Annotated in this window: 109 protein-coding genes and 2 tRNA genes (2 of these 111 only partly in view); 41 read left to right on the forward strand and 70 right to left on the reverse strand. The window is 49.6% G+C overall.

Annotated features, from left to right (window positions below):
• Together ACPAOP_RS13235 and ACPAOP_RS13240 are read left to right on the forward strand one after the other, a co-directional pair.
• On the forward strand, nucleotides 1-840 hold the final stretch of the coding sequence (locus tag ACPAOP_RS13235) for an AMP-dependent synthetase/ligase (protein ID WP_423708331.1). Its footprint begins 1,005 nt before the window's first position; 840 of the gene's 1,845 nt are visible here — the last part of the coding sequence; its start codon lies beyond the left edge, outside the window; the stop codon is at nucleotides 838-840.
• 228 nt (nucleotides 841-1,068) lie between these two features.
• Entirely contained in the window at nucleotides 1,069-2,481 is a 1,413-nt protein-coding gene (locus tag ACPAOP_RS13240; protein ID WP_423708332.1) for a DHA2 family efflux MFS transporter permease subunit, read from the forward strand.
• A gap of 15 nt (nucleotides 2,482-2,496) precedes the next feature.
• Here ACPAOP_RS13240 and ACPAOP_RS13245 read toward each other — a convergent pair whose 3' ends face one another.
• Nucleotides 2,497-3,459 (reverse strand): LysR family transcriptional regulator, encoded by a 963-nt coding sequence (locus ACPAOP_RS13245; RefSeq protein WP_423708333.1) that lies wholly within the window; start codon nucleotides 3,457-3,459, stop codon nucleotides 2,497-2,499.
• A 215-nt stretch (nucleotides 3,460-3,674) separates the two neighbouring features.
• On the opposite strand from ACPAOP_RS13245, the gene ACPAOP_RS13250 reads away from it, so the two are divergent.
• Nucleotides 3,675-4,619, forward strand: coding sequence for a VTT domain-containing protein (locus tag ACPAOP_RS13250; protein ID WP_423708334.1), 945 nt, complete (start codon nucleotides 3,675-3,677; stop codon nucleotides 4,617-4,619).
• 98 nt (nucleotides 4,620-4,717) lie between these two features.
• Complete coding sequence (locus tag ACPAOP_RS13255) at nucleotides 4,718-5,107, forward strand: OsmC family protein (protein ID WP_423708335.1); 390 nt, start codon at nucleotides 4,718-4,720, stop codon at nucleotides 5,105-5,107.
• Nucleotides 5,108-5,166: 59 nt separating this feature from the next.
• Here ACPAOP_RS13255 and ACPAOP_RS13260 read toward each other — a convergent pair whose 3' ends face one another.
• The 5 genes from ACPAOP_RS13260 to ACPAOP_RS13280 all read right to left on the reverse strand — a co-directional run bounded on the left by ACPAOP_RS13260 (nucleotide 5,167) and on the right by ACPAOP_RS13280 (nucleotide 8,524).
• Nucleotides 5,167-5,598, reverse strand: coding sequence for a DoxX family protein (locus ACPAOP_RS13260; RefSeq protein WP_423708336.1), 432 nt, complete (start codon nucleotides 5,596-5,598; stop codon nucleotides 5,167-5,169).
• A gap of 30 nt (nucleotides 5,599-5,628) precedes the next feature.
• The gene (locus tag ACPAOP_RS13265; protein WP_423708337.1) at nucleotides 5,629-6,330 is read right to left on the reverse strand and encodes a pirin family protein; all 702 of its coding nucleotides are present in this window, start codon (nucleotides 6,328-6,330) and stop codon (nucleotides 5,629-5,631) included.
• Between the two features lie 204 nt (nucleotides 6,331-6,534).
• Nucleotides 6,535-7,032: a TPM domain-containing protein gene (locus ACPAOP_RS13270; RefSeq protein WP_423679656.1), complete on the reverse strand. Its 498-nt coding sequence runs from the start codon at nucleotides 7,030-7,032 to the stop codon at nucleotides 6,535-6,537.
• A gap of 2 nt (nucleotides 7,033-7,034) precedes the next feature.
• Nucleotides 7,035-7,910, reverse strand: coding sequence for a TPM domain-containing protein (locus ACPAOP_RS13275; RefSeq protein ID WP_423708338.1), 876 nt, complete (start codon nucleotides 7,908-7,910; stop codon nucleotides 7,035-7,037).
• Nucleotides 7,907-8,524: a LemA family protein gene (locus ACPAOP_RS13280; protein ID WP_423708339.1), complete on the reverse strand. Its 618-nt coding sequence runs from the start codon at nucleotides 8,522-8,524 to the stop codon at nucleotides 7,907-7,909. Before ACPAOP_RS13280 ends, ACPAOP_RS13275 begins: the two co-directional genes overlap by 4 nt.
• Nucleotides 8,525-8,955: 431 nt before the next feature.
• On the opposite strand from ACPAOP_RS13280, the gene ACPAOP_RS13285 reads away from it, so the two are divergent.
• Entirely contained in the window at nucleotides 8,956-9,516 is a 561-nt protein-coding gene (locus ACPAOP_RS13285) for a GNAT family N-acetyltransferase (RefSeq protein ID WP_423708340.1), read from the forward strand.
• A gap of 144 nt (nucleotides 9,517-9,660) precedes the next feature.
• Here the strand turns inward: ACPAOP_RS13285 and ACPAOP_RS13290 are convergent.
• Nucleotides 9,661-9,736 (reverse strand) — tRNA-Phe (locus ACPAOP_RS13290).
• A 155-nt stretch (nucleotides 9,737-9,891) separates the two neighbouring features.
• Between ACPAOP_RS13290 and ACPAOP_RS13295 the strand changes: the two genes are divergently transcribed.
• The 5 genes from ACPAOP_RS13295 (at nucleotide 9,892) to ACPAOP_RS13315 (ending at nucleotide 14,947) form a co-directional block, all read left to right on the forward strand.
• Entirely contained in the window at nucleotides 9,892-11,085 is a 1,194-nt protein-coding gene (locus tag ACPAOP_RS13295) for a UbiH/UbiF family hydroxylase (protein ID WP_423708341.1), read from the forward strand.
• A 49-nt stretch (nucleotides 11,086-11,134) separates the two neighbouring features.
• Nucleotides 11,135-11,860, forward strand: coding sequence for a DsbC family protein (locus ACPAOP_RS13300; protein ID WP_423708342.1), 726 nt, complete (start codon nucleotides 11,135-11,137; stop codon nucleotides 11,858-11,860).
• 2 nt (nucleotides 11,861-11,862) lie between these two features.
• Nucleotides 11,863-12,453, forward strand: coding sequence for a nucleotidyltransferase family protein (locus ACPAOP_RS13305; RefSeq protein ID WP_423708343.1), 591 nt, complete (start codon nucleotides 11,863-11,865; stop codon nucleotides 12,451-12,453).
• A 125-nt stretch (nucleotides 12,454-12,578) separates the two neighbouring features.
• On the forward strand, nucleotides 12,579-13,031 hold the full coding sequence (locus ACPAOP_RS13310; protein WP_423679663.1) for a DUF3429 domain-containing protein: 453 nt from the start codon (nucleotides 12,579-12,581) through the stop codon (nucleotides 13,029-13,031).
• A 47-nt stretch (nucleotides 13,032-13,078) separates the two neighbouring features.
• Nucleotides 13,079-14,947 carry a M61 family metallopeptidase gene (locus ACPAOP_RS13315; RefSeq protein WP_423708344.1) on the forward strand — a complete coding sequence of 623 codons (1,869 nt, stop codon included), beginning with the start codon at nucleotides 13,079-13,081 and terminating at the stop codon, nucleotides 14,945-14,947.
• 160 nt (nucleotides 14,948-15,107) lie between these two features.
• Here the strand turns inward: ACPAOP_RS13315 and trpC are convergent, their stop codons facing one another.
• From trpC to rpe, 6 genes are all read right to left on the reverse strand, one after another.
• Entirely contained in the window at nucleotides 15,108-15,908 is an 801-nt protein-coding gene (trpC, locus tag ACPAOP_RS13320; protein ID WP_423708345.1) for an indole-3-glycerol phosphate synthase TrpC, read from the reverse strand.
• Nucleotides 15,909-15,911: 3 nt separating this feature from the next.
• A complete protein-coding gene (trpD, locus tag ACPAOP_RS13325) occupies nucleotides 15,912-16,943 on the reverse strand; it encodes an anthranilate phosphoribosyltransferase (RefSeq protein ID WP_423679666.1) in 1,032 nt (343 codons plus the stop codon).
• Nucleotides 16,940-17,512 (reverse strand): anthranilate synthase component II, encoded by a 573-nt coding sequence (locus tag ACPAOP_RS13330; protein WP_423708346.1) that lies wholly within the window; start codon nucleotides 17,510-17,512, stop codon nucleotides 16,940-16,942. The genes trpD and ACPAOP_RS13330 overlap by 4 nt, the downstream gene beginning before the upstream one ends.
• The gene (gene trpE / locus ACPAOP_RS13335; RefSeq protein ID WP_423708347.1) at nucleotides 17,513-19,009 is read right to left on the reverse strand and encodes an anthranilate synthase component I; all 1,497 of its coding nucleotides are present in this window, start codon (nucleotides 19,007-19,009) and stop codon (nucleotides 17,513-17,515) included. It lies immediately after the preceding gene.
• A gap of 270 nt (nucleotides 19,010-19,279) precedes the next feature.
• The gene (locus tag ACPAOP_RS13340) at nucleotides 19,280-19,969 is read right to left on the reverse strand and encodes a phosphoglycolate phosphatase (RefSeq protein ID WP_423710022.1); all 690 of its coding nucleotides are present in this window, start codon (nucleotides 19,967-19,969) and stop codon (nucleotides 19,280-19,282) included.
• A 102-nt stretch (nucleotides 19,970-20,071) separates the two neighbouring features.
• On the reverse strand, nucleotides 20,072-20,737 hold the full coding sequence (rpe, locus tag ACPAOP_RS13345) for a ribulose-phosphate 3-epimerase (protein WP_423708348.1): 666 nt from the start codon (nucleotides 20,735-20,737) through the stop codon (nucleotides 20,072-20,074).
• A gap of 117 nt (nucleotides 20,738-20,854) precedes the next feature.
• On the opposite strand from rpe, the gene apaG reads away from it, so the two are divergent.
• Nucleotides 20,855-21,229, forward strand: a complete 375-nt coding sequence (gene apaG / locus ACPAOP_RS13350; RefSeq protein WP_423708349.1) for a Co2+/Mg2+ efflux protein ApaG — start codon at nucleotides 20,855-20,857, stop codon at nucleotides 21,227-21,229.
• Nucleotides 21,230-21,244: 15 nt separating this feature from the next.
• Here the strand turns inward: apaG and ACPAOP_RS13355 are convergent, their stop codons facing one another.
• Entirely contained in the window at nucleotides 21,245-21,385 is a 141-nt protein-coding gene (locus tag ACPAOP_RS13355) for a hypothetical protein (RefSeq protein WP_423708350.1), read from the reverse strand.
• A 116-nt stretch (nucleotides 21,386-21,501) separates the two neighbouring features.
• On the opposite strand from ACPAOP_RS13355, the gene ACPAOP_RS13360 reads away from it, so the two are divergent.
• Nucleotides 21,502-22,278, forward strand: a complete 777-nt coding sequence (locus tag ACPAOP_RS13360) for an enoyl-CoA hydratase (RefSeq protein WP_423708351.1) — start codon at nucleotides 21,502-21,504, stop codon at nucleotides 22,276-22,278.
• A 558-nt stretch (nucleotides 22,279-22,836) separates the two neighbouring features.
• Here the strand turns inward: ACPAOP_RS13360 and ACPAOP_RS13365 are convergent.
• The 17 genes from ACPAOP_RS13365 to rpsB all read right to left on the reverse strand — a co-directional run bounded on the left by ACPAOP_RS13365 (nucleotide 22,837) and on the right by rpsB (nucleotide 41,334).
• Entirely contained in the window at nucleotides 22,837-24,147 is a 1,311-nt protein-coding gene (locus ACPAOP_RS13365) for a nitrate/sulfonate/bicarbonate ABC transporter ATP-binding protein (RefSeq protein ID WP_423708352.1), read from the reverse strand.
• A gap of 108 nt (nucleotides 24,148-24,255) precedes the next feature.
• Nucleotides 24,256-25,989, reverse strand: coding sequence for an ABC transporter permease (locus tag ACPAOP_RS13370; protein WP_423708353.1), 1,734 nt, complete (start codon nucleotides 25,987-25,989; stop codon nucleotides 24,256-24,258).
• 445 nt (nucleotides 25,990-26,434) lie between these two features.
• Nucleotides 26,435-27,085, reverse strand: a complete 651-nt coding sequence (locus tag ACPAOP_RS13375) for an ankyrin repeat domain-containing protein (RefSeq protein ID WP_423708354.1) — start codon at nucleotides 27,083-27,085, stop codon at nucleotides 26,435-26,437.
• Between the two features lie 8 nt (nucleotides 27,086-27,093).
• Entirely contained in the window at nucleotides 27,094-27,873 is a 780-nt protein-coding gene (locus ACPAOP_RS13380) for a TatD family hydrolase (RefSeq protein ID WP_423679993.1), read from the reverse strand.
• A gap of 58 nt (nucleotides 27,874-27,931) precedes the next feature.
• Complete coding sequence (gene lpxB / locus ACPAOP_RS13385) at nucleotides 27,932-29,059, reverse strand: lipid-A-disaccharide synthase (protein ID WP_423710023.1); 1,128 nt, start codon at nucleotides 29,057-29,059, stop codon at nucleotides 27,932-27,934.
• A gap of 45 nt (nucleotides 29,060-29,104) precedes the next feature.
• Nucleotides 29,105-29,896 (reverse strand): acyl-ACP--UDP-N-acetylglucosamine O-acyltransferase, encoded by a 792-nt coding sequence (gene lpxA, locus ACPAOP_RS13390; RefSeq protein WP_423710024.1) that lies wholly within the window; start codon nucleotides 29,894-29,896, stop codon nucleotides 29,105-29,107.
• Nucleotides 29,893-30,354 carry a 3-hydroxyacyl-ACP dehydratase FabZ gene (gene fabZ, locus ACPAOP_RS13395; protein ID WP_186885340.1) on the reverse strand — a complete coding sequence of 154 codons (462 nt, stop codon included), beginning with the start codon at nucleotides 30,352-30,354 and terminating at the stop codon, nucleotides 29,893-29,895. The genes lpxA and fabZ overlap by 4 nt, the downstream gene beginning before the upstream one ends.
• On the reverse strand, nucleotides 30,351-31,412 hold the full coding sequence (gene lpxD / locus ACPAOP_RS13400) for a UDP-3-O-(3-hydroxymyristoyl)glucosamine N-acyltransferase (RefSeq protein WP_423708355.1): 1,062 nt from the start codon (nucleotides 31,410-31,412) through the stop codon (nucleotides 30,351-30,353). Before lpxD ends, fabZ begins: the two co-directional genes overlap by 4 nt.
• A 3-nt stretch (nucleotides 31,413-31,415) precedes the next feature.
• On the reverse strand, nucleotides 31,416-31,892 hold the full coding sequence (locus tag ACPAOP_RS13405; RefSeq protein WP_423682342.1) for an OmpH family outer membrane protein: 477 nt from the start codon (nucleotides 31,890-31,892) through the stop codon (nucleotides 31,416-31,418).
• 79 nt (nucleotides 31,893-31,971) lie between these two features.
• Nucleotides 31,972-34,320, reverse strand: coding sequence for an outer membrane protein assembly factor BamA (bamA, locus tag ACPAOP_RS13410; protein WP_423679995.1), 2,349 nt, complete (start codon nucleotides 34,318-34,320; stop codon nucleotides 31,972-31,974).
• A gap of 70 nt (nucleotides 34,321-34,390) precedes the next feature.
• Nucleotides 34,391-35,758 carry an RIP metalloprotease RseP gene (gene rseP / locus ACPAOP_RS13415; protein ID WP_423708356.1) on the reverse strand — a complete coding sequence of 456 codons (1,368 nt, stop codon included), beginning with the start codon at nucleotides 35,756-35,758 and terminating at the stop codon, nucleotides 34,391-34,393.
• Complete coding sequence (gene ispC, locus ACPAOP_RS13420) at nucleotides 35,755-36,936, reverse strand: 1-deoxy-D-xylulose-5-phosphate reductoisomerase (protein WP_423708357.1); 1,182 nt, start codon at nucleotides 36,934-36,936, stop codon at nucleotides 35,755-35,757. Before ispC ends, rseP begins: the two co-directional genes overlap by 4 nt.
• Before the next feature lie 4 nt (nucleotides 36,937-36,940).
• Entirely contained in the window at nucleotides 36,941-37,759 is an 819-nt protein-coding gene (locus tag ACPAOP_RS13425) for a phosphatidate cytidylyltransferase (RefSeq protein ID WP_423708358.1), read from the reverse strand.
• 296 nt (nucleotides 37,760-38,055) lie between these two features.
• Nucleotides 38,056-38,616 (reverse strand): ribosome recycling factor, encoded by a 561-nt coding sequence (gene frr, locus ACPAOP_RS13430; protein ID WP_423679999.1) that lies wholly within the window; start codon nucleotides 38,614-38,616, stop codon nucleotides 38,056-38,058.
• Nucleotides 38,617-38,698: 82 nt separating this feature from the next.
• Nucleotides 38,699-39,415: a UMP kinase gene (pyrH, locus tag ACPAOP_RS13435; RefSeq protein WP_423680000.1), complete on the reverse strand. Its 717-nt coding sequence runs from the start codon at nucleotides 39,413-39,415 to the stop codon at nucleotides 38,699-38,701.
• A 156-nt stretch (nucleotides 39,416-39,571) separates the two neighbouring features.
• On the reverse strand, nucleotides 39,572-40,453 hold the full coding sequence (gene tsf / locus ACPAOP_RS13440) for a translation elongation factor Ts (protein ID WP_423680001.1): 882 nt from the start codon (nucleotides 40,451-40,453) through the stop codon (nucleotides 39,572-39,574).
• A 134-nt stretch (nucleotides 40,454-40,587) separates the two neighbouring features.
• A complete protein-coding gene (gene rpsB, locus ACPAOP_RS13445) occupies nucleotides 40,588-41,334 on the reverse strand; it encodes a 30S ribosomal protein S2 (protein ID WP_423680002.1) in 747 nt (248 codons plus the stop codon).
• Nucleotides 41,335-41,650: 316 nt separating this feature from the next.
• Between rpsB and map the strand changes: the two genes are divergently transcribed.
• Genes map through ACPAOP_RS13460 form a run of 3 tightly spaced genes read left to right on the forward strand, consistent with a single transcriptional unit; the run spans nucleotide 41,651 to nucleotide 45,839 of the window.
• Nucleotides 41,651-42,460, forward strand: coding sequence for a type I methionyl aminopeptidase (gene map, locus ACPAOP_RS13450; RefSeq protein ID WP_423680003.1), 810 nt, complete (start codon nucleotides 41,651-41,653; stop codon nucleotides 42,458-42,460).
• Between the two features lie 22 nt (nucleotides 42,461-42,482).
• Nucleotides 42,483-45,035, forward strand: a complete 2,553-nt coding sequence (locus ACPAOP_RS13455) for a [protein-PII] uridylyltransferase (protein ID WP_423708359.1) — start codon at nucleotides 42,483-42,485, stop codon at nucleotides 45,033-45,035.
• Nucleotides 45,036-45,092: 57 nt separating this feature from the next.
• Nucleotides 45,093-45,839, forward strand: a complete 747-nt coding sequence (locus ACPAOP_RS13460; protein ID WP_423680006.1) for a pseudouridine synthase — start codon at nucleotides 45,093-45,095, stop codon at nucleotides 45,837-45,839.
• A gap of 143 nt (nucleotides 45,840-45,982) precedes the next feature.
• On the opposite strand, the gene def is transcribed toward ACPAOP_RS13460, so the two are convergent.
• From def to smc, 5 genes are all read right to left on the reverse strand, one after another.
• The gene (def, locus tag ACPAOP_RS13465; RefSeq protein WP_423680007.1) at nucleotides 45,983-46,516 is read right to left on the reverse strand and encodes a peptide deformylase; all 534 of its coding nucleotides are present in this window, start codon (nucleotides 46,514-46,516) and stop codon (nucleotides 45,983-45,985) included.
• A 118-nt stretch (nucleotides 46,517-46,634) separates the two neighbouring features.
• On the reverse strand, nucleotides 46,635-47,510 hold the full coding sequence (galU, locus tag ACPAOP_RS13470; protein WP_423680008.1) for a UTP--glucose-1-phosphate uridylyltransferase GalU: 876 nt from the start codon (nucleotides 47,508-47,510) through the stop codon (nucleotides 46,635-46,637).
• Nucleotide 47,511: 1 nt separating this feature from the next.
• The gene (gene ligA / locus ACPAOP_RS13475; protein ID WP_423708360.1) at nucleotides 47,512-49,887 is read right to left on the reverse strand and encodes an NAD-dependent DNA ligase LigA; all 2,376 of its coding nucleotides are present in this window, start codon (nucleotides 49,885-49,887) and stop codon (nucleotides 47,512-47,514) included.
• 17 nt (nucleotides 49,888-49,904) lie between these two features.
• Nucleotides 49,905-50,999: a cell division protein ZipA C-terminal FtsZ-binding domain-containing protein gene (locus ACPAOP_RS13480; RefSeq protein WP_423708361.1), complete on the reverse strand. Its 1,095-nt coding sequence runs from the start codon at nucleotides 50,997-50,999 to the stop codon at nucleotides 49,905-49,907.
• On the reverse strand, nucleotides 50,996-54,520 hold the full coding sequence (gene smc / locus ACPAOP_RS13485; protein WP_423708362.1) for a chromosome segregation protein SMC: 3,525 nt from the start codon (nucleotides 54,518-54,520) through the stop codon (nucleotides 50,996-50,998). The genes ACPAOP_RS13480 and smc overlap by 4 nt, the downstream gene beginning before the upstream one ends.
• A gap of 382 nt (nucleotides 54,521-54,902) precedes the next feature.
• Here smc and dapC point away from each other — a divergent pair, with 382 nt between their 5' ends.
• The 7 genes from dapC to ACPAOP_RS13520 all read left to right on the forward strand — a co-directional run bounded on the left by dapC (nucleotide 54,903) and on the right by ACPAOP_RS13520 (nucleotide 63,031).
• Complete coding sequence (gene dapC, locus ACPAOP_RS13490) at nucleotides 54,903-56,129, forward strand: succinyldiaminopimelate transaminase (RefSeq protein WP_423708363.1); 1,227 nt, start codon at nucleotides 54,903-54,905, stop codon at nucleotides 56,127-56,129.
• 81 nt (nucleotides 56,130-56,210) lie between these two features.
• Nucleotides 56,211-57,038: a 2,3,4,5-tetrahydropyridine-2,6-dicarboxylate N-succinyltransferase gene (gene dapD, locus ACPAOP_RS13495; RefSeq protein ID WP_423708364.1), complete on the forward strand. Its 828-nt coding sequence runs from the start codon at nucleotides 56,211-56,213 to the stop codon at nucleotides 57,036-57,038.
• A gap of 112 nt (nucleotides 57,039-57,150) precedes the next feature.
• Entirely contained in the window at nucleotides 57,151-58,293 is a 1,143-nt protein-coding gene (locus ACPAOP_RS13500; RefSeq protein WP_423708365.1) for a PilT/PilU family type 4a pilus ATPase, read from the forward strand.
• Nucleotides 58,294-58,321: 28 nt separating this feature from the next.
• Nucleotides 58,322-58,708, forward strand: coding sequence for an arsenate reductase (locus tag ACPAOP_RS13505; RefSeq protein WP_423708366.1), 387 nt, complete (start codon nucleotides 58,322-58,324; stop codon nucleotides 58,706-58,708).
• A 2-nt stretch (nucleotides 58,709-58,710) separates the two neighbouring features.
• Nucleotides 58,711-59,847 (forward strand): succinyl-diaminopimelate desuccinylase, encoded by a 1,137-nt coding sequence (gene dapE, locus ACPAOP_RS13510; protein WP_423708367.1) that lies wholly within the window; start codon nucleotides 58,711-58,713, stop codon nucleotides 59,845-59,847.
• A gap of 95 nt (nucleotides 59,848-59,942) precedes the next feature.
• Nucleotides 59,943-60,845, forward strand: coding sequence for a 50S ribosomal protein L3 N(5)-glutamine methyltransferase (gene prmB, locus ACPAOP_RS13515; protein ID WP_423708368.1), 903 nt, complete (start codon nucleotides 59,943-59,945; stop codon nucleotides 60,843-60,845).
• A gap of 197 nt (nucleotides 60,846-61,042) precedes the next feature.
• Nucleotides 61,043-63,031: an ATP-binding cassette domain-containing protein gene (locus tag ACPAOP_RS13520; protein WP_423708369.1), complete on the forward strand. Its 1,989-nt coding sequence runs from the start codon at nucleotides 61,043-61,045 to the stop codon at nucleotides 63,029-63,031.
• Between the two features lie 111 nt (nucleotides 63,032-63,142).
• On the opposite strand, the gene ACPAOP_RS13525 is transcribed toward ACPAOP_RS13520, so the two are convergent.
• On the reverse strand, nucleotides 63,143-63,979 hold the full coding sequence (locus ACPAOP_RS13525; protein WP_423708370.1) for a zinc-dependent peptidase: 837 nt from the start codon (nucleotides 63,977-63,979) through the stop codon (nucleotides 63,143-63,145).
• Between the two features lie 338 nt (nucleotides 63,980-64,317).
• Complete coding sequence (locus ACPAOP_RS13530; protein ID WP_423680020.1) at nucleotides 64,318-64,956, reverse strand: NAD(P)H-dependent oxidoreductase; 639 nt, start codon at nucleotides 64,954-64,956, stop codon at nucleotides 64,318-64,320.
• A gap of 501 nt (nucleotides 64,957-65,457) precedes the next feature.
• On the opposite strand from ACPAOP_RS13530, the gene ACPAOP_RS13535 reads away from it, so the two are divergent.
• A complete protein-coding gene (locus ACPAOP_RS13535; RefSeq protein ID WP_423708371.1) occupies nucleotides 65,458-66,570 on the forward strand; it encodes an NADH:flavin oxidoreductase/NADH oxidase in 1,113 nt (370 codons plus the stop codon).
• Nucleotides 66,571-66,695: 125 nt separating this feature from the next.
• On the opposite strand, the gene ACPAOP_RS13540 is transcribed toward ACPAOP_RS13535, so the two are convergent.
• The 3 genes from ACPAOP_RS13540 to ppsA form a co-directional block, all read right to left on the reverse strand.
• Nucleotides 66,696-67,643: an SPFH domain-containing protein gene (locus ACPAOP_RS13540; RefSeq protein ID WP_423708372.1), complete on the reverse strand. Its 948-nt coding sequence runs from the start codon at nucleotides 67,641-67,643 to the stop codon at nucleotides 66,696-66,698.
• 57 nt (nucleotides 67,644-67,700) lie between these two features.
• Nucleotides 67,701-68,135 (reverse strand): NfeD family protein, encoded by a 435-nt coding sequence (locus tag ACPAOP_RS13545; protein WP_423708373.1) that lies wholly within the window; start codon nucleotides 68,133-68,135, stop codon nucleotides 67,701-67,703.
• Nucleotides 68,136-68,434: 299 nt separating this feature from the next.
• Entirely contained in the window at nucleotides 68,435-70,852 is a 2,418-nt protein-coding gene (gene ppsA / locus ACPAOP_RS13550; protein WP_423708374.1) for a phosphoenolpyruvate synthase, read from the reverse strand.
• A gap of 211 nt (nucleotides 70,853-71,063) precedes the next feature.
• Here ppsA and ppsR point away from each other — a divergent pair, with 211 nt between their 5' ends.
• Nucleotides 71,064-71,912 carry a posphoenolpyruvate synthetase regulatory kinase/phosphorylase PpsR gene (gene ppsR / locus ACPAOP_RS13555; RefSeq protein WP_423708375.1) on the forward strand — a complete coding sequence of 283 codons (849 nt, stop codon included), beginning with the start codon at nucleotides 71,064-71,066 and terminating at the stop codon, nucleotides 71,910-71,912.
• Between the two features lie 64 nt (nucleotides 71,913-71,976).
• Here the strand turns inward: ppsR and ACPAOP_RS13560 are convergent, their stop codons facing one another.
• The 16 genes from ACPAOP_RS13560 to ACPAOP_RS13635 all read right to left on the reverse strand — a co-directional run bounded on the left by ACPAOP_RS13560 (nucleotide 71,977) and on the right by ACPAOP_RS13635 (nucleotide 84,787).
• A complete protein-coding gene (locus ACPAOP_RS13560; protein ID WP_423708376.1) occupies nucleotides 71,977-72,765 on the reverse strand; it encodes a TrmH family RNA methyltransferase in 789 nt (262 codons plus the stop codon).
• Nucleotides 72,762-73,358: a ribonuclease HII gene (rnhB, locus tag ACPAOP_RS13565; RefSeq protein WP_423708377.1), complete on the reverse strand. Its 597-nt coding sequence runs from the start codon at nucleotides 73,356-73,358 to the stop codon at nucleotides 72,762-72,764. The genes ACPAOP_RS13560 and rnhB overlap by 4 nt, the downstream gene beginning before the upstream one ends.
• Before the next feature lies 1 nt (nucleotide 73,359).
• Nucleotides 73,360-73,611: a glutaredoxin family protein gene (locus ACPAOP_RS13570; protein ID WP_423681853.1), complete on the reverse strand. Its 252-nt coding sequence runs from the start codon at nucleotides 73,609-73,611 to the stop codon at nucleotides 73,360-73,362.
• Between the two features lie 137 nt (nucleotides 73,612-73,748).
• Nucleotides 73,749-75,224 (reverse strand): DegQ family serine endoprotease, encoded by a 1,476-nt coding sequence (locus ACPAOP_RS13575; RefSeq protein ID WP_423681851.1) that lies wholly within the window; start codon nucleotides 75,222-75,224, stop codon nucleotides 73,749-73,751.
• Nucleotides 75,225-75,271: 47 nt separating this feature from the next.
• Entirely contained in the window at nucleotides 75,272-76,282 is a 1,011-nt protein-coding gene (locus ACPAOP_RS13580) for a MucB/RseB C-terminal domain-containing protein (protein WP_423708378.1), read from the reverse strand.
• A 5-nt stretch (nucleotides 76,283-76,287) separates the two neighbouring features.
• Nucleotides 76,288-76,965: a sigma-E factor negative regulatory protein gene (locus tag ACPAOP_RS13585; RefSeq protein ID WP_423708379.1), complete on the reverse strand. Its 678-nt coding sequence runs from the start codon at nucleotides 76,963-76,965 to the stop codon at nucleotides 76,288-76,290.
• A 46-nt stretch (nucleotides 76,966-77,011) separates the two neighbouring features.
• Nucleotides 77,012-77,614, reverse strand: coding sequence for an RNA polymerase sigma factor RpoE (gene rpoE, locus ACPAOP_RS13590; RefSeq protein WP_186885374.1), 603 nt, complete (start codon nucleotides 77,612-77,614; stop codon nucleotides 77,012-77,014).
• A gap of 94 nt (nucleotides 77,615-77,708) precedes the next feature.
• Nucleotides 77,709-78,191, reverse strand: coding sequence for a hypothetical protein (locus tag ACPAOP_RS13595; RefSeq protein ID WP_423708380.1), 483 nt, complete (start codon nucleotides 78,189-78,191; stop codon nucleotides 77,709-77,711).
• Between the two features lie 62 nt (nucleotides 78,192-78,253).
• Entirely contained in the window at nucleotides 78,254-79,495 is a 1,242-nt protein-coding gene (fabF, locus tag ACPAOP_RS13600) for a beta-ketoacyl-ACP synthase II (protein ID WP_423681847.1), read from the reverse strand.
• A gap of 35 nt (nucleotides 79,496-79,530) precedes the next feature.
• Nucleotides 79,531-79,770, reverse strand: a complete 240-nt coding sequence (gene acpP / locus ACPAOP_RS13605) for an acyl carrier protein (RefSeq protein ID WP_055936274.1) — start codon at nucleotides 79,768-79,770, stop codon at nucleotides 79,531-79,533.
• A gap of 149 nt (nucleotides 79,771-79,919) precedes the next feature.
• Nucleotides 79,920-80,672, reverse strand: coding sequence for a 3-oxoacyl-ACP reductase FabG (gene fabG, locus ACPAOP_RS13610; protein ID WP_423708381.1), 753 nt, complete (start codon nucleotides 80,670-80,672; stop codon nucleotides 79,920-79,922).
• Nucleotides 80,669-81,601: an ACP S-malonyltransferase gene (fabD, locus tag ACPAOP_RS13615; RefSeq protein WP_423708382.1), complete on the reverse strand. Its 933-nt coding sequence runs from the start codon at nucleotides 81,599-81,601 to the stop codon at nucleotides 80,669-80,671. The genes fabG and fabD overlap by 4 nt, the downstream gene beginning before the upstream one ends.
• A gap of 33 nt (nucleotides 81,602-81,634) precedes the next feature.
• Nucleotides 81,635-82,621 (reverse strand): beta-ketoacyl-ACP synthase III, encoded by a 987-nt coding sequence (locus ACPAOP_RS13620; RefSeq protein WP_423681844.1) that lies wholly within the window; start codon nucleotides 82,619-82,621, stop codon nucleotides 81,635-81,637.
• A gap of 4 nt (nucleotides 82,622-82,625) precedes the next feature.
• Nucleotides 82,626-83,696 carry a phosphate acyltransferase PlsX gene (gene plsX / locus ACPAOP_RS13625; RefSeq protein ID WP_423708383.1) on the reverse strand — a complete coding sequence of 357 codons (1,071 nt, stop codon included), beginning with the start codon at nucleotides 83,694-83,696 and terminating at the stop codon, nucleotides 82,626-82,628.
• 245 nt (nucleotides 83,697-83,941) lie between these two features.
• Entirely contained in the window at nucleotides 83,942-84,124 is a 183-nt protein-coding gene (rpmF, locus tag ACPAOP_RS13630) for a 50S ribosomal protein L32 (protein ID WP_162018712.1), read from the reverse strand.
• A gap of 138 nt (nucleotides 84,125-84,262) precedes the next feature.
• Nucleotides 84,263-84,787 carry a YceD family protein gene (locus ACPAOP_RS13635; RefSeq protein WP_423681842.1) on the reverse strand — a complete coding sequence of 175 codons (525 nt, stop codon included), beginning with the start codon at nucleotides 84,785-84,787 and terminating at the stop codon, nucleotides 84,263-84,265.
• A gap of 183 nt (nucleotides 84,788-84,970) precedes the next feature.
• Here ACPAOP_RS13635 and ACPAOP_RS13640 point away from each other — a divergent pair, with 183 nt between their 5' ends.
• The 3 genes from ACPAOP_RS13640 (at nucleotide 84,971) to ACPAOP_RS13650 (ending at nucleotide 87,848) form a co-directional block, all read left to right on the forward strand.
• The gene (locus ACPAOP_RS13640; protein WP_423708384.1) at nucleotides 84,971-85,588 is read left to right on the forward strand and encodes a Maf family nucleotide pyrophosphatase; all 618 of its coding nucleotides are present in this window, start codon (nucleotides 84,971-84,973) and stop codon (nucleotides 85,586-85,588) included.
• 283 nt (nucleotides 85,589-85,871) lie between these two features.
• The gene (locus tag ACPAOP_RS13645) at nucleotides 85,872-86,624 is read left to right on the forward strand and encodes an SAM-dependent methyltransferase (protein WP_423708385.1); all 753 of its coding nucleotides are present in this window, start codon (nucleotides 85,872-85,874) and stop codon (nucleotides 86,622-86,624) included.
• Nucleotides 86,625-86,687: 63 nt separating this feature from the next.
• Nucleotides 86,688-87,848, forward strand: a complete 1,161-nt coding sequence (locus ACPAOP_RS13650) for an iron-containing alcohol dehydrogenase (protein WP_423708386.1) — start codon at nucleotides 86,688-86,690, stop codon at nucleotides 87,846-87,848.
• Between the two features lie 127 nt (nucleotides 87,849-87,975).
• Here the strand turns inward: ACPAOP_RS13650 and ACPAOP_RS13655 are convergent, their stop codons facing one another.
• The 6 genes from ACPAOP_RS13655 to ACPAOP_RS13680 all read right to left on the reverse strand — a co-directional run bounded on the left by ACPAOP_RS13655 (nucleotide 87,976) and on the right by ACPAOP_RS13680 (nucleotide 92,584).
• A complete protein-coding gene (locus ACPAOP_RS13655) occupies nucleotides 87,976-88,602 on the reverse strand; it encodes a hypothetical protein (RefSeq protein ID WP_423708387.1) in 627 nt (208 codons plus the stop codon).
• A gap of 186 nt (nucleotides 88,603-88,788) precedes the next feature.
• On the reverse strand, nucleotides 88,789-90,009 hold the full coding sequence (locus ACPAOP_RS13660; protein ID WP_423708388.1) for a hypothetical protein: 1,221 nt from the start codon (nucleotides 90,007-90,009) through the stop codon (nucleotides 88,789-88,791).
• Between the two features lie 132 nt (nucleotides 90,010-90,141).
• Entirely contained in the window at nucleotides 90,142-90,900 is a 759-nt protein-coding gene (locus tag ACPAOP_RS13665; RefSeq protein WP_423708389.1) for a hypothetical protein, read from the reverse strand.
• 9 nt (nucleotides 90,901-90,909) lie between these two features.
• Nucleotides 90,910-91,509, reverse strand: coding sequence for a hypothetical protein (locus tag ACPAOP_RS13670; RefSeq protein WP_423681834.1), 600 nt, complete (start codon nucleotides 91,507-91,509; stop codon nucleotides 90,910-90,912).
• Nucleotides 91,506-91,784, reverse strand: a complete 279-nt coding sequence (locus ACPAOP_RS13675) for a DnaJ domain-containing protein (protein ID WP_186885388.1) — start codon at nucleotides 91,782-91,784, stop codon at nucleotides 91,506-91,508. Before ACPAOP_RS13675 ends, ACPAOP_RS13670 begins: the two co-directional genes overlap by 4 nt.
• A 320-nt stretch (nucleotides 91,785-92,104) precedes the next feature.
• On the reverse strand, nucleotides 92,105-92,584 hold the full coding sequence (locus tag ACPAOP_RS13680; protein WP_423681831.1) for an FKBP-type peptidyl-prolyl cis-trans isomerase: 480 nt from the start codon (nucleotides 92,582-92,584) through the stop codon (nucleotides 92,105-92,107).
• A 367-nt stretch (nucleotides 92,585-92,951) separates the two neighbouring features.
• On the opposite strand from ACPAOP_RS13680, the gene ACPAOP_RS13685 reads away from it, so the two are divergent.
• Nucleotides 92,952-93,527 (forward strand): SAM-dependent methyltransferase, encoded by a 576-nt coding sequence (locus ACPAOP_RS13685; protein ID WP_423708390.1) that lies wholly within the window; start codon nucleotides 92,952-92,954, stop codon nucleotides 93,525-93,527.
• Nucleotides 93,528-93,658: 131 nt separating this feature from the next.
• On the opposite strand, the gene ACPAOP_RS13690 is transcribed toward ACPAOP_RS13685, so the two are convergent.
• The 3 genes from ACPAOP_RS13690 to ispD are packed head-to-tail and all read right to left on the reverse strand — an operon-like array spanning nucleotide 93,659 to nucleotide 95,234.
• Nucleotides 93,659-93,931, reverse strand: coding sequence for a DUF4404 family protein (locus ACPAOP_RS13690; RefSeq protein WP_423681829.1), 273 nt, complete (start codon nucleotides 93,929-93,931; stop codon nucleotides 93,659-93,661).
• Nucleotides 93,932-93,980: 49 nt separating this feature from the next.
• Nucleotides 93,981-94,484 carry a 2-C-methyl-D-erythritol 2,4-cyclodiphosphate synthase gene (gene ispF, locus ACPAOP_RS13695; protein WP_423681828.1) on the reverse strand — a complete coding sequence of 168 codons (504 nt, stop codon included), beginning with the start codon at nucleotides 94,482-94,484 and terminating at the stop codon, nucleotides 93,981-93,983.
• 42 nt (nucleotides 94,485-94,526) lie between these two features.
• Nucleotides 94,527-95,234 carry a 2-C-methyl-D-erythritol 4-phosphate cytidylyltransferase gene (gene ispD, locus ACPAOP_RS13700; protein WP_423708391.1) on the reverse strand — a complete coding sequence of 236 codons (708 nt, stop codon included), beginning with the start codon at nucleotides 95,232-95,234 and terminating at the stop codon, nucleotides 94,527-94,529.
• A gap of 119 nt (nucleotides 95,235-95,353) precedes the next feature.
• Here ispD and mfd point away from each other — a divergent pair, with 119 nt between their 5' ends.
• From mfd to ACPAOP_RS13720, 4 genes are all read left to right on the forward strand, one after another.
• Nucleotides 95,354-98,785 carry a transcription-repair coupling factor gene (gene mfd, locus ACPAOP_RS13705; RefSeq protein WP_423708392.1) on the forward strand — a complete coding sequence of 1,144 codons (3,432 nt, stop codon included), beginning with the start codon at nucleotides 95,354-95,356 and terminating at the stop codon, nucleotides 98,783-98,785.
• 36 nt (nucleotides 98,786-98,821) lie between these two features.
• The gene (serB, locus tag ACPAOP_RS13710) at nucleotides 98,822-99,682 is read left to right on the forward strand and encodes a phosphoserine phosphatase SerB (protein WP_423708393.1); all 861 of its coding nucleotides are present in this window, start codon (nucleotides 98,822-98,824) and stop codon (nucleotides 99,680-99,682) included.
• A 329-nt stretch (nucleotides 99,683-100,011) separates the two neighbouring features.
• Nucleotides 100,012-101,085: a phosphotransferase gene (locus ACPAOP_RS13715; protein WP_423681824.1), complete on the forward strand. Its 1,074-nt coding sequence runs from the start codon at nucleotides 100,012-100,014 to the stop codon at nucleotides 101,083-101,085.
• An 83-nt stretch (nucleotides 101,086-101,168) separates the two neighbouring features.
• Nucleotides 101,169-102,428 (forward strand): acyl-CoA dehydrogenase family protein, encoded by a 1,260-nt coding sequence (locus ACPAOP_RS13720; protein WP_423681823.1) that lies wholly within the window; start codon nucleotides 101,169-101,171, stop codon nucleotides 102,426-102,428.
• Between the two features lie 100 nt (nucleotides 102,429-102,528).
• Here the strand turns inward: ACPAOP_RS13720 and ACPAOP_RS13725 are convergent, their stop codons facing one another.
• Entirely contained in the window at nucleotides 102,529-103,419 is an 891-nt protein-coding gene (locus ACPAOP_RS13725) for a DMT family transporter (RefSeq protein WP_423681822.1), read from the reverse strand.
• A gap of 194 nt (nucleotides 103,420-103,613) precedes the next feature.
• Here ACPAOP_RS13725 and ACPAOP_RS13730 point away from each other — a divergent pair, with 194 nt between their 5' ends.
• The 6 genes from ACPAOP_RS13730 (at nucleotide 103,614) to ACPAOP_RS13755 (ending at nucleotide 109,388) form a co-directional block, all read left to right on the forward strand.
• Nucleotides 103,614-104,306, forward strand: coding sequence for a glutathione binding-like protein (locus ACPAOP_RS13730; RefSeq protein WP_423708394.1), 693 nt, complete (start codon nucleotides 103,614-103,616; stop codon nucleotides 104,304-104,306).
• Nucleotides 104,307-104,371: 65 nt separating this feature from the next.
• Entirely contained in the window at nucleotides 104,372-105,598 is a 1,227-nt protein-coding gene (locus tag ACPAOP_RS13735; RefSeq protein WP_423708395.1) for a DUF2863 family protein, read from the forward strand.
• A 303-nt stretch (nucleotides 105,599-105,901) separates the two neighbouring features.
• The gene (locus ACPAOP_RS13740; protein WP_423681817.1) at nucleotides 105,902-107,092 is read left to right on the forward strand and encodes an acyl-CoA dehydrogenase family protein; all 1,191 of its coding nucleotides are present in this window, start codon (nucleotides 105,902-105,904) and stop codon (nucleotides 107,090-107,092) included.
• 10 nt (nucleotides 107,093-107,102) lie between these two features.
• On the forward strand, nucleotides 107,103-108,242 hold the full coding sequence (locus ACPAOP_RS13745) for an acyl-CoA dehydrogenase family protein (protein ID WP_423708396.1): 1,140 nt from the start codon (nucleotides 107,103-107,105) through the stop codon (nucleotides 108,240-108,242).
• 218 nt (nucleotides 108,243-108,460) lie between these two features.
• Entirely contained in the window at nucleotides 108,461-108,934 is a 474-nt protein-coding gene (locus ACPAOP_RS13750; protein WP_423681815.1) for a MaoC family dehydratase, read from the forward strand.
• 1 nt (nucleotide 108,935) lies between these two features.
• A complete protein-coding gene (locus tag ACPAOP_RS13755) occupies nucleotides 108,936-109,388 on the forward strand; it encodes a MaoC family dehydratase (protein ID WP_423708397.1) in 453 nt (150 codons plus the stop codon).
• A gap of 82 nt (nucleotides 109,389-109,470) precedes the next feature.
• Here ACPAOP_RS13755 and ACPAOP_RS13760 read toward each other — a convergent pair whose 3' ends face one another.
• A complete protein-coding gene (locus ACPAOP_RS13760) occupies nucleotides 109,471-109,941 on the reverse strand; it encodes a CYTH domain-containing protein (protein WP_423708398.1) in 471 nt (156 codons plus the stop codon).
• Between the two features lie 135 nt (nucleotides 109,942-110,076).
• The gene (locus ACPAOP_RS13765) at nucleotides 110,077-111,201 is read right to left on the reverse strand and encodes a M14 family metallopeptidase (protein WP_423708399.1); all 1,125 of its coding nucleotides are present in this window, start codon (nucleotides 111,199-111,201) and stop codon (nucleotides 110,077-110,079) included.
• 237 nt (nucleotides 111,202-111,438) lie between these two features.
• On the opposite strand from ACPAOP_RS13765, the gene ACPAOP_RS13770 reads away from it, so the two are divergent.
• The 3 genes from ACPAOP_RS13770 to ACPAOP_RS13780 all read left to right on the forward strand — a co-directional run bounded on the left by ACPAOP_RS13770 (nucleotide 111,439) and on the right by ACPAOP_RS13780 (nucleotide 113,439).
• Nucleotides 111,439-111,515 (forward strand) — tRNA-Pro (locus ACPAOP_RS13770).
• Between the two features lie 647 nt (nucleotides 111,516-112,162).
• Nucleotides 112,163-112,600 (forward strand): helix-turn-helix transcriptional regulator, encoded by a 438-nt coding sequence (locus tag ACPAOP_RS13775; RefSeq protein ID WP_423681811.1) that lies wholly within the window; start codon nucleotides 112,163-112,165, stop codon nucleotides 112,598-112,600.
• On the forward strand, nucleotides 112,600-113,439 hold the full coding sequence (locus ACPAOP_RS13780) for a plasmid recombination protein (protein ID WP_423681810.1): 840 nt from the start codon (nucleotides 112,600-112,602) through the stop codon (nucleotides 113,437-113,439). The genes ACPAOP_RS13775 and ACPAOP_RS13780 overlap by 1 nt, the downstream gene beginning before the upstream one ends.
• Nucleotides 113,440-113,897: 458 nt before the next feature.
• Here ACPAOP_RS13780 and ACPAOP_RS13785 read toward each other — a convergent pair whose 3' ends face one another.
• A protein-coding gene (locus tag ACPAOP_RS13785; RefSeq protein WP_423708400.1) for a VIT domain-containing protein crosses the window boundary here: on the reverse strand, nucleotides 113,898-115,343 show its 3' portion. 927 nt of this gene lie beyond the right edge of the window; 1,446 of the gene's 2,373 nt are visible here — the last part of the coding sequence; its start codon lies beyond the right edge, outside the window; it ends in the stop codon at nucleotides 113,898-113,900.

Raw genomic sequence — 115,343 nt, forward strand, 5'->3', positions numbered from 1 at the left:
ATCAGTGATGCGCTGGTCTGGCCCGTGCTGGAGCCGGTGGTCGCCGGTAAATTGAAAAACCAGTTCGGTGGTCGTTTGCGCGTTGCGGTCAGCGGCGGTGCGGCGCTATCCACATCGATCTCACGTTGCTTCCTGGGTCTCGGCATACCTATTGTGCAGGGTTATGGCATGACAGAAACTTCGCCGGTTGTGGCATTCAATTCTCCTGATGACAATAATCCATCGACTGTCGGACGCATACTGGATGGCGTGGAAGTCAGGATAGGCGAAAACGCAGAGCTGCAGGTGCGTGGACCTAACGTCATGCGGGGTTACTGGAAGCGGGAAGAAGATACCGCCAAAGCGTTTATTGATGGTTGGCTGCGTACTGGCGATCAGGCGGAAGTTGTTGATGGACGGGTACGTATACTTGGTCGCGTTAAGGAAATTATCGTGACATCAACCGGTGAAAAAATTGCACCAGTCGATCTGGAAATTGCGATTTCCACTGAACCTGCATTCGAACAGGTCTATGCCTTTGGTGAAAATGCCCCTTTCATTGCTTGTGCCGTCGTACTAAGTCAGTCTTACTGGACGCAGCTGGCGCAAACACTGGGACTTAATCCTGCCGATCTGAATAATCTGAAATCACCGGCAGCTACCGAAGTAGTGTTGAAGCGTGTGCGTGAACTGACGACCAGTTTTCCATTTTATGCTCAGCCTAAGGCCGTGATTTTATCGACCGAGCCCTGGACGATAGAAAGCACGCTGATCACCCCGACACTGAAGCTGAAACGGCTGAATCTGCAAAAACATTTTGCTGAAGACATGGCGCGCATTTACGCACCGCGGCGCCTATAAATCTGCTACCGGCGGATACAGGTTTCTGCAATGCTCTGTTCAGAAACCTGTATCCGCATACATCCTGCGACCTGCGTACTTCACGCAGAAAAATTCTGCGTATTTCCTTTCATCTGTAAGCTGCAGAGTGACGGCTGACCTTCCCAGGGTTACACTGGCAAACTTGTCCCGCGTTACCTGTATCAGACACCGCTATTGATACTTCCCGTTAATTTCAGCTCGCTTATGATGAGTGATCTCAAGGTCAAATCTTACCTGCCGTGGGTCGTTGCGATTGCCCTGTTTATGGAGCAGCTCGACGCGACCATTCTGAATACTGCTATCCCTTCCATGGCAGCAAGTTTGCAGGTAACGCCTTTAAGTCTGAAAGCGGCAGTGACCAGTTATATTCTGAGTCTGGCCGTTGGTATCCCTGTCAGCGGCTGGATCGCGGATCGCTTTGGTACCCGCCGTGTTTTCGGTTTTGCCGTGGCAATTTTTACGGTTGCCTCTATTCTGAGCGGTCTGGCAGTCAGTGTGCCCATGCTGGTTGCAACGCGGATTTTACAGGGTATAGGCGCAGCGATGATGATGCCGGTCGGACGACTGGCGATTATCCGCACTTTTCCCAAGAATGAATTACTGACCGCGATGAATTTTGTAATCATTCCTGCGCTGATAGGCCCGCTACTAGGACCGACCGTTGGTGGGTTGATCGTACACTGGTTATCGTGGCGCGTTATTTTCTTTATCAACGTGCCGGTCGGTATCATTGCGCTGTTGCTGGTGTATCGCCACATGCCTGATTATTACGGTGACGAAGAAAGACCGCTGGATGTGGTTGGATTGGTCTTATTCGGCACCGGAACTGCTCTGTTGTCATGGTTGCTGGAAATCTTCGGTGAACACCGGATTGACATTGCATCAGAGTCGGTGCTGTTCGCGATATCGCTGATATTGCTGGTGGCATATGGATGGCATTCGCAACATACGCCATATCCGCTGTTACGCTTAAATCTGTTTCAGATACGTACGTTCCGGGTGTCTATCGTCGGTGGTTTCGTCACGCGCCTCGGTATTGGCGGGCTGCCATTTTTACTGCCTTTGCTGTATCAGCTGGGGCTGGGCTTACCGGCGTGGCAGTCTGGCTTACTGATGATGCCTGCCGCAGCAGCGGCGATGGGGATGAAACTGATCGCAAGGCATTTACTGCGTCAATTTGGTTACCGCAAAATCCTCATCACAAATACATTCATGATAGGCGTGACGATCAGTTTGTTTTCTTGCGTTTCGCCTGCCACGCCTTTGATCTTGATTGTGGCGCTGAGTCTGGCGCAGGGTTTTTTTAATTCACTGCAGTTTTCCAGTATCAATTCCATGACCTATGCCGATATTGAGCCCTTCGATTCCAGCATGGCCAGCACAATAGGCAGTTCTTTACAGCAGATGGCGTTGAGTTTCGGCCTGGCTTGCGGCTCGCTGGTCGCAGCCTGGTATCTTGGTGACCTACCACAGAGTGACAAAATTGCCGTGACTAACGCCTTGCATCATGCGTTTCTCACATTAGGTGCGGTTACGATGTTGTCATCGGTATTTTTCTGGACCCTGAAAAATGAGGATGGTGAAAACGTGACGAAGGGCGTTGCCGCAAATAAAGAGTGATTGCACTTCGGTACATCAGAAATGGTGCTGACGACGCACACCCAGTAATGCGGTACGCGTGACGGGTGCTTGCAACTGCTGTAACCACCATTGCAGTGCTCGCCCTTGCATCGCTTTACTACTCTGGCGCCACGCATAGCAAGACTGCACCTGCTGTTGTGCCCGCTCCACTTTTCTGACGACCAGTTTCCCGCTGTTGATACATGGATTGGCAAGGCAGGTAGGCAAGAAGCCGACGCCGATTCCGCGCACCTGTGCTTCCAGTTTAGCGGTCATATCCGCAACGGTGAACACATCCTGGCCTGTCAGCAAACCTATCGACATACTGGTGCCATGTCTGACTGAATCAGCAATAGCCACCGCGCGATGCTGACGTATCACTTTGTCAGACAGGGGTTCTGCCGCGCTCGCCAGTGGATGGTGTGGCGCCACAGCGAATTCAAAATCGACAGTGCCCAGATGTTCGCGCTGCAATCCGGTTTTTGTATTGCTGTCCATGACAACACCGATAGCGAGATCGGCTTGTCCGGAGGTCAATGCTTCGAGGGTTCCGGATAAGGTTTCTGCCAGCAGTTTGAGCCGGGTTGGCGGATTCATCTGAAAAAACTGCTCACATAATTCCATCACCGTGGTGCGGTCGATGATGCTGTCCACAGCGATGGTGAATTGCGGCTCCCAGCCCGTCGCAACACGTTTCACACGATTCGCGATAGCGTCTATTTCCTCTAACAGAATGTTACCTTCTCGCAGTAATTCCATTCCTGCGGTAGTCAATTGCGCCTGTCGGGAGCTGCGATCAAACAGCAATACATCAAGCGCTTCTTCAATCTGCCGTACACGATAGGTCAGAGCACTCGGCACCATATCGATGGCGCGTGCTGCCGCCGCAAAGCTGCCGGTGTCGGCAATGACCTGCAACATTGCCAGCGCGGCAGGAGTCAGAACATCACGGGGAGTCGTCATAGTTGATTTATTCATTCAGTTATTCTGAATGATGACATCAAATTTTAGCGGTGGAAACTGTGCGTCTGTTGTGGCATTGTGCATAAACTTGCTCAGACTGCGAAGCAGAAGGCGATGCCGGCGACTGATCTTTATCGTGATCAGCGTCGCTGTTGCTGGCCGACATCAGAAAAAAATCGTAATGCCAGATTTGAGAATAAGATTTATCGCAAAAATTCAGCTCATTCAATATGGAAAATATCACTGCTCTCTTTTCTCAGCACGGACTACTGGCGCTGTTTGCCGGGGTGTTTATCGAGCAGCTTGGGGCGCCTGTACCGGCCTTACCTTTCCTGTTGCTGGCCGGGGTGGCTGCTGCCGATAACGGTGTGTTTGTAGTTCAGGCACTGGCAGTGGCGACACTCGCATCCCTGATTGCCGATTCGCTCTGGTTCTATGCAGGACGCCGTTTTGGTCATCGTGTACTGGCTTTGCTATGCCGGATTTCTATTTCTCCGGATACTTGCGTACGCCAGAGTGAGCTGAGTTTTGCCCGCCGTGGCATTGCCACACTGGTCATCGCAAAGTTTGTCCCCGGGCTTTCTATTCTGACACCACCGCTGGCTGGTGCAATGGGCATGCGGGTTTCATCGTTTCTGATCTTCAATCTGGCGGGGACGCTGTTATGGGCTGGCAGCGGAATTGCAGGGGGCTTGCTGTTTCATAATCAGGTCGGACAACTGCTGGCTTACCTGAGTCAGCTCGGTGACACGGCGATGCTGATCGTGATCTGCGCCGTTGCTCTATATGTTGCGATACGTGTCTGGCGGCGCTGGCGTGTGAAACGCTCGGTGGCCAGCCTGCCGCGTGTCGCACCTGCTCAGCTTGCTGATCTGCTTGAACGTGGTGAAGAGCTGGTACTGGTTGATGTTCGTGTTTCTTTGGCTCCGGGGGCGCTGGAAAACCATATTCAAGGCGCCAGACACATAGAATTGAACAATATACAAACGGCACCGCTTGATACATGGCCGACCAATGCGAAAATCGTCACGTATTGCTCATGTCCGAACGATGCGTCCGCGCTGAAAGCTGCTTATTTGCTGAGCCAGCGAGGTGTGTCTGCCAGTGTTTTGCACGGTGGTATCGACGCCTGGATAGACGCCGGTTATCCAGTAGAAGCAAACAGCCACGTATAAAAACGGATCTGCGACGCTAATCGGAGGTCGCAGCTGAGTAGAACGCCGGATGCGCGGCAGATGCCTCGGTGGCGATTGATTTTGAGAGGAGCCCTATCATGACTATTTCGGTTGACTGGCAAGCTGATCGTGGCGATACCGCCTGTAATATTGAATTTGATGGTTTGCATTGGATTTCAGATATCGATAAAAAATCGGGAGGATCAGGTCTGCATCCATCCCCGCATGAGCTGCTGGATTCTGCGCTGGGCGCGTGTACTGCACTGACTCTGGAACTGTATGCAAAGCGCAAGGGATATGCGCTGGCTGGCATTCATGTCGAGATTGACCGCGAAGAGGCGGGTGGCATCTATCGTCTGATCCGGCGTATACAACTGCATGGGGAAGTTGATCAGACTATGCGTGAGGATTTGCTGCGGATTGCGAATAAATGCCCGATACACAAAGCATTGAGCGGACAGTTTCAGATTGACAGTGAACTGGTCTGAAGCATTTTGCTACTGTCGATGTAATAAAAAAAGGCGTCTGCACGACGCCTTTTTTATGTTTACTCAGATGAAGGACGATGATTTGCGGCTCCGCGTCCATCAATACTCCATGCGCCAGCACCCCACGCGGCCAGTGTCAGCAAGCCACCGGCAACCGCAATGTTCTTAAAGAACAGCAATTGCGTGACATATTGCTGAGCAGCCGGTACCGCCCAATAAGCATGGAAAACGAATGATGCCACCAGCGTGAAGAACGCCAGTATGAGCGCTGCCAAGCGTGTGCCGGCACCAGCGATCAGCGCGATACCACCACCGATTTCAACTAAAAGCGCCGCCACTGCAGCCAGCGCCGGTACCGGCAGCCCGGCCGAGCTGATATAGGCGACAGTGCCCGCAAAACCCGTGAGCTTGCCAATACCTGCGGGTAAAAACAGTGAAGCCAGTAGTAAGCGGCCAACGAGTGCGAAAGGATTTTTTAATGTATCAAACATAATGATTCCATTCTTTCGTGAGTATGTCGTTCAGGCGCTCAGGTCAAACACCAGTACTTCAGCGTCTTTACCATTGGCCAGAGTAATTTTTTGTTCGTTTTCAATCTTGAAGGCATCGCCGCCGCTGATGCGTTGGCCGTTGACTTCCAGCTCTCCGCGTATCAGGTGTACATACGCTTTACGTTCGGGATTCAAGCTTAATTCTGCTTTTTCATCACCATCAAACAAGCCTGCATACAATGCAGCATCCGCATTCATCGCAACAGAATCCTGCGCGCCGTCAGGGGAGGCAACTAAACATAAAGCGCCACGTTTTTTCTCGGCAGGAATTGTTTTTTGCTCGTAGCCTGGCGCGATTCCTTTTTGTTTTGGCGTAATCCAGATCTGCAGAAAATGGGTGGTTTGACCTTTTGCATTATTGAACTCGCTATGTCTGACACCGGTACCTGCGCTCATTCTTTGCACGTCGCCCGGCGGGATACCTTTGATATTTCCCATACTGTCCTGATGTGCAAGCTGTCCTGCTAATACATAGCTGATGATTTCCATATCACGATGGCCATGAGTACCGAATCCGGTGCCGGGAGCGATAATGTCTTCATTGATCACCAGCAGATTGCCCCAGCCTGTATGGTCGGGATCGTAATAATCTGCGAAAGAAAATGAATGTAGACTTTTCAGCCATCCATGATCTGCACGACCGCGACTTTGAGATTTTCTGAGTGTAAGCATGATAGTTTTCTCCTTGTTGATGGCAGTGATTATTTCATGCTGCTGAGGTTCGATGCGCGGTGCCGTTTGATGACATCATTTAAAAAATTTGAATGGTGACTCGTTCTGCTCCGATTTTGCAGTTGCACGGTGTGGTGCTATTGCTTCTTGAGCGTTGCTTGCTGTGCGGTAGTGCCCGAAGTATCAATGCCGGACCGGTCCAGCTCACAGTAGCACGGGCTGGTCTGGCAATTCGTTGCGTGTGTTATGTCCGGTCGGATAGTGCCGGATCATGTGCTGCGTCACCGCCTGTATTCCGGCGATAACACCTGCTTCATATTCGGCGCGTTGGAAGTAGCTCTCCATATCGCGGCAGATTTTTCCCCATGCAGCATCACCTGCTTTCGTATGGATTCCGCGATCGGCAATGATTTCGACGCGTCTGTCAGCCAGTAAAAGATAGATCAGCACACCATTATTGTGCTCTGTGTCCCATATCCTTAATTCAGAAAACAGATCAATCGCACGTTCTCTGGAGGATTGGTCTCTGAACAGCGCTGCACCATCAAGCGCAGCTTCTGCTGCAAAACGGATTTCACCTTGGTGTCCGGTTTCGCTGGCTTTAATGGCCTGCTCAATGGCCCGCAGAGAATTCTCAGGGAAATAGCGCCGCAGTTGCCAGCGGCTCATCGATAAATGTTTGATTAGGCGTCTCAGACTCATGATTACCACCTTCCTGATGCACCGCCGCCGCCAAAGCTGCCGCCGCCTCCGCTAAAGCTGCCGCCACCTCCAAATCCGCCACCACCGAAGCCACCGCTATCGCCATGGTTTCCACCACGGTAAGTGCCGCTCCCGCGCCCTCCTGTCATGCCGCCTAAGAGAGTAAAAATCAGTGCAATAAAGCCGGCGATCAACGCAATCGTGATCGCGCCGGCGAGCATCCAGGTTAAGCCTGCAACGATGCCGCCGGTGATCATTGCGGCGTGAAGCCGACCAAATAAAGCGCGTAATATTCCTCCGGCGGCAATCGCGAAAATAAACAGAAAAGGAATAAGTTGTTCAATCTGGCTGTCATTCGACACATTTTTTTCAGGGGCTGCTGGCAGGGGTTCGCCATTAACGACCTGGATCATCTGATTGATTCCGGCGGAGATGCCGCCAAAGTAGTTATCCTGCTTGAATTGCGGAATGATTGTTTCGCTGATGATGCGTTTGCTGATCGCGTCATTCAACGCACCTTCGAGACCATATCCGACTTCTATGCGTAAAGTGCGATCATTCTTGGCAATCACCAGAATGGCGCCATCATCAATTTTCTTGCGACCTAATTTCCATTGTTCAGCAACACGCAGCGAATATTGTTCTATCGTTTCCGGTGCCGTGCTGGCGATAATCAATACTGCAATCTGGCTTCCTTTTTTTTCTTCGAAAGAACGTAAGGTCTGTTCCAAGCTGTTTTTTTGTTCGGCGTTCAGCGTTCCCGTCTGATCTGTGACATGCTGACTCAGCGCAGGAACGGCAAGTTCTGCCGAAGCAAAAAATGAGCAGCATAAGGAACCGGCAAGAATCAGCATTCTTGCCGTTTGCAGGAGTGTCATTTCTGATTTCCACTATTCCCTTGCGGTGCACCGAAATCAACTTTTGGTGGCTCCGCAAGTGCTTTTTCATTTTCGACAGTGAAATTGGGTTTTACCTGATATCCAAAAATCATCGCGGTCAGATTAGTAGGAAAAGAACGGACCGTCACGTTATATTCCTGCACGGCTTTGATGTAGCGGTTTCTGGCGACAGCAATGCGATTTTCCGTCCCCTCAAGTTGTGCCTGCAAATCGCGGAAACTGGCATCTGATTTCAACTGCGGATAATTTTCAGTCACGACCAGTAATTTTGAAAGTGCACCTGATAGTTCGCCTTGGGCACTCTGAAATTTAGCAAAGGCCTCGGGGTTGTTGATCAGCTCAGGACTTGCTTGCAGACTTCCCACTTTTGCACGGGCATTAGTGACGCCGAGTAAAACATCTTTCTCTTGCGCCGCAAAGCCTTTCACTGTGCTCACCAGATTAGGTACCAGATCGGCGCGCCGCTGGTATTGATTCAGTACTTCTGACCAGTTCGATTTAATCTGTTCGTCTTCGGTCTGTATCGTGTTGTAACCACAGCCAGTCAGGCTCAGGATCAAGATGATGTAGACGGCTTGCCATAATTTACGCATAGAAATACTCCGTTAAATTTAAATCATCAGTTATATTAAGAATAACGCAAGCATCTGTTGTCTGCATCACAAAAATATCGTAACGGAGAGTATCCGTCGACGACCAGGCTGCGAAGTGTGATGTTATGGGCTGCAGGACAACCTGACTGTCAGGCAATACCTAGTTCATTGTAACTATGTTCACTCAATGTTAATCAGAATATTACTCCACGCATGACTGGCTGCGTCTGCATGTCTTGCTTGAATGAAGGCTGAAGTTCTTGCTTTAAAAATTGTATTTTTGTACTAGCCTGAATATTGATCGATAAAAATTGGCTGACCCCGTATATATTTTTTATTCATTTTCTTGCCGGATAGCAGAACCAGAATATGAAGGGAAAATGTAAATGTGATGCTTTACCAGATCAGTAAAGTTACATCTGGTTAACACTTTGAAACAGGAAATATTACTTAACTCAATACAATTGCTGACCTCATTGATTGAAAGAGGCACACCGTTGTCAAAAGAAAAAATTTCCAGTATCAAGAAGCGCCTGGCGTGTCGCCTTCCGATTGTCGGGCAGGTCGTGGAACGGCTGTACAACCCGGACAGCTCGATTCTTCATTGTCTGGCAATGCCAAATACTGCATTGGCGAGAGTAGCGTTAGGTGATGAAAAGATAGTGCGTCAGGATGAGCACATCATCGTCTCTACAAATAATTACTTTATTCGTTACCTTCGCGTTTTTTCAGATGATTTGTGCTCAACCGGGAAAAAAATTTCTCAATTTCACGGTAATAAAGATTTTTCAGCCGGTGTTCTCGCCATCAAGCTTAATCACGGTAATCGTCATGTGATCGACAACATTTATATCGACGTTGCCTATCGTCGTCAGGGTATTGCTTCCTCTTTGCTTGAGCGGGCCTTCGCTGATTTTCCTGACCTATGTCTGGATGGTCGTTTTACGACTGAAGGGATTCTATTTTTTGGCGCGAAGAAAAGACGCAAATAAATCTAGGGCTGCATTCAACGGGATGCTCAATCAAGTTTGCTGAGAGAGCATTTGAATCACGAAGAGATTATTCGTTACAGCACTTGCGTTCCCAGGCACAAAACAAAAAAGGCTTACATTTCTGTAAGCCTTTTTCTTATTTCTTGGTGGCCCGGGGCGGAATCGAACCACCGACACAAGGATTTTCAATCCTCTGCTCTACCGACTGAGCTACCAGGCCAAGACCACGCATTATAGAGATGTGTTCGGCGCTTTGCAAGTCCCTTGCAAAAAAAAGCTGCTGGTCTGGGCTAACTCTGAATTGATGTGCCTCAGCCGGGTGCGGGTTCCGGTGCCGTATAATGCCTGTCATTGTCTATGGCGAAGGTCTTTTATATGACGGCTCAGATTCATCATTGTGATATTTGTATCGTGGGGAACGGCGCGGTGGGTAAAGCTGCTGCACTGGGATTTGCGCAGGCAGGTTTGCGGGTGGCGGTACTTTGCCGTTCTGCCGTTGCCTTGCCAATGTCGGCACAGTGGGATGTGCGCGTCTTCGCACTGAACCATATTGCACATGATTTATTGTCTTCGCTTAAAGTATGGGATGCTCTGGATTTACAGCGTGTTGCTCCTGTCACCGAAATGAATGTGCGTGGCGGCAAGTCGGATAGCGATGGTCAACTGGCTTTCGATGCATACGGCGCCCGTGCCTCGGAGTTAGCCTGGATCATTGAGGATAAAAATTTAAATCACGCGCTTGATACCGCGATGAAGTTTGCGCAGAATTTATCGTTGATCACTGGCGCGGCTGCGAGTTTGCATGCAGATGAACATGGTGCGCAGATTAATCTGGAAGATGGTAGTCAGATCAAGGCTAGTCTCATCGTCGGCGCTGACGGAGCCCAATCCTGGGTGCGCGGTCAGTGCGATATCGGTCTGGATTATCGCTCTTACGGACAACAGGGTGTTGTCGCGAATTTTGAATGTGAGATCCCGCATCACGGGGTTGCACATCAGTGGTTTGTTGAAGAGCAGGGCATCATTGCTTTGTTGCCTTTGCCGGGGAACCGGGTATCGCTGGTGTGGTCTGCACCGGATGCATTGGCGGCAACATTGCTGCGTGAGCCATTGTCTGCGCTGGTCAGTCGGCTGGAAGAATATTGTCTGGATACACTGGGGCATCTGACGCCGGTATTGCCAGAAGATATTAAGGCTTTTCCCTTGCGGTTAATACGTCCGCACAGCATGATTGCACAGCGTGTGGCGCTGATTGGCGACGCAGCGCATGCTGTGCATCCGCTCGCCGGGCATGGCATGAATCTGGGTTTTGGTGATGTGGCGAGCTTGCTGGCGTTGATGAAATCACGCGAAGATCATTGTGATTGTGGCGATGCCAAACTGCTGGAGCGTTACCGTCGTTCGCGTAAAGAAGACGTGCTGTTGATGCAGATTACGACCGACGGACTGGCACGATTATTCGGTTCTGATCTGACGCCTCTGCGTCTGGTTCGCAATGTCGGATTGAACTTACTGAATCGTCTGCCTGTCTTAAAGAACAAATTAATCTCCCATGCAATGGGGAAGTAAGCATTGCTGACTATTGCGACAGCCACTAAACGGAATTACAAGGAATAATATGAATTTGAAGCAATGTATCGCGCTCTTGTCACTCACTTTTACCAGTGTCGTTTTCGCGCAGACCGCGCAGGAATCTGCGATAAAAAAACTGATAGAGCCTAAGTTAGGTCAGGGCGTGAAAGTGGATTCCATCATCAAGACGCCTTACGGTGGTTTGTACGAAGTGCGCGTCGGCTCTGATATTTTGTACACCGATGAAAAAGCGCAATATTTATTTGTCGGTAATGTAATCGATGCCAAATCCGGCACGAATTACACCAAAGCCAGAACGGATGAACTGAGTAAAATTAAGTTCTCTGATTTGCCGCTGGAATCTGCACTGAAAATGGTCAAAGGTGATGGTAAGCGTGTGATCGCTGTGTTTGAAGATCCGAATTGCGGTTACTGCAAACGTTTCCGCAAAACCCTGGCCGGTATGGACAACATTACTGTTTACACGTTCTTGTATAACATTTTGTCGGAAGATTCGACCGTCAAATCAAAAAATGTCTGGTGTTCTGCGGATCGCAATAAAGCTTGGGATGAGTGGATGCTGAACGGAAAAGCCCCCTCTGCTGCACCAGCTAATTGCACTACGCCAAACGAAAAAATACTCGCACTCGGACAGAAATTACGCGTGAACGGTACACCGGCTATTTTCTTTAGCGATGGTTCCCGCGTGCCTGGCGCAATGGATGCAAAAGGGCTGGAAGAGAAGTTTGCCAGCCTGAATTCTGCCAAATAAGCATGACGCTTTCTCCCGCGAGCTGGACTGGCATTTTGCTTGCTGCCGGACGCGGGCGACGCTTTGATCCGCAGGGTGTCGAAGATAAGCTGCAACAAACTTTACTCGACGGGTATACGGTCGCGCTGACAGCAGCGCGCCATTTATCTTCCGTGATAAAGCGGATTGTTGTGGTTGTGCGACCAGACAATCATGCACTGATAGAAGCGTTGCAGCGTGAGAACTATGAGGTCCTTGTCTGCCCGGATGCGGATCAGGGCATGGCAGCATCGCTCACCACCGGCCTGCGTCACACAGCACTTAGCAAAGGCTGGATCATTGCTCTTGCAGACATGCCCTTCGTTCAGAGCACAAGCATCGCGGCGCTCCTGCACGAACTGGAAAACGGCGCAGATATTGTGGTTCCTGTATTTCAGGGGCAGCGCGGTAATCCTATCGGTTTTTCAGATAAATATCTTCCCGAACTAATGGCGCTGACTGGTGATCGCGGCGCACGCGGCTTATTGCAGCGGTTTCCGGTACGCGAAATTCCGCTTGATGATCCCGGGATTTTGCGGGACATTGATCTGCCGGCTGATTTATCTTCCCGGTAAATCAGAAAACATTATTCATATATCGGTGACGGACAAATATATCTAAGTCTCTGATTTCCTCTTAGAATAGCGTTTTTCTTCAATTTGACAGAAAACAGACGTTGCAACATCCGCAGCGATATTTTATGAATAATCTCAATCAGAAACTCGTTATCCGCTTAGGCTTTGCAGGCCTGATTCCATTCATCCTGCTGACCCTCGCCTGCTGGCTCGTGCATCCTGAGTGGTTGGGCTATTTCATCAAAGCACAACTTGCTTATGGCATCGCCATCTTATCTTTTCTTGGTGGTGTACATTGGGGGGTTACCATTATGGCGAATGGCAACGATGATCATGAAACCAGGAAGGCATTGATCTGGGGCGTGATTCCTACCGTGATCGCCTGGTGCTCTCTGGGTAATATGCTGTTTGGTTTTTTAGTGCAGGTTGTTGGTTTTATCGCGGCCTACAAAATCGATAAAAAACTCTATCGAAGCTATGGTGTTCCCGAATGGTTTATTCATTTGCGCCTGCAATTGACCCGAGTGGTTGTGACGGCGCAGATATTCACTTTCATCGCTGCGAATGTGCGCAACTAATATCTCTAACTATTAAAATAGAAAGATCGTTGAGCATGGCAAAAACGATGAGCACTCAAAAAGCAACTCAAAGTCAGACAAGCCGCAACAGCGTCAAAAACGCAATTCATTATTCGATCATCCCCAAAGATTTAGCCGCTCACTTGTATCAGGTGACGCTGCTCATCAGTCAGCCCGATCCTGAAGGACAGATTGTCAGCCTGCCGGCTTGGATCCCTGGTAGTTACATGGTGCGTGAATTTGCACGAAATATTGTTCAGATCAAGGCAACTGCTGCTGGTAAAAAGGTGACTCTCAAAAAGCTCGACAAACATACCTGGCAGGCTGCTCCGTGCAAAAATGAATTACTGATCAGTTATGACGTGTACGCCTGGGATTTGTCAGTGCGCGCCGCGCATCTCGATCAGTCACATGCTTTTTTTAACGGCACCAGCGTATTCCTAAGTGTACACGGGCAAGAGTTTTTACCACACATTGTGGATATTCAACGTCCTGATGTTCCTGCATGTAAGAGCTGGCGCGTTGCCACTTCTTTACCTGAGCTGAAAGCCAAGCGTTATGGCTTTGGTACTTATGTTGCCGCGAACTACGACGAGTTGGTCGATCACCCGGTGGAGTGTGGCGATTTTGCGCTGGCGACATTTGAAGCGCACGGCGTACCACATGATTTTGTGGTGACTGGGAAAGTGCCGAATATGGACATGGAGCGCATGGTCGCTGATGTCAAAAAAATCTGTGAAAGCCAGATCGCGTTTTTTGAGCCGCGTGCCAAAAAAGCGCCGATGGATCGCTATGTGTTCATGACGATGGTAGTCGGTGAAGGTTACGGTGGCCTGGAACATCGTGCCTCAACCGCCTTGATCTGTAACCGCACTGATATTCCGGTCAAACATCAGCCTGAGATGAGCGATGGATATCGCGGTTTTTTGGGTTTGTGCAGTCATGAATATTTCCATGCCTGGAACGTTAAACGTATTAAGCCTGCGGCATTTGCCAGTTACGATCTGCACCAGGAAAACTACACCAGCCTGTTGTGGCTGTTTGAAGGTTTCACGAGTTATTACGATGATCTGATGCTGGTACGCGCTGGCCTGATCGATGAAGCAGCGTATCTGAAATTGCTGGCGCAGACTGTCAACAACGTCCAGCGCGGCAGCGGCCGTCTGAAGCAAAGTGTGGCGGAGTCCAGCTTTGATGCCTGGACGAAGTATTATCGTCAGGATGAAAATTCGCCGAATGCGATTGTCAGCTATTACACCAAAGGCTCTCTGGTCGGGCTGGGTCTGGATCTGACGATACGTGCTGCAACTGGTGGAAAAAAATCACTCGATGATGTGATGCGCGCTTTGTGGCAAAAATTTGGCCGTGATTTCTATGCCAATTTTGCGGCAGGAAAACAGCAGGGCTTGGCCGAAGATGAAATCGAAACGATCATCGAAAAAGCCACTGGTGTGAATGTGCGCCACTTCCTCGATAAGCATGTGCGCGGGACTGAGGATGTGCCGCTGGCGCAGTTGTTTGCTGATTTCGGCATTACACTCGATGCAGGCAATAGCAACAAGCCAGCCAGTCTTGGCGTGAAAGTGGCACGCGATGCCAATGGCTGCAAAATCGCTCATGCGTATGAAGGCCGTGCCGCACATCTGGCGGGCTTATCTGCGAATGATATTCTGGTGGCGATTAACGGCTTGCGTGTAAGTGTCGCCGACGTCAGTGATAATCTGGCGGTGGCGATCGGACGTTATCGCGTTGGTGATACTGTGGAAATTCACGCTTTCCGCCGAGATGAGCTGCTGGTCGTGAAAGCGAAACTGCAAGCGGATGATGTGCCTGCCAACAACTTCAAAATTGAGAGTGATGCCAAGGCAGTGTTGGCGACGGCGCGGCCTAGCTACCGTAAAGCAACGAAGTCGTAATTGATCAGCGTTCCATAGAAAAAGCCGTTGGCGTAATCTGTACGCGAACGGCTTTTCTGCTATTGGCAACGATTATCTCTCAATATTCATGCGGCTTCTGGCAGGAAAATGCCTGGAAAGCCGCAAATTGATTAGGACATGCCGTCAGAGGTGTGTCGATTCAGAAAAATAATTTCTGTAACTCTGCACCAGGATTTTCTGCCCGCATAAAGGCTTCACCGACCAGGAAGCCATGCACATCCGCAGCGCGCATCCGTTTTACGTCGTCAGGATTGAGGATGCCGGATTCCGTGATTACCAGTTTTTCCGGAGACAGTTTCGGCAGCAAGCCCAGCGTCGTATCCAGCGTCACTTCAAAGGTACGCAGGTTGCGGTTGTTAATCCCTAGCAGCGTGGTTTTCAGTTTAAGTGCCGCGTCCAGCTCTACGTCATTGTGTACCTCAACCAGCACGCCCATACCAAGCTCATGCGCGCAGGCTTCGAGCTCGGCCATCAGACCATGATCGAGCGCGGCAACGATCAGCAAGATACAATCTGCGCCCCATTTTCTGGCCTGATATACCTGATATGGATCGATCATAAAATCTTTGCGCAGCGCCGGTAATGCACAGGCATTGCGTGCCTGTTGCAAATATTCCGGTGCGCCCTGAAAAAACTGTACATCTGTTAGTACCGACAAACAGGCCGCACCGTGCTGCTCGTAGCTTTTCGCGATGTCTGCCGGATTAAAATTTGGCCGGATCACACCTTTGGAGGGCGAGGCCTTTTTGACTTCCGCAATCACTGCAGGATTGCCTGCTGCAATTTTGTTGCGCAGCGCTGCTTCAAAACCACGTAGTTGCGCACGTGCTTCTTTATCGGATTCGACCTCATCGCGCAGGCTGATCAGTGACTGATATTTTTTTGCTGCCGCAATCTCATCTTTTTTGACTGCCAGGATGTTGTTAAGTATGTCTGACATAATTTATTTTCCGAGTTGCTGAGTAACCTGAATGAACTGATCCATCTTGGCACGTGCAGCACCAGAGGCGATGGCTTCTTGCGCCTTCTTGACGCCGTCGGCAATTGAGCTGGCAACGCCAGCGCCGTATAAAGCCGCGCCAGCATTCAGGCTGACGATATCTTTCGCGGCACCGGCGACGTTGTTCAGCACTTCCAGGACTTTTTCGCGCGATTCTTCGGCGCCGGAAACACGCAGATTGCGGCTCGATACCATTTGCAGTCCAAAGTCTTCCGGATGAATATCGTATTCGCGGATTTCGCCATCGATCAGTTCGCCGACCATGGTTGGTGCGCCGAGAGAAACCTCATCCATATTGTCGCGCCCCCACACGACCAGCGCATGTTTAGCCCCCAGTCGTTGCAGTACGCGCACCTGAATACCAACCAGATCAGGATGGAATACGCCCATCAGAATATTCGGCGCGCCGGCAGGATTGGTCAGTGGTCCGAGGATATTAAAGATGGTACGCACACCCAGTTCACGCCGTACAGGTGCCGCGTGTTTCATCGCACCGTGATGGTTAGGTGCAAACATAAAACCGATACCGGTCTGAGCGACGGATTGCGCAATTTGTTCTGGATTCAGGTTAATGTTGGCGCCCAGCGCTTCAAGCACATCGGCGCTGCCGGATGATGAGGAAACGCTGCGTCCGCCGTGCTTGGCGACGCGTGCACCAGCGGCGGCAGTTACAAACATCGAGGTGGTGGAAATGTTGAACGTATTCGCGCCATCGCCGCCAGTGCCGACGATATCGATCATATTTTCGGTATTGACCAATGGTACTTTCGTCGAGAATTCGCGCATAACTTGTGCTGCCGCCGTGATTTCACCGATGCTTTCTTTTTTGACGCGCAGACCTATCGTTAATGCGGCGATCATCAGTGGCGACATTTCACCGCCCATGATTTTGCGGAACAGATACAGCATTTCGTCATGGAATATTTCACGGTGTTCGATCAGACGTGTCAGGGCTTCTTGCTGAGAAATGGTCATTGTGCTGCTCCGGTCAGAAAGTTTTTTAACAGAGCATGGCCATGCTCTGAGAGGATGGATTCGGGGTGAAATTGCACGCCTTGCAGATCAAATTCTTTGTGGCGCACCCCCATGATTTCGCCATCGTCAGTCCAGGCGGTGACTTCCAGGCAATCTGGCAGCGTCGCGCGTTCAATTGCCAGCGAGTGATAGCGGATAACGGTGTAGGGGCTGGGTAAATTCCTGAAAACACCGACACCTGTGTGTGCAATCAGCGAGGTCTTGCCATGCATGACTTGTTTCGCACGGATGATATTGCCGCCAAATGCCGCACCGATACTTTGATGACCAAGACAGACGCCGAGAATCGGAATCTGACCGGCAAAACGTTCGATAACAGGAATAGAAATACCAGCTTCATGCGGCGTGCATGGCCCTGGTGAAATGCAGATGTGATCCGGCTTTAATGTCGCGATTTCTTCCAGCGTGATTTCATCATTGCGGTAGGTGCGCACATCTTCACCCAGCTCGGCAAAATACTGCACGAGGTTGTAAGTGAAGGAATCATAGTTATCGATCATCAGCAGCATTTAAATTTCTCCGTCCAGACCATCTTGTACTTGTTCGGCTGCGCGCAAAACTGCGCGCGCCTTATTTTCTGTTTCCTGCCATTCCATTTCCGGCACCGAATCGGCCACCACGCCCGCCGCCGCCTGCACATACAGCATGCCGTCTTTCAGTACGCCGGTGCGTATCGCAATCGCCAGATCCATCTCGCCGCCAAACGACAGATAACCGCAGGCGCCGCCATAGATGCCGCGTTTGACCGGTTCGAGTTCATCGATCAACTCCATCGCGCGCACCTTTGGCGCACCGGACAAGGTACCGGCAGGGAAGGTCGCTTTCAGCACATCGAGATTCGATAATTGTGGTTGCAATGTGCCTTCGACATTCGACACGATATGCTGTACATGCGAGTATTTTTCAATCACCATCTGATCCGTTACCTTGACGCTGCCAGTCGTGGCGATGCGGCCGATATCATTGCGTGCGAGATCAATCAGCATCACGTGTTCGGCGATTTCTTTAGGATCGGCCAGCAGCTCTTTAGCGAGTTCGGCATCGCGCTCCGGTGTTGCTCCGCGCGGGCGCGTACCTGCAAGTGGGCGTATCGTGACTTTGCGTGAGCCGTCATTCAGACTTTCGTTACGGACTAAAATTTCTGGTGAAGCACCGATGATCTGCATATCGCCGAAATTGTAGAAATACATATACGGCGACGGATTCAGTGAGCGCAGTGCGCGATACAGTGACAGTGGCGAATCGGCATAAGGTTTCTTGATGCGCTGCCCAACCTGCACCTGCATCAGATCGCCCGCCATGATGTATTCCTTGGCCTTTTCAACGGCTTTTAAATAATCTTCTTTGGCGAAATCGCGTATGGATTCGGTGCGTACCGAGGCGGATGTGACTGGCGCATCAACGCTGCGGCGTAACATTGCACGCAAATCTTTCAAACGCTGGCGCGCTTTTGACCATGCTTCGGCCTGCGTCGGATCAGCGTACACAATCAGATACAGCTTGCCTGACACATTGTCGATGACCGCTAATTCCTCGGTCACCAGTAACTGAATTTCCGGCAGCCCAAGATCATCTTTGGGTGCGCTGTGGGCGAGGCGTTTTTCGACATGGCGTACCGCATCGTAACCAAAGTAACCGGCGAGTCCACCGCAAAAGCGTGGCATACCGGGACGCAATGCTACTTTGAAACGGCTTTGAAATTCTGTGATGAAGTCGAGTGGATTGCCGTGATACGTTTCGATGATTTCGCCATTTCTGACGATTTCTACTTTTTCACCATAGCTGCGCAACAGCGTATTGGCAGGCAGGCCGATGAAGGAATAACGCCCGAAACGTTCGCCACCCATGACGGATTCGAGCAGGAACGTGTTTTTGCCTGCATTCTGGGTCTGAGCAAGTTTCAGGTAAAGAGTCAGCGGTGTTTCCAGATCAGCGAATGCTTCCGCAATCATAGGAATACGGTTGTAGCCTTGCGCGGCCAGCGATTTGAATTCGAGTTCGGTCATGGTTTTCCTTCAGCCGTCAGCCATAGCTCGCGATGCCTGCAGAAACAGAATACGAGCAATATGACTCGCATCTTGAGTAAGGACGGATAAGACAGATTGATAAAACAAGCGACCAGTCATGCTGGGGATGTGCAGAGCCAGTCGCGGCATTCCAGGGTTAAGAGGATTGCCAGCGTCGCCATAGCCAGGCCTCAAAGGTACCTGGTGTTATTTCGGGACGTTTGTTTTCGGGAAACATTCGTGAGTGGAATGAAAGTGATTAATGTCGAATTAATGTTGATTTTCTGTCGCCAGCAGTCGTGCCGCTTCCAACAGTGTGCCGACTATACCATCACTTTGAATTGTTTGTACAGCCTCACCGTGGTTGTAACCATAGGGCACTGTGAGTACCGGGCAACCTGCCGCGCGTGCTGCAATCGCATCGTTACTGGAGTCGCCGATGGCCAGAATACGTGCTGGCGCCATCTCAAACCGTTTGCTAACTTCAAGCAAGGGTTGCGGATCCGGCTTTTTCCGCGGGAAAGAATCGCCACCAAAAGTCAGTTCAAAATAGGAAGACAATCCTTTTTTCTGCATCAGTGGTATTGCGAAAGCGAGCGGCTTATTTGTGACACACGCGAGTCGCAGACCCATCGTCTGCATTGCTTGTAAACCTTCAATAACTTCCGGATACAACGTGCTGTGATCGCCATTGATGTCGAGATAATGGCGCTGGTAAGACGCCATCCCTTGCGCAAAATGTTGTTGCACTCCCGCTTCATCGAAATCCAGACTCAGGACGCGGGTGATCAGATTTTCCGAGCCTTTACCGACCATAGATTTCACCATGGCTAGCGTGATTGGCGTCAGGGAAAAATCATTCCGCATACGATTGATCGCGACCAGAAAATCCGGTGCGGTATCGAGCATGGTCCCATCAAGATCAATGATGACAGCGTTGATATTACTAAACATGGCGATGCCTGTTGAATGTCTGAATAAACATGCGGATCATGGCAGGAAATGGCGCCATAAGCCGCATGTATATTGGGAGTCTGAAATGTAAGCGGTGATTGATTGGAGTCAGACTTTTCCGAGTTCTGTGCGCATGGCGTCAATCACGCCTTTGTAATCTGGCTTGCCAAATATCGCTGAACCGGCAACAAACGTATCTGCGCCTGCTGCGGCGATCTCGCGGATATTGTCTATTTTTACGCCACCATCCACTTGCAGCATGATGTCGCGACCAGACTCATCAATTAATTTGCGTACAGCGGCAATTTTTTTCAAGGTGTGCGGAATAAATGATTGACCGCCGAAGCCTGGGTTGACTGACATCAGCAAGATCAGATCCAGCTTGTCCATGACATGTTCTAACACATGCAAAGGTGTTGCCGGATTCAGCACCAGACCGGCTTTGCAGCCATGATCGCGGATTAATTGAAGACTGCGGTCGATGTGCTCAGAACCTTCCGGATGAAAGCTGATGATATTCGCGCCAGCTTTGGCAAAATCGGGAATGATACGATCAACGGGCTTGACCATCAGATGAACATCAATCGGCACCTGCACATGCGGGCGTATCGCTTCGCAGACCAATGGGCCTATGGTCAGATTCGGTACGTAATGGTTATCCATGACGTCAAAGTGAATCATATCGGCACCGGCAGCGACGACGTTGCGCACTTCCTCGCCCAGTCGGGCAAAGTCGGCGGATAAAATACTGGGAGCAATTCGGTAGGTTGTCATGGCAAAGGTCTTGCAAAAGAAAAGATGCGCTATTTTACCTTGCGCCATCCATGTCGTCTTTGTCATCCTCTGGCACAATAGAGATTCAATTGCAGTTGATAAAGAAAAGAGGAGACTGTGGCTACCTACGAGATGAGTGTGTCCGTCGCGACGCAGTATTTGCAAGAACAATCCAATCCGGATCAGGCGAGCTTTGTGTTTGCTTACACCGTAACGATTAAAAATACCGGGACGGTGGCGGCGCAGGTGATTGCACGTCACTGGATTATTACGGATGCAAAGAATCACACTCAAGAAGTAAAAGGATTGGGTGTGGTCGGGCACCAGCCGTTTTTGCAACCCGGACAAAGTTTTGAATACACCAGTGGCAGCTCCTTAACGACGCCACAGGGAAGTATGAAAGGTTCGTATTTCTGTGTGGCCGAGGATGGGCATCGTTTTGAAGTGGAGATTCCTGAGTTTGTACTCTCTATTCCGCGCACTTTGCATTAATTGACGTGATGAAGCTCAGTTGCTGTCGTTCATACTGTCAGTTTGTTCTTCAATGCGCGGTTTATTTTTCTGGCGTCGTCCGGAAAACATGGTCCACCATACGATAAAGATCAATATAAAGAGCGCCATTCCGGCTTCTAATAGCAATAACCACATAGATTTCCTTTGATTACAATCTGGCTGTTCTGCAAATAGATAAGCTGGATTGTTTTGAGTAATTTAGCCTTGCCGCGCTGAGCGGCACATCCATTGACACTATATAGGAGACTTCCATGGAATTCGAATGCATATTAGTAGAGACAAAAGAGAAGGTTGGACTGATTACTCTCAATCGCCCGAAGGCATTGAATGCGCTGAATGATCAGGTGATGAATGAATTAGGCGTTGCTTTAAAAGCGTTTGATCAGAATGATGCGATCCAATGTATCGTGATTACCGGAAGTCAGAAGGCATTTGCTGCTGGTGCAGATATTGCCGCAATGGCGAACTACACGTTCATGGATGCTTATAAAGGTGATTACATCACGCGCAATTGGGAAACGATTCGCCAGATTCGCAAACCAGTCATTGCTGCCGTGGCAGGTTACGCCTTAGGCGGTGGTTGTGAATTGGCGATGATGTGTGATTTCATCATTGCTGCTGATAACGCAAAATTTGGCCAGCCCGAAGTTAAGTTAGGAACCTTGCCGGGCGCTGGCGGTACTCAGCGTTTGCCGCGTGCAATTTCGAAAGCGAAGGCGATGGATATGTGCCTGACCGCACGCATGATGGATGCGGAAGAAGCAGAACGCGCTGGATTGGTCTCGCGCATTGTTCCGGTAGATATGTTGCTGGAAGAAGCGCTGTCAGCGGCGAACACGATTGCCAGCATGTCGCAGCCTATCATTATGATGATTAAGGAGTCTGTTAATCGCGCTTACGAAACAACGTTATCGGAAGGCGTACATTTTGAACGTCGCCTGTTTCATTCAAGCTTTGGAACGGAAGATCAGAAGGAAGGCATGAAAGCATTTCTGGAAAAACGTACGCCGGAATTTAAGAATCAATAAGTTATAAATAATTTGCGAGTTTCATTGCGAATTGAGGAAGGTTTTGCTATAGTTCGGCTCCCGCTGAAAGGCGGGGGAAGAAAGTGAAGTGAAGCAAGAAGTCACTGGCAGTCAACAAGCCAAGGCCAAGCGATCCGATTGGTACCCGCGCAACAAAATGCGGAAGCCGAGAAGAAAAAGCGGATCTGAAGCGTGAAGGGAGTTGACAGTGAGAGTGAAGTGCTTCATAATCTCGTTTCTCTGCTGCTGACGCACACAACGATGCGAAGCAAAACTTATGGTTCTTTCTTTTTGCGAGGTTTTTTCGTGGTCATCGTATCGGTCATGGCAAATCCCTTTCGGTATTATTTCATGACCCCGGTTCACACAGAAATTCTTACAGGCTCGGCTATGCAATTACCTAGTGTCTGTGCGAGAAACAGTAGACTGTTGGTTTCAAACGTTGATGCCAACCCAAGAAACAACAAAGCAAACAACATCGTACGCTACCTCACACTCAGCACTTCTGCGACTACGCTCAATGTGCCAGCATCCTACGCTGGTACATTGAGTCCCACATTACAAAGGTTTCTGCTCCGTATCTTCCGGTAAAGTCAGACGTCCCGTGTGGTAGTCGTATTCATAGACTTCGCCGTAACGGCCCCATTCGATGGCGACTTCCAGTACGCGTTTGGCTTCGTCGGCTTTGAGGAATTCTTCCAGCAATTCCAGCAGTGGCTGCTCGGGCAGACTGGCGCTGACTTCGGCTTCGAGGTTGCGGCGGATGTGGGCGGCCAGCGGCACGTGGGTCAGCAGTTGCTGGCCGAAGAGTTCCTGTTTGTGATTCTTTTCGGCCTCGTAATATTTTTGCCCCATCGGGGTCAGAATGATGTCGCCTTTGTCGAGCACGGCAAAGCCCAGCAAGCTCAGGGCTTCGTAAGTCGGGAACAATTCTTCGTCGGATAATTCGGATTCTTCAGCCAGTTGCGGCAAATCGGCGCGGCCATTGAAAGGCACGTCAGCCAGCATATCGAGCACGCCTTCGATGCGACTGACATTGGTGTCCGGCAAGCGATAGCCAAGATGGCGGGCACTGGATGTGTCCGCAGTGGCTTCGTGCGCATGACGCATCGTCATCAGACCATAGACTTCATCAATCAGGGCGCGCACTTCGACGGCGTCCACATCACGCGGGCGCGGCAGATCGATCTTGACTTCGCAACGGATAGTGCCGGGGTCGCTGGACAAGACGATGATGCGATCCGCCATCATCACGGCTTCTTCGATGTTATGCGAGACGATGAGTATGCCTTTGGTGGAGATTTTTTTATCCTGCCAGAGTTTCAGCATGTCATTGCGTAAGGTTTCGCCGGTCAGCACATCGAGCGCAGAAAAGGCTTCGTCCATCAGCAAGATGTCGGGGTTTGTCACTAGCGCTCGCGCGATACCGACGCGTTGTTTCATGCCACCGGAAAGTTCGCGTGGCAGCGCACCGCCAAAACCAGCCAGGCCGATCAGCTCTAACACCGCATCGGCACGACGTTCGCGCTCGGCCGCAGGCACGCCCTGCGCTTCTAAGCCGAGCTCAACATTCTGCTGCACGGTTAGCCATGGAAATAAGGCGAACGATTGAAACACCATCGCGATACCAGCCACCGGGCCGTAAATGTCTTTATCACGATAGGCGACTTTGCCTTTGTCGGCGGGAATCAGGCCCGCCATGATGCGCAGCAGTGTCGATTTGCCTGAGCCGGATTTGCCAAGCAAGGCGACGATTTCGCCTTCTTTGAGTTGAAAATCAACCTTATCCAGAATCAGGCGTGATTTGCCATCGGTGGCTTTAAAGGATTTGGCGACTTGATGCAGGTCGATCAGTAAAGCTTGTGTCATGTGTATTCTCCTGACAGCGGCGCTGGTTTATTGCCGCTGCGTTTCATGGTCTTTATGCATAGGTGCTGTGTGAGCAGTATGTGCAAATAGTGATGCGTGCTAAGCGGATCAGCGGATATGGTCTTCGGCCAGCAAATACAATTTGCGCCAGAAAAACCGGTTCAGCAGCATCACAAAAATACACATCACACCAATACCGAGGGCGATGCGGTGAAAGTCCCCTGCTTCGGTCATTTGTTTGATGTAACTACCGAGCCCATCGGCAATCAGCGTGGTTTTACCCCAGGTGACATATTCCGCAACGATACTGGCATTCCACGAGCCGCCGCTGGCGGTGATCGCACCGGTGATGTAACTCGGGAAAATCGCAGGCAGATAAACGCGCTTCCATTTCAGCCAGCCTTTGAGGCCCAGATTATCTGCCGCCAGACGCAATTCATTCGGTATCGTCGCCGCACCGGCAACAACGTTAAACAAAATGTACCACTGGGTACCGAAAACCATCAGCGGGCTGAGCCAGATATTCGGCGTCAGATGCAGCGTTACCATCGCCAGCACCACCAGCGGAAACATCAGATTGACCGGGAACGCCGCCAGAAACTGCGCCACTGCCTGCACTTTTTGCGAATACTGCGGGCGCAAGCCTATCCAGACCGCAATCGGCACCCATACCAGTGAAGCCAGCGCGATCAGCAGCATGACGCGGATCAGCGTGATCACACCCAGGCCAGCGACGTGCACCACTTCGCTCCAGCCGACGTCACTGTGTATGAACGTCACCAGCCGGTAGATCGCCAGCATGGTGACGACAATCAGCACACCATCAAAAACACGTGACCACAGCGGGCTGATCGTTTTCTTTGCGGCACGGGTTGATGTGCCATCGTAGCTGACGCTGAACCACGACAGCGCATGGCTCATCAAAGACCAGAATTGCTCAGTCCAGGTGCGCACCCAGCGGCTGTTGCGCATCCAGTCCAGCAGCCAGGATTGTTGTGCCGTATCGCCTTGCGATTCTTCAAAACGAAACTTGTCTGCCCACGCCAGCAAGGGGCGGAAAAACAATTGGTCGTACAGCAGTATGCCGCTCAGCATGGCTGCGATGGCCCAGGCAATCGCATGGCCATCTTTTGCTTCGATGGCGACTGCGATGTAAGAACCGATGCCAGGTAATTTAATATCCTGCCCGGCGACAGAAATCGCTTCGGCAGCAACCAGAAAAAACCAGCCGCCGGACATGGACATCATCATATTCCACAGCAAGCCGGGCATCGCAAACGGCAACTCCAGCCGCCAGAAACGCTGCCAGCTCGATAGCCTGAAAATGTGCGCGGCTTCTTTTAATTCTGCTGGTACATTGCGCATCGACTGATACAAGCTGAACGCCATATTCCATGCCTGCGAGGTGAAAATCGCAAAGATCGCCGCGCATTCAACACCGAGTAAATTGCCGGGAAAGAGCGCAATAAACGGCGCAATGGCGATCGCCTGAAAACCCAGAATCGGCACCGATTGCAGAATATCGAGCGCAGGAATCATGACCTTTTCGGCGGTGATGTATTTGACTGCAATCGCCGCAAAAATCAGACTGAATAACAGCGAGAAAGCCAGCGCGGTGAACATGCGCAAGATCGTGCGCAGCAGATAATAGGGCAAATAAAACGGATCAAGCGATACCTGCAAGGCTTCACCGACAGAGAACGGCCGGCTCATCTGCATTGCTGCAAACGCAAATATGCTTAACAGGGCAAGAATCAGCGGCAATAAAGCCCAATCCCAGCGATTCGGACCGCTGCTATTCAATGCGTCTTCGCGTGAACGGAGTCGGAATAATTCAAACATGCGTACCTCCGGAGATCAGGACATACGCAAAAAAAGAGGATGCCAGGCAAGAATGACAAAATAAGGTGATGCGCAACAAACTACCTCCCCTGTTGCTGACTTTCAGACCAGCACCATAGATGGATACATTCTACTCCGCAGCGGTGGTGAGCGAAACAACGCAACCACAACGAGAGTCAGAAAAAAAACGAATTGGGTAAGTAGAAGTGCAGCGAAATACTGAATAAAACCGCTGAAAAAACCACTACCCGCCAGATGGCAAGGTAGCAGCAGAGCATCTGTGCTTACATTGCCAGTTTAAAGTCGATTGGGGATCGACAACTATCACTGTCCACAGAATTAACTCCAGAATTGAGAAGTCCGAACTTTAACACAGGGCTTCGTTAATAAACAATATGCTGCAACGCAAACAGAACAATACGAAACAAAAATCAGCGACGTACTTTTACTTTTTCTGAGCAGCAAGGGATTGCTGTAAAAGCGCCATCAGATCGCCATGCTGGTTTTCTTTCGCAAAATCGAGCGCGGTCATGCCGAGATCATTTTTAAGCGTGAGATCAGCCCCCTCGCCTATCAACAGCTTGACTGCATCGAGCTTACCGAAACGGGTTGCCATCATCAGTGGCGTCGTTTTATTCGGTGATTCCGTATCGATGTAGGCGTGATGTTCGAGTAATACGGCAATGGTTTCCACGCTGCCATTCGCCGCGGCATAATGCAGCGCAGTCCAGCCCGGCTGGTTGACCTCGGCGCCACGGGCAATGATTTTTCTGACGGCATCAGTATTCCCCAGAAAGCTGGCAACCATCAGCGCTGTATCACCATTTTTTGCGCGGGCATTGATGTTCAGATCCGGCGCTTGCAACAGCACATCGACGACGCGCATGGAGTTATTTCGCAGTGCGGTCATGAGCATCGATTCGCCGCGGTATTCTTCTACTGAATTGGTATCCATGCCGCGTCTTAAAAAATCCTGCACAGCAGGCGCATCATTAAATTTCACAGCAAAAACAAAATCCGCATACGCGTCAGCTTCAGCCGCGAGCGGCATCAGACAAGCAAGAGCAAGCAGTAAAGCGGCTGGCGTTAAGCGCATGACGAACCTCAATGAGCGAACTGAAACAGCTGGAAGAAATTTTTCGTGGTGGTTTCCTGTACTTCTGTGACGGAAACGCCTTTGATATCAGCCAGAAATTCACCTACATGCCGCACAAAACCTGGCTCGTTCATTTTGCCGCGATGTGGCACAGGCGCCAGATAAGGCGAATCGGTTTCTATGAGTATGCGTTCCAGTGGCAAGGCTTTGGCGACCGCTTGTAAATCCTTTGCACTTTTAAAAGTCAGAATACCGGAGAAAGAAATATAAAATCCCATTTCTATCGCCGCCAATGCGACTTCCAGCGATTCGGTGAAGCAATGCATCACGCCGGCGACGCCACCATCTGCAGTTCCTGCACCCTCTTCGCGCAGAATACGAATCGTGTCTTCTGCGGCGGCTCTGGTATGAATAATCAAAGGCTTGCGGCTCAGTCGCGACGCGCGGATGTGCTGACGAAAGCGTTCGCGCTGCCATTCGAGGTCACCTTTCAGACGGAAATAATCCAGCCCGGTTTCTCCGATGGCGATGATGCGTGGGTGTTGCGCCAGTTCGACCAACTGCTCTGCGCTCGGCTCCGGCGTATCTTCATAATCAGGATGCACGCCAACCGATGCGTAAATATGCGGATATTGCTCCGCTAAGGCCAGCACTTGCGGGAAATCGGGCAAATCCACAGACACACAGAGCGCATGGGTGACGCCGTTATCCGCCATTTTTTGCATGATTTCCGGCATACGCTCAGCGAGTTCAGGAAAATTGATATGGCAATGAGAATCGACGTACATAATTAACAGTTTAAGGTAAATGCCTGATCAGGCGATATCGACGACAGATATGCAGCTTTCAGCTACGTGCGATCACATCTAACACTGCTTGCGCCGAGATATTGGCGGTATCGCGCAATAAGCTGTGATGCATCGCGGTGAATCTGTCTTTCAGATTCTTTTGCATGTTGTCGTCATTGAGTTGCTGCCAGATCGCATCTGCCATCGCTTCCGGCGTGGCAGCAGATTGCAGAAACTCAGGAACCACAAATTCTTTTTCCAGTATATTCGGCAAACCAACCCAGGGCTGATAGCCCATGTGTTTCAGTATCTGCCAAGATGCTTCCATCATTTTATAGGCGATCACCATCGGCTTCTTGAATAAGGCGACTTCCAAAGACGCTGTGCCTGAGGCGACCAGTACCGCATCCGCTGCTGCAATCGCCGTATGCGAGCGACCATCAATTAACAGAACCGGCACACCTTCAAGGCGCGCGGCGACTACCAGCTTGATGTAGTAACTACGCTGTTTATTACCCGCCATCGGCACTACGATCTGCAGATTCGGATCGCGTTGTATCAGTATTTTTGCCGCACCGATAAATGCTTCGGTGTTGTATTTAATTTCGGAAACACGGCTACCCGGCAGAATGGCGACGACCTTAAATCGCGGATCCAGACCAAGCTCTTCACGTGCAGCCGCAGTGTCGATTTCCATAGGAATGACCTGTGCCAGCGGGTGCCCGACATAAGTCACAGGAATACCGGCCTCGCGGTAAATCTGTTCTTCAAACGGGAAAATCACCAGCATGTGAGATACCGCTTCGGCGATTTTCTTGATACGCCCGCCACGCCAGGCCCAGATTGACGGGCTGATGTAATGGATAGTCGGGATACCGGTCCGCTTCAGATCAATTTCCAGATCCAGATTAAAGTCGGGCGCATCCACACCGATGAACACATCCGGTTTTTCCACCAGTAACTGTTGCTTCAGATTTTTACGGATACTGCTGATTTCACGGTAGTGCATCAGCACCTCAAATAAACCGCGTACCGCCAGTTTATCCATAGGCCAGTCGTTGACAAAACCCTGCTCTGCCATGCGCGGCCCACCGATTCCATGCATCAGTGAATCAGGCAAGCGCGGGCGTAAGCCAGATAATAAGCGGGCAGCAAGCATGTCGCCGGAGGTTTCCCCCGCGACCATAGAGATGATAGGACGTGATGATACTGAGAGTGACACGAGTGTTCCTTAACGCACGATGCCGCGTGTTGACGCATCGAGGAAATCTCGCATCAGTTTTACCTGTGCTGCTGCATCAGCATCAAGAGCTGATATCTGTTCATCCAGCGCTGCTTTCGCCTCTTCCAGCGTCAGACCGGATTTATAAATCAGCTTGTATGACTGACGGATCGCATTGAGCTGATCGCGGCTGAAACCGCGTCGCTTCAGTCCTTCGAGATTGACGCCATGCGCCTGTGCCGGATTGCCGGATATTAAAACAAACGGCGGTACATCCTGCGTCAGACTGGTATTCATACCAACGAATGCGTGCGGCCCGATTTTGCAGAACTGATGAACAGCAGAGAATCCGCTCATGATGACCCAGTCACCAACTTCAACGTGACCTGCGAGCGCAGCGTTGTTCGAGAAAATGGTGTGATTGCCGACAGTGCAATCGTGCGCGATATGCACGTAGGCCAAGAACCAGTTATCACTGCCCACCCTGGTAATTCCCCTGTCCTGCACTGTTCCGCAATTGAATGTGCAGAATTCACGAATCAGATTACGGTCACCGATCTCAAGATAAGTGACTTCGCCTCCATATTTCTTGTCTTGCGGTGGGCCACCGATAGAGGAAAACGAGTGAAAGTGATTATCTTTGCCTATCGTCGTATGTCCATCAATCACAACGTGTGCAGCGATTTTTGTACCCGCACCTATACTGACATGCGGACCGATAATCACGTACGGACCAACCTCAACCGTGCTGTCAAGGTGTGCCTTGGGATCAATCAGCGCCGTTGGATGGATAGACATTATTTCTCCGTTGCATCGTCAGTCGTACGCATCGTGCACATCAGTTCGCCTTCGAGTGCGAGCTGACCATCAACCGTACCTTTGGCCTTATATTTCCAGATGCCGCGTGCTACTTTGAGGATTTCAACTTCCATCTTCAACTGATCACCTGGTTCAACAGGACGTTTAAAACGGGCGCCGTCAATACCAAGAAAATACACAATGGTTTTTTCATCCGGCTTCTGACCCATCGTCAGAAATGACAGTATCGCCGCCGTTTGCGCAAGGGCTTCTATCATCAGAACGCCAGGCATGACTGGCTTATTCGGGAAGTGACCGTTGAAAAATTCCTCATTCGCCGTCACATTTTTGATCGCAGTAATGCTCTTGCCCAGTTCCCAATCCAATACGCGATCGACCAATAACATTGGATAGCGATGCGGCAGATATTCTTTGATTTCGTTAATGTTCAGTGTGTTCATGATGATTTCTCAGTCAATGTTTTAATTGTTTTTTCAAGCTGGCGAATTTTTTCGCGCATACCGGAAAGATTGCGGACAATCGCCGCTGTTTTTTCCCAGTCTGCATTCTTTGCCAATGGGTAGAAACCAGTATATTGACCTGGCTCCAGTATTGAGCGTGATACCATGCTGCCGGAAGAAATATGGACGTTATCGACAATCGTTAAATGTCCCAGCACCATGGCTGCACCTCCAAAGGTGCAATGTTTGCCAATTTTTGCACTGCCGGCAACGCCGACGCAACCAGCCATTGCAGTATGTTCGCCGATATGGCAGTTGTGGCCGATTTGAATCTGATTATCGAGTTTGACGCCATTTTCTATGACGGTGTCAGCCAGTGCGCCACGATCAATACTGGTGTTGGCACCGATTTCGACGTCATCACCAATCAATACCCGACCGGTTTGTGGAATTTTGATCCAGGCACCACGCTCATTCGCAAAACCAAAACCATCTGCACCGATCACCGCACCGGAATGAATAATTGCGCGCTGACCTATCACGCAATAATCATAAATACTGACATTGGCATGAATTAAGGAACCATCACCGATCGTGACGCCACGACCTACACTGGTACCGGCTTCAATCACAACAGCGTCACCAATAATTGCCTCAGCTTCTATGCTGACATGCGGACCGATACTGGCGGTAGTTGAAATAACTGCATGTGGACTGACCCAGGCCGTAGGGTGAACCCCGACCGCAGGATGAACGGCAGTTAAAGAGGCAAAATACTGCGCAGTACGGGCAAAATAAACATACGGGTTCGCGGTGATAATACACGCACCCTTGTATTCTGCCGCAATCTGCGCATGATCTGCTTCAGTCACGATCAATGCTGCTGCCTGCGTAGCTGCAGCTTGCTGTCTTAATTTGGAATTAGAGAGAAACGTGATGTGGGTATGATTGGCATCACTCAGAGGGGCGATGCCAACCACAACGATATCAGGAGAACCAATTAATTGACCACCGAAGCGATCGACCAATTCCCCCAGCCGAGTGCTCGTAGTGGTCATAACTTATTTAGCGAGCGCTTTGAGAACCTTATCGGTTATGTCAACGCGGGGATTATAAAAAACAGCGTCTTGCAAAACGATGTCGTATTTTTCGGTTTCAGCAATTTGCTTAACGACTTTGTAGGCACGATCAACTAAAGAGGCAATTTCTTCATTCTTACGCTGATTCAGATCTTCGTTGAAAATACGTTGCTTACGTTTGAAGTCCTGATCCAGGTCGGTCAGCTCACGTTGACGTTTGATTCTTTCGGACTCTGATAACACTGCAGAGTCTTTATCCAGTCTGTCCGCCATTGCTTTAATTTTCGTCGCCAGATCCTGCAGATCCTTGCCGCGCTTGGAAAACTCTTGCTCTATCTTAGCTTCTGCGGCTTTAGCCGGTGCAGATTCACGTATCACTCGCTGCGAATCAAAAATAGCGACTCTGGAATCCTGTGCATGAGCTTGAGCAACGCCGACGACACAAGCCGCACAAATCATCAAGCGTTGGAACAATTTGGACGGGGTAATATGTTGACTCAAAATAATCTCCGTAACACGAACTTATGGCAAATCTAAATTAGAAACCTGTACCCATCTGGAACTGGAAGGCTTGTTTCTTATCATCCGGTTTCGCATTCAAAGCACGACCGAAACTCAGTTTCAAAGGCCCTACCGGAGAGATCCAGCTTATACCTATACCAGCGCCGAAGCGCAAATCACTCGTACGCATTTTTTGACCTTCGTCAAATACCTGACCGCCATCGAGGAATGTAAACCAGCGCAGGGATTTATCTGCACCAGGGAACGGAATCTGTAATTCTACATTACCCAGCACACGGCTGGCACCACCAGTCGAATTGCCATTGTAATCTTTAGTTCCTAAAGATGAAGGCTCATAGCCACGCACAGAACCAATACCACCGGCATAGAAGTTTTTAAAGACAGGGTATGGGTTACCGCCCAGACCGTGACCATAGTCAAATTCGCCATTCAATGCGAGCGTGACCGAGCGATAAATTGGTTTGAAATACTGGGCGTTATAAATAGCGCGGTAATATTTAAAATTACCGACAGCCGCAATCTCAAGGTTCGCACGCTGATAACGACCGATAGTCGGTGTCAGTACACTGTCACGGCTATCGCGTTGCCACGCAATCGTCAGCGGAAATGAGTTCGTCGTCGCAGTGCCTACACCGTAGTCCGGCGCTGTCTGGTCTTTAGTACCGTTACTGTAGCTGGCAACATATTTTTTGTACGGGAGCGGACTGGTCGCATCTGTTTCAACGTTCGTCCGCTCAAAGCCCATACCGAAAAAGACGGTATCAACTTCAGAGAACGGCACACCGAAGCGTAAATTGCCGCCCGTCGTCTGAATTTTGTAGTAATAAGTACTGCCAATCAGCGGATTTGTTGTTCTCAAATAGGCGTCCACGCTGCGGCTGATACCATCATCGGTAAAGTATGGATCCAGATGGGAAACGGCGACGGTACGATATTGGCGGCTGGTGTTGATTTCCAGACCTATCGTGTCACCACTACCAAAAACGTTAGCCTGCTGAATGGCGCCCGATAAGGTCAGTTTTTCTGCACTGGAGTAGCCTGCACCGAATGTCAGATTGCCGGTTGGTTTTTCAGTCACAGATAAATTGACATCCACCTGATCGGCACTGGTCGCCACCTCAGGCGTTTCCAGTTTAACGTCACCGAAATAACCGAGGCGTTCAACGCGGTCACGCGACGCTTTAATTTTTTCGCCATCGTACCAGGAACTTTCAAACTGACGGAATTCGCGGCGGATAACTTCGTCACGTGTCCGGGTATTACCCGCGAGGTTAATACGACGGACATAGACACGTTTACCGCCATCAACAAAAACGGTGAAGGCGACTTCTTTCTTTTCCTTATCCAGAATTGGATTCGCAGTCACGTTTGCAAACGCATAACCAAAGTTACCCATACGCTCAGAAATACGTTTGGTACTTTCCGTCAGGCGGGCTGCGCTGTAAATATCCCCTTTTTTCAGCAACATCAGCGAAGCAAGTTCCTCCTCACGGCCAAACATATCGCCTTCGAGCTTGATGTTGGAAATCGTGTATTTATCACCTTCAGTAAGATTGATCGTGATGTAGATATCTTTTTTATCCGGAGTAATCGAGATCTGCGTAGAGAGTATCTGCATCTCCAGATAACCGCGATTCTGATAGAAGGAACGCAGGGTTTCTATATCGCCGGATAATTTCTGTTTGGAATATTGGTCTGCTTTGGTGTACCAGGAGAACCATGTCGGCGTATTCAAAGCCATCAGGTCTCTTAACTCGCTGTCTGAAAAAGCTTTATTGCCAATGATTTTAATTTGCGCAATCCTGGCAACTTCACCTTCTTCCACTGCAAACGTGATTTTGACGCGATTACGCTCTATCGGCGTAATCGTGGTCGTGATCTGCATACCGTATAAGCCTTTTGACAAATACTGACGCTTCAGTTCCTGTTCAGCACGGTCAACCGTTGCTTTATCGAAAATCCGTGTTTCTCCGATACCGATATCTTTCAGTGCTTTTACCAGCGCATCTTTTTCGAATTCTTTTGTGCCGGTAAATTCAACGCCAGCAATAGTCGGACGTTCATCAAGCAACACCACCAATACGCCGTCTTGCTCTTCAATCTGAATATCTTTAAAAAAACCTGTCGCATACAAAGATTTGATTGCAGTCGTACTTTTTGCGTCATCAAACACTTCACCGACTTTGACTGGCAGATAGCTGAATACCGTACCTGCTTCTGTTCTTTGCAAACCTTCAACGCGAATATCTTTTACTGTGAACGGTTGTATTGCAAATGCGCTGCCGGAACATACAGCGAGCGCGGCCAGAGCCATAGAATGAAGACGAAATTTTGGCAAAGTGAAATGCTCGATATGTAATTTCATTGGGTATAAAGTTCTTTCAATACTCTCAATATGGCGATCAGAATTGAGTTTTTTATCATCAAGCTGACTATTATGACATTAGTCGGGCTATATCATTAAAAAATGCGACTGCCATGATTGCCATCAGCAAAGCGACTCCGGCACGTTGCGCAATTTCAGTAATGCGTTCAGACACTGGCTTACCCGTCAAAACTTCCAGCGAATAATACAACAAATGGCCGCCATCCAACACAGGAATAGGCAGCAAATTCATGACGCCGAGGCTGATACTGATCAACGCCATAAAGCTGAGAAAACTGACTAGCCCGACCCTGGAAGTCTGGCCGGCATAATCGGCAATCGTCAGCGGCCCCGTAATATTTTTCAGTGAAACCTCACCGACCACCATTTTCCACAACATTTTGATACTGACGATACTGGTATCCCAGGTTTTTTGCACGCTCTTTCCTAAGGATGCAATCAGTCCGGTCTGCACAACCATCATCTCCGGCGCGAGCATCATCTGGATTTTTAAACGCCCGATTTTTGTTCCGTTAACTTCCTCTGCAACTGGCGTCGTGATCACTTCAAACTCATGGCCGTTACGCTGAACACGCAACGTCAGGCTCTGTCCTGCGGAAGCATTCACTTTCTCTGTGAACGCCAGACCATCAAGCACAGGCTCATGGTTGACACTCAGGACCTGATCACCTTTTTTAAGCCCGGCGAGACTTGCAGGACCACCCGGCAGAATATCTCCCAATATTGCCGACGGACGAGCCAGGGAAAATCCGAGTTGTGACATAAAATCACCCTCCAGATCCTTACTTTCGAGCGACTTCAGCGGTAACTCGATGACACGCTGTATTGGCTGATCCAGTCGATCACTGGCGACCCGCATAACAGAAATTTCCGCGTTATTTTTTTCCAGTGCGCGTTGCATCAGTTCCCAGTGCACTTCACTCCAGCTTTGTATCGCTTTGCCATTAATAGCGGAGATCAGGTCGCCGTGACGTAAGCCAGCTTGATAAGCTACTGATGTGGAGGAAGGAACGCGGATTTTGGCGACCGGCTCAGGTATTCCATAGACAAATAAGGCTGCATAAAGAGCGATGGCCAGCAAAAAATTCGCTACCGGGCCCGCAGCAACAATCACGATACGTTTCCAAACCGACTGACGGCAAAATTCCCTTGACAAGTCTTCCGCAGGAATGTCCGATACGTCCTGCTCGCGGGAGTCCAGCATCTTCACATAACCGCCCAAAGGAAGCAGTGATATCGCCCACTCGGTCTGATCTTTGCCCAGCTTGCGTGAAAAAATCACGCGCCCCATGCCCACAGAAAAACGCAATACTTTTACACCGCACAAACGCGCGGCGATGTAGTGCCCGAGCTCATGTATCGTCACAAGAGTGCCAAGTGTGACGACGAATGCGAGAATAGTCTGAATCAATTTCATTGAGTTACAAGCACATTAGCAACAGCGCGGGCTTGTGCATCAACAGCAAGAATGCCCTCAAGGTCATGGACAGGAGTGACAGCAATTTTATCCATACACTCCGCAATAAGCTGATCTATCATGCGAAACCCGATTTTTCCGTCTAAAAATGCCTGGACGGCAATTTCATTACTTGCATTCAGTATTGTTGGTGCCGAGCCGCCCGTTTTGAGCGCCTGATACGCGAGTGATAAGCAAGGAAAACGGTCGAAATCCGGAGCTTCAAAATTGAGCGTCGCGACTTTCACCAGATCTAATGGCGCAACGCCAGACGCGATGCGCTCGGGAAATGCCAGTCCATAGGCAATCGGCGTACGCATATCAGGATTTCCCATTTGCGCCAGCACCGAACCATCATTATAGGAAACCATAGAGTGAATAACACTCTGCGGATGAATCACGACTTCTATCGTTTCTGCCGGCGCAGAAAACAGCCAGTGGGCTTCGATGACTTCCAGTCCTTTATTCATCATGGTGGCTGAATCGATGGAGATTTTTCGCCCCATTACCCAGTTCGGATGCGCAATCGCCTGTTCCGGTGTGACATCTGCCAGCGTGGCAATATCACGATGAAGAAATGGACCGCCGGATGCCGTCAGCAGAATTTTACTGACGCCATGCTGTTCTGCCTGACCATCATAATGGCGCGGTAAACACTGAAATATCGCATTATGTTCACTATCAATCGGCAACAAAGCTGCTCCGCTTTTTTTGATCGCGTCCATAAACAGATTACCGGACATGACCAGTGCTTCTTTATTTGCCAGCAAAACTTTCTTGCCTGCACGTGCAGCCGCCAACGACGCCGGTAAGCCGGCAGCACCGACGATGGCAGCCATCACACTATCGCACTCGGGAGCGGAAGCGACTTCACACAAAGCTTCAGGACCGTATTGGATTTGTATGTGACCTAAATTTTTTTCGATCAGCAATTGTCGCAATACATCTGCGGTTTGAGCCGAACCGACAACAACCACTTGCGGTTGAAATTGAACACATTGGGCCGCGAGTTTCTCCACCTGTGTATGCGCCGTCAGGGCATATACCTGATAACGATCCGGATGCCGCGCAACCACATCCAGAGTAGAGACACCGATAGATCCGGTCGATCCTAAAATACAAATACGCTGTAAGTTCATACTATTAACGCCATAAATCCAGAAGTACCGCCAGAGGCAACACGGGGATCAGCGCATCAATTCTGTCAAGCACACCGCCATGGCCAGGTAAAAGATTGCTGCTGTCCTTCATGCCTACACGCCGCTTCAGCATCGATTCAAACAAATCCCCGACGACACTTGCAGCACACAGCAAACACATTACGCCGGCAAAAACCAACCAGCCTTTACGCAGAAAAATCTGCACCGCGAATGTCTCTTGCAGTGCAGGAACATAGACCGATCCAGCTGCCAGTAGCAGCACCGCTACACCGCCACCGATAGCCCCTTCCCACGATTTCCCGGGTGAGACGGACGGTGCCAGCTTATGCTTACCAAATGCTTTCCCTGAAAAATAAGCACCAATGTCCGCAACCCAGACTATCGCCATCACCGAGAGCAGATACAAAGGCGACATTTTAAATAGCACGGCAATCGCGATGAAACATCCGAAAACGACGATGCCATATAAGGTACTCAGTATACCGTTGGAGAAGCCAAACTCCGGCGGCAGCCCCTTTGCCAGCAGCGGCACCAGACGCAACAACCAGAAGGCGACGCACAAAGCAAACAGTAACGGCGTAGAAAAACTTTCAAGATGAAACAACAGATACGCAAAGAAGGCCGACCATCCTGCAGCCATGACCAAAGGGAGCGGTTTTTTAAATAAACGCTGACATTCCCAGATCGCAGCAGCAAAAAAAGCGACGACGATTGCTGAAAAAGCGAGGAAATTTCCTGAATATAAAACCGGCAACAGAATGGCCAGCAAAATCAACGCGGTAATGACGCGGGTTTTTAACATCAATGACTCTCTGTCTGATTAGGTTGTACTGCACTGACTGACAAAAGACTGTGCAATAAATCACGCATTAGATCTGCGGAAGGAGTATAAACGGTTTCGCCGCACCTACCCGCAATGGCACTTGCTATATGTCACTCAGAAAACTGAGTGTGCCAACAATCGCATCCTCAGATACGCATAAAAAAAACTACCGCTGACTCCTATCTTCATAAAGACAGGAGTCAGAAGTAGTTCTGCTTACCTTTTGTTCAAAATCTGAGCCAAAAAAATAGAAAATAAGAGAATAAATTGACCGATTAAACCGTCAGTACTTCTTTTTCTTTTTCAGCCAGCAACTTATCCACTTCGGCGACAAATTTATCCGTCAGCTTTTGAATATCGTCTTGTGCGCGACGCTCATCATCTTCTGAGCACTCTTTTTCCTTGAGCATTTTTTTCAATGATTCATTGGCATCACGGCGGATATTACGAATCGCAATTTTCGCACCTTCACCTTCGGCTTTCACCAGTTTAACCATCTCTTTACGACGTTCTTCTGTCAAAGGCGGTGTTGGTACGCGAATCATGTCACCCTGACTTGAAGGATTCAGGCCGAGATCAGAATCACGAATCGCTTTCTCTATCGTGCTCAGCATTTTCTTTTCCCAGGGCTGCACACCGATTGTGCGCGCATCAATCAGTGTCACGTTCGCAACCTGCGTGATATTCGTCGGAGCACCATAGTAATCAACCATCACATGGTCCAGAATGCCTGTATGTGCACGGCCGGTACGGACTTTCGCCAAATCCGCCTTCAAAGTCTCGATCGACTTCTGCATTCTCTGCTCACTATTTTTTTTAACTTCTGCTACGCTCATACTGCCCTCCTGTGCATCAATTCTCAGTCTTTAAAAATAAAGACTCTTATCAAAGTAAAACCAGTCAATCAAAAACGCTGCATTATACGTGGACAAGTGTGCCTTCGTCTTCACCCATAATGACATTCTTCAAAGCGCCCGGTTTAACGATGGAGAATACTTTGATCGGTAATTTCTGATCGCGGCAAAGTGCAAATGCCGTTGCATCCATCACTTGCAAATGGCGTGAGATTGCCTCATCAAATGAGATTGTGGAAAAACGTGTTGCAGTCGGATCTTTTTTCGGGTCTGCGGTATAGACACCATCAACCTTCGTCGCCTTTAAGACGATTTCTGCACCGATTTCGGATCCGCGTAAGGCGGCAGCAGTATCAGTGGTAAAGAATGGATTACCGGTACCTGCTGCGAACACAATTACCTTACCTTCTTCCAGATATTGCAATGCTTTAGGGCGGACATAAGGCTCTACCACCTGATCAATCGCAATTGCTGACATGACGCGGGAGGTTACGCCTGCCTGGCGCATTGCATCTGCTAACGCCAAGGCATTCATCACGGTTGCGAGCATCCCCATGTAATCGGCGGTGGCACGATCCATGCCCTGCGCGCCTGGTGCCACACCACGGAATATATTGCCGCCACCAATGACAATAGCAAGCTCGACGCCTAAGCGGGATATTTCAGCGACATCCGCCACCATACGTTCAATTGTGACACGGTTAATGCCAAATGAATCATCGCCCATAAGGGCTTCGCCAGAGAGCTTCAAGAGCACGCGCTTGTAAGCAGGTTTAGTCATGATAGGACTCCTTCTGGAAAGTTGAGAAATTGAATTTGCATAAGCGATTATTTGGTTTGCTCACGGTTGATGTGACATCCAAGCCAAATAATGCTCGAGTTATTTTTCTGAGCTTAAAAAAACGGGCCTTTCGGCCCGTTTTTTTATTACGCCTGATTACGCTTGTTTTGCCGCAGCCACCTGAGCTGCCACTTCTGCCGCGAAATCATCGACTTTTTTCTCGATGCCTTCACCAACAACAAACATCGTGAACGCTTTTACATTCGCGCCAACTGATTTGAGCATTTGCTCCACAGTTTGTTTGTCGTTTTTAACGAAAGGCTGATTAAACAGAGAAACTTCTTTCAGGAACTTCTGTACAGAACCTTCTACCATTTTCTCAACGATATCCGCTGGCTTGCCGGATTCCGCTGCTTTCTGAGATGCAACTGAGCGTTCTTTTTCGATCAATTCCGCAGGTACTTGTTCTGTCGACAAAGCAACTGGTTTCATCGCAGCGATATGCATTGCGACGTCTTTACCCACTTGCTCGTCTGCGCCTTCGAATTCAACAACAACACCGATACGTGTGCCGTGCAGGTAAGAAGTCAGTTTAGCTGGAGTGTCAAAACGTGCAAAACGACGGATGGACATGTTTTCACCGATTTTACCAACCAGTGCTGCCCGGACTTCTTCTACTGTCTTACCATCGAGTGGTAACGCGCCTAAAGCAGCCACGTCAGCTGGGTTGTGCTCAGCGATCAACTTAGCGCAAGCGTTCGCCAGTGCAATAAAGTCGTCATTTTTTGTCACGAAGTCTGTTTCGCAGTTAACTTCAATCAAGGCGCCGACATTACCGGAAATATAGGACGCTACCACGCCTTCTGCAGTCACACGGGAAGATGCTTTGGATGCTTTACTACCCAGTTTTACACGCAGAATCTCTTCTGCACGATCCATATCGCCATCAGCCTCTGTCAAAGCTTTTTTGCATTCCATCATTGGTGCATCTGTCTTTGCACGCAAAGCACCAACCATCGCTGCTGTAATCGCTGCCATGTATTTCTCCTAAATCATTAGTGCTAATCAGCACTGATCATCAAATTTTGTTTAAAAAAAGGGGCGAACGACTGTTGCCCCATTTTTCGCGTTCCAGGCATACATCAACCCGGAACTCTCTATCCGAACAAAAATTACGCTTGTTCTACTTCTACAAACTCGTCAGAACCTGGTTTTACTGCTTCCAGAACTTCATTTACCGCGTTTGCACGGCCTTCCAGGATTGCATCAGCGACACCGCGTGCATACAAAGCAATTGCCTTGGAGGAGTCATCATTACCAGGAATGATGTAAGCAACACCTTCAGGAGAGTGGTTAGTATCGACCACACCGATAACAGGGATGCCCAGTTTAGCTGCTTCAGTGATCGCGCCTTTGTGGTAACCAACGTCAACCACGAAAATTGCATCAGGAATACCAGCCATATCCTTGATACCGCCAATCGATTTTTGCAGTTTAACCATTTCACGCTCAAACATCAGCGCTTCTTTTTTAGACAGCTTCTCAACAGAACCATCTTCAATCGCTGCTTCCATTTCTTTCAGGCGCTTGATGGATGTTTTGACTGTTTTGAAGTTAGTCAGCATACCGCCCAACCAACGTTGATCAACGTAAGGCATACCTGCACGTTGCGCTTCTGCAGCGATGATTTCGCGAGACTGGCGTTTTGTACCAACCAGCAGAATTGTGCCGCGGTTTGCAGCCAATTGACGGATATGCTTCATCGCTTCCTGGTACAAAGCCAGTGTTTTTTCCAGGTTAACGATATGAATCTTGTTGCGGTGACCGAAAATGTACGGTGCCATTTTTGGATTCCAGAAACGGGTTTGGTGACCAAAGTGCACGCCAGCTTCCAGCATTTCACGCATTGTTACGGACATAATAAACTCCAGGGTTAGGTCTTGAATCCAGCCAGTGATCTCGCCGCCGGAGCAGAAAGACACCCTTTTCGACCGGATTCGATTGATAAGAATATGAATTAACCTATAAGAAATTTGCATTCATTTACAAGCTAACCATCTATTCTACTATGAAATTGCGATTCTTCTCAAGTATGAAGTTGACTTCACTGCGACAGACAGGCTTTTCACGTCTATAATTGGCGACTACTCTGCTGATAGCACTTTTTTTATCGCACTTTCCCACGCAGCGACGCGTGACAGTCCCATCGGCGATCGCTGCCCTACTACAAACAATATGGAATCCATTTCAATTAAAACCGCGGAAGATATCGCCGGTATGCGCATTGCAGGCAGACTCGCGTCTGAAGTTCTTGACTACATCACGCCGTTTGTTCAGGTTGGAGTCACAACCGGCGAGCTTGACCGTCTTTGCCATGAGTATATGGTGAATGTGCAGGGCACGATTCCGGCTCCGCTGAACTACTGCCCCCCTGGTTACACCCCTTACCCGAAAGCCATCTGCACTTCGGTCAATGACGTGATCTGTCACGGTATTCCCGGTGATAAGGTGCTGAAAAACGGCGACTCCGTTAACCTGGATATCACGGTAATAAAAGACGGTTATCACGGAGATACCAGCCGCATGTTTTTACTCGGTGAACCATCCATTTTAAGCAAACGCCTGAGTCAGATTACCTACGAATGCATGTGGCTGGGCATCTCAAAAATCAAGCCAGGCGCTTATCTGGGTGATATCGGACATGTGATTCAGCAACATGCTGAGAATGCTGGTTACAGTGTGGTCCGCGAGTTTTGCGGACATGGTATCGGCAAAGTTTTCCACGAAGCGCCTCAGGTGATGCATTACGGTAAGCCCGGCACCATGGAAAGACTGGAGGCAGGCATGATTTTCACGGTAGAACCCATGATTAATGCCGGTCGGCGCGAGATTCGCGCTATGGGCGACGGCTGGACCATACGCACCAAAGACCGCAGCTTATCTGCACAATGGGAACACACGGTACTCGTCACGGAAACCGGTTACGAAATTCTGACCCTGTCAGCTGGCTATCCACCTATCCCTGACTACATTCAACTCGTATAAACTTACAAAGCGAACCGGAACAATGCTTTCACCAGCACTTGCATTCAAAGAAGAGATCAGAGCTGCACAAGCGTCAGCAATCCAGACGTTTAATGACAATCACAAAGCTGAACTGCTGCTGAAAGGATTATGCCGCAGCGTGGATCATGTGCTGGAAAAGATCTGGAAGCATTTCGAGGTTCCCAAAGAATGTTCGCTGGTCGCAGTCGGCGGCTATGGCCGCGGTGAACTTTTCCCCCATTCCGATGTTGATGTTCTGATCCTGCTCGACAAAGCACCGACACCGGAAACTCAAAGCAAACTTGAGTGTCTGGTGCAGCTGTTCTGGGATATCGGTCTTGATATTGGACACAGCATACGTACTATTGATGAATGCCTGCAGGAATCTGCTGCAGATATTACCGTACAGACCAGCCTGCTTGAGGCGCGTCTGGTTTGTGGCAGCCGCAGCCTGTTCCGGAATCTGCAGCAGCGCTATGCAGAAGCGATGAATCCGCAGAAATTCTTTCAGGAGAAGTTGCTGGAACTCCGGCAGCGGCATGTCAAATACGAAGATACGCCCTACAGTCTGGAGCCGAATTGTAAGGAAAGTCCGGGCGGTCTGCGCGACCTGCAGGTCATACTCTGGGTCGCCCGGGCAGCCAATCTTGGCAACTCCTGGCGCGAACTCGCTAACCGCGGTCTGATCACGAATACCGAGGCACATCAGCTCAAGCGCAATGAGCGCGCCTTCAAAGACATACGTGCTCGCCTGCACATCATTTCCGGACGGCGCGAAGACCGGCTCATCTTTGATATACAGACACCGATTGCAGAATCTTTCGGATTCAAAACGACAGACTCGCGACGTGCCAGCGAGTATCTGATGCAGCGCTATTACTGGGCTGCCAAAGCGGTTACTCAGCTGAATCTGATACTGCTGCAAAATATAGAGGCCGTTCTGTTTCCACAGCCATCGGTACCACGCCCGATTAATGAACGCTTTAATGAGGTCAATGGCTTCATCGATATCGCCTCCGATGACACGTTTCAGAGCAACCCTTCTGCCCTGCTGGAAATTTTCCTCGTCATGGCGCGTCATAGCGAACTGAAAGGTATGACAGCGAGAACAACGCGTGCGTTATGGCATGCCCGCTTGCTGATTGATGCCGAATTCAGGCACAACATTTTCAACCGATCACTGTTTTTACAGATATTGCAGGCGCCACAGGGTATCACCCATGCATTACGGCGCATGAATCAGATGAGCATACTCGGCCGTTATCTGCCTAATTTCCGGCGGATTATCGGGCAGATGCAACACGATCTGTTTCATGCCTACACCGTCGATCAGCATATTCTGATGGTCGTGCGCAATCTGCGCCGCTACACGATGCCTGAGCACGCCCATGAATATCCATTCTGTAGTCAGCTGATTGCCAATTTCGATGAACCCTGGGTGCTGTATATTGCGGCGCTGTTCCATGACATTGCCAAAGGTCGCGGCGGTGACCATTCTGTACTTGGAATGGCCGATGCGAAAAAGTTTTGCTATGATCACGGGCTCAATCGCGCGAATACGGAACTGGTGATTTTCCTGGTGCAGAACCATCTGACCATGTCACAGGTCGCGCAAAAGCAGGATTTATCCGATCCGGACGTGGTACTGAATTTCGCCAATTTAGTCAAAGACGAACGTCATCTGACCGCCTTGTATTTGCTGACGGTATCCGATATCCGCGGCACCAGCCCGAAAGTATGGAATGCTTGGAAAGGCAAGCTGCTGGAAGATCTGTATCGCATGACTTTGCGCGTGCTTGGTGGCGAAGCACCGTCGAAAGACAGCGTATTAAAAAATCGCCAGAACGATGCACTGAAAGCGCTGCGCCTGGTCGGCATTCCGCCCGATGCGCATGAAAAGCTCTGGCAACAACTTGATGTCGGTTACTTTCTGCGTCACGATGCGTCTGACATTGCCTGGCAGACCCGGGTGTTATACGACAGAATTGACAGCAGCACGCCCGTCGTGAAATGCCGTTTATCGACGATAGGCGAAGGGCTTCAGGTCACCGTCTATGTCAAAGATCAACCGGACTTGTTTGCGCGGATCTGCAATTATTTTGACATTAAAAACTTCGATATTCTGGACGCGAAAATTCACACTTGTAAAAACGGCTACGCGCTTGACACCTTCATGGTCAGCGAACCCAGTTTTGCACACCAGTACCGCGACATCATTAACCTGATCGAACACGAACTGAGCGAATCACTGGCACAGCAAACGCCATTATCGCCGCCGAATCGCGGCCGGCTGTCGCGCATGTCGCGTAATTTCCCTATTGTGCCAACGGTGGATTTACGGCCGGATGAAAAAGGCCAGTATTATTTATTGTCGATTTCTGCGAATGATAAAAACGGTCTGCTGTATTCGATTGCAGAGGTACTGACGAAATATAAAATCAATCTGCACACCGCAAAAATCATGACTTTGGGTGAGCGGGTTGAAGACGTGTTTATCGTTGATGGCGCAGCATTGCAAGGTGCACGCACCCAGATTCAGTTTGAAACTGACCTGCTGGAAGCGTTAAGGGTGTAAACTCGCCACTTTTTTTCCGGACTTGTATTATCCGGATTCACAGCCTGATATTTCACCATGACAGAATTAGTAAGACTCTCAAAACGCATGTCCGAACTCGGACTGTGCTCCCGCCGTGAAGCGGATGAATGGATCGCCCGCGGCTGGGTGCGCGTTGATGGTAAAGTTATCTCTGAACTCGGCAGCAAAGTATTACCCCATCAAAAAGTCACGGTTGAACGGCAAGCTGCGGCAGAACAATCCAAGCGCGTCACTGTGCTGATTAACAAACCGGTTGGTTATGTCAGCGGTCAGGCTGAAGATGGTTATACACCGGCGATTGCACTGATTAAGCCGGAAAACCGCTGGTCAGAATGTAAGGTCAATACGGCATTTCATCCTACCCAGTTACGCAGCCTGGTACCTGCCGGCCGCCTCGATATTGATTCCGTTGGCTTATTGGTGCTGACGCAGGATGGCAGGATTGCTAAACAACTGATTGGTGAAAATACAGTCGTCGAAAAAGAATATCTGGTACGGGTGGCTTATACAAAGCCGGGCAGATTACCTGACGCAGATTTGCGTCGTCTGAATCATGGTCTGACACTCGACGGTAAGAAATTGCTGCCTGCCAAAGTCAGTTGGCAAAATGAAGATCAGTTGCATTTCATTTTGCGTGAAGGGAAAAAACGCCAGATTCGCCGCATGTGCGATATGGTGGGCTTGCGCGTTCTTGGATTAAAACGGGTGCGGATCGGTAAAGTCAGACTGGGTAATTTACCTGAAGGACAATGGCGCTATCTGCGTGAAGACGAACAATTTTGATCGCTAAAAAGCACTATCTGATATCGCTGAATAAGATACTCCCCCCTGTTTTTGTCTTTTTACACCTCATGTCCTTAAATAATAAGGGCTGTAAATAATACTCCGGGGGAGTATATTTGAGCCCTGCCAAGCCTGATGCAGGATTAATCGTCGTCTGCCGGGTCCAGTTCTGGAAATAAGACTTCGGTAAAACCGAATTGCGTCATATCGCGGATCCGCATCGGATACAAAATGCCGTTCAGATGATCGCATTCATGCTGCACGACACGCGCATGAAAACCATCGACGTCACGACGGATAGGATGACCAAACTGATCGACACCTTCATATCGCAAAGACGACCAGCGCGGTACCAGCCCGCGCATTCCGGGTACCGATAAACACCCTTCCCAGGCCTCGTCGGTTTCGTCACTGAGTGGTGTCAGCACGGGATTGAGCAATACTGTTTCCGGTACAACGGGTGCATCGGGATAGCGCGGATTCGATTTAAAGCCAAAAATAACCAATTGCAGATTCACGCCGATTTGTGGTGCCGCCAGACCTGCGCCATTCGCTGCAACCATGGTCTCAAACATCTCACTGATCAACTTGTGCAGTTCGGGCGTATCAAATTGTGTGACTGGCTCTGCGACGCGCAACAAACGCGGATCGCCCATTTTCAAAATCGGATGGATCATGTTTTTTCCTTACTTCAGATTGATAGCTATCGCGACAGCCAAGATACATCAGTTTAAAAAAGACACAAAAAAAAGACCAGATCGTAATGACCTGGTCACGCTGCAATTATGTGGCTGATTACTTGATCGATTTTAAGAATTCGCTAAATTCTGCGCTGGTTTCTTTGTGTTTCAAACCAAGTGCCACACTGGCTTTCAGATAACCGAGTTTAGAGCCGCAGTCATACCGGGTCGCTGCCGGACGGAATGCATAAACAGGAAAATCTTTGAGCATCGCTGCGATGCCATCAGTCAGTTGAATTTCACCGCCAGATCCCTTACCCAGATTTTCGAGGTAAGAGAAAATACGACCGGACAGAATATAACGTCCGACCACTGCCAGCGTGGAAGGTGCGACATCCGGCATCGGTTTTTCAACAATTCCCTGCATGCGTTCCAGTCTGTCTTTGTACGGAGTACCGCTGACGATACCGTACTGACGGGTGAACTCACGCGGCACATCCTGTACAGCAATGATACTGCCGCCCTCAGCCTCGTATTGTTTCGTCATCTGCGCCATGACCGATGGCTGGCCCTCATCGGCATCCATCAGATCGTCGGCCAGCAAAACGGCAAAAGGATCATCGCCGATCACCGGACGGGCGCACAGCACCGCGTGACCAAGTCCAAGTGCTGCAGGTTGACGGATATAAATACAATTGACGCTTTTCGGAATCACATTGCGTACGAGATCAAGCAGAGCCTCTTTGCCAGCGGCCTCCAGCTCGCTTTCGAGCTCGTAGGCTTTATCAAAATGGTCTTCAATCGCACGTTTGTTCCGTCCGGTGATAAACACCATTTCTGTAATCCCTGCTTCCACTGCTTCTTCGACCGCATACTGAATCAACGGCTTATCAACGATAGGCAGCATTTCCTTTGGTTGCGCCTTGGTCGCCGGCAAAAAACGGCTGCCCAAACCGGCAACAGGGAAAACGGCTTTTTTAATTTTTCTCATTTCAGCTCCTGGAACATAATTGAAGTAAATCTGCTTCTGTCAAAACTGCTATGCCTAATTCTCTTGCCTTTACTAATTTACTGCCGGCGTCCTCGCCAGCCACAACATAGCTGGTCTTTTTTGAAACGGATCCCGCTACCTTGCCGCCTGCCGCTTCAATCATGGCGCTCGCCTGATCGCGCGTTAAGGTCGGCAGCGTTCCGGTGAGAACAAATGTTTTTCCCTCAAAGATGCCTTCATCCTCTGCTGTCTGCGGCAACTGCTGTAGTAATTCCTGCGCGATTTTTTCCAGTTCCCGCAAACGCTGCCGGTTTGCAGGAACTGCCAGCCATTGCATCAGTGCCGCATGCACGTCAGCTGGCAAACCCAGATCGGTAAAGCCGCCCTCGCCCAATTCGGCCAGACTCGCCATCGACATACCGCGATCCTGTAATTGCTTACAGCGGGTCGCCGTCAGCTTGGGAATATCCAGCGCTGTCAGCAGCACTGAAAATTCAAGGCGATCTCGCAACTTCGCGCTGGGCGCATGCTCATCTTTGGGGACAACATCTGCCTTGAGAAGCGCATCCAGCGCCTGCTGATTTTTGGGTTCGGCAAAAAAATCAGCAATCGCTTCAGCAACCGTCGCGCCAATATCCGGCAACGCCCGGAAGATGGCAGCAGGTGCATGGCGTATCAATGCAAGCTGGCCAAGCCAGTCGGCCAGGGTTTTCGCTGTCGATTCTCCGACATGCCGGATACCGAGAGCAAATAACAGACGATCCAACGCTGGCTGTTTGCTGGCGGTAATCGCTGTCAGCAGGTTTTCCGCCCATTTAGTCGCGATTTTCCCCTGCTGCACCGTTTCAGGCGTGATGCCATCGCGCTCGTCCGCCCGCTGCTTCATTTCCAGCAGGTTATCCAGCGTCAGCTTGTACAAATCGGCAATGCCATGCACGTAGTCAAGTTCAACCAGGTTCTCGATGTAACGTTCACCCAGACCTTCAATATCCATCATCCTGCGACCTGCAAAGTGGCGTATGGCCTCTTTTCTTTGCGCAGAACAAAATAAACCACCTGAGCAACGCGCGATCGCTTCCCCTTCTTCTCTGACTACGTGAGAACCGCAGACAGGGCAGACTTTTGTCATATCAAAAGCAGCAGGTGCAGGTTCCGGGCGCCGCTCCAGCACCACGGCAACCACTTCAGGAATCACGTCTCCGGCACGGCGCACAATCACGGTATCACCAATGCGGACGTCCTTACGCCTGACCTCATCTTCATTGTGCAACGTCGCGTTGGTGATGGTGACACCACCAACGAATACCGGCGCCAGTCTTGCTACTGGCGTCAGGGCACCGGTGCGGCCGACCTGAATATCAATTCCCTGCACCACGGTCATTGCCTCTTCGGCGGGAAATTTGTGTGCAAGCGCGAAGCGCGGTGCGCGTGATACAAAACCCAGTTCTGCCTGCTGCGCGAAGTCGTTCACTTTATAAACGACGCCATCAATCTCATAGGCCAGCGCGGGACGCTTCTGTTGTATCGTGCGATAAAAATCGAGCAAGCCAGCCGCGCCACTGACCAGCGCATTTTCTTCACAGACAGGAATACCCAGTTCACGGTACCACGCCAGCAGCGCGCGATGTGACGCCGGCAACGCAGCCCCCTCCAATGCACCGATGCCATAGGCAAAAAAACGTAAATGGCGCTGTGCCGTGATTTTGGAATCGAGCTGACGCAAACTACCAGCCGCCGCATTACGGGGATTAGCGAATTCTTTGGCGTCGGCATCACGCTGGCGCTGATTCAGTTTTTCAAAGTCGCGCTTGAACATCAGCACTTCGCCACGCACATCCAGCAACGCTGGCGGATGTGGCGTATTCAGGCGTAGCGGTATGCTGCGTATGGTGCGGATATTTTCCGTCACATCTTCGCCGGTAAAGCCATCGCCGCGCGTTGCCGCCTGTGTCAACATGCCATTGACATAACGGAGATTGATGGCAAGGCCATCGAACTTCAGATCAATCGCATACTCAATCGCTGCATTGACTGCCAGTCCTTCGCGCACCCGCTTATCAAACGCATGCACGTCTTCATCTTCAAATCCATTGTTCAAAGACAGCATAGGAACTGCATGCTGCACTTGTCCGAATTCCGGCAAGGCCTGGCCACCGACGCGAGAGGTTGGCGAATCGGCACTTTTCAGGTCGGGGAAATCTGTTTCGATTTTTTGCAATTCAGCGAATAACTTGTCGTATTCGCTGTCCGGAATAAGCGGCTGGTCCTGCACATAATAGGCATGACTGTGACGCTCAATTTCACGGCGCAAGTAGGCAGCGCGTTCAGCAACCACTGACACCGGGTCAGCTGGCTGACCGAATAAATCGTTTTGCATGAAACAAGACTGCCAGATTAGCTGAATAAACGCTGAGCACGGACAGAGCCAGCCGGAATCTGTGCTTCTGCCATCGCGGCATAAAATTCGCTGACCTGGCCGGCGATTTCATCTAACGCTGCTTTGGAAATAGGCTGATTACCATCGTCAACAACCGTACCGCCAAGGCGCGTCGCCAGAGAACGGGCGCAGGCTGCCATCGCACCGAAACCGTCGCGCGAAGGTGCGACACAAGGCACATCCAGCAACAAGGTCAGGCGGGATGTCATGGTTTCGCTGACGCTGACATTGGTCGATAACGTGAACAGACTGCCACCGTCGCCGTCCGGCATCATCAGACGACCATCCGGGCGCTGATCGAATCCCATTTTTTCCAATGCGGCGATCAGTGTATTGAGCGCCCACGCCGCACCATTCGCGACGACGTTCACGCTCAATTGCGCATCATGTTCAGCGACAAACTGATGCAGCTCACGTGCATGTAAAATCACCGTGTTCATATCAGGAATATCAGGATGGGCATTCAGATTATCTGCAATCGCACGCAATTTCATGACGAACTCAGAATATTCAAGTTCATTCAGTGCGCCGCTGCGACTGACCATCTGTATGCCGGCGAACAAGCTGGTATAGGCACCGCCAATCGCAATCACATCGCGTTCACCACCAGGGGTCTGACCGATGAAATGCACCGGCTTCTTACCGACAAATTTCAGATCAGCAATCTCTGTAAGGATTTTTTCGCCGCGAACGGGCGTATCAAATTCCAACGGAATTACGCAATCAATCAGCTCATCAACGGGTAAGTCTTTTTCTGCCGGAACGACCGTTGTTGTTTCTTGTGCTTCTGCGCCGGATTCAGTCTCAGTGCTGTCTGGCAGCACCGGCTCGGCAGGGCTTGATGCGGACGTATTTTCATCGACCAGAACAGGCTCATGTCTTTGCGTCACATCTGACGCCAGATCAGGATTGAGCAAAACATCATCCTGTCCGTCATCAAAAGCATTTTCGACCGTTTTCTTGGCTTTGTACTCCTGCCATTTATTAAAAGCGACCACACCAACGACTAAAGTACCGCTGATAGCTAATAAACTTAATTGTAGATCTGTCATGCTGCTTGAGCCTCAGTAGCAAAATTGACGGCAGATTCCATATCCACCGCCACAATTCGGGAAACCCCCTGTTCCTGCATGGTGACACCGATCAGTTGCTGTGCCATTTCCATTGCAATCTTATTGTGGGAGATAAATAAAAACTGGGTATTTGACGACATGCGTTTCACCATATTACAGAAACGCTCGGTATTTGAGTCATCCAAAGGCGCATCCACTTCATCAAGCAAACAGAATGGCGCTGGATTGAGCTGAAACATAGAAAATACCAGCGCGGTCGCTGTCAAGGCTTTTTCACCGCCGGACAGCAGATGTATCGTCGCATTCTTTTTGCCCGGAGGCTGCGCCATCACCTGTACGCCTGAATCCAGAATTTCATCGCCGGTCATGATCAATTTGGCCTGTCCGCCACCGAACAACACCGGGAACAATTCGGCAAAGTGATGATTGACTTTGTCGAAAGTATCCTGCAGCAGTTCGCGCGTTTCCATATCAATCTTCTGGATGGCATCTTGCAATGTGGTGATTGCTTCGGTCAGATCGGCGTGCTGAGCGTCAAGGAAAGTTTTGCGCTCCTTCGCCTGCGCCAGTTCGTCCAGTGCCGCCATATTCACCGCACCCAGCGCAGCAATCGCATTGTTCAAACGCGTCACTTCACCTTGCAGATAGGACGGTTTCAGATCCGGATGCAGTTTCTCTGACAATGCGACCTCGTCAACCTCAAAATTACGCAGTTGCTCTTCGTATTGTTCTTGTGAGAGGCGCGCTGCCTGCTCTTTCAGTTGCAACTCAACGATGCGGTCGCGCTGCGGCTGCAAACCTCGTTCAGTCTGCGCTTTATTATCTTCATATTGCCGCAATTGCTGCGTCAGCTGATCCAGTTCATGTCGCGCATCGGCCAGCGCACGTTCCTGATCACTGCGACGATCCAGCAAATCCTGCAAGCCCGCCTGTGCGGTCTGGTCATCCATCGACTCCAGCTCCAGCTGGCCTTGCTGCATGCTGGCGAATAATTGTGCAGACTGCTCCAGCGCGGTCGCAATATTACGGCGCAGCTCTTCCATTTTGCTGCGATGAGACTTTTCAGCGAAAGCGGCTTCCTGTGCCGCTAGCTCCAGATCACGCAACTGCTGACGCGCCTGATTCAGTTGCTGTTCTTTTTCCAGATACGCCGTTTGTTCTTGTTCATGCGACTCCTGCAATTCAGCCAGCTCCATATCGAGCATTTCGAACTTTTGCTCGGATTCAGCTCTGGCCTGTTGCTGCTCGCTCTCTTGCGCGGCAATTTCAGCCAGATCCGTGCTGATCTGCGTACTCCGCTGATTAAAGCGCTCCTGCACTTCCGCCAGTTTCATGTATTCAATCTGCAGAGTATGCGTCGTTTGAGTCAGCGTTCCGACGCGCTGGCGCAGTTCCTGCAACTGCTGTGTCGCCTGGCTATACATGGTCTCAGCACGTACCGAGCGCGCTTTAGCCTCATCTGCCAGCAGTTGTTTTGCACGGCATTGCTTACTGATATTCTCGATTTCCTGCTGACGTCCAAGCACACCATCCTGCTCGGAATCCGTCGCGTAAAAACGCACGCTGGAACGGGAAATAACGTGCCCCTGCCGTGTGATGAAGACTGCGCCCGGCGGCAACTTCACACGATCGATAAAAGCGGCGGCAACGTCTTCTGCAACATAAACCTGATGCAGCCAATCGTGCATCAGACTGCGCACACCCGCATCGTTAAGCTGTAACAGGCTGATGAAAGGCTTTAATCCGGGGACAGCGACAGGCTGATCGGTCAGAATTTGCGGGCTATATACGGCAAGCTTTGCCGGCGGTGCATCATTAAAAAACGCTTTTGCCCAATCAAGATTGGACATCTCCAGCGAGGAAGTACGCTCACGCAAGACAGATTCCAGCGCCGTTTCCCAGCCTGCTACAATATGTAGTTTCTGCCAGAGTTTAGGTAAGCTCTCGAGCTCGTGCTTTTCCAGCCATGGCTGCACTTTCCCTTGCGTCTGGACTTTTTCCTGTAATTGTTTCAGTGCCAGCAGACGGGCTTCGAGCTGAGCTAATTCAGCGGCATCCTGATTCACCTGTTGCTGCGCCTGTTTGCGCTCTTCTTCGAGCACAGGCAAACGTTCCTGTGTTTCTTCGAGTTGCAGACTCAACTCTTCCAGCATTTGTTTTTTTTCTTCCAGCTGGAAAGACAAATTATCCAGATGACTGGAATCCGGCATCGCCAGGCCCTGTTTTTCTTGAAGCAACCGCTCTTTACGCGATGCCAGCGTATTCAGAATATTGGAAGCATTACGCTGATGCGCGGATTCCAGTTCAATCTGCTGCTGCATCTGCATAATCCGGGCGCGGGATTCGGTCGTTTTCAGTTGCGACTCGCGCCACAACTGCTCCATGGCCGGTAAGGTGTCTTGCTGGGACTGCACAACTTCTGCGGCTTGCTCGGCACGCATCGCCAGTTCTTCAACCTGAATTTCAGCTTCGGAAAGCTCATCTTGCAACTGATGACTCTGACGTTGCCACTGGTCGCGCTGGGCTGTCAGCGAATGAAGCTGAGACTGCAGACGGCTACGTGATTCGATCACAAACTTGATTTGCGCTTCCAGGCTGCCGATTTCCGCGTTCGTCTGATACAGATGTCCCTGTGCCTGATGCATGTGGTCGCCGACTGCATAATGAGCCTGACGCATTTGCTCAAGTTCAAGTTCTACGTGACGCAGCTTAGCAGTCTGCTCCTCGAGGTCGAGCTGTGTTTTTTCTATTTCAGCAAAATATTTTTTCTGTTCATTAGCAGCTTCGTTTTTACGCAACAACCATAATAATTTCTGTTTTTCTTCCTGATCCGATTGCAACTCATGGAATTTATTAGCGACGACCGCCTGCGCTTCGAGTTTTTCCAGATTGTTGTTCAGCTCGCGCAGAATATCTTCGACGCGCACCAGATTTTCATGGGTGTCGTGAATACGGTTTTCAGTTTCACGGCGTCGCTCTTTATAACGTGAGACACCGGCAGCCTCTTCGAGGAAAATGCGTAATTCTTCCGGGCGCGCTTCGATAATCCGCGAAATCATACCCTGACCGATGATCGCATAAGCACGCGGCCCCAGACCAGTGCCGAGGAAAATATCCTGAATGTCACGACGGCGTACCGGCTGGCCGTTGATGTAATAAGTGGAAGTGCCGTCGCGGGTCAGCGTGCGCTTGACAGCAATCTCGCCGTACTGACTCCATTGCCCCGCCGCTTTGCCCAGACTATTATCAAACACCAGTTCGACTGAGGCCCGGCCGGCAGGTTTTCTGTGCGTGGAACCGTTAAAAATGACGTCCTGCATGGATTCGCCACGCAACTCTGATGCTTTTGATTCACCCAGCACCCAGCGCACCGCGTCAATGATGTTGGACTTGCCGCAGCCATTCGGCCCGACGACGCCGACCAACTGACCTGGCACCTGAAAATGAGTGGGTTCAACGAAAGATTTGAACCCCGACAATTTAATAGAAGTTAATCGCACTTAATGAAATATTATTATCGTTTGCAGACAAACCCGTTACTGCGTTCACATTCCCTTCAAAGCAACATCTCATTACCTTGCAGGTACCTGGCTATCAGGCCAGCATCATACCATTTGATCAGTAGAATTTTCATGCATGAAGTTTAAGAAAACGCTAACTTTAGCGTTATTTTGTGAGAATTTTTACAAATTGACCCGGCGAAATATACACAATGCCCGTCTCTGAAGAATCTGGCAAAGGCTATAATACGAAATTCTGTCAACTCACCACCGGTTAGACGTATGTCGGTCATGAGATTGCATATTAAGCCGGGTGGCGGCAGACGCTGCATCATCCAAGACATCAGCCTGAGACACTCCCGTATTGATCACTAATCGAAAAATGCACTTTCATCCCCACCTCGCCAAGTTGCAACCGTATCCTTTTGAGAAACTCAAACGCCTGTTTGCTGACATCAGCCCTAATACGGCTTATACGCCGATCAGCCTTGGCATCGGTGAGCCAAAACATCCTACGCCTGAATTCATCAAACAGGCTCTGATCGCTAATATGGCGGGACTGGCGAGCTATCCGGCGACGGCTGGTTCGGATGCATTGCGTAAGTCGGTTTCGGAATGGGCAGCGCGGCGCTACGCGATTCCTGCGCTCAATCCGGCGACACAGATTTTGCCGGTGAACGGCTCACGGGAAGCCTTGTTTTCGCTGACGCAGACGATCATCAATACGGAAGAATGTCAGGATGGTTTGCCACTGGTGTTGTGTCCGAATCCTTTCTACCAGATTTATGAGGGCGCAGCGTATTTATCCGGCGCAGAACCGTATTTCGCGAATGCGGATCCGCAACGCAATTTTGCCCCGGATTACAAAAGCATTTCCGAAGACATCTGGAAGCGCGTGCAGTTATTGTTTATCTGTTCCCCGGGCAATCCTACCGGTGCCGTGCTGAATCTGGATGACTGGAAAGAATTATTTGAGCTGTCAGACCGCTATGGTTTTGTGATTGCGGCCGACGAATGTTATTCCGAGATTTATTTTAAGGAAGAAGCACCTTTAGGTAGCTTGCAGGCGGCCCAGCTACTGGGACGCCCAGACTATCAACGACTGATCACTTTATCGAGTTTATCGAAACGCTCCAACGTTCCGGGTATGCGTTCCGGTTTTGTTGCCGGCGATGCGGAAATCATTAAAAAATTCCTGCTGTATCGCACCTATCACGGCAGTGCAATGAGCCCAATGATACAAGCCGCATCGATAGAAGCGTGGAATGATGAAACCCATGTTGAAGAAAACCGCGCCAAGTACGTCAAAAAATTTGCCCAGATCACACCACTGTTGCAAGAAGTGCTGGATGTGCAGTTACCCGATGCCGCCTTTTATTTGTGGGCCAAAGTTGATCACCTGAATGGGATCAGCGACACCGAATTCGCACGGCGCTTATACCAACAATATAATGTGACGGTACTGCCGGGCAGTTATCTCGCCCGCGAAGCGCATGGCATTAATCCGGGACAAAACCGCATACGGATGGCGCTGGTTGCTGAAGTTGACGAATGTCTGGAAGCAGCGCAACGCATCGTCGCATTTTGCAAAAACCTGCGCGACGAATAATACTGAACACAGCAGATACATAAATTCAGACATATTTTTTAAAATTTTCACCTTAATTCATTTATTTAAAAGAAAATCACCATGACACAACAATTACAGCAAATCATCGACCAGGCGTGGGAAAACCGCGTTGACTTTTCACCAAAATCTGCGCCCACAGAAGTCCGCGATGCTGTTGCGCACGTACTGAGCGAACTGGATGCCGGCAGTCTGCGCGTTGCGCAAAAAATCGATGGTCAATGGCATGTCAATCAATGGATCAAAAAAGCGGTATTACTGTCGTTCCGTCTGGAAGATAACATCTGTATGCCTTCTGGCGAACACATGCAGTTCTTCGACAAGGTACCGACCAAGTTTGCGAATTACACAGCCGAAGATTTCGCTAAAGGCGGCTTCCGCGTCGTACCCCCAGCAGTTGCCCGTCGCGGCAGCTTCATTGCTAAAAACGTGGTGCTGATGCCATCGTATGTGAATATTGGTGCATATGTCGATGAAGGCGCAATGGTCGATACCTGGGCAACCGTCGGTTCCTGCGCACAGATCGGTAAAAACGTGCATTTATCCGGTGGTGTCGGCATTGGTGGCGTACTGGAGCCTATGCAGGCCAACCCTACTATTATCGAAGACAATTGCTTCATCGGCGCCCGCTCTGAAATCGTCGAAGGCGTGATCGTCGAAGAAAATTCCGTGATCTCCATGGGTGTGTATATCGGCCAGTCAACCAAGATTTATGACCGCGCCACTGGCGAAGTCAGTTATGGTCGCATCCCTTCCGGTTCTGTTGTTGTTTCCGGCAGCCTGCCGTCGGCGGATGGTAAATACAGTTTGTATTGCGCAGTGATCGTCAAACGCGTTGATGCACAGACCCGCTCCAAAACCAGCATCAATGAATTATTGCGCGGTGCTTAATTCGTTGACGGACTGACTAATAAACAGGTTTGAGTCTTATTATTCATTGAACGAAGAAATTAGCCGGATCACGATGTGGTCCGGCTAATTTACTCTCAGAAAAGGAATCATCATGGCGGCAATGGAGCGTTTATTTCAATTGATGAAAGAAAAACATGCGTCAGACATGTTTTTTGCCATCAATTCTCCCGTGCATCTGAAGATTAACGGCAACCTGCTGCCAATTAATCAGCAGAGAATGGATCAGGCAAATATTCTGTCTTTGCTGGCAGAAGTGGTATCGGCGGAACACCTCGCGACCCTCGAACGGGATAATGAGCTCAACATCGGTATCGGTGCGCCCGGTATCGGTCGTTTCCGTCTTTCTGCTTTTCGCCAGCGCGGTTCTTTTTCCGCTGTATTCCGTTTCGTTCCGGGAAATATCCCTGCCCTGAACACCCTGAATTTACCGCCAGTCTTGCCTGAACTGATCATGGAAAAGCGCGGTCTGATTCTGGTTGTCGGCGCCACAGGTTCGGGTAAATCAACCACGATTGCCTCGATGCTCGATTACCGTAATGAAATCAAGACGGGTCACATTCTGACTATCGAAGACCCTATCGAATATCTGTTCCACAGTAAAAAATCTATCGTCAATCAACGCGAGGTCGGTACCGATTCTGAGAGTCTTGAAACCGCATTGAGAAACTCATTACGCCAGGCGCCGGATTGCATCCTGATCGGGGAAATCCGCGATCTGAATACCATGATGTCGGCGATCGCCTATGCGCAGTCCGGCCATCTGGTACTGGCGACCTTGCATGCAAACAATAGTTATCAGGCGCTGAACCGTATCATCAGTTTCTTCCCTATGGAAAACCGTTCAGCCTTATTGCTGGATCTGGCCTCCTCTATCCGCGCGATTATTTCTCAACGCCTGATACGCTCGACTGATGGCGGCCGCTGCCCTGCCATCGAAATCATGCTCAATTCCCGTTATGTTTCCGAGCTGATAGAAAAAGGCGATATTTTCCAGATCAAAGAAGCGATAGAAAAAAGCTTGTCGCCGGGTTCACAAACCTTCGAGCTGGCATTAATGAAACTGATCAAACAGGGGCTGATCACAAAAGAAGAAGGTCTGGCGAATGCGGACTCTGCCAACAACTTGTTATGGCTGCTGAATAATGATGTTTCCTGCACCCCGCAGCCCCAACCTGAACCAGAACCGGAAGTCAGAGAAGAAGCCTCGTTTACCGAATTCACTCTGAATGCATAACATTACCGATCAGCCCTGTAAAAACGACATGACACGAAACAATACATATTCCGTCACAGTCTTTGGCATTCCGAATTGCGACACCGTGAAAAAATCGCGTGTCTGGCTGCAAGAGCACGCGATTGATTTTGTTTTCCATGACTTTAAAAAACAAGGTCTGGATCAACACACGATAGAACAGTGGTTGCAGCATCTGAGTCTGGACATACTGATCAACCGCAAAGGCACCACCTGGCGTGCACTGAATGATGAACAAAAAGCCGCCGCCAGCGATCAGGAGCGGGCGATTGCTCTGATGTTGAACCAGCCATCGCTGATCAAGCGCCCGGTACTGCAAATCAGTCAGGGGCAGCAGATACAACATATATCGGTTGGTTTTTCCGTCGCACAGTTTGAAGGTATTTTTAAAAAATAATGATGAGTAAAACCCTTGCCCTTACAGAACAACTGATCGCTCTCGATTCAGTGACACCTGAAGATAAAGGTTGTCAGCGCACGCTGATTTCCCTGCTGGAACCGCTCGGCTTCCATTGCGAAACGATACAATCCGGTGACGTCACCAACCTCTGGGCACGCCGTGGCACTACGCAGCCATTGGTCGTCTTCGCTGGCCATACCGACGTTGTGCCGACCGGTCCGGTCGCGCAATGGCAATCGGCACCGTTCACGCCCACCCATCGCGATGGAAAATTGTATGGGCGCGGCGCAGCCGATATGAAAACCTCGATTGCCGCTTTTGTGGTCGCAACAGAAGAGTTCATCGCCGCGCACCCTGATCATCAGGGCTCAATTGGTTTTCTGATCACCAGCGATGAAGAAGGCCCGGCCACGGATGGCACGGTTGTCGTCTGCGAGCAGCTCAAAGCACGTGGTGAACAGCTCGATTACTGCATCGTCGGCGAACCAACCTCGGTCGATGTACTGGGCGATACCATTAAAAATGGCCGCCGTGGCACGATGTCGGGAAAACTGACCATCAAAGGGGTGCAAGGTCACATCGCTTATCCGCAACTGGCGAAAAACCCTATCCATCTGTTCGCGCCGGCGATGGCAGAACTGGTCGCAGAAGTCTGGGATGAAGGCAATGAATATTACCTGCCAACTTCGTGGCAAATGTCGAACATCCACTCTGGCACTGGAGCATCGAATGTAATTCCGGGTGACGCTGTCATCGATTTCAATTTCCGTTTCTGCACTGCCAGCACCGCAGAAAGCCTGCAACAAAGGGTGCACGCGATTCTCGACAAACATGGTCTCAACTACGATCTGAAATGGACTATCGGCGGCCATCCCTTCCTGACACCGAAAGGCAGTCTGAGCGATGCACTGGCGGATGCGATTCGTGCCGAAATGGGCGTAGAAACTGAATTATCGACGACCGGCGGCACTTCCGATGGCCGTTTCATTGCCAAAATTTGCCCGCAAGTGGTAGAGTTCGGGCCGCCGAATGCCAGCATTCATAAAATCGATGAGCACGTAGAATTACGCTACATCGACCCGTTGAAAAATATTTACCGCCGTACTTTAGAAAATCTGCTGAATAAGCCTCAGTAAAACCGGCAGAAAATCGCACCATAAACGCCGCAAACCGCCAGAATCCGCCCTTCTCAAGACAGCATTCCGGCGACGCGGCGATAAGAAAGAATCCTATGACGACACCCGCCACAACTTTTAAAACCCTGCGCGATTTATTGCGTTATGCAGTCAGCCGCTTCACCAAAGAACAACTGTTTTTTGGTCACGGTAGTGCCAATGCGCTGGACGAAGCCGCCTATCTGTTGCTGCATACGCTGCACTTGCCACTGGATAAAATTGAACCGTTTTTAGATGCTAATTTACTGACCTCTGAAATCGATGCGGCTCTGCGTGTGATTGAGCGTCGTGCGACTGACCGCGTACCCGCCTCCTATCTGACCAATGAAGCATGGCTGGGCACGTATAATTTCTACGTCGATGAGCGTGTGATTGTGCCGCGTTCTTTCATCGCTGAATTAATCCCGGATCACTTTTCGCCATGGGTCAGCGATCCCGACAATATCAGCAACATACTTGAACTCTGCACCGGTTCAGGTTGCCTGTCGATTATGCTGGCAGACATGTTCCAGAATGCGCATGTCGATGCAGTGGATATTTCTGCCGATGCGCTGGCCGTCGCTGAACGCAATGTCAGCAAATATGAATTGCAGGACCGCATCTCGCTGATAGAGTCCGATCTGTATACCAATGTGCCGGATAAAAAATATGATCTGATCATCACGAATCCACCGTATGTGAATTCCGGCTCTATGCGTCAGTTGCCGAAAGAATACCTGCATGAGCCGCAAATCGCACTGGCTGGTGGCGATGACGGCATGGATCTGGTGCGCAAAATTGTCGCCGGCGCCGCGCAACGCCTGACGAAAAATGGTTTGCTGATGGTGGAAATCGGCAATGAACGTGCGTTTGCCGAAGCTGCTTTTGCCGGTATGAATATGACCTGGTTATCGACCAGTGCTGGCGACGACATGGTGTTTCTGGTCGAAGCGCGCGATCTGGCGTCATTTGCCGCCTGATACTGGTACAGGCGGCAGCAATTACAATGACATCGCACCAATACCGCATCTGAGTCATAACGAGGGTGAAAAGCGGATAAAGTATTTTTTACCTGCTTTTCGCCTTAAATATACTCCCCCGGAGTATATTTAAAAACCCTTTATTTACGATGACAATCACAGCAAAAAGCAACATACTCCCCTTATTTTAAGTTTATATGATACGTTTGCAGCAAGTCGTTCTCGCCCGTGGCACCAAGCCTTTATTCGATAGCGTCGATGTCACGCTTAATCCCGGCGACAAAATCGGCCTGATCGGTTCCAATGGCGCAGGCAAATCCAGTTTGTTTGCGATGTTACGCGGCGAGCTGCATCCGGATCAGGGCAGCATAGAATTTCCCGCCAAATGGCAACTCGCCCACGTCGCGCAGGAAACCCCGCCACTCGAACGCAGTGCAATTGATTACGCGATTGATGGCGATGTCACACTGCGCAAACTTGAAGCCGAATTAGCCGCACTCGAAGCCCAGCCAGAGAGCCACGATAATGGCATTGCCATCGGCAATTTATATGGTGCGCTGGCAGATGCGGATGCCTACACCGTGCGCTCACGTGCCGAGCAATTACTGATCGGCCTCGGTTTCAAACCTGAGCAACTCGAAGAATCCGTCGCCAGTTTTTCCGGTGGCTGGCGTATGCGTCTCAATCTGGCGCAGGCACTGATGTGCAAATCCGATTTACTGCTGCTCGATGAACCGACCAACCACCTGGATCTCGATGCCATCATCTGGCTTGAAGACTGGCTGAAGCGCTATCCCGGCACGCTGATCATCATTTCACATGATCGCGATTTTCTGGATGGTGTCGTCAATGTGATCGTGCATATCGATGATCGCAAACTGAAACGCTATTCCGGTAACTATTCGGCGTTCGAACGTCAGCGTGCGGCGCAAATGATACTGGCTGCCAGCGCGATAGAAAAACAAAACCGCAAGCGCGCTCATCTGGAATCGTTCATCAGCCGTTTTGCCGCCAAAGCCTCCAAGGCCAAACAGGCGCAAAGCCGGATTAAAGCGCTGGCAAAAATGGAAGAGATTGCGCCTTTACGTGCGGCTGCCGAATTTTCATTTGAATTCCGCGAACCACTCAGCGCGCCGAATCCTATGCTGGTGATGGAAGATGTCGATTGCGGTTATCGCATCGAATCCGCCACAGATCATAGTTTCACAGAAAAGTGCATCGTCAGCGGCGTGAAATTTTCTCTGCAAATCGGTCAGCGCATCGGACTGCTCGGGGTGAATGGTGCTGGTAAATCGACGCTGATCAAAACCATCGTTGGTGATATTCCACCATTGCGCGGTACGATGCAAACAGGCAAAGGTTTATCGATCGGCTATTTCGCCCAGCACCAGGTTGAAATGCTGCGCCACGACGAATCGCCGTTATGGCATCTGGCGCATATTGCACCGGACGTGCGCGAACAGGAATTGCGTAATTTCCTCGGTGGTTTCAACTTCCCCGGCACCATGGTCACCAGCCCGATCAAACCATTTTCCGGCGGAGAAAAAGCCCGGCTGGCACTGGCCATGATCGTCTGGCAACGCCCTAACCTGCTGCTGCTCGATGAACCGACCAACCATCTGGATCTGGAAACCCGCGAAGCGCTGACCGAAGCGCTGGCGCAGTTTGAAGGTACGCTGGTCGTGGTGTCACATGACCGGCATTTGCTGCGCGCAACGACTGACGAATTCATCATCGTCGCCGATGGCAAACTGCAGCCATTCGATGGCGATCTGGACGACTATAAAGACTGGCTGTTTAAAAACAAACTGGAAAACGCTGCAACATCAGCGGCATTACCGCAAAAAGAAAAGAAAGAAACCAGTCTGCCACTCACCAAATCGATACCGGTTGCGAAGGTCGATGATAAGGAACAGCGCCGCCGTGATGCTGAGGAACGTCAGCGCCTGGCCAGTCTGCGTAAGCCTATCGAAGCCAGGATCAAACGCCTGGAAGACGAAATGAGCAAGCTCAACAGTAAAAAGAAAGACATCGATGCGCAGCTCGAAGACAGCGATATTTACAGCGATGCGAACAAGGAAAAGCTGAAAACCTTGCTGCTGGATCAGGCGTATCTGGTGAAAGAATTATCCCAGATCGAAGCGGACTGGCTGGAGCAGCAGGAGTTACTCGAAGCCGCCGTTTAAGTTTGTTGAAAGTGAATTTCTCCGTGACTTTAAAACATGATTGAAGTCATAAATAAAAAGGGACGTACAGCACGTCCCTTTTTATATGCTGCGACCAGACCTGCATAGCCATCAAACCCACTCGCGCGGATCAACGCAGTAATAGCTTTTCAATTGCGCAAACAAAGCAGGATGATGCGCAGCCAGTGCCGCACTTTTCTTAAAAAAGGCTTCAGTGGTAACGGCAAAAAACTCTGCCGGGTTCGTCGCACCGTAAGGATCAATCACCTCGGGATACGGTTGCCAGTGTTGATCATGAACGTGGTGATGCACCGATAACGCTTGTTGTAAGCGATTGAACTCGGCTGTCATTACTTGCGACCAGGCCTGATATGCCGCTGCCGTGGGCAATGCCGGCGCACCATTCGTACTGCCGGTTTCGCTATCGAGCTGGTGTGCAAATTCGTGCAACACTACGTCTTGCCCGCGCGCTTCCGTCGCGGCATTATGCGCAGCCTGATCCCAGGCCAGAATCACGCGACCATCACTCCATGATTCGCCGCTGAGCCCCTGATTCGTATGCGTGACGACCCCGTCTGCATGCATCTCTTTGCGCGGTGGGACAAATGCCGACGGATACACCAGCACATGCGTTAATTGCGGATACACTTCCGATGCACGATTTAACAAAAGCAAACAGGCTTTACCAGCAATCGTCACTCTGATCTCATCGGTAATATCGAGACCATCGCAGCCGACAAAGGTCTTCTGATATAAAAACTGACGAATCCGGCGCTTCAACTGCATCTGCAAATCGGTCGGCATGTGCTTGTATGCAGGCAAATTTTTACGCAGAATTTTTGAATAATTCAAAGGAAACGCCCGCGACAATACATAGCGCAGCCGGGCGCGCGGCGCAACGAATACGCCCAGAATCACTGCCATCGTAATAAATAACAACCACCCCATCTCCACGCTCCATTTCATTCATTGTCATCTCTGGCGACCAATACGAGTCAGACCACACTCACAGAACGTGATTGCATGCGAATTGCCTGTCACAGCAAATGGGCATGACCAGGGAGAAGTCAAGTGTCGGGTTTATTTCCCGGAATGGTAAGTATACGGCTTTGATGGAGTGCAGAAAGCTCGATCTGATATCAGCGCATCACCCATACTGCGACGCCAAGTAGTCGCAATCGACATCAGTTTTTACAATAGACAAAAAAAGCTACGATGAAAATCGCAGCTTTTTTTATTTCATCCGCATGCTTTTCGCAGTTATGCAGACGATCCGTCAAACAGTATTATTTGACTTCAGTGACAAATTTCGCAATCGGACGACGGACTTTTTTCAGATTGACTAACCAGTCTTTGTCTTCTTCGCGATAGCCCAATGGCAGGATCACGACGCTGCGCAGGCCTTTAGCACGCAGACCGAGAATCTCATCCAGCGCGGCTGGATCAAAACCTTCCATCGGTGTGCAATCAACTTGTTCTTCGGCGGCTGCAACCAGTGCAGTACCCAGGCCAATATAAGCCTGACGTGCAGCATGCTGGAAGTTCGTTTCTGCATCACGCGCAGGGTAAGTGGACAGCAGCATGTTGCGATAGTTTTCCCATCCTTCGTTTTTGAATCCGCGCTCATCATTGGTCAGATCAAACATCATGTTGATGCGCTCGACTGTGTAGTTATCCCATGCGGCAAACACCAGCAAGTGTGAGCCTTCTGTGATTTGTGCCTGATTCCAGCCGATGGCTTTGATTTTTTCGCGGATTTCAGCATTCGTCACCACCAGCACTTCGTAAGGCTGCAAACCACTGGAAGTTGCGGTCAGGCGGATCGCTTCAAGAATACGGTCCACTTTTTCTTGTGGTACCGCTTTGGCTGGGTTCATTTTTTTGGTCGCATAGCGCCATTTCAGTTTTTGAATTAAATCGGACATTACTGGCTTTCGATAAGAGATTAATCTTGATCAGATCTGATTTTTCATCGCACGTAGTAACCCGTTGCAACGGAACATTCGTTCTGATTAGGACTACTATATCAGGTTGCGCCATTTGTTTCACAAGAGGGCTTTTTTCGCCCCATTGCAAAAATCTGAACGAGAGCATCGTTAGCGATAGCGCCGATATTTTTTATAGAAAACACATTTTTTGGGGAGTATATGGCTTTTTACCCCATAACCGCCTTGATAAATAAGGTGCTATAAAAATACTCCCCTGGAGTATTTTTAAACGTTATAAGCTACTTCTGACGCTTTTTCATTGCTCAGCACAAATAATTTTCGGCGGCATACCGACCACAAAAAAGCTGCTGCCAGCAGTTTCATTGATCTTTCGGCATAATGGCTACTGATGATTTACAGTTCGGGCTACCGTTGTCTTGGCCTTGAATTCCTTTTTACACATCCACTTGTTTTCTTTTTTTGCCTGGGATCTAAAAAATGAGCATCCTCTTTTCTCCGTTCAAACTCGGCAACCTCACTCTTAAAAACCGCATCATCATTGCGCCTATGTGCCAGTATTCCGCTGTTGATGGCATGGTGAGTGACTGGCATCTGATGCATCTTGGCAGCCTTGCCACTTCCGGCGCAGGCATGCTGATTATCGAAGCAACCGCAGTTGAACCTGCGGGACGCATTTCGCCCTACGATGTCGGTCTGTGGTCAGATGCAACAGAAGCCGCGCTAGGCAAAGTTTTACAGTCTGTACGTCAATATTCGGCGATGCCTATCGCTGTACAACTGGCGCATGCCGGCAGAAAAGCATCCAGCCAACGCCCTTGGGATGGCGGCCAGTTAATTGCCGAAGCGGATGGTGGCTGGCAAACCGTTTCAGCGTCGGCGATTCCGCACAACACCAAAGAAGCAGCACCGCTGGCGCTGGATGCGGCTGGATTAGAACGCGTCAAACAGGCATTTGTTGATGCGGCCAAACGGGCACACCGCCTGGGCATTGATGCGATCGAATTACATGCCGCGCACGGTTATCTGATGCATCAGTTTTTATCGCCGTTATCGAATCAACGTACAGACCAATATGGCGGCAGCCTCGAAAACCGTTTGCGTTTCCCATTAGAGATTTTTGATGCGGTCAAAGCAGCGCTGCCGGATGACTACACACTGGGCATACGGATTTCGGCCAGCGACTGGGTTGACGGCGGCTGGGATGTCGCGCAAAGCAGCGTCTTTGCCAAAGAATTAGAGCAACGTGGCTGCGCATTCATACATGTATCCAGTGGCGGTCTCTCGCCTTTACAACAGATTCCGCTGGAACCCGGTTATCAGGTGCATTTTGCAGAGGCGATCAAAAAAGTGACTTCGATGCCGGTGATCGCGGTCGGCCTGATTACGGAATCTGAACACGCGGAAGATATTCTGAAACAAGGACAAGCTGACATGATCGGTATTGCCCGTGGCATCCTGTATGACCCGCACTGGCCGTGGCACGCAGCGGCAAAGCTGGGGGCAAGCGTCGATGTGCCACCGCAATACTGGCGTTCACAACCACGAGAATACAAAAATCTGTTTGGAGAAACCCGCATGGGTGGCCGCTGAAACGACTCTGTCATAAAAAAAGGACTGTCTATGCTGAGGACAGTCCTTTTTAATTCAGGATGCAAACGCGGCGCTTGTCATTGAGCAGTACCGCCGTACTGAATCACTACTGCTGATAGCTGATCTTATACCGGACGACGCGGCGCATCGACTGCCGCTGTTTTTTGTGATTTCACGACTTGCATCGCTGTCGCGATTAATCCACTCATATCACCCAGATTCGCTGGCACGATAATCGAATTATTCGTCTTCGCCAGATTACCGAATGCGCCGACATATTGTTCTGCCACTTTCAGATTTACAGCATCGGCACCACCGGGTTCCTGTATCGCTGCAGCCGTTTTACGGATCGCTTCGGCACTCGCTTCTGCAATCGCCAGAATCGCCGCCGCCTGACCTTGAGCACGGTTAATCGATGCCTGCATCTCACCTTCCGATTTCGCGATCGACGCTTCACGCTCACCCGTTGCGATATTGATCTGCTCTTGCTTGCGGCCTTCAGATGCTGCAATCAGTGCGCGCTTTTCACGTTCAGCCGTAATTTGTGCCTGCATCGCATGCAGAATTTCTTTCGGCGGCGTCAGATCTTTGATTTCATAACGTAAGACTTTCACGCCCCAGTTAGCCGCAGACTCATCAATGGCGCTGACGATCGTGGTATTGATGTGATCACGCTCTTCAAAGGTTTTATCGAGCTCCATCTTACCGATCACCGAACGCAAGGTCGTTTGCGCTAACTGGGTAATCGCAGCGATGTAATTGGAGGAGCCGTACGAAGCACGCATCGCATCGGTAATCTGAAAATACAGAATACCATCCACCTGGAGCTGCGTATTGTCTTTGGTGATACACACTTGCGGTGGCACATCCAGCGGGATTTCTTTGAGTACGTGTTTATACGCAATGCGATCAATGAAAGGCACGACGATATTCAGCCCCGGCCCCAGCGTAGTGTGATATTTACCCAAACGTTCGACCACCCATGCGTGCTGCTGGGGCACAACATTAATTGTTTTGATCACAAACACAATCGCCAGCACCAACAGCACCAGAGCTACGCTACCTATTTCCATAGAGCCACCTTGTTTTTATTAAAAATTCACTAAAAAAGTCTGTAATTTCTGCACTGCTTACGCAGGCTTCACTATCAGACGACTGCCCTGCACTTCGTCAATCACATACATCCCAGGATAACCAGCAGAGTGCTGCAACTCCACATCCCACATTGCACCACGATACATCGCGCGCGCTGTGTACTTGCCATTTCCCTGCTCCTGCCAGTCCTGCACCTGCAATGTCTGGCCAATATCCATATTCACGTTCGGATCGTACGCAGCATTCTTGTTTCCTTTCCAGCCGTATTTGCTGTTGTGTAATGCCAGTGTCGCCAGGCTGCCTACCAGCGCAGCGATTATCATCTGCGATGACGTTGACAGTGTGAAAACAGCAGCAATTGCACCTGCTGCCAGCCCGACAGAAATCATCAGCAGATAAAAAGTGCCGGTAAATAATTCAAGTATGACGACCAGTCCGGCAATGACGGCCCACATCATCCATGGATTCATTTTTTCTTATCTCCTTTTTTTATTCGAAAGTGATTGCTGTTCTGTTAAGGCATTGCATTGTGATTTAATACAATAAAAGAAACATCGGTAATATACATGATAATTTACCCATAAAAAAAAGCCCTTGCAGGCAGACGATGGCAAGGGCTTTTTTAAAGATCAGTGCGAAGTTGATTCATTGTATTTATCCAGCCTGTGATGCATCAGGGCTCAGTCAAAGACAAACAAAGGGCAACACAAAAAAACGCGAGAGAACATCACTGTTCATCTCGCGTTTCAGCAACGAAAATCAGAAAAATTTACTTGGTCACCGCTGCCAGTTTTTGCCAGGTATCAACGACGGAATCCGGATTCAGAGAAATCGACTCTATGCCTTCTTTCATGAGCCATTCAGCGAAATCCGGATGATCGGATGGTCCCTGACCACAAATACCCACATACTTATTCAGCTTACGGCAGGCTGCAATCGCTTTCGACAGCAAAGCACGGACAGCAAGATCGCGTTCATCGAAATCCGCTGCCAGTAACTCAAGACCGGAATCGCGATCCAGACCCAGTGTGAGTTGAGTCAGATCATTCGAACCGACAGAGAAGCCGTCAAAGAATTCAAGGAATTCTTCTGCCAGAATCGCATTGGAAGGGACTTCACACATCATGATCAGACGTAAGCCATTTTCACCACGTTTCAGTCCGTTTTTCGCAAGCAGATTCACGACTTTCTCTGCCTGCCCCAGCGTCCGTACAAATGGCACCATGATTTCGACATTAGTCAGCCCCATATCATTGCGCACACGCTTCATTGCCTGACATTCCATCTCGAATGATTCATGGAAGTCGGAAGCCAGATAACGCGCAGCACCGCGGAAACCTAACATTGGATTTTCTTCATCAGGTTCGTAGCGAGAGCCACCAATCAGCTTTTTGTACTCATTGGATTTGAAGTCGGACAAGCGAACGATGACTTTTTTCGGCCAGAATGCGGCCGCAATGGTTGCAACACCTTCTGCCAGTTTATCGACATAAAACGCTCTTGGCGATGCGTGACCGCGCGCCACAGATTCAACGGCTTTTTTCAAATCAGCGTCAATATTCGGATATTCCAGAATCGCTTTCGGATGGACACCGATATTATTGTTAATGATGAATTCCAGACGAGCCAGACCAACACCATCATTCGGCACCGACTGGAAATCAAACGCCAGCTGCGGGTTACCGACATTGAGCATGATTTTCAACGGCAGTTTAGGCAGATCGCCACGCAATTCTTCCGTTACTTCAGTTTCCAGTAAGCCGTCATAGATCTTACCTTCGTCACCTTCTGCGCAGGATACCGTGACTAATGTACCGTCTTTCAGTACATCGGTCGCGTGACCGCAACCAACCACCGCTGGTACGCCCAGTTCGCGAGCAATAATCGCCGCATGGCATGTACGACCACCACGATTCGTCACAATTGCAGAAGCGCGTTTCATGACCGGTTCCCAGTTAGGATCAGTCATATCCGCAACCAGAACATCGCCCGGCTGTACGCGTTCCATTTCAGAAGGATCATGAATCACGCGCACACGACCCGCGCCGATTTTCTGACCAATCGCACGACCGGACGTCAGTACAGTACCTGTGCCTTTGAGTTTGAAACGCTGCTGCGCATCGCTCGCGTTTTGCTGCGATTTGACTGTCTCAGGGCGTGCCTGCAGGATATACAACTTACCGTCACGACCATCTTTGCCCCATTCGATATCCATAGGACGGCCGTAATGTTTCTCGATAATCACCGCATACTTCGCCAGTTCAACGACTTCGGTATCGTTCAATGAATAACGATTACGCATTTCGACAGGAACATCCACAGTCTTGACCGAGCGACCTGCTTTGGCTTCGCCGGTGAACTCCATTTTGATCAGCTTGGAACCGATATTGCGGCGGATCACCGGCAACTTACCTTGCTCCAACATTGGTTTGTGCACATAGAATTCATCCGGATTCACGGCCCCCTGCACCACGGTCTCACCCAAGCCATAGCTAGAGGTGATGAATACCACATCTTCAAAACCAGATTCGGTATCGATCGTAAACATCACGCCAGAAGCACCAAGATCGGAACGAACCATGCGCTGCACACCTGCCGACAGCGCAACCTCTGCATGTGTGAAACCTTTATGGACACGGTAGGAAATCGCGCGGTCATTGTACAAGGAGGCAAATACATGTTTCATCGCTTCCAGCACATTATCGATACCGACCACATTCAGGAAAGTCTCTTGCTGACCGGCGAAAGAAGCATCCGGCAAATCTTCCGCTGTCGCAGAAGAACGCACAGCGAAAGACATTTCTGCAGTCGAATCAGCAACCAGACGGTTGTAAAATTCTTCTATCTCTTTTTGCAAACGTGGCTGAAAAGGCGTTTCCGTAATCCATTGACGAATCTCTGCACCCGCTTTTGCCAGTTCTTTCACATCATCAATATCGAGATGTTCAAGACGGTCAGCGATACGTTCTCCGAGCGAGCGTCCGCCATCGATTGAATAAGATAAAAAATCACGAAACGCTTGCGCTGTCGTCGCAAAACCACCCGGAACCCGGACACCTGCAGAAGCCAGCTGGCTGATCATTTCGCCTAAAGATGCATTTTTTCCGCCGACGGATTCGACATCCGTCATTCGTAAATGCTCAAACGAAGCAACGTAAGTTGCCTCGGTATTTGCTGCGTTGGACATAACAACCTCTTTTGATGGTAAGAAATCCTTGCTAAGTACTGCTTCGTCGCTGGGCAGATTTTTGTTATTCTTGGGGCTAGCGGCTTTTCATATCCTGTTAACGCATTTTACATTGTGTCTCGCAAAATTGAGCGGTATGGCGAAATAAATTGCCTACTTTTTTGTTCGATCCTTATGTCCAAATTTTACTAAAACTACCAAGATCCCCCCTATGCCTGATTTCTCCAACCCGAATTTACCACCGGCAAACCGCACCGTTTACTTCATTTCCGACGGAACAGGAATTACCGCCGAAGCATTCGGGCATTCTGTTTTAACCCAGTTTGACCTCAAATTTCGTCAGATCCGCCTGCCATTCGTTGACAGTATCGATAAAGCGCATGATGCAGTACGCCGGATCAATGATGCATACACACTGGATGGCAATCGGCCTATCGTATTTTCCACGCTGGTCAAAAAGGAACTTGCCAACATCATATTTAAATCCAAAGGTTTACATATGGATTTAATTCAAACCTTTGTTTCCCCTCTGGAGCAGGAATTAGGGGTGAAATCCACGCATACGATAGGCCGCAGCCATAACATTACAGACTCGGAAGAATACAAGAATCGCATAGAAGCGATTAATTTTTCACTCACCCACGACGATGGTCAATCACACAAAAACCTGGCCGCTGCCGATGTGATACTGGTCGGTGTGTCACGTTCGGGTAAGACGCCGACCAGTTTATATCTGGCGATGCAGTACGGTATCAAGGCTGCAAATTACCCTCTGATACCCGATGACTTTGAACGAGGGAAAATGCCTGGTGCGCTTCCGGAATTCCGTCATAAATTATTCGGACTCAGTATCTCTCCTGAACGACTGTCTGAAATTCGGAATGAGCGCAGGCCAGGAAGTAAATATGCGTCGCTGGAAAATTGCCGCTACGAAGTCAACGAAGCTGAAGCGATGATGAAACGCGAAGGCATACGCTGGCTTTCTTCAACAACCAAGTCTATTGAAGAAATCTCGACGACTATTTTGCAGGAAATTAAAGGGGATAATAAATTGTATTAATGACTCGTGGGATCGCCCCGGTCGTATGTCTGCAATGTCCCGACTGTCAGCCGGGACATTTATATCAGCGGAAAGATTGTTGGCGTACCTGCTCAAAAAAACAGACAGCAGCACTCGCGGCAACGTTTAATGACTCGATGGCGGCTTGCTGTGGAATGGTGACAGTCATGTCTGCCAGAGCCATCAGGCTATCGGAAACACCCTGCCCCTCATGTCCGAACAACCAGATCAGCGGTTGCGCAAGGTCTGCCTGATAAATCGTGGTTTCTGTATGCGAACTCGTGCCAAGAACAGGAATAGCAGTATTTCTCAAAACTGCATTGAGATCGACATTTTCAAAAATATTTAATAAAAAATGTGCCCCCATACCTGCACGCATCACTTTCGGCGACCATGCAAATACAGTGCCGGAACTACAAAAAATATTTTTAATTCCGGCAGCAGCGGCACTCCGTAAAATCGACCCCATATTTCCCGGGTCTTGCAAACCATCAAGCGCAACTGAATTCTCCTGAATGAGCGCTGGCAACACTGGGCTTGGCGTACTAATAATGAACATGATCCCGACCCCATGTTCAACCTGACTGATCGCCTGATATAGATTAGCCGGCAAACTGATGCACTGAATATGCTCTGACTCGCACGCTTCAAGTAATTGATACACTTCGGGGTCGCCTAATGCTGCCTCAGAAACGATACACAACTCAGGCGCGCCAAGATGCTGTTTGTAGGCTTCACACAGATGTACGCCGTCGAGCAAAGTGCGCCCGGCTTTGCGTCTGACCTGAGAACTGGTCGCTAATAATTTCAATTCTTTATACAGAGAATTTTCGCGCGAAGTAATTTGTTTCATTTCAATAAAGCCTTCACAGGCGCATAGGATTTACGGTGAATCGGTGCGACACCATGTTCTCGTAATCGTTCAAGATGTAATGCGGTCGGGTAACCTTTATGCTGATCCAGCGCATACTGTGGGTAAGCCAGATGCAATTGGTACAGAACATGATCGCGCGCCGTCTTTGCAAGTATCGAGGCCGCAGAAATTGCAGCCACCTTATCGTCGCCCTTCACGATCGCCTCGGATCTGACTGACATTACGGGGCAACGGTTACCGTCAATGAGCGCAAGTGTCGGCGTGATGGCCAGACCTTCAACCGCACGGCGCATGGCAAGCATGGTTGCCTGCAAAATATTTAAATCATCAATTTCCTGCACCGAGCATTCGGCGACTGACCACGCCAGCGCATATTTTTTGATTTCTTCAGCGAGCGCATCCCGCCTTGTCTCGCTGAGCTTTTTCGAGTCACGTAAACCTTCAATCGGATGATCGGGATCGAGAATCACTGCAGCCGCCGTAACGGGACCAGCCAACGGCCCTCGCCCTGCTTCATCGACTCCGCATATCAACTCACCGTCATACACAAACAAATCTAAACTTTCTTGCATATCAAGCCTGAAAAAATGCCCCTAAAGCATTCCGGTCTAAAAAGTAATGACAAATCTCTTGTGCCGGATGACCATCTTTTTTACCAATCAATACCGGCACCAACTCATCATACAACGCAAGCAATTCCGCATCGGCATCCACATCAATGACTTCAACAGTAAACGGGGATGCCGCAGGGTATGCCTGCAATTGCTCCAGCATGTCATCACAAAGATGGCAGTAACTCCGTGAATACAATGTGAAAGCGATCATAAATTCAGGACATAAATAAGGTAGCGCATTATAAGTCCAGTACCGTGCAAACCATAAAAACACGGTCTATTTTTATAAAAAAAGCTGCTCGTTTAAGAGAGCAGCTTTTTTTGACTGACCGGTTTTAAGCGGCTGGATTACTTCACTTGTGGCTTAATAGGGATGAACTGCGAGATATTTTCACGACGAACCAGAACAACAGCGGTTTTTTTATTGTCCAGTTTTGCCACCATGCTGGCGAATTGTTTTGCATCTTTCACGTCAACATTGTTCAACGTCAGAATAATATCTCCCTGCATCAGACCAGCCGCGGCCGCAGCGCCCTCCGCCGCTTCGATCACAACGCCACCCGCAGGCAATTCTTTTTTCTGAGCATCACTCAAATCACCAACGGCGAGTCCAAGGAAATTGATTTGCTCTTTCTTCGCTTTTTTATCAGCTTTCTGAGCAACTTTATCCTGCTCCATTTCAGCAACAGTGATTGTCATTTCCCGAATTGCGCCTTTTCTCCAGACTGTCATTGTCGCTTTCGAACCTGGTTTCGTCGAGCCTACAATACGTGGCAGATCAGTGGATTTTTCTATCGATTGTCCATTGAATTTCAAAATCACATCGCCGTCCTGCAATCCTGCTTTTTCAGCGGGTGTCCCAGATTCGATTCTGACCACAAGAGCACCCTGTGCTTTCTGCAAGCCGATGGAATCGGCCACATCTTTAGAAACTTCACCTATCTGCACACCGATGCGGCCACGGGTGACTTTGCCACTGCCTTTCAACTGATCAGCGACGCGCATTGCCTCATCAATCGGAATCGCAAACGAGATCCCCATGTAACCGCCGGAACGGCTGTAAATCTGTGAATTGATACCAACAACCTCGCCGCGCATATTAATCAGCGGACCACCTGAGTTACCGGGATTCACTGCAACGTCGGTCTGGATTAATGGTAGGTAATCGCCAGTGTCCCTAGCCTTTGCCGAAATAATGCCAGCAGTTACTGTATTGTCCAGGTCAAAAGGAGAACCGATGGCAATGACCCATTCACCCGCTTTGATTTTGTCCGAATCACCGATCGTCAGTTTCGGCAACTTCGTTCCTTCAATTTTCAATACGGCGACGTCGGTACGCTTATCGCTGCCAATGACTTTTGCCTTGAATTCACGCTTATCTGTCAATTTAACGTAGACATCGGTAGCACCGTCAATCACATGCGCATTCGTCAGTATGTAACCGTCCTGAGAAATGATAAAGCCGGAGCCAACGCCGCGAGGAACTTCCTCCTCCTGCTGAGGAGCGTGTTTACGTCCTCGTGGTACCGGTGCCTGTTTTGGAATTGGCATACCAAAGAAGCGGCGGAAGAATTCCTGCATCTGCTCATCCTCAATTCCATTCATGCCCTGAGCCTGTTGCAGCTTTTCGGTTGTACGGATATTGACGACTGCAGGTCCGGTCTTTTCGACTAATTCAGTGAAATCAGGTAAACCTGTGACTGCAGGAGCTGCCTGTGCGACAGGCAAAGCATTCACCGCTGCTGGCGCCACAAAACCCACGCAGGCACTGAGCGCTATCGTGGTAATCATTTTTTCTAAGGGAAAAAGTTTTTTCGTTTTCATGGGTCACTCACTTACTTAAGTTATCACTCAGGTTATCACTTAGATTTTTACTTAGACTTAAACTCAATCGAATTCATCACTTTTTGAATCGCTGCCACAGGAACTTCACCAACGACAGTCAGCCAGTACGCTCCCTGCCGCTTTCCCATGATCGTCATTGCACCCTGCTGTAAACTACCTTCAGTACGGTTCTCACTATCAGGCTCGATAAATACGGAAATCGCTGCCAGGCCATCAGAAAATATCATTTGTATGACCTGATGCGAGACGCCTGACTTCCCCCCCGCCGACGCAGGAGGGGCAGGTATCACCCGCTTCATTTCTTTGATTTTCCGGAATCCTGCCGGTAGTGATCTGACGCTCCAGCCGGAATCGATATTGGATTGCACCGTTAAGTTTTCAATATGCCAGCGTGAGATATTTTGAAAACTGGGCTTTAATTTATTTTTATCAATGTCGTTCAGCTTCAACTCTGTAAAAGCAATCTGCTCAATCACTTCATTTTTGGAGTTCACAGTCTGAGCACGCAACAATAATCCGGTCTGCTTTTCGGCACAAAGACGATATCCGTAACGATAAGCATCTTTCGGCTGCAATAAATAAGTCTGACATACCAGTCCTGCAACGCGGTTCAGATCAGCCTTTTTTATGGAGTAGTTCTCAGGTAATGAGTATGCATTCTGAGTCAGCAAGGCAGGGAAAACCTCTTGTGTGACGTTTTTTTCAATCTGAATTATTTTGCTGTCTGGCAGATAACAGGATACCTCGTCACCTTTACGGATATATTCCCGCGGCTTGCCATCCAGGATTTCCAGCTTTTCCAGCTCCCCCTGCTGATCCACATAATGTGTGATCTTGGAGGTTCTGATCTGACTCGCTTGCTGGTAGACAAATGTACCTGAATAATTCAGATTCTGAGCTGAGGCTTGAATTTTCTTTAATACTTCCTGTGCAGCCTTCTGATCCTCTGTCAGCGACGGCGATGCCGCATAACCCGAACGGCCAATGACACACAGACTTAATAGTAAAACTGCACTTCGGAAACGATAAAACAACATAATCCTTACTTCTCCGCTGGGCTGGAAACTGCGTTTGCCCGTGTTACGTACTGTGTGCCCGCACTGATCGCCGGAGAAAACTTCTGATGTGCAATCAGATAACTATCAATTCTCGGGTCACGCAACATTTCTATCTGCGTCCCTTGGGGTTCGTTCACTGATTTCGGGAGATCCGCCGACGGTCCGTTTTTCGCACCATTTTGCGCCTGTGCTGGCAGATCGGCAGTGACTGATGCTGATGCCAGTTGCAGTTTATTTGCTGATACCGGCGCGGCCGCCCCAGACATTTGCACTGTCTGCATCTGCGTCTGATTTAACTGCAGCCACTGCGGCAAAAATACGAAGGCAAACAAAGCGGCGACAGCTGCGGTTGCAACGGACATATACGAACGCAGATACTGCGGTTTATCCGATTCTTTCGCTTCATTCCTGACGTGCATTTTCGGCATCAGAATAACAGGTTCACTGGCAAAACGTGCAGCAAAACGCTGATTAAAATCGGTGCTTAACGGAGTAGCAAGATCATCTGAGCGCAGGACATCACCTATCCGGTGATAAAGTTCCCATGTATCTTTGCTTTCAGTCGAATCCAGATCGGCAAATATTGCATCCAGAGCGGTATTATCTATCTCGCCATCAAGCAATGCTGATATGTTTTCGTTTTTACTGGTTTCAGTCATCATAGTTCTACTTAAGTCACGCCTGTTCAATTCATTTTCTGCTATCAGATCACCAACGCTGATCCAGATTGGTTCCCAAAATCGGCCTCAACCGTTCCGCAATTGCCTCGCGTGCACGGAATATTCTGCTACGCACAGTGCCAATCGGGCACAACATGACATCGGCAATTTCATCGTAACTCAATCCCTCGATCTCTCTTAAGGTAATCGCATTTCTCAATTCTTCCGGCAAAGAAGACATTGCAGCATTCACCGTTTCTGCAATCTGTTTACTTGCCAACAATGATTCCGGCGTATTGATATCTCTTAGTCCGTCAGCATCAACAAAAGTTTCAGCCTCATCGACATCGGCATCGGTTGAGGTCGGTGCCCTGCGCCCCTGCGTAACCAGGTAATTTTTTGCAGTGTTGATACCGATACGGTAAAGCCATGTATAGAAGGCCGAATCGCCTCTGAAATTGGGTAAAGCCCGATAAGCTTTTATAAATGCCTCCTGCACCACATCTTCAGCCTCAGCCTGGTCATAGATGAGACGAGACACGAGCCGCATTAGTTTCCGTTGATATTTGGAAACCAGAAGCTCAAATGCCTTTTTATCTCCACGCTGCACGCGTTCAACCAATATCTGGTCTATCTCGCGCTCTGTCGTCACTCAGTCATCCTGTTTTTTAATTAATCTTATTTTTAGTTTAATCTGTACTGCTGCAACCAGCATAAATATCCGGCAATAAGAGTATCAGCCCTGATTAAAAGTTCCCCACCCGGCTATTATTGTCAGCACTACGCTTAGTCTGATGTCTGATTATCCATATCAGAGCCACCCGCAACCGATGAAAGGCTAATGGGTCAAGAGAATCAGGCAAGACGAGAATGCGGTAAATTCTGCCACTATCAAAAACAAAACTTAATGCCATCACATGCTGCCAAATGATGCAACTCCGGTGTAATTTAACACGTGCAGAGGTATCGCCGAGTCCCATCATGCCAAGTTTAATTTCGCCGGTTTTTGATATATTCAGATCGACAATCGGTATTTTCGAGATCACCATAATCAGCGAAAGACTGCTCATCACTGCAAAACCGATCAGCGCAGATAAAAGGTAGGCAAACGATAATTCTCTGTTTGACAGAAATATATACCAGCCTGTGTTTGCCAGTATCACCATCATGCCAAGCAAATATCTCAGCCATATCGATGGTTTAATGGTTACTCTGAGAGATATCGTCATATAAATAAAAAAGGCACTTCATTTCAAAGAAACAAAGTGCCTTTTTTTAATTTGCTGATGAATTATATTTTTGCGAAAATCAGAGTTCCGTTTGTGCCGCCAAAACCAAACGAATTCTTCATCGCATAATCAATTTTCATGTCCCTTGCTACATTTGCACAGTAGTCGAGGTCACACTCAGGATCCTGATTGAAAATATTAATTGTTGGCGGTGACACCTGATGATGCAGTGCCAATACTGTAAATACAGACTCGATACCACCGGCACCACCGAGCAAGTGCCCGGTCATCGATTTAGTGGAGTTCACCGTCAATTTATAAGCGTGATCTGCAAAAGTCGCCTTAATCGCGTCCGTCTCGTTTTTATCGCCTAACGGAGTTGATGTTCCATGTGCATTCAGATAATCAATCTGATCCGCATTGATACCCGCATTTTTCATCGCGTTAACCATACTGCGACGTGGTCCGTCCATACTAGGTGAGGTAATGTGATAAGCATCACCACTCATGCCGAAACCAACAACCTCAGCATAAATTTTTGCACCGCGCGCCTTTGCATGCTCATATTCTTCCAGCATCATGACACCGGCACCCTCGCCAAGCACAAAGCCATCACGGTCTTTGTCCCACGGACGCGAAGCAGTAGCCGGATCATCGTTTCGGGAAGATAAAGCACGGGCTGACGCAAAGCCCCCCAGACCCAAAGGAGAAATCGTTGACTCTGCACCACCAGCAATCATGGCGTCAGCATCACCATATTCAATCATACGTGCCGCCTGGCCTATGCAATGCAGACCGGTTGTACACGCTGTAACTATCGCCAGATTTGGCCCTTTCAAGCCATATTTGATCGACAAGTTACCTGAAATCATATTGATAATCGATGCCGGCACAAAGAATGGACTGATGCGGCGAGGGCCGCGTTCCATTAAGGTTTCTTTTGTTGTTTCGATCAGCGGCAAACCACCAATACCAGAACCGACGATCACACCGATACGCTCGGCATTCTCTTCGGTAACAACGATTCCGCTGTCCTGAAACGCCTGCATCCCCGCGGCAATGCCGAAATGGATGAAAGTATCCATGTTACGAGCTTCTTTTGCCGGAACATAATCCTCGACATTGAAGTCCTTCACTTCTCCAGCAAAATGCGTGGAAAAGGGAGTTGCATCAAATTTGGTGATCGTAGCGATACCAGATTTGCCGGCTTTTGCAGCATCCCACGCTGTAGCAATCGAATTGCCAATAGGCGAGATACATCCAAGTCCGGTTACAACGACACGACGTTTAAGCGTACGACTCAAGCGCTTCTCCTGGATTTAAAAACGTGGTAACCGAATTACGCCTTAACGTGTGCAGTAGCGTAATCAATCGCTTGTTGCACAGTAGTGATTTTTTCAGCTTGCTCGTCAGGGATTTCCATTTCGAATTCGTCTTCGAGCGCCATTACCAGTTCAACTGTGTCGAGGGAATCAGCACCCAGATCATCAACGAAAGAGGATTCAGTTTTGATGTCAGCTTCAGCGACGCCCAGTTGTTCAGCGACGATTTTCTTAACGCGTTGTTCGATATCGGACATGTGTATCTCCAGTGAAAAAATCAAAAATAAGGGCTTACAGAAAGTGCGCGCATTTTAGCAGGTTTGTACGCAAAAAAAGCAAGCCCGAGGTTTTTAGCAATAACTCCTGCTATTTTCGCAGAAATTAACCTTAACTATCTTCAAATAAATTATGCCAGATACATCCCGCCATTCACATGGATGGTCGTACCGGTGATATAACCTGCATCTGGCGATGCCAAAAAGACGGTTGCGGCGGCAATATCTTCCGGGCGTCCCAGTTTAGCCATCGGAATCTGAGACAGGATTGCTGCTTTTTGTTCATCCGTTAAAGCCTTTGTCATATCGGTATCGATAAAACCCGGCGCAATACAATTGACAGTAATGTTACGGCTGCCGATTTCGCGAGCCAGTGCTCGGCTCATCCCTGCCACACCCGCCTTAGCTGCCGCGTAATTCATTTGCCCGGGATTGCCGGACGAGCCGACTACCGAGGTGATATTAATGATGCGGCCATGTTTTGCCTTCATCATGCCGCGCAATACTGCACGGGACAAACGTGCCACGGAATTCAGATTCGTAGTGATAACATTATCCCAATCTTCTTCCTTCATGCGCATCGCTAACTGATCCTGAGTAATACCGGCATTATTCACGAGGATCGACAGACTGCCATATTCCTTTTGAATTTCATCAACCAGCGACGTACAGCGCTCAACATCATTCACATTGAACGCAACGCCCTTTCCCGCACCAGGAGCAACATCGGCAAGATAAGCAGAAATCGCCTCGGCGCCGGACTCTGTCGTTGCGGTGCCGACCACCTTCGCTCCGGCACGCGCCAATGCAATAGCAATCGCCTTACCAATGCCACGCGACGCACCGGTCACCAGGGCAACTTGATTTTCTAATTGTTGTGTCATTTTAAAGATTCCAATACTTTTTCCAGTGTTACGTGATCGTACACTGCATCACCAATCAGTTCGGCATTAATACGCTTGGTCAGACCAGCCAGCACCTTACCGGGACCGCATTCTATGACATTACGGATACCACTTGCATGAATTGCCTGAATTGTTTCCACCCAACGAACAGGGCTGGCGGCCTGGCGAACCAGAGCATCTTTAATCAGCGCGGGATCTGTCACGATCGCCACATCAACGTTGTTAATGACAGGAATTGCTGGCGCTGAAAAGGTGATTCCAGCCATATATTCACGCAGCTTGTCCGATGCCGGTTTCAGTAACGATGAGTGAAATGGTGCTGAGACTGGCAATGCCAGCGCGCGCTTGGCACCTTTTGCCTTTGCAATTTCACAGGCGCGCTCAACAGCAGCCTTGCTACCAGCAATCACCACCTGCGCCGGTGCATTAAAATTAACCGCTTCGACAGTTTCACCCAGAGCCGCCTCATTACAGACGGCAATCACATCCTCGTCGCTCAGACCAAGAATTGCCGCCATGCCACCCTGACCAACAGGCACCGCATCCTGCATCGCCTGTGCACGGAAACGTACCAGAGGCACTGCATCTTTAAATGCAATTACCCCAGCTGCCACTAATGCCGAATATTCGCCAAGGCTATGGCCCGCAACTAATTTAGGTACAGCACCGCCAGCAGCGATCCAGGCGCGGTAGCAGGCAACCGCAGCAGTCAACATTACCGGCTGTGTATTGGTCGTTAAATCGAGCGCTTCTTTCGGGCCTTCGGAAATCAGTTTTCCCAGATCAGACTGCAAGGCGTCAGATGCTTCAGCGATCGTTTGCTGGACTACAGGATTGTCAGCAAAGCCATTCAGCATACCGATCGCTTGTGAACCCTGTCCGGGAAATACAAATGCAAATTGGGTCATATGATCTATGTCTCTCTTTGGTTATGTTGATTACTACATCTGAACAATAGCGGCACCCCAGGTAAAGCCGCCACCAACACCTTCTAATAATACTTTGTGGCCAGGTCTGACCCTGCCGTCACGCACCGCCAGATCCAGCGCCAGAGGAATGGATGCTGCCGAAGTATTGCCGTGCTGATCCACCGTCACCACCAATTTTTCCAGAGGCAAATGCATTTTCTTTGCTGTGCTGTGCATGATGCGCAGATTGGCCTGATGCGGAATCATCCAGTCGATATCGGCTGCCGCCAGCCCGGCCTGCGCCAGAGCTTCATTTGCCACTTTTTCTAAAACAGATACTGCCAGTTTAAAAACAGCCTGACCATCCATCTGCAAATACGCACTGCCGGCAATCGCACCATCCTGCACTGTGCCAGGGACAGATAAAATATCAGCATATCCGCCATCCGCATGCAGCTTGGTCGCCAATACACCGGGCGTCTCTGAGGCGCTCATCACCACAGCTCCTGCGCCATCACCAAACAACACGCAAGTAGTACGGTCGTCAAAATTCAGAATCCGGGAAAACACTTCAGCACCGATGACCAGTACATTTTTATGTGTACCGGATTTAATCATACTGTCAGCAACAGACATTCCGTACATAAAACCGCTGCAGACAGCTTGTATATCCATCGCCGGTGCACCATTGGTCAGCCCCAGTTTATTCTGGACCACACAGGCTGTACTGGGAAATCCGCCGATAAAATCGGGAGTCGAGGTCGCCAGAATAATCAGGTCGATGTCGTTAGGCGACAACTTCGCCGCTTCCAGCGCCTTTTCCGCAGCCTTCACGCCCAGATCACTGGATTTCACGCCGTCTTCAGCGTAATGACGGAAAGAGATACCGCTACGGGAAACAATCCATTCATCAGAAGTTTCTATTCCCTTTTTGGCCAGCTGGTCAGCCAACTCCTGGTTACTGACCTTTCTTGACGGCAGATAGCTGCCGGTACCTATGATTTTGCTGAAAATTGTCATGCGATTATTTTGCCATCAGGTCATTATTATCTTCGGACGAAGCCAGGTCTGCCACTGGCATAAGTTTCGCCATCGAAGTAGAAATACGAGTCAGGACATCATTTTTTGCCGCATCAAATGCGCGCTGTATCGCCCACTCGTAGCTATATTTATCTGCACTGCCGTGGCTTTTAAAAACCAGGCCGCGCAGACCAAGTAAACATCCGCCATTGTAGTTGGACGGATTCATCGTCTTTGAAATTGACTTTAAAGCCCCCCGCGCAATCAAGGCTCCCAGCATATTCAATGGATTGCTCTTGAAAGAGTCAGTCAATGTCGTCTTCACGAAACGCCCAAGTCCCTCCGCGGCTTTCAAGGTCACATTTCCGACGAAACCGTCGCACACCACGATGTCGGTAGTGCCTTTGAATATGTCATTCCCCTCAACGTTGCCATAAAAATTCAGCAGGCCACGCTCGTGATCTGCACGCAGCAACTGCGCCGTTTTTTTTACGACATCATTCCCTTTAATATCTTCTTCACCGACATTCAGCAGACCAATACTCGGCCTTTCTTTGCCTTCCAGCGCTGATACCAGCGCCGACCCCATAATCGCGAACTGATGCAGGTGCAAAGGTTCGCAATCAACGTTAGCACCGAGATCCAGCATATAAGTCGGCAGGTTTTTCTGATTCGGCAACATGCCACTGATCGCCGGGCGATCGACGCTCTGCATGGTTTTCAGGACATAACGCGACACCGCCATCAAAGCGCCGGTATTACCGGCCGAAACACAGGCTTGCGCATACCCTTCTTTAACCTGGGTAACCGCAACACGCATAGAAGAATCTTTTTTACGGCGCAGTGCGATCTCAATGGGGTCATCCATCTCCACCACTTCAGTAGCGTGGATTACTTTGATGCGTGGATGATGTTCAGCGTGATGTTTTTTCAACTCTGCATGGATTACGGATTCAAGCCCGACCAGCAGAAATTCAACATCAGGTTCTCGATGTGCAAAAGCAACCGCCGCCGCGACTGTAACTGACGGGCCGTGATCGCCACCCATACAGTCTATGGAAATTTTTATTGTCATGTAGTGTTACTAAACTTCGATCCGAAACGACTAGTGTACCAAACGGAGAGATATTTTCTGCCAATTCCATTTCCACTCAGAAATAAAAAAGGAAAAAACAGAGAAAATCAGCCGGAATCCGGAATCGTGTTTATAAAATCAGGGCGCAGACAGATCTGAACGCCGGAATTGAGGAAAAACAGGCATAAAAAAAGCGGCGCCAAGTACAAGACTCGTCACGCCGCTTCCTTTAACAAGAACAGAGATTACTCGTCGTTCTTAGTTTTCAATACTTTACGACCACGGTAAAAGCCGTTAGGGCTGATGTGGTGACGCAGATGGGTCTCACCTGTTGTTGGCTCGATACCTAACTGTGGTGCAGTCAGAAAATCGTGGGAACGGTGCATGCCACGCTTGGATGGGGACTTTTTGTTTTGCTGAACTGCCATGATAACTCCTAATACTTCAAAAAATGTTTCTAAAAATTGACACACCTGGCTAAAGAATGCGCACATAGTAATGCGAACATCGCCAACCAAGAATCCCTAACAATACTTCGACCTGAGTGTTTTTTCAGAATAATGCCACTAGGTACGCCCATTAATTTTCTTCAGCACGGCAAAAGGCGATTCTTTTTTGCCGACTTCCGCTTCCATCGCTGCAGTAGTATTTGCTGAAGCCATCGATACATCCGGGCATACTGCATGTTTGGGCGATTGGGGTATTGCCAGCAGCGCTTCGTCCTCTATCAAATCATTGACATCAAACGTTTTGCTGCCTACTACAACATCGACCTCGTCATCATCAAGCAATGCGTCAATTTCATCAGCATTTTCTTCGTTTTTGGCGAGTATCAATACAGATTCAGAGTCAATTTCATATGCAAATGGCGTCAGACAGCGCTGGCACATCAGATTCACGCTACCAGTTACACTCAACACCAGCCGTGGATGACCCAGTGCGTCTTTACCACCAGACAAGGACCAGTTCAACACACCATCGGTGTTTGTACATTCGTCTGAAAGCCGGGGTAAATCTGCGACCAGAATGCTTCCCGAACGTTGCTCTTCGAGCCGACAATACGCGAAAGCGTCAATCACAAAAGCTTGCATAGGATTATTTGAACCCAGAAAACCTGCGATAATAACAGCACTCTGCCTTGTTAGTCAAAGGCTTACAGGCATTTTTATATCAAAACGACTGACACCGGCGATTAATATTGCAGAATACCGCTGAATTTCCTGAATATACCCAGGCCCCGGCCTGACTCACGACCCTAATCTCAAGCTGCCCCGATGAACCCACGCCTGATTCTTGCTTCCAGCTCGGCCTATCGCCGCGAATTATTATCACGGCTTCAACTCCCCTTCGATACCATGGTGCCGGATATTGATGAAACCGCGCTCCATAGCGAAACACCGGACGCCACCGCCCTACGGCTGGCGCAACAAAAAGCGGAAGCCATCGCCGGACAGTTAGCATCATCTGCTTCAAATTCCGCAGAAAATGCACTCATTATCGGTTCCGACCAGGTTGCAACACTGAATGGCATCCACATCGGCAAACCCGGCGATCATGCCAGCGCATTAAAGCAATTGCAACTCATGCGCGGCAAAGAAGTCGTTTTTCATACCGCATTATGCCTGCTCGACACCCGCTCCGGCGCGCAGCCCGCCGTGCAATTGCGCGACGTGCAAACCATCGTCCGCTTCCGCGATTTGCCGGATGCCGAACTCGATGCCTATCTGCGCATAGAGCAGCCCTACGATTGCGCGGGTAGCGCGAAAAACGAAGCGCTAGGCATCAGCATCATAGCGTCGATACAAAGCGACGACCCGACCGCATTAACCGGATTACCATTGATTGCACTGACCGACATGCTTCGCAACGCTGGCGTTCAGTTTTATCGCTAATGAATCGCTGACCACTCAGAAAAATGTTCAGTTTTTAGCAAAATTGGGGGAGTATCTGCCTTTTTCGCCTTATCGTCAGCGTAAATCAATGGCTTAAAAATATACTCCCCCCAGTATTTATAAGCACAAATATGACGTCAGTAAGCATATTTCAGTAAAGTACGACGACGGCAGAACACTACAAACAAGAACCATATCGTCGCTGCGACAGTTTTGTGTCGGCATAAAAAATCATATCAATTTATTTTAGCTTTATTTCTTAGCTCTATTAAAAGACTTCCCCATGACAGGCACACTATTCCTCATTCCTAACACGCTGGGCTACAACGAAGGTCAGCAAGACGGCTTGCTGGCGAAAATCATTCCCGATACCGTGCAAGCGATGTCTGCACAACTCAGCTATTTCGTTGCAGAGAACGCCAAAACCACCCGCGCCTATCTGAAATTTCTCGGTCAGCATCACCCCTTAAAGCTGGCGATGCAGGATATTCAGATCAGCGAACTCAACGTCAATACCCCGGCGCAGGCGCTCGAAGGCTTGCTGCAACCCTTATTGCAGGGCCATGATGTCGGTCTGATTTCTGAGGCTGGCGTTCCCGCTGTTGCCGATCCCGGCGCGAATCTGGTCAGGCTGGCGCACCAGCGCAACATCACGGTCAGGCCGCTGGTCGGGCCGTCATCCCTGCTGCTAGCCCTGATGGGCAGCGGCTTGAATGGTCAGAGCTTCGCCTTTCACGGCTACCTGCCCACCGATGCCGCATTACGCGCAAAACGCATCAAAGAGCTGGAAGACCGCTCGCGCAAAGAAAAGCAAACGCAATTACTGATAGAAACGCCGTATCGCAACGCCGCCATGCTGGAAGCCCTGGCAAACCAGTGTCAGGTACAGAGCCTGATTTGCGTCGCCACCGATCTGACATTGCCAACCGAATCGATACAGACGCGTAGCGCAGCAGAATGGAAAAAGCGCATCGTCGCTGGTCAGAGCCCGGATTTCCATAAAAAACCGACGGTATTTCTGTTCCTTGCCAGTTAATTGCGAACGACCGGTCTATTTTTTGAATTTACGCTAAGATAAGACTTTCTCAAGGAGACGCCCATGTTGAATTTCGATTTCTACAATCCGACTCACATCCTGTTCGGCAAAGGCCGCATCGCCGACATCCATCAAGCCATTCCGGCAGATGCCAAAGTAATGCTGCTGTACGGTGGCGGCAGCATCAAGCAAAACGGCGTTTTTGACCAGGTCATCGCCGCGCTCGGCGACCGCAGCGTCACCGAATTTGCTGGCATAGAACCTAACCCAAGTTATGAAACGCTGATGAAAGCGGTCGATGTTATCAAGCAAGGCAACATCGATTTCCTGCTGGCGGTCGGCGGCGGCTCGGTCATTGACGGCACTAAATTCATCGCGGCCGCAGCGCTGTTTGAAGGCGGAGATCCGTGGGCGATTATGGAAAAACATGGTCGCAACGTGACGAAAGCCCTGCCCTTCGGCAGCATCCTGACCTTGCCAGCAACAGGCTCAGAAATGAATGATGGCGGCGTCGTCACCCGTCAATCGATCAAAGCCAAACTCGCGTTCAGCAGCCGCCATTGCTTCCCTAAATTCTCGGTTCTCGACCCGACCACTACCTACACCCTGCCACCGCGCCAGATCGGCAACGGTGCAGTTGATGCGTTCGTGCATGTGATGGAACAGTATCTGACCTATCCGGTCAATTCACCGGTACAAGATCGTTTCGCCGAAGGCCTGCTCAAAACTCTGATCGAAGAAGGCCCTAAAGCCCTCGCCAATCCAGAAGATTACGACGTGCGTGCGAATCTGATGTGGTGTGCCACGATGGCCTTGAATGGCCTGATTTCTACCGGCGTGCCGCAAGACTGGGCGACCCACATGATAGGCCACGAACTGACTGCCCTGCATGGCATCGATCACGCCCAGACACTCGCCATCGTCTTGCCTAGCATGCTGCGCGTACGTAAAGAAGCCAAACGTGCGAAGTTGCTGCAATTTGCTGAATGCGTCTGGGATATCCGCGAAGGCAGCGAAGACAGCCGCATCGACAGCGCGATCAGCCGCATGCAGGATTACTTTGAGCAAATGGGCGTCAAAACCCGTCTCAGCGATTACCAGCTCGGCGCAGACGATATCTCCCCCATCATCGCCGCACTGGAATCCCACCGTATGTTGACCATGGGCGAAAAACGCGACGTCACGCTGGATGTCAGCCGTAAGGTGCTGGAATTGAGTTTGTAAGCAACTCAAAAAAAGGGCGACTTTCGAAGTCGCCCTTTTGGGTCTCAGGTTACGCGTCGCGTCTCTGTTACTAAATGAGTAAAGATGAGTCTGGCAGCATCTAAACATAACCCGCTAGCAATTTGTTTCAAGCTTTCGGTATTTTTCTATCCTCGTCATAGCCTAATAGGCCTAATAGCCTTCCCGTCGCTTGCGACAACTTTTTATCAACATTCTCGACATCTGACAGAAAGTCACGAAAATTTTTTACTGAAAACTCTTCCAGTGCGTGCGAAGGATTTTTAGGGTGAGCTTTCGTCTTCGATCGTAAAACCGGAATAATATCGGTACTGTCTTTAGGCTGACTGAGAACAAACCAGTGAGAATGAACAAATTTATTTCTATCGCTCTCAATATCTCCAATTCGTTTAATTTCTGAATTGGCATGTTCCATTTCAAGCTCAAGTGCCACCTTTGTCTTTTGCAATTCACAACACTTTTTATACTCTGGTCTTGAGGGGAGATAACTTATCTGCATCTCCAGCAATCGCCGTTTGGTACGAAAAGGGGCTTCAGCAATCGCTATTCTCAGAAGCTCGACCACTTCACCGCGGGGTTTTGAACTGGCGGCGGCCAATTGAAGAAGCCTATGTTCAATTGTTTGTTCCAACCCTTGAAAAGTCCGAATAGATCTACCGAGAAGCAAATCAAACTCATCAATCAATTCAGATTGATGACCGTGTTTACGAGCACCTTCGTCAGCATTAGAAGTCATAAATGTTTGTTTTAGATTCAGCAAAAATAAATTTCAACGCGAAACAGTAAAAATTACCCACACACATTGAATCCCGCACTAAATTTCGCTAATGAACACACTCTAAACCCATAAACCCAAAAAGTACTAATAAATCATCACTCCGATGAAAGCTCAAATTCCTTTTTTACCAAAGATTTGAGCAACTTATTTCCCCGCCTTCTGAATATGGCAGTGCATCGTCAGGAAACGGATTGCACCGGTCAGGTAGGTGTCCCAGTCGTCGAGCAAGTATTGATTGGCTTCTTCGATGAAATTATCCCAGTCTTCCAGCAAGCCTTCCTGCTTTTCATGTGGTGCAGATTCTTTGATCCAGGCGGTCGCCAGGGCATGATTAAAGCCTTCGTTGCGGAATTGTTTGATGATGGTTTTTGCAGCCTTTTCGGTCAGCGTGGTTTTCGGCGGCACACCGGCTGAGATACATAAAAACAGAGTCATCAGCGAATCAACGTCGGTCTTGCCTTTGGTCAGACGCGTCCATTCTTTCGATACCAGCGCATCGTATTCCGAGGTATCTTCGATTTCATGATCGCCGAGGTAATAACGTTCTTTGAGCGCAAACACCAGTTGTGCCAGTGGCGTTGCTTTGTTTTGCAGCATGGGCAGATCGTGTTGTTTGATTTCATCAATGACACGTTCCGCCACCGGCAACAATTCAGACGGCACATCCGATAAATCGGCCGATGCCAGCGCTTTATTGCGTTTCGCCGGTGTCATCCCACGTATTGATTCCAGCAAGGTCGCAAACTGAATCTGATTCTCGATCGTGGCATCAGGCCCGCCAAACATGCGTGCCAGCAAGGCGGTGCGAACCACGCCCACGGCTTCCGCATCTTCCTCCTGCAGATAAGCCGGCGTCAGCCCCAGCCATTCGCCAAACCAGTATCCAGCCTGAATTTCCAGCGCGTTGAGCTGGCGGTGTTCGAGCGCATTTCTGTATTCCTGCGGATTTTCTTTGAGCGACCAGGCATCGAGAAAATCTTCGACCTTGCCTTTGGTTTCACGGCCAAGCAAAGCGTATTCCGGCATCGCAAACAAGGCTTTCAACAAGCCGGAGCCGCCGCGTGACAGGCTCAGAAAAGTATTATCACGGATCAGTCTGGCGGCCAGCTCCAGGTCACCTTTGGATGTTTCGATCAGATACAGGCTGACCAGATTGACGATGCGTTTGCGCGCCAGTTCGATTTCGGGGCGCAGATATTTACTGCCAAACGCTTCTGCAATCTGCACCATGCCTTTCGGCGCTTCGGCTTCGATCGTAGCAATCTTACTGCTGGCGATGATGGCTTTTTGTACGCCATAGCGCAATGCTGACTCAAAAAATGGCCGGTTATCAATCAGGGCAATATCGTAAACAGAGGCTGTCATCGTATCTTCACTCGCTTTTTACTCGCTGCTGACGCACATTGGCGCAAGCAACTTACCGGAATTAGGGAAACTAACAAAAAATGCAGAACACGATCACCGCGCTCTGCATTGATTCAGGATGCCGACAACAAATTACAGCGCGGATTCTTCGTCATCCTTGTCGTCACCGTCATCATTATTTTTAGGACGTTCATCTTCTTCTGCCTCGCCCTCGCCGCCTTCGAGCTCATCGCTTTGCTGGCTTGCCAGATACGCTTTATAGCGGGCGCGCAGCTTCGTCAGCACTTCACGGAAAATTTCCGGTAACTCGTAACGCAGCAGATAGGTGACCTGCATCCAGTCATGATCTTCCAGATTTGCCATATCGAGCGGCGACGCCAGACTTTCGGTATCCCGGTCCAGATTCATCAGATCCTCTTCCTGCGCCTGCGTTTTAGCGCCATCACCGTATTCGTATAAATCGAATGTCGCGTATTTATAGAAATGCTCAACCATCGGTGCACGATCCATCAGGTAGTCAGCCAGCGCATCGTAACCACCTTCGACTTCGGCGATTTCGTACAAAAATTCTGCAGGATCAGCACCTTCGCGGAAAATAACGGAGTTGATCATGCCGCGTAATTGTTCATGTGTCTGATCGCCATAACGGCGTTCCAGCACGACCGCTTGCGCGAATTGTTCCGGCGTCACCAGCAAATTTACCAGCGACTCTTTGGACGCATCGTATTCGCGGATAATCGCCAGCAAATCTTTGGCCGGAAAATCATCCAGCGCGGCGACCAGCGCTTTGTCACCCTCGGTTTCTGCAATGTTAGCCAGTGCGAATTCGGCACCGGCGATATCGCCCGCCATGATCAGGTTTTGCGCTTCAATTAATGCAGGTAAGCTCATGTTTTATCCTTAGTCTTTGCGATCAAAACCTTGCTCAGCCAGCCAGTCTGCGCCTGCTTCGTCAAGATCGTAATCGTCACCATCATCGCCATCGTCGCGGCCGTGGCGACCGTAGTTACCATCGAGGTCGCCGTTTTCTTTCAATTCTTCATCGGCGTCGTTGATTTCTTTGTCTTCGTCGTCGGCTTCCAGCGTATTCGTGGCGCTGTGTTTGCGTGTTTGCTGGCCGCGATTCAGATATTCAAGTGCTGCCGCAATCACCAGAAACTTTTCACCTCCCGCTTCTTGCAACACAATTTTGCTCAGCGGTTCTGCCCATGGTTCGAGCTTGACGGCAGCGGATAAACTTTTCCACGTTGGCAGCTTGGCTTCTTCCTTTGTTATCAGGCTTTCCAGCGCCAGCGGATTCATGAATATAAATCCCATGTGGAAGGCCGATGCCAGCATTTCCGGATTTGATTCCATCATCGGCAACAACAAAGGCAGCTGTTCGCCTTTTTCACGCAACCGCGCCTTCAGGACATTTTTGCCTTCGGAATCTGATTTCAGATCTTCGATTTCAGCGTTATATACCGCCATCAGATCTTCAAAAAAACGGGACAATTTCACTTCAATACTCCTGATAAATAATGCTTCCAGATGTCAGTCGCCGTTTCCAGCGGCGAATCGAGCAAGTTACGGCGACGATTTTCATCGTAAGCGGCACGCGCCGCATCGTCAGACAAAATGTCGTAGGCTTCTTTGACCGCATGAAATTTTTCCGGTGCCAGTTCCGACGTATTCCGGTCAGGATGGAACTCTGCCGCTTTCTGGCGGAACGCTTTTTTCACATCGGACAATGACGCATTCGGCGCAATACCGAGAATGACGTAATAATCTTTCATCTGCTTTTCGCTTCCATTTCTCATTCACACTCGCAGAACCATAGCAGCTATTGGCATCAGGCTACACAATTCAGGCAATATGAGCGCTGCATGTGCAGCAGGCGCAACCTGCGTGAACAGCGGCCCTGCAAAAACATCGCCTGAGCGCCAAAAATGAGATGATTTTGGGGAGTATGCAGCAAAAACAAGCATTTCCCCTATATTAATCAAGGGTGTTTACATATACCCTGGGGAGTATATGTAAACTGACAGATTGCGTTCTGCACAGTATTGATGCCGAGCAGAATCAACTGTCACCGACAACAAGTCAGTCGCCGGGATTAATGGTGGTGACCGTGTTCGCCGTGGACGTGACCGTGGACGATTTCTTCGTCAGTCGCTTCACGGATATCGAGCACTTCGGTGTCGAAGCGTATCGTCATGCCTGCCAGCGGATGATTGCCATCCACAGTCACAACACCGGCATCAATCTTTGTGACGCGGAACTGCATCGTTTCTTCGGTTTCCGGATCGCGGGTTTCAAACATCATGCCGACTTCGATATCCGGTGGAAATGCGCTGATATCTTCTTCGCGCACGAATTCTTCTGAGATTTCACCAAAAGCGTCTTCCGGTGCCAGTACCACGGACACTTTCTCACCGACTTTCTTACCTTCCAGCGCGGCTTCAACTGCAGGCAGAATATTATCGTAATCACCGTGCAGATAAACAATAGGGTCACGGTTCTGATCAATGATGTCACCGTTCGTATTGAACATCGTGTAATTCAGGCTGACAACGGAGTTAGCTTTAATTTGCATGGCGTTTATGGTGTATAAGTGTGGGTAAAATTTGAACAAGGACGGTGCTGCAAGTATGCCGGACAGATAGCATCGAAAGTCCGGATTTAAAGATATCCGGGGAAATACCAGGCCCTTTTCCAGTGAAAATCTGTAGCGCCGGCCCGGAACAGGGGCTGTATTGTAGCAGAGACTGCTTTTCTGACTGAAATCAGACCCGATTTAATGAAAAAAGCCCCATGCGATACCAAAAACATCAGCATGACGGCATCATCCTGAGCAAAGACACAGCAAAAACCGTATAAACAAGGTATATTGCGCGCCTCTCAATAAACCCGAATACATTTCTTCCTACAGGATGAAATGCATTCCCACCTCCGGAACGGTTATGCTCATCATCACAATCAAACAAGGTAAAGAAAAAGCATTACTGGAGGGGCAACCCTGGATTTATCTTTCAGCAATTGAACGCATAGACGGTAAATTTGGCGAGCGAATTAAATCCGGTGCAACCGCGCTGGTCCGTTCGTCTTCCGGCCAATTTCTGGCACGTGCCGGATGGAGCCCGAAATCGCAGATTCGCGCCCGGATCTGGACGCTCGATGAAAAAGAAGCGGTGGATCACGCCATGATCAAACGCCGGGTTCAGGCAGCGTTAGCGAAATCGCGCACAATCAAAAACAAAGCGGGCAGCGCAAAACGATTGATTAATGCGGAAGCCGATCAGTTGCCGGGCTTACTGGTCGATTTTTACGGCGACAAACCTGGCTATCTGGTCTGCCAGTTTCAGGCAGCATGTGTCGATGCCTGGAAAGTCACGATCGTCAAAACACTGATCGCTGAAACTGGTTGCCCGAATGTGTATGAATACGCCGACGAACTGATCAGAAAAGGCGAAGGTCTGGCATGGAATTCCAGCGCTCTCGCCGGAGAAGCACCGCCCGGAGAATACGGCTTTGACTGAGGCTGCATCGGCGATGCGGTCGTAGTTACTGAATGACGACTCGAAAAAAAACCACGATTGCGTTCATTCGCTATCGTGGTTTTTTTCTTGACTTACATCGTCTGCGCAGACAAACGGCAGAGACCGCTGATTTAAACGCCGATCTTCGCCAGCATCGAACCAAGTTCACGCAACACGGGTTCCAGCTTAGGATGCTCCGCAGCGAATTTCGCCGACAACGCCAGAGAACGCTCGCTGAGTGTATCAAACACAGAAACATCATGCTGCTGTTCGGAACTCAGCACCTGATGGATGTCCTGATTTAAGTTTTCCAGCAGCGCCTTTAACTCATCATCGACTTTTTCTGTTCCTGCCAGTTGTTGATGTGCTTGTGCCAGCAACTGTTTCAGATTTTCATGTTTCATTTTTATTTTCCTTTTTTATTCCAACTGTTTTCCGCTTCAGCTGAACAGCTTACTGACTATCCGTGCGAAACACCAGTACCACCGCTTCTGCGGCGATACCTTCTTCACGCCCGAGGTAACCCAGTTTTTCATTCGTTTTGGCTTTGATGTTGACCTGACTGATATCAACCTGCAAGTCATCCGCGATATTTTTCACCATGGCAGCAATGTGCGGAGCCATCTTTGGAGCCTGCGCAATGATGGTCGCATCCAGATTGCCGATCACATAACCTGTCGCATGTAAACGCAGTACTGCCTCGCGCAATAACACACGCGAATCGGCGCCTTTAAAACGCAGATCGGTATCGGGAAAATGTCGCCCTATATCTCCCAGCGCCACCGAGCCGAAAATCGCATCGGTAATCGCATGCAGCAACACGTCTGCATCGGAATGACCAAGCAAGCCCTTTGTATGCGGAATATCCACACCGCCGATGATCAGCCGCCGTTCAGACACCAGCGCATGACAGTCATAACCTTGCCCTATGCGGAAAGGAAGCATCTTATTTTTCATCAAACAACCTCAATTTATCTGTTTTATCTGTTCTGCCTGTTATTACTTATTTCTCTGCATATACTGGGTCGCCATCAGAAGATCCGAGGGTAAGGTTACCTTCATATTGCAGGCATGGCCCTCAACCAGCAACGGTGCATACCCCATCAGTTCCAGCGCACTCGATTCATCTGTTACCTGCTCAGCCTGATCGAGTGCATCGCACAGCATTGCATAACGAAACATCTGCGGCGTCTGCGCCAGCCACAGACCTTCTCGAGAAATGGTTGCTACTTTGCCGTCGATAACACGTTTGACCGTATCCACGACTGGCAGAGCAAGTAAACCGCCGACCGGATGTGATCCAACCTGATCGATTAATTTCTGCAATAGGGCGGGTGTCAATCCCGGTCGTGCAGCATCATGCACCAGCACCCAGTCATGTGCATCGAGTTTATCCGCCAGATAGGCAAGACCATTGCGCACACTGTCTCGTCGGGTCGCTCCGCCACAGCGCAACACAGTCAGCTGATCGGCCTTTTGCAAAAAATTATCAACAAATGCATCGTCTTCACTGACGACCACATAAGTGTGACTGATGCCCGGAAAATTCATCAAAGCATTCACCGCATGCTGCAGTATCGACTTGCCAGCGATCGTCAGATACTGCTTCGGAGAATTTGCCCCCATACGCGTGCCAACACCTGCAGCCGGAATCAGCGCCACATAGCGCGGCGCAGGTTGTTGCTGTTGTTTAAATTCTTCAGTCATAGAGCCGGATCGCTGGCCGCCTGATGGCAAGCAGCCCCTTCGTTTATAATTAGACGCTCATTTTAACCGCGTATCCTGTTCCGTAAGAGCGTTTTACGGCATCTTCCTGTCTAGCTGCAATGTCATTTGATTTCAGTAAATCCCTCGCCAAAGCCGGACATCGTCTGGTACTTCCGAATCTGCATGGGTCTTCAGATGCGTATGCTCTGGCGCAAGCCGCCACCGCATTGAAGTCAGAAAAACGTATGTTGACTGTGTTCGTCGCCAATCCCGGCGATGCCCAGAGGCTGCTGGACGAAATCCCGTGGTTCAACGCTGAGTTACGCTGTCATTTGCTGCCGGACTGGGAAACCCTGCCTTACGACGCTTTTTCACCGCATCAGGATCTGGTCTCTGAGCGCCTCGCCAGCCTGTATGAAATTCAGAACGGCAATTGCGATGTCTTGCTGGCGCCGGCGACCACCGCCCTGCTGCGCATGGCGCCGCCATCATTCCTCGCTGCGTACACTTTCTTTTTCAAAAAGGGTGACACGCTGGATGAAGCGAAGCTGAAATCTCAGCTGACGCTGGCAGGTTACAGCCATGTCAGCCAGGTGATGTCGCCCGGTGAGTATTCGGTGCGTGGCGGCCTGATCGATTTATTCCCTATGGGTTCCGCATTGCCGTATCGACTTGATTTATTTGGCGACACGATAGAAACCATCCGCACCTTTGATGCTGATACCCAGCGTTCGCTGTATCCGGTGCCGGAAGTGCGCCTGTTGCCAGGACGTGAATTTCCTATGGATGAGCCGGCGCGGGTAGCATTTCGCAGCCGCTGGCGCGAAACATTTGAAGGCGATCCGTCCCGCTCATCGATTTACAAAGACATGGGCAATGGCATTGCGTCTGCCGGTATTGAATACTATCTGCCATTATTTTTTGAGCAAACCGCTACCCTGTTCGATTATCTGCCAGAAGCACCACATTTCGCGCTGGTCGGTAATATCGACGAAACGATACAGCGTTTCTGGACCGATACACGTTCGCGTTATCAATTCCTGAAATCGGATCGTGAGCGCCCGGTGTTGGCACCTGAAACTGTTTTTTTGCGCGATGAAGATTTTTTTGCGGCGCTGAAAACGCAGGCGCGCTGGGTCATTGCTGACACCGAAAAAAACGCTGCGGCATCTGAAGTATCGGGCTTCCTGCCGGATATCTCTGTCAATCGCCGCGCAGATGATCCGCTGACGAATTTGCGTTCTTTCCTGCTGCAAACGGATAAACGCGTAATGATTTGCGCGGAAACTGCCGGTCGTCGTGAGACCTTGCAGCAGTACTTCAATGAATACAATATCCAGCTCAGCCTGTGCGAGGGCTATGCTGATTTTGCGACAGCCAATGCCAAACTGATGCTGGGCGTTGCGCCCCTACATGCCGGTTTCGTTCTGGCAGAAGATCTGGCCTTCATTACCGAAGCTGAACTGTATGCAGGCAGCGGTAAACGCATAGGCCGCAAGAAACAGGAAGCCACAACACAAGTCGAGCACATGGTGCGCGATTTATCCGAGCTGAAAATCGGCGATCCTGTCGTGCACAGCAATCATGGTATCGGACGCTACATGGGGCTGATCAACATGGATCTGGGCGAAGGCGATACTGAATTTTTGCATCTCGAATACGCGAAAGAAACCAAGCTGTATGTACCGGTGTCGCAATTACATGTGATCTCGCGCTATTCCGGCGCATCACCGGACGATGCGCCTCTGCACACGCTGGGTTCCGGGCAATGGGAAAAAGCGAAGAAAAAGGCCGCTCAGCAAATCCGCGATACGGCGGCAGAACTGCTGAATCTGTATGCCCGCCGCGCCGCACGTCACGGTCATGCATTTGAATATTCAGCCAAGGATTACGAAGCTTTTGCAGAGAGTTTCGGTTTCGATGAAACCCCGGATCAGGCGGCAGCCATCAACGCCGTGATTGGTGATATGACTTCGGGCAAGCCTATGGATCGTCTGATCTGCGGCGACGTCGGCTTTGGTAAGACCGAAGTTGCACTGCGCGCCGCCTTTGTGGCGGTCATGGGTGGCAAACAGGTCGCGATTCTGGCACCGACCACCCTGCTCGCTGAACAGCATGCCCAGACCTTTGCAGACCGCTTTGCTAACTGGCCAGTCAAAATCGCTGAATTATCGCGCTTCCGTTCCGGCAAAGAAATCAATCAGGCAATCAAAGGGATGGGCGATGGTACGGTTGATATTGTGATCGGTACACATAAGCTATTGTCGGACGACGTAAAATTTTCCCGTCTGGGCCTGGTAATCATCGACGAAGAACACAGGTTCGGTGTGCGTCAGAAAGAAGCACTGAAATCACTGCGCTCCGAAGTCGATGTACTGACGCTGACTGCAACGCCGATTCCGCGCACGCTGGGCATGGCGCTCGAAGGTCTGCGTGATTTTTCCATCATTGCGACAGCGCCGCAAAAACGTCTGGCGATCAAAACTTTCGTTCGCAGTGAAAATGATTCCGTGATCCGCGAAGCCTGTCTGCGCGAATTGAAACGTGGCGGTCAGGTTTACTTCCTGCACAACGAGGTGGAAACGATAGAAAACCGCAAAGCCATGCTGGAAGCATTGCTGCCGGAAGCACGTGTGGTGGTGGCGCACGGTCAGATGCATGAACGTGACCTCGAAAAAGTCATGCGTGATTTCGTTGCCCAGCGTTTTAACATTCTTTTATGCACCACTATTATCGAAACCGGTATCGACGTGCCGACTGCGAACACCATCATCATGCACCGCGCCGATAAATTCGGTCTCGCGCAATTACACCAGTTGCGCGGACGTGTCGGCCGTTCACATCATCAGGCCTATGCGTATTTGCTGGTACATGATGTGCAAGGACTGACCAAACAGGCAAATCGCCGGCTGGAGGCGATTCAGCAGATGGAAGAGCTCGGCAGCGGCTTTTATCTGGCGATGCACGATCTGGAAATTCGTGGTGCCGGTGAGGTGCTTGGTGATAATCAATCCGGTGAAATGCATGAGATCGGCTTCCAGATGTATTCCGACATGCTCAATGAAGCAGTACGCGCACTGAAGAACGGCAAAGAACCAGATCTTGCCTCACCTCTCTCATCCACCACTGAAATCAATCTGCATATTCCAGCTTTGTTGCCAAACGATTTCTGCGGTGACGTTCATGAACGGCTGTCGATATACAAGCGCCTGGCGAATTGCAATAAAGCCAGTGCGATCGATGATATGCAGGAAGAGATGATCGATCGTTTCGGTAAGCTACCGGAACAGGTCAAATCCCTGCTGGAAACACACAGATTGCGGGTGGCAGCGAAACCACTGGGCATCATCAAAATCGATGCCCACAACAAAGCAGCGACTTTGCAATTTGAACCAAAGCCACCGATCGATGCGATGCGCATTATCGAGCTGGTACAAAAAAATAAACACATCCGCTTGAATGGTCAGGACAAACTGCGCATCACGGCCAGCATGCCTGACCTGGCTAGCCGGGTGGCACAAATCAAGACCACGCTTAAAGCGCTGCATTGATTTATCACACAGATTTTCTTACTTATTAATCCGTTCATGACCATCACACAATTGACCATACAAGGCGTGCGCCCCATCCATGGGCCGCATCAGGCTTTACTGCAAGAAATTATCGATCACAGCAAGGCAAAGGCATCCAGCCAGTTGAATGACTACGCGCTGCGTCTGAATGGCGTCAGCCTTGATGATGCGGCATGGGCGCAGATACAGCAGCAATGCTTCGACGCTGAGCTGGATGTAACCGCGCAAACACAAGCCCGCGCCCTTAGTGAGTTTAAATTGGTGGCGATGGATATGGATTCGACGCTGATCACTATCGAGTGCATCGATGAAATCGCGGATATGCAAGGTTTGAAACCACAGGTTGCGGAAATCACCGAAGCGGCAATGCGTGGCGAACTCGAATTTCGCGAGAGCCTGACGCGCCGGGTCGCGCTGCTCAAAGGACTCGATGCCTCCGCACTGCAACGCGTCTATGATGAACGTTTGCAACTATCTCCAGGTGCAGAAAAGATGCTCAAAGCGATGCAACAAGCAGGATTGAAAACCCTGCTGGTGTCCGGTGGTTTCACTTTCTTTACGGACCGCATGAAGTCTCGCCTGCAGCTCGATTACACGAACGCGAATGTACTCGAAATCGAGAACGGCAAATTAACCGGTAAAGTGGTCGGCGGCATCGTTGACGCCGATGAAAAGAAAAATACCGTGGAACGCGTCTGCGCAGAGATGGGCATCACACCTGACCACGCAATTGTGATGGGCGATGGTGCGAACGATCTGAAAATGATGAAGACTTCAGGCATGTCGGTTGCATTTCGTGCCAAACCCGTTGTCCGTGCACAAGCCGATGTCGCATTAAATTTTGTCGGGCTTGATGGGGTACTGAATTTATTCTGAACATGTTTTGAACTTGTAGCTATCCGGTTTATTCCGTTCAGTCATTCCTCTTCCTCTCATTTTCCCGCCTGAGGGCTGCAGATACCGCGTTTGCAGCCCCGCAAATGTCACTGCATCGCGACTGCCAGGTCTGCATTCACCATACGCGCTTGTGTATGCGACAGCCTTCACTCGCCATGCTGAAAGATGGATTCCGTCTCTTCAATTTATTTCAAAATAAAAATAGTACGAACGTTCGATTACTTAGGTTAAAATAGTTTTGACTGTCTGCTCCGGAGTCCCTCCGGGGTTAAGATCACATAACAATTTATTTCCGCCAGGAGACATTGATGTTTGAAGAATTCATGGGCACGATGCCGGTTGCTGATCGTCAGAAATTTGATATCGGCGCACTCGCCGACTATATGCGGCAACATGTCGAAGGCTTCGATGCCTCATTAGCAGATCAACTGGTGGTTGAACAATTCAAAGGCGGTCAGTCCAATCCGACCTTCAAACTGACTGCCGGCAATCAACGATATGTGATGCGTGCGAAACCTGGCCCTGTCGCCAAGTTGCTGCCGTCCGCCCACGCGATAGAACGCGAATTCAAGGTCATGAACGCGCTGAACAAAGCAGGCTTTCCGGCTGCCAGACAATACGCACTGTGTGCCGATGAAGACGTGATCGGCCGTGCGTTTTACATCATGGAATTTGTCGATGGGCGGGTATTGTGGGATCAGTCTCTGCCAGGCATGACGCCAGCCCAACGGGGCGAGATTTACGATGAAATGAACCGCGTCATCGCTCAATTGCATACCATAGACTACGCTGCTATCGGTCTGGCTGATTACGGCAAGCCGGGTAATTACTTTGCGCGTCAGATTGATCGCTGGACAAAACAATACAGGGCATCGGAAACCGAGAAAATCGAAGCGATGGATAAGCTGATCGAATGGCTGCCGCACAATATTCCAGCCGGTGATGACACCAGCATCGTGCATGGTGACTATCGTCTCGATAATATGATGTTCCATCCGACTGAACCACGAATTCTGGCGATACTGGACTGGGAACTTTCGACACTCGGACATCCGCTGGCAGATTTTTCTTATCACTGCATGAGCTGGCATGTGACACCGGGGCAGTTCCGTGGCATCGCCGGTCTTGATCATAAGGCACTGGGCATTCCTTCCGAGCAGGAATACATCGCAAAGTATTGCGAACGTACCGGTAAAACGATACGCCCGGAAGATTTCAACTTCTATCTTGCTTACAATCTGTTCCGCATGGCGGGTATTTTGCAAGGCATTATGAAGCGTTATGTGGACGGTACCGCATCCAGCGCACAGGCAAAAAAATCCGGCGAAGCGGCAAGACCAATGGCGGAACTGGGCTGGAGCTACGTAGAGAAACAAGCATAATAATTTTATCGTTCTTAACATTGATTAAGAACGCAAGCAGCAGGCAATTCATTTTCATCGCAAAAACAAAAACCGGAGACAAAATGGAATTCGAATACTCAGATCGCTGTAAAGAACTGCAAGCTAAGCTGTTACGCTTCATGGATGAGCATATTTATCCGAACGAACAAGCCTATAAAGAAGAAATCGACCGCAATGGCCTGGAAAATGGCAACCGCTGGATCGCAACGCAAATCATTGAAGACCTGAAACCGAAAGCCCGCGCAGAAGGTTTATGGAATCTGTTCCTGCCTAAGTCAGCGCGCGCACCTGAGGGTTTGTCGAATCTGGATTACGCGCCTTTGTGCGAAATCATGGGGCGCGTCGGCTGGGCGCCGGAAGTGTTCAACTGTTCCGCGCCGGACACCGGCAATATGGAAACTATCGAACGCTACGGCACCGAAGAGCATAAAAAGCAATGGCTGGAACCATTGCTGCGGGGCGAAATCCGCTCTGCGTTTGCGATGACTGAGCCTGGTGTTGCTTCATCTGATGCCACTAATGTGGAAACCCGCATTGAGCGCGACGGCGATCATTATGTGATCAACGGTCATAAATGGTGGATATCCGGCGCAGGTGATCCGCGTTGCGCCGTTTATATCCTGATGGGTAAAACCGATTTCAACGCTGCCCGCCATGCGCAGCAATCGATGATCTTGGTCGATGCAAAAACACCGGGGATCACGGTCAAGCGCCCTCTTCCTGTCTTCGGCTATGACGATGCGCCGCATGGTCATTGTGAAATTCTGTTTGAAAATGTACGTGTCCCTGCGTCGAATATTCTGCTCGGCGAGGGCCGTGGTTTTGAAATCGCACAAGGCCGCCTTGGCCCCGGACGCATCCATCACTGCATGCGTGCGATTGGCGTGGCAGAACGTGCGCTGGAATTAATGTGCAAGCGTCTGAACAGCCGCGTGGCATTTGGTAAGAAAATTTCTGAGCAAAGCATCTGGCGTGAACGCATTGCTGAATCCCGCATACAAATTGACACGGCACGTTTGTTGACGCTGAAAGCCGCTTATATGATGGACACGGTCGGCAACAAACACGCGCAGGCGGAAATTGCGATGATCAAAGTGCTGGCACCGAATGTCACACAGCAAGTGCTGGACTGGGCGATACAGGCACACGGTGCTGGCGGCGTTTCCGGCGATTTCCCACTGGCGGCACAATGGGCGGGCAACCGTACCCTGCGCCTGGCGGATGGCCCGGATGAAGTTCACCGCAACGCAATTGCAAAACTGGAGCTGGCAAAACACATCGATCTGAAAGAAGATTTGGGCTTACCTATCACCCGCTCCTGATGGATTTTGCGGGTAAATTTTCCTTTATTCAGATAAAAAAGGCGAAGATGATCTTCGCCTTTTTTACGCCTTCCCCGCCATCCGCACAACATTTCCAGTGTCAGTGCGCCTTGCCATGCCAATACGATACTGCCACCGTAGCTGAAATCACGATAGCGCAGCCAATCAACGCCCGCAGATTCGGGGTTTCATGTAACACGAGGTAAGCGATGGCTATTCCATACACTGGTTCCAGCGAGGTCATCAGACTCGCGAATCGGGTGGAAACATGGCGCAGGCTATACATGAATAAGCCATGCGAGACCGCTGTGAACACGACGCCCATCAGCGCCAGCCCCCACCATTCGTTAGCAGAAATCTGACTCAGCCCGCCATTCACCAGCACAAATGGCAGCAAGGTAAGCGTGGCAACGCTGTTTTGCAGAAATGCCAGCCGGAACGGTGCAATATGACCGCCCTGCCAGCGATTTGCCAACACCAGTAACGCAAAGCTGAATCCAGAAAAAATACCCAGCAATAAACCTGTCACCGGCGATTGTGCTGCCGTATTCGCAATATCGCCGCCACCGGTATCACTGACCATCACGGCCATCCCTATCACAACAGCGAACGCCGCATACCAGTCCTTACCATCCCGTTTCTCCTTGAACAACCAGGGTTCCAGCCAGGTCACGAACAAAGGAAAACTGGCAAAACCCATCAATCCATAGGTAACAGGCGCCACCTTCATCGCGGCAAAAAAACTTAGCCAATGTACCGCCAGCAAAACACCGCACAGAATCACTGTTTTTGGCACAGCGCGAAAAGAAAATTCACGCTGAACCAGCAACAAAGGAATCAGGCTGAGGCTGGCAAACAAAGTCCGTCCGAACACCAGTAATAACGAAGAAACCGCCAGCACTTTGCTCAGCACTCCGGCACTGCCAAACAAAAATATCGCAAAATGCAAAGCCAGATAAGGAATATGGGGCACAACCACGGTCTTTTTCATCGTTCAACACATACTGCCAGCACAAAGATGCGGCATGATGCCATCATTTCCTGAGTCTTGTAAGGCGGAATATCTGCAACAATTAAAATCAGGATACTGTGCGCAAAGTAGCAAACCTCTGCATAATAAGCGTCAGACAACGCATCAGATCAGCCTCTGACACCTGTACCGACAAATCCACATAGGAGCACACGATGATAGACGTTTATTCCTGGCCGACGCCGAATGGTCACAAAATTCACATCATGCTGGAAGAATGCGGTCTGGCCTACCGCGCGATTCCGGTTGATATCGGTGCTGGCGACCAGTTCAAACCGGAATTTCTGGCGATCTCGCCGAATAATAAAATTCCTGCGATTGTGGATGCCGATGGCCCCGACGGACAGCCGATTTCCTTATTTGAATCCGGTGCCATTTTGCTCTATCTCGCCGGGAAAACAGGACAATTTCTTGGGAACTCGGACAGAGAAAAATATGAAACACTGCAATGGCTGATGTTTCAGATGGGTGGCTTCGGCCCTATGCTGGGTCAGGCACATCATTTCCGTATTTATGCACCGGAAAAAATTGAATATGCGATCGACCGGTACACTAATGAAGCACGAAGACTGTACGGTGTGATTGATAAAAAACTTGCGCGCACTGCTTATCTCGCTGGCGAAGAGTACACAATTGCCGATATTGCAGTCTTCGCGTGGGCGCGATCATTTGCCAATCAGGGGATAGACTGGGCCGATTTTCCGGATGCAAAACGCTGGTTTGATACTATCAGCGAGCGCCCGGCGGTGCAGAGAGGCGTACAGGTTCTCGCCAATTTACGCAAACCATTAGAAACTGATAAATCAAAAGACATCTTATTTGGCAAAACCCAGTACGCTAAAAAGTAATTTTAACCAATCACAGATGGAAGCGCGGCGAAGATAAAATCCGCCCGTTTCCCACCAGGATATATATGCGCCGACCTGTAAAACGAAACAGAATCAAGCTCGCCGCAGAAAGCCAGAGACTGGTGAATTTGTCGCTGGCAGTTGCTCAATCCGCGAGTCGTATAGAGGATCTGACCTGGCAGGAAAAGCTTGATATCTATGTTTTAAAAAATCTGAAACAGCATCATCAGGAAATTCTTGATGCGGCGGCCGAGAATTTATTTGCCTCTCATCCGAATGGTTATGAAGTTCTGATTGAAACACTGGAAACCGTCAGTACCTGCGCCAGCGTTGAAGTACAAGGCAAAAAATTCATCGCCTTACTCATCGCAGCACCAGTGCTTGCCTGGACCCGCTTTGAAATCGCATCCGGGGCAATTCCGGCCGACATACTGTCGCAACTTGCAGGGCAACTCACAAACAATATGCTGATGCCTGCAACCAGACTGCGTCTGCTGCCGCATTTATATTCCATCGATCAGTTACCGCGCAATCACTGCGAGACGTATGCGCTGCTGGAACGTCACGCGATGGCTTTACTGAAAGACAGCAGTTATCCGGTTGAAACAGAGCACGCACAAACCGTCCCATTTCTGGCAGATATACGCTATGTGTTGGGTGTGCTGGTGGCACCAGCGGAAGCGCCGATTTTCCAATGGCAGGCCTTAGAGGCCCCCTATGATTGCGCGAAGGCAAAAAGTAATTCCCTGCTTGTATGGCAAGAACAGGCTGCCCCTGCGATCAAACACCTGCTGCCTGGATGTAGCATTGAACTCCTGTTACCAGAAGCGTTTTACACCGCTTGTCGCGAAGCGGAGATCAGGATACGTCCGGCATCCATACGTTCGGCAGTCTTTTATCTGACGCAGACATTGAACAAAGAAGCGTCACAACTCAGCATCGTGATTGCCTCTTGCGGCGTGCAGGACACCCCCGGGCAAGTAGATGAGTTCAGGATCAGCTTTTGTCTTAGCGATGCTCCCGAAGTGATCTACGGCGTGGTCTGGCCACTTTATCAGGCGGAAGATCAGCTTGCTGCGGTCAGCCTCGATGAAAACGGAAAACTGATCGGTGAAATCCCGGAAATACTGGCGGATTGCGGCATTCGTCAGATTATCCAGTTAGACGAAATTTTTGCGATGGAATTTTGTGATGATTGCGGCACACCTTTGTTTGCTGACCGTGATGCTGAACTGGTACATCCTGAAATGCCGGAAGACACCCCGTCTCCGGGTACAACGCACTTCCACTGACCCCTCCCGACATTCATCAGCCCGGAAATTTTATTTTGGGCTGATGTTTATTTCGTTTGAATACTCAGCAAAATTCTCTGTTCAGCTTCGCCCGAATTGATATTTTTTCAGGCAAGCACAATTGCAGTCACCAAAATTTAAATCCGTTGTACAATAAGTTCTGAACGGTCGTGCTTTTTTAAATTTCAATCTGAAACGGATCTGCCGTGCAGAGTCAAAATCAGAAAGAAATGATCAAAGTGCATTAATCAGTCAGTAAGAAAAAACCGTCAATCATCCAGGCATTCAACCTCAGGAGACAATATGGATTTGAATTACACACCGGAAGATATCGCCTTCCGGGATCAGGTGCGCAGTTATCTGGAAGCAAACCTCCCGACTGACCTGCAGCAAAAGGTATTGAACCACAAACGCTTATCCAGAGAAGATTTCGTCCGCTGGCACAAGATACTGGCAAAACAGGGCTGGGTTGCCACAGGCTGGCCAAAAGAATATGGCGGTACCGGCTGGACGCCGACGCAACGTCATATTTTCGAAGAAGAATGCGCGCGCGCAGGCACGCCTGCGATCCTGCCATTCGGCGTGAATATGGTGGCACCGGTCATCATGGCGTTTGGTAATCAGGCACAAAAAGACTATTACCTACCGCGTATCCTGAATTGCGATGACTGGTGGTGTCAGGGTTACTCAGAACCAGGTTCCGGCTCAGATCTCGCATCACTAAAAACCCGTGCTGAACGTGTCGGCGACCATTACATTGTCAATGGTCAGAAAACCTGGACCACGCTGGCGCAGCACGCTGACATGATTTTCTGTCTGGTACGCACAGAGCCTAACGGTCGCAAGCAAGAAGGTATTTCTTTCCTGCTGATCGACATGAAAACCCCGGGTATCACCGTACGCCCTATCATCATGCTCGACGAAGATCATGAAGTGAATGAAGTGTTCTTCGACAACGTCAAAGTACCTGTACAAAACCTGATCGGCGAAGAAAACAAAGGCTGGACTTACGCAAAATATCTGCTCGGACATGAGCGCACGAATATCGCCGCGGTTGGCCGGGCAAAACGCGAATTGCAATTCCTAAAACGTATCGCTGCGGAACATCATAAAAATGGACAACCGCTGATCGATGATCCCGTGTATGCGAATAAAGTCGCGAGTCTGGAAATCGAAATCATGGCGCTGGAAATTACAGTGATGCGGGTGATTTCTCAAGATAGTGGTCGTCCGGGGCCGGAAGCATCTTTACTGAAAATCAAAGGTACAGAGATACAACAGCGACTGACAGAATTAATGGTCGAAGCAGTCGGCCCGTATGCGCAGCCGTTTGATCCGGCTTTCCTCGAAGGCGAGAATGAGCACAGCATTATGGATGACGACGATGCTGCTGCCCTCGCCGCTTACTACTTCAACTTCCGTAAGACCTCCATTTATGGTGGTTCTAACGAGATTCAAAAAAATATCATTACCCAAATGATTTTAGGACTGTGAGGAGAGCACCATGGATTTCGCATTAACACAGGAACAGACACAATTTGCCGAAGCAGTCCGTCGTTGGGTAGAAAAAGACTACGGCTTTGAGCAACGCAAACATATCATCGCTTCCGCTGAAGGTATATCAGCAGAAGCCTGGTCAGCACTGGCAGAACTTGGGGCGACAGCCCTGCCTGTTCCTGAAGATCAGGGTGGATTCAGCGGCAGCGCGATCGATATGATGGTCGTGATGCAAGAACTTGGACGCGGCTTGGTCATCGAACCGTATTTCGCAACCGTGTTTGCAGCTGAGTTTCTGAAGCAAGCAAAAGCGCATTTCGACGTGCTGGAACAGGTTGCTGGCGGAGAGATCAAACTCGCGGTGGCCCTGCATGAGAAACAATCACGCCACGATTTAAGCGATATCGCAACGACAGCAACAAAAGCTGGCGATGGCTATACGCTGAACGGTAAAAAAACCGTGGTATTACATGGTGCACAGGCCGATAAATTGATCGTTTCAGCGCGTAGCATCGGTGCTGCACGAGACAAGAGCGGCATACAGTTATTTATTGTCGATGCCAATGCCGCAGGTGTAACGCGTCAGGATTACCGCACCATCGATGGTTACCGTGCTGCGGACATCAGTTTTACCAACGTTCAGCTTCCTGCGATAGCCTTGCTTGGCCGCGAAGATGGCGGCTGGGAATTACTCGATGCAGTCTCCGACTACGGTGTTTCTTTGTTGTGCTCAGAAGCGATCGGCATTATGGAAGCCATCACCTCGGCAACGCTGGAATATCTGAAAACCCGTCAGCAATTCGGCGTCCCTATTGGCAAATTCCAGGTGCTGCAACACCGGATGGCAGACATGTTCATGGAAATGGAACAGGCGCGTTCAATGGCAACGCTGGCTGCCGTTAAAGTGTCGTCTGGCAATGCGGAAGAACGTCGCCGCACCTTGTCTGCAGCCAAAGCACGCGTTGGTCAGGCTGCGAAATATATAGGCCAGCAGGCGGTGCAATTACATGGCGGCATGGGGGTGACCAACGAATTGCCTGTCGCGCACATGTTCAAACGACTGACCATGATAGAGCTGTCGCTTGGCGACACAGATCATCATCTGGCCCGCTTCGTTGCACAGCCTGGTTTTAAAAACGCTGCATGATAAAAAAGTCCCGACCCTGCTCGGGACTTTTTTCTATGTTCGTCACACCAGTGCGGCGAATATCTTTTGAGCAGCGATAGGAAAGACAACACCTGAATATTCATGCGCCTGACAGAGGAAAAAGCCGCTGTGAAGCGCATGAATACTCAGAGTATGCTCAAAAAATGCTAAAAAATCAGATAAAAACCGAATAAAAATAATGTCATCAAGGAGACCGCATGACGACCAAACAATTCACCTGGTATTTTGAAGACTTCATTCCCGGCAACGTGATTCCGCTCGGACAGCGCACTGTCACCGAAGAAGAAATTATCCACTTTGCACAGCAATTCGATCCACAATCTTTTCACATCGACAAGGAAGCCGCCAAAGCATCCATCTTCGGTGGTGTCATCGCCAGCGGCTGGCACACCTGCAGCATGATCATGCGTATGGTGGTCGATGGTTTCATTGCTGATTCGTCGAGCATGGGTTCACCCGGGGTAGACGAAGTGCGTTGGATACTACCAGTACGGCCCGGCGATACACTAACTGTCAGCGCCGAAACTGTTTCCGTCAAACCGTCTTCCTCGAAACCAGATCGCGGTGTCGTCAACACCGTCTGGAAGGCCGTCAATCAGAATGGTCAGCTCGTCTGCACCATCAAAGGTATGGGCATGTTTGGTCGCCGCCCGCAAGCATCAGGAGCATGATATGCGTGAAATCAAATCCCTCGCAGAACTCAAATCGCTCGTCGGCACTCAGGTAGCAAGCTCAGACTGGATCAGTATCTCACAGGAGCGAGTCAATACCTTTGCCGATGCCACTGGCGATCATCAATGGATACACATCGACGTCGAACGGGCAAAAAAAGAATCCCCGTTTGGTGGTCCGATTGCCCACGGTTTCCTGACGCTCTCTTTATTGCCTATGCTGATGGAAAATGCGTTGCATCTCAGTTACGTCAAAATGGGCGTGAATTATGGACTGAATAAAGTCCGCTTTCCGGCTCCGGTGCCGGTCGGCAGCCGTTTGCGGGCGCACCTGACACTACTGCAAATCGATGACATTAAAGACGGTGCGCAAATGACGTGGGAAGTCAGCATAGAACGTGAAGGCAGCGACAAGCCAGTCTGCGTTGCAGAGTCGATTGCGCGTTGTTATTGATCAGGAAAATTTTAAGCTCAAAAAATGGCAAATCAGCGTTCACGATTTGCCATTTTCCATCTCCATCATTCAAACCGAGACATTACTTCGCCCACGAGCTGTAAGGCTGCTTCAGCAAATTCGCATTCGCGTAGCGACGATCATGGCTGACTTCTTCCCCCAGCCATGCAGGTCGTTCAAATACCTGATCTTCGGATTGCAATTCCACCTCCGCAACCACTAAGCCAGCGTTGTCACCAAAAAATTCATCAACCTCCCAGACCAGCTCGCCAATAAGAATCCGGTAACGGTTTTTCTCTATCAATGGTTGCTGACATACCTGATCAAGCAAAGCCTGCGCGTCCGCCACAGGAATAGGATACTCCCATTCACCGCAGGCAATACCTGTCGACAAGCCTTTAATCGTCAGCATCGCAGTATCACCGTCAATCCGCACGCGCACGATACGCCCGGGCTCAGCGCTGATGTAGCCCTGACGCAAATAAGTCGCCACGCCCTGCTGCTTCCACTCATCGCCAACGACGAGAAACTTACGTTCTATTTCTATCCCCATGTCCTTTTTACCTTATTGCTTTGCGTCATATCAAACCAGTATTTTCCCTGCTTTTAGCGTTGTAAAAGACTATGCACGAAAAAAAAGACACCGCGCAAATACTGCCGGTGTCTTTTTCTTTATTGATAAGTCGTATCAGCTATTCAAGGAAGCCAGAATCGGCTGTAACATCGCCTCACCCAGTTTGATACTACGAGCACCATCCCATCCGGTTTCTGCATCCGGCAAATTCGCATTGTCTTTGAACGGTAATTCCAGTGTCAGCGATACACATTTAAAGGTGTGACCAATATACTTGGAAGCCAGCTTCAACATGTCTTCATTGTATTTCGATGCTTCATAACCAAATTTGGTCTGGAAATCAGGGCTGGCAGCGCAGAAGCTATCAACAAACACTTGCTGCTCTTTTGCCTGCTTCTCAGTGAAACCTTCAATCATTTCACTACCTGCCACAAATACGTACGGCAAAGCCTCGTCGCCATGAATATCCAAAAACAGATCACAGCCAGTTTCGTGAATCTTGTTTTTGACGTGGAAAACTTCAGGGCTGGTTTCCAGTGATGGCGTCATCCACTCGCGATTCAGATTGGCACCAGCCGCATTCGTACGCAGATTGCCTCGCGCAGCACCATCAGGATTCATATTCGGCACGATATACAGCACGGCCTTTTGCAGAATACTGCGTGCAATTGGGTTCGCCTGATCAAGCAAAGCGCCCAGCATACCTTCGACCAGCCATTCTGCCATCGTTTCGCCCGGATGTTGACGAGCAATAATCCAGACCTTTTTCTCAGCAGCCGGGTCACCAACGACGACCATATTCAAATCCCGGCCATCGACAGTGTTGCCGAGATCTTCCACCCGTGCCAACGGAGAATGCTGCACACTGCTCAGCAAATCGAGGTGACGCTCCCAGCTGTATGGCTCGAAATAAGCGTAATAGACGCTGTCATATTCGGGCGTATGACGTATCGTCATCACCTTTCCATCAAATTCAGTATCGACGCGGAACCAGGTTTCACGGTCATAACTTGCTACCACACGATAATTTTCCCATCCCTTGGCATAAGTCGCCTCGCCTGCATTCAGAATACGCATCACTGCTTCCTGATGGCGCGCACCTTGCAAACGGAAATGAAACCATTGCCAGATATCGGCATGTGAATCTTTACGCAACTTCAGATCGATTGCCCCCGCCTGTTCTGCTCTCACGACCTCGATCGCTCCCGCGTCGAAATTCTGACTGATTTTTATTGTCATCATATTTATATTGTTTGGTTTTATTCCCTACCGTAGCGCCAATTCACGACCAGCAAAGTCATAAATACACGCATACGACCTGTGTGACCGTATTTTTACAGCTTTTCAGAAAATATGAAAATATTTTAGTCAGATTTTCAAAATAAATTGTTAAATTCTTTTGGGGATTTTCTGCACGACGTCACTGGCAAGCATGGTAAAAACGCCATTCATGCACTATAATCTTTGGCTCGGAGTCGGGGCGTAGCGCAGCCTGGTAGCGTACTTGCATGGGGTGCAAGGGGTCGTGTGTTCGAATCACACCGTCCCGACCAATAAAATCAAGGACTTACAAATTTAAGGTTTGTAAGTCTTTTTTATTTTGTGGCATTTGGTAAGAGGTTTGGTAAGAAAAAATCGGAGACTCTGAATTGAAGTACTAATGCAAGTTCTGGCGCTATTGGAAAACAATCTTCAATAAATATGCTTACGGGGCTGGTAGTAACATTAAGCAAACACATTTTGTGCATTCGATTTCACCCTATTTCCGCATGAACATCAAATCATCCAACCGGACAAAATCTACCGCTTTAAATAAACAGCGAAAATAACCAACCACTATGCTCTGTTAGCGGTTGCAATCTTTCATACACAATCAAACGTAGTCACAACACTCGTAAACGGACTGAGCGCAATCAAACTAATCTCTTTTTGTGCACACGCCTGAATTTTCCTAAGACTAGTCATTTATACAATCCAGAGAAATTAATTCTAGGATTTGATCTCGCCCTACACTCTTTCCGCTCTGACAAATTCCTGATGCTCTTAATACATTGAGTAGCAGAGTTCATATACATAAGAAATTCAAAATCTTAGATTTTAGTTTGGTAAAAATACGACAGAATCTAAAATCTAAGTTATTCAAAAAGTGCTTTTACACTGTTTTCCAGATCACAGCAGGTAGCCATAGTGGACACCTGTTTTGTTGGTTGTTCTTGAAGACATTTTTCAAATGATTACTTTTGAAGTTTCTGGTACATCTTATTTACCGTTTGTGCATGAAATGGCAATGACAACTCGTCGTCAGCGACACGGTTTATCAAAACTAGCGGAAGAAATAGCAACACTAACCATCTCAAATGGAATGTGTTCGCATGCTGGCGCAACTGGTAGGAAAAAACAGAAGGCACTCGCTGAGTCAGCTCCAAACGCACAAGATCAAAGATCCTCCAAAGATGAAGAACCTCGTGTGATCCGTTTAAAAGAAGTCATCAAGAAGGTTGGACTTTCGCGAAGTACGATCTATAACCTCATCGAGGACGGGCGCTTCCCGCAAAGATTACAACTACTCGAACGAGCGATAGGGTTTTATGAGCACGAGGTTGATGCATGGATCCTCCAATTAGGAAGGAAGGCGTAATGAAGCCATCTATCCAAACAAACTTAGTGTTACGGATGCAAAAGCTTGGAAAAAATTATCGAACCAAAAATGATCCAGAAATACTTCATAAGGCGGCTAAACATAATCTACGTGAAATCAACGCAGAGTTGCAGCCTGATTCGACGAGTCATATCAATTCAAAACTCAGTCATCTCAACCGGATATTGCGTGGAAAATCGACCGCGTGGGAGATTGCAAAGGAGAGCGAGCGATTAATGGCCGAGGCAAATGCTAAAGTCAAACGTGTCGATAACATACGCGGTGTGGAATTGGTTTTTTCATTACCAAACCGATTTGCGTTCAACGGCAACGCATGCTTCGAAGACTTTGTGTTGTGGGTCGAGTCACACTTCCCAAACCTCCCTATTCTCTCGGCAGTAGTGCATTGGGATGAATCAACACCACATATTCACGTGATACTGCTGCCATTGGTCGATGGAAAGCTACAAGGTCACGTAGTAATGGGCAATCGCAGTCAAATTAATAAAATGCGCGAGAGTTGCTATGCTGTAGTTGGCAAAAAGTATGGGATGGAGTTAACCAAACGAGACAAGCTTGATATAGTTAAAACTAAACAAATCGCATCTGAAGCAGTTGATAAAATCGTTGCTAACCCAAAGCTCCTGAATGACATGGAGATTAAAGATGAACTCTTAGCTGTCATCGAAAAAAATCCCTATAAGCTTGCTGGTCTCATTGGCAATGCTCAATGCAAGAAGCCACCTAAACCTAGAAAACAAACATTCGTGGGCATTATGACCTCCAAAGTCAAACCAGATAAACAGCCCCACCCTAGACCAAGGCTGTCTGATAGCTAGATGCTAATGAGTGCCCCTAACCTGCCTCATACGTTCGAGGCATTCTAATGTTTCAGTATGAGTTTTGAAGGTACGCAAGCCAAGGTACGCAGATAGTACGCAAGCAAATCATCACGCGCACCAATGGCAAATATTATTTGCTACGTTGCAAAGATAGATAGCAGGTGACATCCCATCATTCGCAACAGAATGATGGGATGTCAATTTGCGAAATATTTATGTATAGTTCACATTGGCTTCGGCTCGAATCCATCGTGGCTACCGTTCCGGTTTAGTCGGTAGTGCAACAAACGAGAGAGCGCCGGACGCGATAGCAAGAACGGGAACCTTGCTCCGAAGCCTCACTGGTTCAATGTGTATTAGTGCCGATTTAATCTAATCTGACAGTTACAAATACTAGGTCAATTAACTGTTAAATCTGGGCCCGTTATCTCTTCAAATATTCTTGTTAAAAAGTTTTAAGCATCAACAAAATCGTTAAATTCAACAGGCCATTGTTGTGGTTGAATTCCTTTGAGCAGACGCTGTATTTCTTCGACGATCTTCATATCGACATGTGGACTGACCTTCTGAGGTAATGACTGTCCTGGATTTTTTTTGAACCGTTTGAAGAATGACCGGATATCCACTTTATTGTTGGTTTGTTCGGGCAAAACACGACAAGCGTCCATCCTCGACACGGCATAGATGAAACTGGTAACGATGTTACTTTCGGTTGCCCACGGGAATTGAGGCATCACGACGAACTCTAACCAATCAATCACGCTATCGCTCAGTTTAAGATCGCGCAACTCATTAAAGCTGATCAGCCAATCTTTATCTGGTGTAGCGTCTAATAAGCTCAACAATCCAGATGGTGATAAGGTTGATCCCGGAGTCGCAACATACACATGCTGTGGCTCAAATGCCTTCTCTGCATCATCCGGCTTTTTCCGGAGGAAGGCTGGGATATCATAATCCGTAAAAGTTTCTGAAGTCTTTATCCTATCGCTGACTAACTCTCGACGGAACACAGCTGCCTTATAACTTCCGGAATCGACTACCAAAGGATCGATCGTTCTCAATCTTGTTTGTCCTATTCCGCTATGGCCTGCTGGCACCATATGTTTCACTTGAGTTAGCGTCGGCATATCGTTCGCTTTCTCCGACTCCGGCCGTTCATGGATTAATAAGAAGTTCGTATGCGCTGTCACCAGCTGATAATCTAATGCAATTTTTTCTGCTTCAGCGTTGTCAGGGCTGATGAACGATGAAGCATTCAGTCTGGCGTTAGCAGCTATTCGCGACAGTTGAACATCCGTCGTTGTCACGGATGACATATCGAGTGTTCCAAGCTCTTCCGGCAATGTACTCCCCGCTCGCTGTCCAAGCAGTTGCAAGACCCCTTTGGGCTTTTGCGCAAACAGTGCAAACACATGACAGGTATCACCCTCAAACAGCGTACTCGTGTTTTCTGATGTCCAGATTGGGGTGCACTCTTCCGGCCAGACACAGCTTAATGTGTCGAAATGCGGTGAACGTAAGCGGTTGAACATCCGCAAAACCGCCGGTTCGACAGCTTCGCTGGTCGCAACAAAGTCACACGCACCTTTTGTTGCATCCGCAAGTCGACGCAAGTGGCTCTCCGCAGGACTATTACCGACGCCAACAATAAATAACCTGTGTCCGGACTTTTTAGCAGAAAGAATGACGCTCGCTATATCGGAGATATCACCGTCCGTAATCAGTAAAACGTCACTCTGTAACAGATCATTTAACTCAAAAGTAGAACTGAGTGCTGCTTCCATTTCAGTGCCACCTAAATCTGCCTCAAGCCCGTCTATCCAACGCTGTGCGGCAGCTTTACTCGCGTGCGCTGACTTCCACATTACACGTGAGCGATGTTCTACGTGATTACCGAAACG

It is taken from the genome of Undibacterium sp. WLX3042, assembly GCF_049544825.1.
In the GTDB taxonomy this organism is placed as follows: Bacteria; Pseudomonadota; Gammaproteobacteria; order Burkholderiales; family Burkholderiaceae_D; genus Undibacterium.

Excerpts from the sequence above, each read along its gene's own strand:
- ACPAOP_RS13240 (WP_423708332.1), top strand. The coding sequence starts at position 1,069 with ATGAGTGATCTCAAGGTCAAATCTTACCTGCCGTGGGTCGTTGCGATT.
- ACPAOP_RS13245 (WP_423708333.1), bottom strand. The coding sequence starts at position 3,459 with ATGAATAAATCAACTATGACGACTCCCCGTGATGTTCTGACTCCTGCC.
- ACPAOP_RS13250 (WP_423708334.1), top strand. The coding sequence starts at position 3,675 with ATGGAAAATATCACTGCTCTCTTTTCTCAGCACGGACTACTGGCGCTG.
- ACPAOP_RS13255 (WP_423708335.1), top strand. The coding sequence starts at position 4,718 with ATGACTATTTCGGTTGACTGGCAAGCTGATCGTGGCGATACCGCCTGT.
- ACPAOP_RS13260 (WP_423708336.1), bottom strand. The coding sequence starts at position 5,598 with ATGTTTGATACATTAAAAAATCCTTTCGCACTCGTTGGCCGCTTACTA.
- ACPAOP_RS13265 (WP_423708337.1), bottom strand. The coding sequence starts at position 6,330 with ATGCTTACACTCAGAAAATCTCAAAGTCGCGGTCGTGCAGATCATGGA.
- ACPAOP_RS13270 (WP_423679656.1), bottom strand. The coding sequence starts at position 7,032 with ATGAGTCTGAGACGCCTAATCAAACATTTATCGATGAGCCGCTGGCAA.
- ACPAOP_RS13275 (WP_423708338.1), bottom strand. The coding sequence starts at position 7,910 with ATGACACTCCTGCAAACGGCAAGAATGCTGATTCTTGCCGGTTCCTTA.
- ACPAOP_RS13280 (WP_423708339.1), bottom strand. The coding sequence starts at position 8,524 with ATGCGTAAATTATGGCAAGCCGTCTACATCATCTTGATCCTGAGCCTG.
- ACPAOP_RS13295 (WP_423708341.1), top strand. The coding sequence starts at position 9,892 with ATGACGGCTCAGATTCATCATTGTGATATTTGTATCGTGGGGAACGGC.
- ACPAOP_RS13300 (WP_423708342.1), top strand. The coding sequence starts at position 11,135 with ATGAATTTGAAGCAATGTATCGCGCTCTTGTCACTCACTTTTACCAGT.
- ACPAOP_RS13305 (WP_423708343.1), top strand. The coding sequence starts at position 11,863 with ATGACGCTTTCTCCCGCGAGCTGGACTGGCATTTTGCTTGCTGCCGGA.
- ACPAOP_RS13310 (WP_423679663.1), top strand. The coding sequence starts at position 12,579 with ATGAATAATCTCAATCAGAAACTCGTTATCCGCTTAGGCTTTGCAGGC.
- ACPAOP_RS13315 (WP_423708344.1), top strand. The coding sequence starts at position 13,079 with ATGAGCACTCAAAAAGCAACTCAAAGTCAGACAAGCCGCAACAGCGTC.
- trpC (WP_423708345.1), bottom strand. The coding sequence starts at position 15,908 with ATGTCAGACATACTTAACAACATCCTGGCAGTCAAAAAAGATGAGATT.
- trpD (WP_423679666.1), bottom strand. The coding sequence starts at position 16,943 with ATGACCATTTCTCAGCAAGAAGCCCTGACACGTCTGATCGAACACCGT.
- ACPAOP_RS13330 (WP_423708346.1), bottom strand. The coding sequence starts at position 17,512 with ATGCTGCTGATGATCGATAACTATGATTCCTTCACTTACAACCTCGTG.
- trpE (WP_423708347.1), bottom strand. The coding sequence starts at position 19,009 with ATGACCGAACTCGAATTCAAATCGCTGGCCGCGCAAGGCTACAACCGT.
- rpe (WP_423708348.1), bottom strand. The coding sequence starts at position 20,737 with ATGACAACCTACCGAATTGCTCCCAGTATTTTATCCGCCGACTTTGCC.
- ACPAOP_RS13355 (WP_423708350.1), bottom strand. The coding sequence starts at position 21,385 with ATGTGGTTATTGCTATTAGAAGCCGGAATGGCGCTCTTTATATTGATC.
- ACPAOP_RS13360 (WP_423708351.1), top strand. The coding sequence starts at position 21,502 with ATGGAATTCGAATGCATATTAGTAGAGACAAAAGAGAAGGTTGGACTG.
- ACPAOP_RS13365 (WP_423708352.1), bottom strand. The coding sequence starts at position 24,147 with ATGACACAAGCTTTACTGATCGACCTGCATCAAGTCGCCAAATCCTTT.
- ACPAOP_RS13370 (WP_423708353.1), bottom strand. The coding sequence starts at position 25,989 with ATGTTTGAATTATTCCGACTCCGTTCACGCGAAGACGCATTGAATAGC.
- ACPAOP_RS13375 (WP_423708354.1), bottom strand. The coding sequence starts at position 27,085 with ATGCGCTTAACGCCAGCCGCTTTACTGCTTGCTCTTGCTTGTCTGATG.
- ACPAOP_RS13380 (WP_423679993.1), bottom strand. The coding sequence starts at position 27,873 with ATGTACGTCGATTCTCATTGCCATATCAATTTTCCTGAACTCGCTGAG.
- lpxB (WP_423710023.1), bottom strand. The coding sequence starts at position 29,059 with ATGGTCGCGGGGGAAACCTCCGGCGACATGCTTGCTGCCCGCTTATTA.
- fabZ (WP_186885340.1), bottom strand. The coding sequence starts at position 30,354 with ATGAACACACTGAACATTAACGAAATCAAAGAATATCTGCCGCATCGC.
- lpxD (WP_423708355.1), bottom strand. The coding sequence starts at position 31,412 with ATGACCACTACGAGCACTCGGCTGGGGGAATTGGTCGATCGCTTCGGT.
- ACPAOP_RS13405 (WP_423682342.1), bottom strand. The coding sequence starts at position 31,892 with ATGATTTGTGCGGCTTGTGTCGTCGGCGTTGCTCAAGCTCATGCACAG.
- bamA (WP_423679995.1), bottom strand. The coding sequence starts at position 34,320 with ATGAAATTACATATCGAGCATTTCACTTTGCCAAAATTTCGTCTTCAT.
- rseP (WP_423708356.1), bottom strand. The coding sequence starts at position 35,758 with ATGAAATTGATTCAGACTATTCTCGCATTCGTCGTCACACTTGGCACT.
- ispC (WP_423708357.1), bottom strand. The coding sequence starts at position 36,936 with ATGAACTTACAGCGTATTTGTATTTTAGGATCGACCGGATCTATCGGT.
- ACPAOP_RS13425 (WP_423708358.1), bottom strand. The coding sequence starts at position 37,759 with ATGTTAAAAACCCGCGTCATTACCGCGTTGATTTTGCTGGCCATTCTG.
- frr (WP_423679999.1), bottom strand. The coding sequence starts at position 38,616 with ATGAGCGTAGCAGAAGTTAAAAAAAATAGTGAGCAGAGAATGCAGAAG.
- pyrH (WP_423680000.1), bottom strand. The coding sequence starts at position 39,415 with ATGACTAAACCTGCTTACAAGCGCGTGCTCTTGAAGCTCTCTGGCGAA.
- tsf (WP_423680001.1), bottom strand. The coding sequence starts at position 40,453 with ATGGCAGCGATTACAGCAGCGATGGTTGGTGCTTTGCGTGCAAAGACA.
- rpsB (WP_423680002.1), bottom strand. The coding sequence starts at position 41,334 with ATGTCCGTAACAATGCGTGAAATGCTGGAAGCTGGCGTGCACTTTGGT.
- map (WP_423680003.1), top strand. The coding sequence starts at position 41,651 with ATGGAATCCATTTCAATTAAAACCGCGGAAGATATCGCCGGTATGCGC.
- ACPAOP_RS13455 (WP_423708359.1), top strand. The coding sequence starts at position 42,483 with ATGCTTTCACCAGCACTTGCATTCAAAGAAGAGATCAGAGCTGCACAA.
- ACPAOP_RS13460 (WP_423680006.1), top strand. The coding sequence starts at position 45,093 with ATGACAGAATTAGTAAGACTCTCAAAACGCATGTCCGAACTCGGACTG.
- def (WP_423680007.1), bottom strand. The coding sequence starts at position 46,516 with ATGATCCATCCGATTTTGAAAATGGGCGATCCGCGTTTGTTGCGCGTC.
- galU (WP_423680008.1), bottom strand. The coding sequence starts at position 47,510 with ATGAGAAAAATTAAAAAAGCCGTTTTCCCTGTTGCCGGTTTGGGCAGC.
- ligA (WP_423708360.1), bottom strand. The coding sequence starts at position 49,887 with ATGCAAAACGATTTATTCGGTCAGCCAGCTGACCCGGTGTCAGTGGTT.
- ACPAOP_RS13480 (WP_423708361.1), bottom strand. The coding sequence starts at position 50,999 with ATGACAGATCTACAATTAAGTTTATTAGCTATCAGCGGTACTTTAGTC.
- dapC (WP_423708363.1), top strand. The coding sequence starts at position 54,903 with ATGCACTTTCATCCCCACCTCGCCAAGTTGCAACCGTATCCTTTTGAG.
- dapD (WP_423708364.1), top strand. The coding sequence starts at position 56,211 with ATGACACAACAATTACAGCAAATCATCGACCAGGCGTGGGAAAACCGC.
- ACPAOP_RS13500 (WP_423708365.1), top strand. The coding sequence starts at position 57,151 with ATGGCGGCAATGGAGCGTTTATTTCAATTGATGAAAGAAAAACATGCG.
- ACPAOP_RS13505 (WP_423708366.1), top strand. The coding sequence starts at position 58,322 with ATGACACGAAACAATACATATTCCGTCACAGTCTTTGGCATTCCGAAT.
- dapE (WP_423708367.1), top strand. The coding sequence starts at position 58,711 with ATGAGTAAAACCCTTGCCCTTACAGAACAACTGATCGCTCTCGATTCA.
- prmB (WP_423708368.1), top strand. The coding sequence starts at position 59,943 with ATGACGACACCCGCCACAACTTTTAAAACCCTGCGCGATTTATTGCGT.
- ACPAOP_RS13520 (WP_423708369.1), top strand. The coding sequence starts at position 61,043 with ATGATACGTTTGCAGCAAGTCGTTCTCGCCCGTGGCACCAAGCCTTTA.
- ACPAOP_RS13525 (WP_423708370.1), bottom strand. The coding sequence starts at position 63,979 with ATGGGGTGGTTGTTATTTATTACGATGGCAGTGATTCTGGGCGTATTC.
- ACPAOP_RS13530 (WP_423680020.1), bottom strand. The coding sequence starts at position 64,956 with ATGTCCGATTTAATTCAAAAACTGAAATGGCGCTATGCGACCAAAAAA.
- ACPAOP_RS13535 (WP_423708371.1), top strand. The coding sequence starts at position 65,458 with ATGAGCATCCTCTTTTCTCCGTTCAAACTCGGCAACCTCACTCTTAAA.
- ACPAOP_RS13540 (WP_423708372.1), bottom strand. The coding sequence starts at position 67,643 with ATGGAAATAGGTAGCGTAGCTCTGGTGCTGTTGGTGCTGGCGATTGTG.
- ACPAOP_RS13545 (WP_423708373.1), bottom strand. The coding sequence starts at position 68,135 with ATGAATCCATGGATGATGTGGGCCGTCATTGCCGGACTGGTCGTCATA.
- ppsA (WP_423708374.1), bottom strand. The coding sequence starts at position 70,852 with ATGTCCAACGCAGCAAATACCGAGGCAACTTACGTTGCTTCGTTTGAG.
- ppsR (WP_423708375.1), top strand. The coding sequence starts at position 71,064 with ATGCCTGATTTCTCCAACCCGAATTTACCACCGGCAAACCGCACCGTT.
- ACPAOP_RS13560 (WP_423708376.1), bottom strand. The coding sequence starts at position 72,765 with ATGAAACAAATTACTTCGCGCGAAAATTCTCTGTATAAAGAATTGAAA.
- rnhB (WP_423708377.1), bottom strand. The coding sequence starts at position 73,358 with ATGCAAGAAAGTTTAGATTTGTTTGTGTATGACGGTGAGTTGATATGC.
- ACPAOP_RS13570 (WP_423681853.1), bottom strand. The coding sequence starts at position 73,611 with ATGATCGCTTTCACATTGTATTCACGGAGTTACTGCCATCTTTGTGAT.
- ACPAOP_RS13575 (WP_423681851.1), bottom strand. The coding sequence starts at position 75,224 with ATGAAAACGAAAAAACTTTTTCCCTTAGAAAAAATGATTACCACGATA.
- ACPAOP_RS13580 (WP_423708378.1), bottom strand. The coding sequence starts at position 76,282 with ATGTTGTTTTATCGTTTCCGAAGTGCAGTTTTACTATTAAGTCTGTGT.
- ACPAOP_RS13585 (WP_423708379.1), bottom strand. The coding sequence starts at position 76,965 with ATGATGACTGAAACCAGTAAAAACGAAAACATATCAGCATTGCTTGAT.
- ACPAOP_RS13595 (WP_423708380.1), bottom strand. The coding sequence starts at position 78,191 with ATGACGATATCTCTCAGAGTAACCATTAAACCATCGATATGGCTGAGA.
- acpP (WP_055936274.1), bottom strand. The coding sequence starts at position 79,770 with ATGTCCGATATCGAACAACGCGTTAAGAAAATCGTCGCTGAACAACTG.
- fabG (WP_423708381.1), bottom strand. The coding sequence starts at position 80,672 with ATGACACAACAATTAGAAAATCAAGTTGCCCTGGTGACCGGTGCGTCG.
- fabD (WP_423708382.1), bottom strand. The coding sequence starts at position 81,601 with ATGACCCAATTTGCATTTGTATTTCCCGGACAGGGTTCACAAGCGATC.
- ACPAOP_RS13620 (WP_423681844.1), bottom strand. The coding sequence starts at position 82,621 with ATGACAATTTTCAGCAAAATCATAGGTACCGGCAGCTATCTGCCGTCA.
- plsX (WP_423708383.1), bottom strand. The coding sequence starts at position 83,696 with ATGACAATAAAAATTTCCATAGACTGTATGGGTGGCGATCACGGCCCG.
- rpmF (WP_162018712.1), bottom strand. The coding sequence starts at position 84,124 with ATGGCAGTTCAGCAAAACAAAAAGTCCCCATCCAAGCGTGGCATGCAC.
- ACPAOP_RS13635 (WP_423681842.1), bottom strand. The coding sequence starts at position 84,787 with ATGCAAGCTTTTGTGATTGACGCTTTCGCGTATTGTCGGCTCGAAGAG.
- ACPAOP_RS13640 (WP_423708384.1), top strand. The coding sequence starts at position 84,971 with ATGAACCCACGCCTGATTCTTGCTTCCAGCTCGGCCTATCGCCGCGAA.
- ACPAOP_RS13645 (WP_423708385.1), top strand. The coding sequence starts at position 85,872 with ATGACAGGCACACTATTCCTCATTCCTAACACGCTGGGCTACAACGAA.
- ACPAOP_RS13650 (WP_423708386.1), top strand. The coding sequence starts at position 86,688 with ATGTTGAATTTCGATTTCTACAATCCGACTCACATCCTGTTCGGCAAA.
- ACPAOP_RS13655 (WP_423708387.1), bottom strand. The coding sequence starts at position 88,602 with ATGACTTCTAATGCTGACGAAGGTGCTCGTAAACACGGTCATCAATCT.
- ACPAOP_RS13660 (WP_423708388.1), bottom strand. The coding sequence starts at position 90,009 with ATGACAGCCTCTGTTTACGATATTGCCCTGATTGATAACCGGCCATTT.
- ACPAOP_RS13665 (WP_423708389.1), bottom strand. The coding sequence starts at position 90,900 with ATGAGCTTACCTGCATTAATTGAAGCGCAAAACCTGATCATGGCGGGC.
- ACPAOP_RS13675 (WP_186885388.1), bottom strand. The coding sequence starts at position 91,784 with ATGAAAGATTATTACGTCATTCTCGGTATTGCGCCGAATGCGTCATTG.
- ACPAOP_RS13680 (WP_423681831.1), bottom strand. The coding sequence starts at position 92,584 with ATGCAAATTAAAGCTAACTCCGTTGTCAGCCTGAATTACACGATGTTC.
- ACPAOP_RS13685 (WP_423708390.1), top strand. The coding sequence starts at position 92,952 with ATGCTCATCATCACAATCAAACAAGGTAAAGAAAAAGCATTACTGGAG.
- ACPAOP_RS13690 (WP_423681829.1), bottom strand. The coding sequence starts at position 93,931 with ATGAAACATGAAAATCTGAAACAGTTGCTGGCACAAGCACATCAACAA.
- ispF (WP_423681828.1), bottom strand. The coding sequence starts at position 94,484 with ATGAAAAATAAGATGCTTCCTTTCCGCATAGGGCAAGGTTATGACTGT.
- ispD (WP_423708391.1), bottom strand. The coding sequence starts at position 95,234 with ATGACTGAAGAATTTAAACAACAGCAACAACCTGCGCCGCGCTATGTG.
- mfd (WP_423708392.1), top strand. The coding sequence starts at position 95,354 with ATGTCATTTGATTTCAGTAAATCCCTCGCCAAAGCCGGACATCGTCTG.
- serB (WP_423708393.1), top strand. The coding sequence starts at position 98,822 with ATGACCATCACACAATTGACCATACAAGGCGTGCGCCCCATCCATGGG.
- ACPAOP_RS13715 (WP_423681824.1), top strand. The coding sequence starts at position 100,012 with ATGTTTGAAGAATTCATGGGCACGATGCCGGTTGCTGATCGTCAGAAA.
- ACPAOP_RS13720 (WP_423681823.1), top strand. The coding sequence starts at position 101,169 with ATGGAATTCGAATACTCAGATCGCTGTAAAGAACTGCAAGCTAAGCTG.
- ACPAOP_RS13725 (WP_423681822.1), bottom strand. The coding sequence starts at position 103,419 with ATGAAAAAGACCGTGGTTGTGCCCCATATTCCTTATCTGGCTTTGCAT.
- ACPAOP_RS13730 (WP_423708394.1), top strand. The coding sequence starts at position 103,614 with ATGATAGACGTTTATTCCTGGCCGACGCCGAATGGTCACAAAATTCAC.
- ACPAOP_RS13735 (WP_423708395.1), top strand. The coding sequence starts at position 104,372 with ATGCGCCGACCTGTAAAACGAAACAGAATCAAGCTCGCCGCAGAAAGC.
- ACPAOP_RS13740 (WP_423681817.1), top strand. The coding sequence starts at position 105,902 with ATGGATTTGAATTACACACCGGAAGATATCGCCTTCCGGGATCAGGTG.
- ACPAOP_RS13745 (WP_423708396.1), top strand. The coding sequence starts at position 107,103 with ATGGATTTCGCATTAACACAGGAACAGACACAATTTGCCGAAGCAGTC.
- ACPAOP_RS13750 (WP_423681815.1), top strand. The coding sequence starts at position 108,461 with ATGACGACCAAACAATTCACCTGGTATTTTGAAGACTTCATTCCCGGC.
- ACPAOP_RS13755 (WP_423708397.1), top strand. The coding sequence starts at position 108,936 with ATGCGTGAAATCAAATCCCTCGCAGAACTCAAATCGCTCGTCGGCACT.
- ACPAOP_RS13760 (WP_423708398.1), bottom strand. The coding sequence starts at position 109,941 with ATGGGGATAGAAATAGAACGTAAGTTTCTCGTCGTTGGCGATGAGTGG.
- ACPAOP_RS13765 (WP_423708399.1), bottom strand. The coding sequence starts at position 111,201 with ATGACAATAAAAATCAGTCAGAATTTCGACGCGGGAGCGATCGAGGTC.
- ACPAOP_RS13780 (WP_423681810.1), top strand. The coding sequence starts at position 112,600 with ATGAAGCCATCTATCCAAACAAACTTAGTGTTACGGATGCAAAAGCTT.